This is a genomic window from Sphingomonas sp. SORGH_AS_0879 (genome assembly GCF_030819175.1).
GTDB lineage: Bacteria > Pseudomonadota > Alphaproteobacteria > Sphingomonadales > Sphingomonadaceae > Sphingomonas.
Window position 1 is genome coordinate 2,052,969 of the sequence record NZ_JAUTBJ010000002.1, and the last position, 115,343, is coordinate 2,168,311.

The 115,343-nt window shown below is 66.2% G+C and carries 98 protein-coding genes, 1 tRNA gene and 3 pseudogenes (2 of these 102 cut by a window edge); 54 read left to right on the forward strand and 48 right to left on the reverse strand.

From position 1 onward, the window contains the following. The 7 genes in view from QE379_RS10400 to QE379_RS10430 are tightly spaced (at most 18 nt apart) and all read right to left on the reverse strand, a layout consistent with a single transcriptional unit that may run on beyond the window. Positions 1–268 carry the 5' portion of an RNA methyltransferase gene (locus QE379_RS10400; protein WP_307000226.1) on the reverse strand. It extends 545 nt beyond the left edge of the window, so 268 of the gene's 813 nt are visible here — the first part of the coding sequence; the start codon lies at positions 266–268; the stop codon falls past the left edge of the window. Continuing rightward, on the reverse strand, positions 268–540 hold the full coding sequence (locus QE379_RS10405; RefSeq protein WP_307000229.1) for an HPr family phosphocarrier protein: 273 nt from the start codon (positions 538–540) through the stop codon (positions 268–270). Before QE379_RS10405 ends, QE379_RS10400 begins: the two co-directional genes overlap by 1 nt. Beyond that, entirely contained in the window at positions 537–944 is a 408-nt protein-coding gene (locus tag QE379_RS10410; RefSeq protein WP_267432723.1) for a PTS sugar transporter subunit IIA, read from the reverse strand. Before QE379_RS10410 ends, QE379_RS10405 begins: the two co-directional genes overlap by 4 nt. Before the next feature lie 18 nt (positions 945–962). Next, positions 963–1,874 (reverse strand): RNase adapter RapZ, encoded by a 912-nt coding sequence (gene rapZ / locus QE379_RS10415; protein WP_307000232.1) that lies wholly within the window; start codon positions 1,872–1,874, stop codon positions 963–965. Next, positions 1,874–2,323 carry an HPr kinase/phosphorylase gene (locus QE379_RS10420; RefSeq protein ID WP_307000234.1) on the reverse strand — a complete coding sequence of 150 codons (450 nt, stop codon included), beginning with the start codon at positions 2,321–2,323 and terminating at the stop codon, positions 1,874–1,876. Before QE379_RS10420 ends, rapZ begins: the two co-directional genes overlap by 1 nt. Beyond that, positions 2,320–3,885: a stimulus-sensing domain-containing protein gene (locus tag QE379_RS10425; RefSeq protein WP_307000236.1), complete on the reverse strand. Its 1,566-nt coding sequence runs from the start codon at positions 3,883–3,885 to the stop codon at positions 2,320–2,322. Before QE379_RS10425 ends, QE379_RS10420 begins: the two co-directional genes overlap by 4 nt. Beyond that, entirely contained in the window at positions 3,854–4,561 is a 708-nt protein-coding gene (locus QE379_RS10430) for a response regulator transcription factor (RefSeq protein ID WP_307000237.1), read from the reverse strand. Before QE379_RS10430 ends, QE379_RS10425 begins: the two co-directional genes overlap by 32 nt. Before the next feature lie 211 nt (positions 4,562–4,772). On the opposite strand from QE379_RS10430, the pseudogene QE379_RS10435 reads away from it, so the two are divergent. Beyond that, a pseudogene (locus QE379_RS10435) lies at positions 4,773–6,381 on the forward strand (phosphoenolpyruvate carboxykinase). A 56-nt stretch (positions 6,382–6,437) separates the two neighbouring features. Here the strand turns inward: QE379_RS10435 and QE379_RS10440 are convergent. Continuing rightward, on the reverse strand, positions 6,438–6,884 hold the full coding sequence (locus tag QE379_RS10440; RefSeq protein ID WP_307000239.1) for an NfeD family protein: 447 nt from the start codon (positions 6,882–6,884) through the stop codon (positions 6,438–6,440). Continuing rightward, a complete protein-coding gene (locus QE379_RS10445; protein WP_307000241.1) occupies positions 6,881–7,855 on the reverse strand; it encodes an SPFH domain-containing protein in 975 nt (324 codons plus the stop codon). The genes QE379_RS10440 and QE379_RS10445 overlap by 4 nt, the downstream gene beginning before the upstream one ends. A 125-nt stretch (positions 7,856–7,980) precedes the next feature. Here QE379_RS10445 and guaB point away from each other — a divergent pair, with 125 nt between their 5' ends. From guaB to QE379_RS10460, 3 genes are read left to right on the forward strand one after another with little or no spacing between them, the layout of a single operon-like run. Beyond that, on the forward strand, positions 7,981–9,438 hold the full coding sequence (gene guaB / locus QE379_RS10450) for an IMP dehydrogenase (protein WP_307000243.1): 1,458 nt from the start codon (positions 7,981–7,983) through the stop codon (positions 9,436–9,438). A gap of 18 nt (positions 9,439–9,456) precedes the next feature. Continuing rightward, complete coding sequence (locus QE379_RS10455) at positions 9,457–10,644, forward strand: RsmB/NOP family class I SAM-dependent RNA methyltransferase (RefSeq protein WP_307000245.1); 1,188 nt, start codon at positions 9,457–9,459, stop codon at positions 10,642–10,644. A gap of 32 nt (positions 10,645–10,676) precedes the next feature. Further along, positions 10,677–11,180 (forward strand): tetratricopeptide repeat protein, encoded by a 504-nt coding sequence (locus tag QE379_RS10460; protein WP_307000247.1) that lies wholly within the window; start codon positions 10,677–10,679, stop codon positions 11,178–11,180. Between the two features lie 136 nt (positions 11,181–11,316). On the opposite strand, the gene rsmA is transcribed toward QE379_RS10460, so the two are convergent. Genes rsmA through QE379_RS10480 form a run of 4 tightly spaced genes read right to left on the reverse strand, consistent with a single transcriptional unit; the run spans position 11,317 to position 16,833 of the window. Next, positions 11,317–12,156, reverse strand: coding sequence for a 16S rRNA (adenine(1518)-N(6)/adenine(1519)-N(6))-dimethyltransferase RsmA (gene rsmA, locus QE379_RS10465; protein ID WP_307000249.1), 840 nt, complete (start codon positions 12,154–12,156; stop codon positions 11,317–11,319). Beyond that, positions 12,143–13,138: a 4-hydroxythreonine-4-phosphate dehydrogenase PdxA gene (pdxA, locus tag QE379_RS10470; protein WP_307000252.1), complete on the reverse strand. Its 996-nt coding sequence runs from the start codon at positions 13,136–13,138 to the stop codon at positions 12,143–12,145. The genes rsmA and pdxA overlap by 14 nt, the downstream gene beginning before the upstream one ends. A 13-nt stretch (positions 13,139–13,151) precedes the next feature. Beyond that, positions 13,152–14,534: a peptidylprolyl isomerase gene (locus QE379_RS10475; RefSeq protein WP_307000254.1), complete on the reverse strand. Its 1,383-nt coding sequence runs from the start codon at positions 14,532–14,534 to the stop codon at positions 13,152–13,154. A 58-nt stretch (positions 14,535–14,592) separates the two neighbouring features. Beyond that, complete coding sequence (locus QE379_RS10480) at positions 14,593–16,833, reverse strand: LPS-assembly protein LptD (protein WP_307000256.1); 2,241 nt, start codon at positions 16,831–16,833, stop codon at positions 14,593–14,595. Positions 16,834–17,015: 182 nt separating this feature from the next. On the opposite strand from QE379_RS10480, the gene QE379_RS10485 reads away from it, so the two are divergent. Together QE379_RS10485 and QE379_RS10490 are read left to right on the forward strand one after the other, a co-directional pair. Then, positions 17,016–18,482 carry a leucyl aminopeptidase gene (locus QE379_RS10485; protein WP_307000258.1) on the forward strand — a complete coding sequence of 489 codons (1,467 nt, stop codon included), beginning with the start codon at positions 17,016–17,018 and terminating at the stop codon, positions 18,480–18,482. Between the two features lie 20 nt (positions 18,483–18,502). Then, positions 18,503–18,943, forward strand: a complete 441-nt coding sequence (locus QE379_RS10490) for a DNA polymerase III subunit chi (RefSeq protein ID WP_307000261.1) — start codon at positions 18,503–18,505, stop codon at positions 18,941–18,943. A 52-nt stretch (positions 18,944–18,995) separates the two neighbouring features. Here the strand turns inward: QE379_RS10490 and QE379_RS10495 are convergent, their stop codons facing one another. Beyond that, positions 18,996–20,720, reverse strand: coding sequence for an ATP-binding cassette domain-containing protein (locus tag QE379_RS10495; protein ID WP_307000263.1), 1,725 nt, complete (start codon positions 20,718–20,720; stop codon positions 18,996–18,998). Between the two features lie 141 nt (positions 20,721–20,861). Between QE379_RS10495 and QE379_RS10500 the strand changes: the two genes are divergently transcribed. Next, complete coding sequence (locus tag QE379_RS10500) at positions 20,862–21,821, forward strand: endonuclease/exonuclease/phosphatase family protein (RefSeq protein ID WP_307000265.1); 960 nt, start codon at positions 20,862–20,864, stop codon at positions 21,819–21,821. Between the two features lie 6 nt (positions 21,822–21,827). Here the strand turns inward: QE379_RS10500 and QE379_RS10505 are convergent, their stop codons facing one another. The 5 genes from QE379_RS10505 to QE379_RS10525 form a co-directional block, all read right to left on the reverse strand. Further along, positions 21,828–22,550, reverse strand: a complete 723-nt coding sequence (locus QE379_RS10505) for a glycosyltransferase family 25 protein (RefSeq protein WP_307000267.1) — start codon at positions 22,548–22,550, stop codon at positions 21,828–21,830. A gap of 74 nt (positions 22,551–22,624) precedes the next feature. After that, the gene (locus tag QE379_RS10510) at positions 22,625–24,286 is read right to left on the reverse strand and encodes a TolC family protein (RefSeq protein WP_307000269.1); all 1,662 of its coding nucleotides are present in this window, start codon (positions 24,284–24,286) and stop codon (positions 22,625–22,627) included. Positions 24,287–24,302: 16 nt separating this feature from the next. Next, positions 24,303–25,658 (reverse strand): HlyD family type I secretion periplasmic adaptor subunit, encoded by a 1,356-nt coding sequence (locus QE379_RS10515; RefSeq protein ID WP_307000271.1) that lies wholly within the window; start codon positions 25,656–25,658, stop codon positions 24,303–24,305. Continuing rightward, entirely contained in the window at positions 25,655–27,403 is a 1,749-nt protein-coding gene (locus QE379_RS10520; protein WP_307000273.1) for a type I secretion system permease/ATPase, read from the reverse strand. Before QE379_RS10520 ends, QE379_RS10515 begins: the two co-directional genes overlap by 4 nt. A gap of 231 nt (positions 27,404–27,634) precedes the next feature. Further along, positions 27,635–29,125, reverse strand: coding sequence for a lipopolysaccharide biosynthesis protein (locus QE379_RS10525; protein ID WP_307000274.1), 1,491 nt, complete (start codon positions 29,123–29,125; stop codon positions 27,635–27,637). A gap of 175 nt (positions 29,126–29,300) precedes the next feature. Between QE379_RS10525 and QE379_RS10530 the strand changes: the two genes are divergently transcribed. From QE379_RS10530 to QE379_RS10545, 4 genes are all read left to right on the forward strand, one after another. Next, complete coding sequence (locus tag QE379_RS10530) at positions 29,301–29,561, forward strand: hypothetical protein (protein WP_307000276.1); 261 nt, start codon at positions 29,301–29,303, stop codon at positions 29,559–29,561. Next, a complete protein-coding gene (locus tag QE379_RS10535) occupies positions 29,558–31,132 on the forward strand; it encodes a hypothetical protein (RefSeq protein ID WP_307000278.1) in 1,575 nt (524 codons plus the stop codon). Before QE379_RS10530 ends, QE379_RS10535 begins: the two co-directional genes overlap by 4 nt. A gap of 694 nt (positions 31,133–31,826) precedes the next feature. After that, positions 31,827–32,567 (forward strand): Ig-like domain-containing protein, encoded by a 741-nt coding sequence (locus QE379_RS10540; RefSeq protein WP_307000280.1) that lies wholly within the window; start codon positions 31,827–31,829, stop codon positions 32,565–32,567. Between the two features lie 302 nt (positions 32,568–32,869). After that, a complete protein-coding gene (locus QE379_RS10545; protein WP_307000282.1) occupies positions 32,870–34,858 on the forward strand; it encodes a right-handed parallel beta-helix repeat-containing protein in 1,989 nt (662 codons plus the stop codon). A 137-nt stretch (positions 34,859–34,995) separates the two neighbouring features. Here QE379_RS10545 and QE379_RS10550 read toward each other — a convergent pair. Next, a protein-coding gene (locus tag QE379_RS10550; protein WP_373461696.1) for an IS3 family transposase occupies positions 34,996–36,161 on the reverse strand; the annotation gives its coding sequence in 2 pieces (ribosomal slippage) (positions 34,996–35,900 and positions 35,900–36,161; 1,167 coding nt in all). A gap of 230 nt (positions 36,162–36,391) precedes the next feature. Between QE379_RS10550 and QE379_RS10555 the strand changes: the two genes are divergently transcribed. Further along, complete coding sequence (locus tag QE379_RS10555) at positions 36,392–38,524, forward strand: acyltransferase family protein (protein ID WP_307000286.1); 2,133 nt, start codon at positions 36,392–36,394, stop codon at positions 38,522–38,524. Positions 38,525–38,595: 71 nt separating this feature from the next. Here QE379_RS10555 and QE379_RS10560 read toward each other — a convergent pair. From QE379_RS10560 to QE379_RS10570, 3 genes and pseudogenes are all read right to left on the reverse strand, one after another. Further along, positions 38,596–39,708, reverse strand: a pseudogene (locus QE379_RS10560) (O-antigen ligase family protein); the annotation flags it as partial. 47 nt (positions 39,709–39,755) lie between these two features. Continuing rightward, complete coding sequence (locus tag QE379_RS10565) at positions 39,756–41,300, reverse strand: outer membrane beta-barrel protein (protein ID WP_307000288.1); 1,545 nt, start codon at positions 41,298–41,300, stop codon at positions 39,756–39,758. Between the two features lie 14 nt (positions 41,301–41,314). Continuing rightward, positions 41,315–41,905: a polysaccharide biosynthesis/export family protein gene (locus QE379_RS10570; protein WP_307000292.1), complete on the reverse strand. Its 591-nt coding sequence runs from the start codon at positions 41,903–41,905 to the stop codon at positions 41,315–41,317. 176 nt (positions 41,906–42,081) lie between these two features. On the opposite strand from QE379_RS10570, the gene QE379_RS10575 reads away from it, so the two are divergent. Next, on the forward strand, positions 42,082–42,378 hold the full coding sequence (locus tag QE379_RS10575) for a hypothetical protein (protein ID WP_307000294.1): 297 nt from the start codon (positions 42,082–42,084) through the stop codon (positions 42,376–42,378). Between the two features lie 153 nt (positions 42,379–42,531). Then, on the forward strand, positions 42,532–42,996 hold the full coding sequence (locus QE379_RS10580) for a PilZ domain-containing protein (protein WP_307000296.1): 465 nt from the start codon (positions 42,532–42,534) through the stop codon (positions 42,994–42,996). Between the two features lie 40 nt (positions 42,997–43,036). Here QE379_RS10580 and QE379_RS10585 read toward each other — a convergent pair whose 3' ends face one another. Further along, positions 43,037–43,207, reverse strand: a complete 171-nt coding sequence (locus tag QE379_RS10585; RefSeq protein ID WP_267432725.1) for a bacterioferritin-associated ferredoxin — start codon at positions 43,205–43,207, stop codon at positions 43,037–43,039. 79 nt (positions 43,208–43,286) lie between these two features. Next, positions 43,287–44,537: a DUF418 domain-containing protein gene (locus tag QE379_RS10590; RefSeq protein WP_307000298.1), complete on the reverse strand. Its 1,251-nt coding sequence runs from the start codon at positions 44,535–44,537 to the stop codon at positions 43,287–43,289. An 84-nt stretch (positions 44,538–44,621) separates the two neighbouring features. Here QE379_RS10590 and nhaA point away from each other — a divergent pair, with 84 nt between their 5' ends. Next, complete coding sequence (nhaA, locus tag QE379_RS10595; protein WP_307000300.1) at positions 44,622–46,028, forward strand: Na+/H+ antiporter NhaA; 1,407 nt, start codon at positions 44,622–44,624, stop codon at positions 46,026–46,028. Positions 46,029–46,102: 74 nt separating this feature from the next. Here the strand turns inward: nhaA and purL are convergent, their stop codons facing one another. The 3 genes from purL to map are packed head-to-tail and all read right to left on the reverse strand — an operon-like array spanning position 46,103 to position 50,732. After that, positions 46,103–48,328, reverse strand: a complete 2,226-nt coding sequence (gene purL, locus QE379_RS10600) for a phosphoribosylformylglycinamidine synthase subunit PurL (protein ID WP_307000301.1) — start codon at positions 48,326–48,328, stop codon at positions 46,103–46,105. A 57-nt stretch (positions 48,329–48,385) separates the two neighbouring features. Then, on the reverse strand, positions 48,386–49,897 hold the full coding sequence (locus QE379_RS10605; protein ID WP_307003169.1) for an AarF/ABC1/UbiB kinase family protein: 1,512 nt from the start codon (positions 49,895–49,897) through the stop codon (positions 48,386–48,388). 7 nt (positions 49,898–49,904) lie between these two features. After that, positions 49,905–50,732, reverse strand: coding sequence for a type I methionyl aminopeptidase (gene map / locus QE379_RS10610; RefSeq protein ID WP_307000303.1), 828 nt, complete (start codon positions 50,730–50,732; stop codon positions 49,905–49,907). A 51-nt stretch (positions 50,733–50,783) separates the two neighbouring features. On the opposite strand from map, the gene QE379_RS10615 reads away from it, so the two are divergent. The 4 genes from QE379_RS10615 (at position 50,784) to QE379_RS10630 (ending at position 55,035) form a co-directional block, all read left to right on the forward strand. Continuing rightward, the gene (locus QE379_RS10615; RefSeq protein WP_307000306.1) at positions 50,784–51,554 is read left to right on the forward strand and encodes a molybdopterin-binding protein; all 771 of its coding nucleotides are present in this window, start codon (positions 50,784–50,786) and stop codon (positions 51,552–51,554) included. Between the two features lie 166 nt (positions 51,555–51,720). Next, a complete protein-coding gene (locus tag QE379_RS10620) occupies positions 51,721–52,698 on the forward strand; it encodes an NAD-dependent epimerase/dehydratase family protein (RefSeq protein WP_307000308.1) in 978 nt (325 codons plus the stop codon). 88 nt (positions 52,699–52,786) lie between these two features. Next, positions 52,787–52,860 (forward strand) — tRNA-Gly (locus QE379_RS10625). Between the two features lie 138 nt (positions 52,861–52,998). Further along, entirely contained in the window at positions 52,999–55,035 is a 2,037-nt protein-coding gene (locus tag QE379_RS10630) for a DUF6538 domain-containing protein (RefSeq protein WP_307000310.1), read from the forward strand. Between the two features lie 204 nt (positions 55,036–55,239). Here QE379_RS10630 and QE379_RS10635 read toward each other — a convergent pair whose 3' ends face one another. Further along, positions 55,240–55,836, reverse strand: a complete 597-nt coding sequence (locus QE379_RS10635; RefSeq protein WP_307000311.1) for a hypothetical protein — start codon at positions 55,834–55,836, stop codon at positions 55,240–55,242. An 86-nt stretch (positions 55,837–55,922) separates the two neighbouring features. On the opposite strand from QE379_RS10635, the gene QE379_RS10640 reads away from it, so the two are divergent. Next, positions 55,923–56,600 carry a YafY family protein gene (locus tag QE379_RS10640; protein ID WP_307000313.1) on the forward strand — a complete coding sequence of 226 codons (678 nt, stop codon included), beginning with the start codon at positions 55,923–55,925 and terminating at the stop codon, positions 56,598–56,600. 72 nt (positions 56,601–56,672) lie between these two features. Here the strand turns inward: QE379_RS10640 and QE379_RS10645 are convergent, their stop codons facing one another. The 3 genes from QE379_RS10645 to QE379_RS10655 all read right to left on the reverse strand — a co-directional run bounded on the left by QE379_RS10645 (position 56,673) and on the right by QE379_RS10655 (position 60,760). Continuing rightward, positions 56,673–57,647: a DUF6607 family protein gene (locus QE379_RS10645; RefSeq protein ID WP_307000316.1), complete on the reverse strand. Its 975-nt coding sequence runs from the start codon at positions 57,645–57,647 to the stop codon at positions 56,673–56,675. A gap of 13 nt (positions 57,648–57,660) precedes the next feature. After that, positions 57,661–59,835, reverse strand: coding sequence for a TonB-dependent hemoglobin/transferrin/lactoferrin family receptor (locus QE379_RS10650; protein WP_307000318.1), 2,175 nt, complete (start codon positions 59,833–59,835; stop codon positions 57,661–57,663). 91 nt (positions 59,836–59,926) lie between these two features. Further along, complete coding sequence (locus tag QE379_RS10655; protein ID WP_307000320.1) at positions 59,927–60,760, reverse strand: hypothetical protein; 834 nt, start codon at positions 60,758–60,760, stop codon at positions 59,927–59,929. A 605-nt stretch (positions 60,761–61,365) separates the two neighbouring features. Between QE379_RS10655 and QE379_RS10660 the strand changes: the two genes are divergently transcribed. Continuing rightward, positions 61,366–64,353, forward strand: coding sequence for a MobA/MobL family protein (locus QE379_RS10660; RefSeq protein ID WP_307000322.1), 2,988 nt, complete (start codon positions 61,366–61,368; stop codon positions 64,351–64,353). A 114-nt stretch (positions 64,354–64,467) separates the two neighbouring features. Further along, complete coding sequence (locus QE379_RS10665) at positions 64,468–64,725, forward strand: DUF6429 family protein (RefSeq protein WP_307000325.1); 258 nt, start codon at positions 64,468–64,470, stop codon at positions 64,723–64,725. 129 nt (positions 64,726–64,854) lie between these two features. On the opposite strand, the gene QE379_RS10670 is transcribed toward QE379_RS10665, so the two are convergent. The 3 genes from QE379_RS10670 to QE379_RS10680 are packed head-to-tail and all read right to left on the reverse strand — an operon-like array spanning position 64,855 to position 68,065. Beyond that, on the reverse strand, positions 64,855–65,220 hold the full coding sequence (locus tag QE379_RS10670) for a DUF4878 domain-containing protein (protein WP_307000327.1): 366 nt from the start codon (positions 65,218–65,220) through the stop codon (positions 64,855–64,857). 26 nt (positions 65,221–65,246) lie between these two features. Further along, a complete protein-coding gene (locus QE379_RS10675; RefSeq protein WP_307000328.1) occupies positions 65,247–65,987 on the reverse strand; it encodes a hypothetical protein in 741 nt (246 codons plus the stop codon). 29 nt (positions 65,988–66,016) lie between these two features. Continuing rightward, positions 66,017–68,065 carry a S8 family serine peptidase gene (locus tag QE379_RS10680; protein ID WP_307000331.1) on the reverse strand — a complete coding sequence of 683 codons (2,049 nt, stop codon included), beginning with the start codon at positions 68,063–68,065 and terminating at the stop codon, positions 66,017–66,019. 897 nt (positions 68,066–68,962) lie between these two features. Between QE379_RS10680 and QE379_RS10685 the strand changes: the two genes are divergently transcribed. The 19 genes from QE379_RS10685 to qatD all read left to right on the forward strand — a co-directional run bounded on the left by QE379_RS10685 (position 68,963) and on the right by qatD (position 86,701). Beyond that, positions 68,963–69,589: a hypothetical protein gene (locus QE379_RS10685; protein ID WP_307000333.1), complete on the forward strand. Its 627-nt coding sequence runs from the start codon at positions 68,963–68,965 to the stop codon at positions 69,587–69,589. Between the two features lie 40 nt (positions 69,590–69,629). Further along, positions 69,630–70,286 (forward strand): hypothetical protein, encoded by a 657-nt coding sequence (locus QE379_RS10690; RefSeq protein ID WP_307000335.1) that lies wholly within the window; start codon positions 69,630–69,632, stop codon positions 70,284–70,286. 50 nt (positions 70,287–70,336) lie between these two features. Then, positions 70,337–71,200 (forward strand): hypothetical protein, encoded by an 864-nt coding sequence (locus QE379_RS10695; RefSeq protein ID WP_307000337.1) that lies wholly within the window; start codon positions 70,337–70,339, stop codon positions 71,198–71,200. 52 nt (positions 71,201–71,252) lie between these two features. Continuing rightward, positions 71,253–71,792, forward strand: coding sequence for a hypothetical protein (locus QE379_RS10700; RefSeq protein WP_307000340.1), 540 nt, complete (start codon positions 71,253–71,255; stop codon positions 71,790–71,792). 52 nt (positions 71,793–71,844) lie between these two features. Continuing rightward, positions 71,845–72,300, forward strand: coding sequence for a hypothetical protein (locus tag QE379_RS10705; protein ID WP_307000342.1), 456 nt, complete (start codon positions 71,845–71,847; stop codon positions 72,298–72,300). A 147-nt stretch (positions 72,301–72,447) separates the two neighbouring features. Beyond that, complete coding sequence (locus QE379_RS10710) at positions 72,448–72,783, forward strand: hypothetical protein (protein ID WP_307000344.1); 336 nt, start codon at positions 72,448–72,450, stop codon at positions 72,781–72,783. Positions 72,784–72,864: 81 nt separating this feature from the next. Further along, positions 72,865–73,083 (forward strand): hypothetical protein, encoded by a 219-nt coding sequence (locus QE379_RS10715; protein ID WP_307000346.1) that lies wholly within the window; start codon positions 72,865–72,867, stop codon positions 73,081–73,083. Positions 73,084–73,270: 187 nt separating this feature from the next. Then, positions 73,271–74,701, forward strand: coding sequence for a type IIL restriction-modification enzyme MmeI (locus QE379_RS10720; protein WP_307000348.1), 1,431 nt, complete (start codon positions 73,271–73,273; stop codon positions 74,699–74,701). After that, positions 74,586–76,121, forward strand: coding sequence for a type IIL restriction-modification enzyme MmeI (locus QE379_RS10725; RefSeq protein WP_307003170.1), 1,536 nt, complete (start codon positions 74,586–74,588; stop codon positions 76,119–76,121). Before QE379_RS10720 ends, QE379_RS10725 begins: the two co-directional genes overlap by 116 nt. 99 nt (positions 76,122–76,220) lie before the next feature. Next, positions 76,221–76,478: a type II toxin-antitoxin system RelB/DinJ family antitoxin gene (locus QE379_RS10730; RefSeq protein ID WP_307000351.1), complete on the forward strand. Its 258-nt coding sequence runs from the start codon at positions 76,221–76,223 to the stop codon at positions 76,476–76,478. Continuing rightward, entirely contained in the window at positions 76,468–76,785 is a 318-nt protein-coding gene (locus QE379_RS10735) for a type II toxin-antitoxin system YafQ family toxin (RefSeq protein WP_307000352.1), read from the forward strand. Before QE379_RS10730 ends, QE379_RS10735 begins: the two co-directional genes overlap by 11 nt. Continuing rightward, positions 76,782–78,869, forward strand: a complete 2,088-nt coding sequence (locus QE379_RS10740; RefSeq protein WP_307000354.1) for a DEAD/DEAH box helicase — start codon at positions 76,782–76,784, stop codon at positions 78,867–78,869. Before QE379_RS10735 ends, QE379_RS10740 begins: the two co-directional genes overlap by 4 nt. Next, a complete protein-coding gene (locus QE379_RS10745) occupies positions 78,862–80,103 on the forward strand; it encodes a GIY-YIG nuclease family protein (protein ID WP_307000356.1) in 1,242 nt (413 codons plus the stop codon). Before QE379_RS10740 ends, QE379_RS10745 begins: the two co-directional genes overlap by 8 nt. A 197-nt stretch (positions 80,104–80,300) precedes the next feature. Further along, a complete protein-coding gene (locus QE379_RS10750; RefSeq protein ID WP_307000360.1) occupies positions 80,301–81,569 on the forward strand; it encodes a HEPN domain-containing protein in 1,269 nt (422 codons plus the stop codon). A gap of 133 nt (positions 81,570–81,702) precedes the next feature. Next, positions 81,703–82,680: a P-loop NTPase fold protein gene (locus QE379_RS10755; RefSeq protein ID WP_307000362.1), complete on the forward strand. Its 978-nt coding sequence runs from the start codon at positions 81,703–81,705 to the stop codon at positions 82,678–82,680. Continuing rightward, entirely contained in the window at positions 82,580–83,686 is a 1,107-nt protein-coding gene (locus QE379_RS10760) for an NTPase KAP (RefSeq protein ID WP_307000365.1), read from the forward strand. Before QE379_RS10755 ends, QE379_RS10760 begins: the two co-directional genes overlap by 101 nt. Further along, complete coding sequence (qatB, locus tag QE379_RS10765; protein WP_307000369.1) at positions 83,686–84,570, forward strand: Qat anti-phage system associated protein QatB; 885 nt, start codon at positions 83,686–83,688, stop codon at positions 84,568–84,570. The genes QE379_RS10760 and qatB overlap by 1 nt, the downstream gene beginning before the upstream one ends. Then, positions 84,567–85,934: a Qat anti-phage system QueC-like protein QatC gene (qatC, locus tag QE379_RS10770; RefSeq protein ID WP_307000372.1), complete on the forward strand. Its 1,368-nt coding sequence runs from the start codon at positions 84,567–84,569 to the stop codon at positions 85,932–85,934. The genes qatB and qatC overlap by 4 nt, the downstream gene beginning before the upstream one ends. After that, positions 85,931–86,701, forward strand: a complete 771-nt coding sequence (gene qatD / locus QE379_RS10775) for a Qat anti-phage system TatD family nuclease QatD (protein WP_307000374.1) — start codon at positions 85,931–85,933, stop codon at positions 86,699–86,701. Before qatC ends, qatD begins: the two co-directional genes overlap by 4 nt. Positions 86,702–87,087: 386 nt before the next feature. Here qatD and QE379_RS10780 read toward each other — a convergent pair whose 3' ends face one another. After that, entirely contained in the window at positions 87,088–87,336 is a 249-nt protein-coding gene (locus QE379_RS10780) for a hypothetical protein (protein ID WP_307000377.1), read from the reverse strand. Between the two features lie 327 nt (positions 87,337–87,663). Next, a complete protein-coding gene (locus QE379_RS10785) occupies positions 87,664–88,299 on the reverse strand; it encodes a L,D-transpeptidase family protein (protein ID WP_307000380.1) in 636 nt (211 codons plus the stop codon). Positions 88,300–88,654: 355 nt separating this feature from the next. On the opposite strand from QE379_RS10785, the gene QE379_RS10790 reads away from it, so the two are divergent. Both QE379_RS10790 and QE379_RS10795 read left to right on the forward strand, forming a co-directional pair. Then, positions 88,655–89,820 (forward strand): IS3 family transposase gene (locus QE379_RS10790; protein ID WP_373461696.1). Its coding sequence is split into 2 segments (ribosomal slippage): positions 88,655–88,916 and positions 88,916–89,820, totalling 1,167 coding nucleotides; the frame shifts between segments, so codons are not numbered across the junction. After that, positions 89,807–90,165: pseudogene (locus QE379_RS10795) on the forward strand (IS5/IS1182 family transposase); the annotation flags it as partial. The gene QE379_RS10790 and the pseudogene QE379_RS10795, both read left to right, overlap by 14 nt. A gap of 61 nt (positions 90,166–90,226) precedes the next feature. Here the strand turns inward: QE379_RS10795 and QE379_RS10800 are convergent. After that, positions 90,227–91,434 (reverse strand): IS3 family transposase gene (locus QE379_RS10800; protein WP_306998613.1). Its coding sequence is split into 2 segments (ribosomal slippage): positions 90,227–91,110 and positions 91,110–91,434, totalling 1,209 coding nucleotides; the frame shifts between segments, so codons are not numbered across the junction. Between the two features lie 598 nt (positions 91,435–92,032). On the opposite strand from QE379_RS10800, the gene QE379_RS10805 reads away from it, so the two are divergent. The 4 genes from QE379_RS10805 to QE379_RS10820 all read left to right on the forward strand — a co-directional run bounded on the left by QE379_RS10805 (position 92,033) and on the right by QE379_RS10820 (position 95,086). Then, a complete protein-coding gene (locus QE379_RS10805) occupies positions 92,033–92,929 on the forward strand; it encodes an AraC family transcriptional regulator (protein ID WP_307000382.1) in 897 nt (298 codons plus the stop codon). A gap of 40 nt (positions 92,930–92,969) precedes the next feature. Further along, complete coding sequence (locus QE379_RS10810) at positions 92,970–93,887, forward strand: helix-turn-helix domain-containing GNAT family N-acetyltransferase (protein WP_307000384.1); 918 nt, start codon at positions 92,970–92,972, stop codon at positions 93,885–93,887. Then, positions 93,884–94,432 (forward strand): GNAT family N-acetyltransferase, encoded by a 549-nt coding sequence (locus tag QE379_RS10815; RefSeq protein WP_307000386.1) that lies wholly within the window; start codon positions 93,884–93,886, stop codon positions 94,430–94,432. The genes QE379_RS10810 and QE379_RS10815 overlap by 4 nt, the downstream gene beginning before the upstream one ends. Before the next feature lie 117 nt (positions 94,433–94,549). Continuing rightward, on the forward strand, positions 94,550–95,086 hold the full coding sequence (locus QE379_RS10820; RefSeq protein ID WP_307000388.1) for a carboxymuconolactone decarboxylase family protein: 537 nt from the start codon (positions 94,550–94,552) through the stop codon (positions 95,084–95,086). Here the strand turns inward: QE379_RS10820 and QE379_RS10825 are convergent. Both QE379_RS10825 and QE379_RS10830 read right to left on the reverse strand, forming a co-directional pair. Further along, positions 95,056–96,219 carry an MFS transporter gene (locus QE379_RS10825; RefSeq protein WP_307000390.1) on the reverse strand — a complete coding sequence of 388 codons (1,164 nt, stop codon included), beginning with the start codon at positions 96,217–96,219 and terminating at the stop codon, positions 95,056–95,058. The two genes, QE379_RS10820 and QE379_RS10825, sit on opposite strands and share 31 nt — an antisense overlap. 13 nt (positions 96,220–96,232) lie before the next feature. Then, entirely contained in the window at positions 96,233–97,267 is a 1,035-nt protein-coding gene (locus QE379_RS10830; protein ID WP_307000393.1) for an aldo/keto reductase, read from the reverse strand. A gap of 92 nt (positions 97,268–97,359) precedes the next feature. Here QE379_RS10830 and QE379_RS10835 point away from each other — a divergent pair, with 92 nt between their 5' ends. Then, complete coding sequence (locus tag QE379_RS10835) at positions 97,360–98,277, forward strand: LysR family transcriptional regulator (protein ID WP_307000396.1); 918 nt, start codon at positions 97,360–97,362, stop codon at positions 98,275–98,277. Here QE379_RS10835 and QE379_RS10840 read toward each other — a convergent pair. Beyond that, positions 98,257–99,669 (reverse strand): PLP-dependent aminotransferase family protein, encoded by a 1,413-nt coding sequence (locus QE379_RS10840; RefSeq protein WP_307000398.1) that lies wholly within the window; start codon positions 99,667–99,669, stop codon positions 98,257–98,259. The two genes, QE379_RS10835 and QE379_RS10840, sit on opposite strands and share 21 nt — an antisense overlap. Before the next feature lie 106 nt (positions 99,670–99,775). On the opposite strand from QE379_RS10840, the gene QE379_RS10845 reads away from it, so the two are divergent. Together QE379_RS10845 and QE379_RS10850 are read left to right on the forward strand one after the other, a co-directional pair. Then, positions 99,776–100,618 carry a PhzF family phenazine biosynthesis protein gene (locus QE379_RS10845; RefSeq protein WP_042490905.1) on the forward strand — a complete coding sequence of 281 codons (843 nt, stop codon included), beginning with the start codon at positions 99,776–99,778 and terminating at the stop codon, positions 100,616–100,618. Continuing rightward, a complete protein-coding gene (locus tag QE379_RS10850) occupies positions 100,618–101,223 on the forward strand; it encodes a DJ-1/PfpI family protein (protein WP_307000400.1) in 606 nt (201 codons plus the stop codon). Before QE379_RS10845 ends, QE379_RS10850 begins: the two co-directional genes overlap by 1 nt. A 39-nt stretch (positions 101,224–101,262) precedes the next feature. On the opposite strand, the gene QE379_RS10855 is transcribed toward QE379_RS10850, so the two are convergent. After that, a complete protein-coding gene (locus QE379_RS10855; RefSeq protein WP_307000402.1) occupies positions 101,263–102,294 on the reverse strand; it encodes a zinc-binding alcohol dehydrogenase family protein in 1,032 nt (343 codons plus the stop codon). A 100-nt stretch (positions 102,295–102,394) separates the two neighbouring features. On the opposite strand from QE379_RS10855, the gene QE379_RS10860 reads away from it, so the two are divergent. After that, positions 102,395–102,742, forward strand: coding sequence for a helix-turn-helix domain-containing protein (locus tag QE379_RS10860; RefSeq protein ID WP_294200023.1), 348 nt, complete (start codon positions 102,395–102,397; stop codon positions 102,740–102,742). 95 nt (positions 102,743–102,837) lie between these two features. On the opposite strand, the gene QE379_RS10865 is transcribed toward QE379_RS10860, so the two are convergent. Together QE379_RS10865 and QE379_RS10870 are read right to left on the reverse strand one after the other, a co-directional pair. Continuing rightward, positions 102,838–104,649, reverse strand: coding sequence for a DUF885 family protein (locus QE379_RS10865; protein ID WP_307000405.1), 1,812 nt, complete (start codon positions 104,647–104,649; stop codon positions 102,838–102,840). Between the two features lie 90 nt (positions 104,650–104,739). Beyond that, positions 104,740–105,117 carry a DUF4267 domain-containing protein gene (locus QE379_RS10870; protein ID WP_307000407.1) on the reverse strand — a complete coding sequence of 126 codons (378 nt, stop codon included), beginning with the start codon at positions 105,115–105,117 and terminating at the stop codon, positions 104,740–104,742. Positions 105,118–105,215: 98 nt separating this feature from the next. On the opposite strand from QE379_RS10870, the gene QE379_RS10875 reads away from it, so the two are divergent. Beyond that, the gene (locus QE379_RS10875) at positions 105,216–106,136 is read left to right on the forward strand and encodes a DUF4336 domain-containing protein (protein ID WP_307000409.1); all 921 of its coding nucleotides are present in this window, start codon (positions 105,216–105,218) and stop codon (positions 106,134–106,136) included. A gap of 18 nt (positions 106,137–106,154) precedes the next feature. Here the strand turns inward: QE379_RS10875 and QE379_RS10880 are convergent, their stop codons facing one another. Further along, the gene (locus QE379_RS10880) at positions 106,155–107,234 is read right to left on the reverse strand and encodes a DUF5694 domain-containing protein (protein WP_307000411.1); all 1,080 of its coding nucleotides are present in this window, start codon (positions 107,232–107,234) and stop codon (positions 106,155–106,157) included. A 62-nt stretch (positions 107,235–107,296) separates the two neighbouring features. Continuing rightward, complete coding sequence (locus QE379_RS10885; RefSeq protein ID WP_307000414.1) at positions 107,297–109,723, reverse strand: ABC transporter permease; 2,427 nt, start codon at positions 109,721–109,723, stop codon at positions 107,297–107,299. A gap of 242 nt (positions 109,724–109,965) precedes the next feature. Between QE379_RS10885 and QE379_RS10890 the strand changes: the two genes are divergently transcribed. After that, positions 109,966–111,270, forward strand: a complete 1,305-nt coding sequence (locus QE379_RS10890; protein WP_307000416.1) for an IS701 family transposase — start codon at positions 109,966–109,968, stop codon at positions 111,268–111,270. Positions 111,271–111,452: 182 nt separating this feature from the next. On the opposite strand, the gene QE379_RS10895 is transcribed toward QE379_RS10890, so the two are convergent. Continuing rightward, entirely contained in the window at positions 111,453–114,452 is a 3,000-nt protein-coding gene (locus QE379_RS10895) for a TonB-dependent siderophore receptor (RefSeq protein ID WP_307000419.1), read from the reverse strand. Between the two features lie 322 nt (positions 114,453–114,774). Between QE379_RS10895 and QE379_RS10900 the strand changes: the two genes are divergently transcribed. Then, positions 114,775–115,287: a cupin domain-containing protein gene (locus tag QE379_RS10900; RefSeq protein WP_307000421.1), complete on the forward strand. Its 513-nt coding sequence runs from the start codon at positions 114,775–114,777 to the stop codon at positions 115,285–115,287. Between the two features lie 9 nt (positions 115,288–115,296). On the opposite strand, the gene QE379_RS10905 is transcribed toward QE379_RS10900, so the two are convergent. Then, positions 115,297–115,343: the final stretch of an FKBP-type peptidyl-prolyl cis-trans isomerase gene (locus QE379_RS10905; protein WP_307000423.1), read on the reverse strand. The gene runs 541 nt beyond the window's last position; only the last 47 of its 588 coding nucleotides appear in the window; the start codon falls outside the window, past its right edge — the gene reads right to left on this strand; the stop codon is at positions 115,297–115,299.

Below are 115,343 nucleotides of genomic sequence, written 5' to 3' on the forward strand. Positions count from 1 at the left end.
ACAGCTTGGACAGGATGTCGGGCGTCGTCTCGATCGCCTCGCCCTCCGACGCTTCGACCGCGTCGATCAGTTCGCGCACTAGCGGATGGCCCGCTGACGGCTTGGCATAGAAGAGCAAGGTGGGCAGACGCCCCGTCTCACGCGCTTCGGTCAGGATGCGCAGCCCCTCGGCGAGGAACTGGCGCGACTGCTTGCGGTGGCGCTTGTCGCGCAGGTCGCGGGCCCACTTGATCAGCGGGTTGGAATAAGCGGTAATCTCGCGGGGCATCAGTCTTCGCCGAACTTCGCTTCCACGAGCGCGACCAGCGCCTCGATTGTCTCACCGGCGCCGTCGCCTTCGGCGCTGATCGTGATGGTGTCGCCCATCGCGGCGCCCAGCATCATCAGGCCCATGATCGAGGTGCCCGTCACCATGCTGCCATCCTTGCCGACCCGCACTTCGCAGGGCTGGCTGGAGGCGAGGGTGACGAACTTGGCGCTGGCGCGGGCATGAAGGCCGCGGCGGTTGGTGATGAGGACGGTCCGCGTCTGCTCCGTCATGCGGCGGCCTCGCCCAGCACCTCGGAGGCGACCGAGATATATTTGCGCCCCGCCTCGCGCGCGGCGGCGACGGCATCGACCACCTGCATCGACTTGCGCGCCGAACCCAGGCGGATCAGCATCGGCAGGTTCATCCCCGCGATCACCTCGACCCGGCCCCGTTCCATCAGCGAGATGGCGAGGTTGGAGGGGGTGCCGCCGAACAGGTCGGTCAGCACGATCACGCCGCGCCCCGCATCGACCGTGCCGATGGCGGCGGCGATGTCGGCGCGGCGTTCCTCCATATCGTCCTCGGGCCCGATCGCGATGGTCGCGATCCGTTCCTGTGGGCCGACCACATGAATCATCGCGGTCACGAACTCATCGGCGAGCCGCCCGTGCGTCACCAGAACCAGACCGATCATGTCAGACACGCATATCCATCATTGCTTGGCCGGCCCGGCTTCCAGTGAGTCTTTCGGCACGGCACTCAAATCACGATGTACCACCGTGGGGGAAAAACCGTCCCGGCGCAACCGTCCCGCGATCCGTTCGGCGACATGGACGGAGCGGTGTCTCCCTCCGGTACACCCGATCGCGATGGTGATATAGGACTTGCCCGAGGCGATGTAGCGGGGGACCAGCGTTTCCAGCAACGTCTCGATCTGGCCGAGCGAAGTCTCATAGGCCGGGTCGTGCCGGATATAGTCGATCACGCCTTGGTCCCGCCCGGTGCCGGGGCGCAATTCGGCGGACCAGTGGGGATTGCGCAGGAAGCGCATGTCGAACACCAGATCGGCATTGCGCGGCAGCCCCTTGGAAAAGCCGAAGGACATGACGGTCAGCACAGGCTCGCTCAGCCCTTCGACCGCGTAGTTGGCGCGGATCCACTGGCCCAGATCGTTGCTGGTCATGTTGGTCGTGTCCAGCAGCCGGTCGGCCATGTCGCGCAAGGGAGCGAGCAGGGTGCGCTCATGCGCGATCCCGTCATCGGCGGCGCGGTCCATCGCCAGCGGATGGCGGTGGCGCGTCTCGGCATAACGGCGCTTCAGTTCCTCACCGCCGCAATTGAGGAACAGCGTCTCGATCGCCAGACTGGGGCTCTCGTTCAGGCGGCGGATGCTCTGGGCGATGTGCTCGGGCGCGAAGTCGCGAGTGCGCACGCCGATGCTGATCGCAAGCGGGCGGTTCTTGCCCTCCATGCCGCGCGGCGGTGCGGCTTCCAGCAGACCGTCGAGCAGGAAGAGCGGCAGGTTGTCGACCACCTCCCACCCCAGATCCTCCAGCGTCTTCAGCGTGGTGGAGGTGCCGGCGCCGGACATGCCGGTGACCAACAATATGCGTTTGCGATCCATCACGGACGGTCCTTGTGACGCTTGGCCAGTAATTCGACCTTGATCGGGGCCGAAGCGGGGAAGGGGTTCAGCCTGTAGAGCGGAAGTGTGACGCCCGCGATGACCCTTTCGGCGGGCTCGGGCAAGCGGTCTTCGGCCTCGGCGCTCAGGTCGATCACGAAGGATATGGTGGTCGCACGGCGATGCGCCAAGGTGATGATCCCGACGCCGCGAACCTCGATCAGTCCGGCGATCGTATCCGGGACGGTCGCGTGAAGGCGTCCGTTCAGAGCATCGACCCGGACATAGTCGTCGCCGACCAGGATTGCCCCCCGATCGATGAGACGCAGGGCAAGATCCGACTTGCCCGCGCCCGATCGTCCGCACAGCAACAGCCCGACATCGCCGATCGCGATGCAGGTCGCGTGGACCAGTTCGCCCGCTCCGGCGGATGGCGCGTCCCCGATCACAGGACGGGGGCGAGCGGCAGGCGGACGACGAAGCGCGCGCCGCTCAACCGGTCTTCGCGCGATTCGACATGAATGCGGCCCTGATGCGCCTCGACGATGGTGCGCGCGATGGCCAGGCCCAGCCCCGAATGCTGGCCGAACCCTTCCGAACTGGGGCGGATCGAATGGAAGCGGCGGAAGATCGCTTCACGCGCGTCTTTCGGAACGCCGGGGCCTTCATCCTCGACCCGGACGACCAGATCGTCCTGTTCGCGAGACAGGCTGATTGCGACGACCGCTTCGTCGGGGGAAAAGGACAGGGCGTTGGAGATCAGATTCTCGAACACCCGCTCCAGCCGCGCGCCCTCGCCCGTGATGATCGCTGGGCCGGGTTCGGTGGCGTCGAAGCGCAGGCGGATGCCACGCTCGACCCCACGCGCCTCGCGCTGGTCGATCAGCCCGGCGAGCAGGGCGTGGAGATCGACCGGATCGAACTTGGCGCGGCTCAACTGCGCGTCCAGCCGCGAGGCATCGGATATGTCGGTGATCAGCCGGTCGAGCCGACGCACATCGTCGCGGACGATCGCCAGCAACTGCGCCTGGAGATCGGGGTCGTGGACCGTCTCCAGCGTATCGACGGCGGAGCGGAGCGAGGCGAGGGGGTTCTTGAGCTCATGTGTGACGTCGGCGGCGAAGGCCTCGGTCGCGTCGATCCGGGCGCGCAGGGCCAGGCTCATGTCCGACAGCGCGCGGGCGAGCATCCCCAGTTCGTCGCGACGATCCGGCAGGCGGGGCACCACGACCTCGCGTGCGCGCCCCAGACGAACGCGGACGGCGGCGCGCGCCAGTCGCCGCAACGGACGGACGATGGTACGCGCGAGGAACAGCGACAACAGCACCGAGATCAGCGCGACCAGCGCGAGGAGGACGCTCAACCGGAACCGCTCGATCCGCACCGTCTCGGTGATGAAGCGCGCATTCTCGGTCGCCATGATCGCGCCGCCGCTGGGCAGGGGTGCGGCGGCGGTGATGACGGGGGTGCGATCGGGCGCGCGCCAGACCGAGGCGGAGATACCCCCTTGGCGGGCCGCGCGGACATCGGGCCATTCCGCGCCTTCGCGCCGCTCGCGGTAGAGCGGGGGGCGGGCGGCGCCGACCACCGTATCGATCCCGGCGTCGAGGAAGCGCGCGATCGACTGCCCCAGGTCCTGTTTGTCGGGATCGCGCAGCACGACGTTGCGGATACCCAGCGCACGGCTGTCCCCGACCAGTCGTCCGGCCGCGTCGAACAGCCGGACCCGCGCGCCCGTATCCCGCGCCAGCCGCGTGACCAGCCGGTCGCGCTCCTCGCTCCGCACCGAGGTCAGCGCCTCGCCCATCAGGCGAACCTCACGCAACGACTGGGCGACGCGATTGTCGAGCAGTCTCGCGCGGTAGGAGTCGAGATAGAAGAAGCCACCGGCGAGCAACAACAGTGCGAAAATGTTGATCGCCAGAATCCGCTGGGTCAGCGAAATCTGGCCCGACCAGCGCAACGCCAGGTCGGGGGCTTCACTCCTCGGAGAATCGGTAGCCGGCGCCATAGAGCGTCTCGATGGCGTCGAATTCGGGGTCTGCCTGTCGGAACTTGCGGCGCAGACGCTTGATATGGCTGTCGATCGTGCGGTCGTCGACATAGATGTCGTCCTGATAGGCCGCGTCCATCAACTGGTTGCGGGTGCGCACGATGCCGGGGCGCTGGGCCAGCGTCTCCAGGATCAGGAATTCGGTGACGGTCAGGGTGACGGGCTCGCCTTTCCACGTCACCCGGTGCCGTGCCGGGTCCATCGCCAGCGCGCCACGGGTCAGCGGCCCCTGCGCGTCGGCGGCGGGCGTTCCCTGCGGCGTCCCGACATATTCCGACCGGCGCAGGATCGCGCGGATGCGCGCGATCAGCAGCCGCTGTGAGAAGGGCTTGGCGATATAATCGTCCGCGCCCATCGCCAGGCCCAGCGCCTCGTCCAGTTCGTCATCCTTGCTGGTCAGGAAAATCACCGGAATCTGGCTCTTCTCACGCAGCCGGCGCAGCAGCTCCAGCCCGTCCATGCGCGGCATCTTGATATCGAAGATGGCCAGATCGGGCGGATTGTCGATCAGCGCCTTCAGCGCCGCTTCGCCATCGGCATAGATTCGCGTGACGAACCCTTCCGCCTGAAGCGCGATCGATACGGATGTCAGGATGTTACGGTCGTCGTCGACCAGCGCGATCGTCGCCGTCATGCGATCAACCCCAGACCATTGTCGTGCGAAGGAACCGCCATGCGCCTCGGTTAAGCCAAAGCGGGACACGGCTCAACCGTCTTTGCACATCCGCCTGTTTGACGTGTTAAACAAACGCGCTATGGATCGTGCAACGCATACGTATTCGCATGCGGTGAGAAACGGTGGCCGGTCCATCGCGGTCGGCGCCCTGGGGAACGAGGAAGCTCTTATGAACGAACGGATTCCGGAAATCGGTTTGCAGGCGCAGGGGATCGAGACCCGTGCCACGCTCCACTGGAACCTGGTCACCGCGCGGCTGATCGAAACCGCCGTGGCGCGTGGTGAGGGCAAGCTGTCGGCGGACGGCCCGCTGGTGGTCGAGACGGGCGAGCACACCGGGCGTTCGGCGCAGGACAAGTTCATGGTCCGCGACGACGAGACCCGCGACACCGTCTGGTGGGGCAAGACCAACAAGCCGATGAGCCCCGACGACTTCGCCGCGCTCAAGGCCGATTTCTTCGCCGCGCTCGGCCAGAAGGAAAATCTGTTCGTCCAGGATCTCTATGGCGGATCGCAGCCCGAGCACCGGGTGCGCGTGCGCGTCATCAACGAACTGGCCTGGCATAATCTGTTCATCCGCACGATGCTGGTCCGCCCGGAAGAGCATGAACTGCGCAAGTTCGTCGCCGACTATACGATCATCGACCTGCCCAGCTTCCGCGCCGACCCCGCACGTCATGGCTGTCGTTCCTCGACCGTCATCGCGGTCAACATGACCGAGAAGCTGATCCTGATCGGCGGCACCCGCTATGCGGGCGAGATGAAGAAGTCGGTCTTCGGCCTGCTCAACTATCTTCTGCCGACGACGGGCGTGATGCCGATGCACTGTTCGGCCAATATGGGCGCGGACGGATCGACGGCGGTGTTCTTCGGCCTGTCGGGCACCGGCAAGACGACGCTGTCGGCGGATGCCAGCCGTACGCTGATCGGTGACGACGAGCATGGGGTGGTCGGACACGGCGGTCTTCAATTTCGAGGGCGGCTGCTATGCCAAGATGATCCGCCTGTCGCCCGAGGCGGAGCCGGAAATCTTCGCGACGACCAAGCGGTTCGGCACGGTGCTGGAGAATGTGGTCATGGACCCGGTCACGCGCCAGCTCGACCTGAACGACAACAGCCTGGCCGAGAACAGCCGGGGGGCGTACCCGATCGACTTCATCCCCAATGCGTCGAAGGACAATATGGGGGGCGTGCCGCGCAACATCGTGATGCTGACCGCCGACGCCTATGGTATCCTGCCGCCGATCGCGAAGCTGACCCCCGAACAGGCGATGTACCATTTCCTGTCGGGCTATACCGCGCGTGTCGCGGGCACCGAGATCGGCGTGACCGAGCCGGATGCGACCTTCTCGACCTGCTTCGGTGCGCCGTTCATGCCACGCCACCCTTCCGTCTATGGCAATCTGCTGAAGGAGCGGATCGCGAAGGGCGGCGTGGATTGCTGGCTGGTCAATACCGGCTGGACCGGCGGCAAGTACGGCGTGGGCAACCGGATGCCGATCAAGGCGACGCGCGCGCTGCTCAACGCCGCGCTCGACGGCAGCCTGAACCAGGTCGAGTTCCGCATCGATCCGAATTTCGGTTTCCAGGTGCCGGTTGCGGTGCCGGGCGTCGATCCGGCGATCCTGAACCCGCGCGATACCTGGGCCGACAAGGGCGCCTATGACGCGACGGCGGCTAAGCTGGTCGATCTGTTCAACGAGAACTTCCAGCAGTTCGCAAGCCATGTCGACGAAGGCGTTCGGGCGGCGGCACCGAAGGTGACGGTGGCGGCGTAATTTGTCGTGGGGGAGGGCGCTTGTGGTGGGCGTCCTCCCTTGGCCCACCGCCAGCCTCAGTCTAAAGGCTCGACCAACAAAACCCCGCCATCGATATGCGCGACGCGCAACCGGGTTCCGCTTTCCGCGTCCGGCCCACGCACCGGCCACTCGCTATCGCCCAACCGCGCCCGACCCTCGCCCCCGACGATCGGCGTCGTGACGGTAACGACCTGCCCCCGCAGTCGCAGGGCGGGCGCATTCAAGACCGGCGCGTCGCTTTCCACCGGAAAATCCCGATACCAGCGCCGCCCGATCACCACGCAAACGACGCTCCACGCCGCGAAATCGGCGAGTTGCAGTCCGATCGGCAGGTCCGGCAGCGCCCATGTGGTCAGCGCCGTCACCCCCGCGGCGACGGCAAGGAAGATCAGGAATACCCCCGGCACCAGCAGCTCGGCGATACCGAGCGCCAGGCCCGCTGCCAGCCACAATGCGGCAGGGTCGAGTTCTCCGATCGTCACGACGGCGACTGGTCGAACGGCCCCGGCTTGGTGGTGACGCGCGGGGTGGCGGTGTCAGACTTGTTATTGCCAAGCGCTTCCTTGGCCAGTTCGCCGATCCCGCCCAGCGTGCCGATCAACTGGGTCGCCTCGACCGGGAACAGGATCGTCTTGGCATTGGGGCTGGTCGCGAACTTGCCGACCGCCTCGACATATTTCTGCGCGATGAAATAGTTGATCGCCTGCGTCCCGCCCGACTCGATCGCCTCGGACACGACGCGGGTCGCCTTGGCTTCGGCCTCGGCGGCGCGTTCGCGGGCTTCGGAGTCGCGATAGGCCGACTCGCGGCGACCCTCGGCTTCCAGAATGCGCGCCTGCTTCTGCCCCTCGGCGCGCAGAATCTCCGACGCGCGCGAGCCTTCCGCCTCCAGAATATTGGCGCGTTTCTCGCGTTCGGCCTTCATCTGGCGGGCCATGGCGTTGACGATGTCGACCGGCGGACGGATGTCCTTGATTTCGACGCGGGTGATCTTCACGCCCCAGGGAGTCGTCGCGTGATCGACCACATTGAGCAGCCGCGCATTGATCTCGTCGCGCTTGGATAGGGTTTCATCCAGATCCATCGATCCCATGACGGTGCGCAAATTGGTGGTGACGAGGTTCAACAAGGCGACATACAGGTCCGACACCTCATAGGCCGCCTTGGGCGCGTCCAGCACCTGGAAGAAGACGACCCCGTCGGTGGAGATCATCGCATTGTCCTTGGTGATGATTTCCTGCCCCGGAATATCGATCACCTGCTCCATCATGTTCACCTTGCGCCCCACGCGGTAGAAAAAGGCGGGGTAGAAGTTGAAACCGGGGATGGCGGTGCCGGTATAGCGGCCGAAATGCTCGATCGTGTACTGGTAACCCTGGCGGACGATCTTGATCGACATCATCAGGTACATCAGCACCAGCAGGACCGCGAGTGCGGCGATGATCAGGCCCATGAACGGCTCCCCCATATCTGTCTGATCGGCATTCTAGCATGGCGGTGCAGCAAGGGCCTAGCGGGAACGGCTTGCTTTGGTTACATGGCCCGCCACTTGTTCCCTCCGCAGGATTTGGCAGCCCCATGGATATCCGCCTCGGCCTCACCTTCGACGACGTGCTCCTCGTGCCCCAGGAGTCCGACGTTCTGCCGAGCACCGCCGACACGCGCACGCAACTCACCCGCTCGATCGCGCTCAACATCCCCGTCCTGTCGGCGGCGATGGATACCGTGACCGAGGCCGACATGGCGATCGTCATGGCGCAGCTTGGCGGCATGGGCGTGCTGCACCGCAACCTCACGCTCGAACAGCAGGTCGCCGCTGTCCGCCAGGTCAAGCGGTTCGAGAGCGGCATGGTGGTCAACCCGATCACCATCTCGCCCACCGCGACGCTCGCCGAGGCGCAGGCGCTGATGGCGCGCCACCGGATCAGCGGCATTCCCGTCGTCGAGTTCGACGGGCGTCTGGTCGGCATCCTGACCAACCGCGATGTGCGCTTCGCCGAGAACCCGCAACAGCCCGTCTCCGAACTGATGACGCATGAGGACCTGGCGACCGTCAAGGTGGGCGTCGGCCAGGACGAAGCGCGCCGCCTGCTCCATGGGCGGCGGATCGAGAAGCTGCTGGTCGTGGATGAAAGCTATCGCTGCGTCGGCCTGATCACCGTCAAGGATATCGAGAAGGCGGTCACCTATCCGTCGGCGACCAAGGACGCCGCCGGTCGCCTGCGCGTCGCCGCTGCCTCGACCGTCGGCGAGAAGGGCTTCGAGCGGACCCGCGCCCTGATCGAGGCGGAGGTGGACTGCGTCATCATCGACACCGCCCATGGCCACAACCGCGACGTGGCCCGTGCGGTCGAGGCGGCCAAGAAGCTGTCCGACACGGTTCAGGTGATCGCGGGCAACGTCGCCACGGCGGCGGCCACCCGCGCGCTGATCGATGCGGGCGCGGATGCGGTGAAGGTCGGCATCGGGCCGGGCTCGATCTGCACCACCCGCGTCGTTGCGGGCGTCGGCGTGCCGCAGTTGACCGCCGTGATGGACTGCGCCGAGGAAGGCTGGAAGTCGGGCGTGCCGGTGATCGCCGATGGCGGCCTGCGCACCTCGGGCGATCTCGCCAAGGCGCTGGCGGCGGGCGCTGGCGCCTGCATGGTCGGCTCGCTGCTGGCGGGCACCGAGGAAGCGCCGGGCGAGACGTTCCTGTATCAAGGTCGTGCTTATAAATCCTATCGTGGCATGGGTTCGGTCGGCGCGATGGGTCGGGGTTCGGCGGATCGTTATTTCCAGGGCGATATCAAGGACCAGATGAAGCTGGTGCCCGAGGGCATCGAGGGTCAGGTCGCCTATAAGGGCCCGGCGCGCGACGTGATCCACCAGCTTGTCGGCGGTATCAAGGCGGCGATGGGCTATACCGGTTCGGCGACGCTCAAGGACCTCCGCGAGCGGGCGCAGTTCGTCCAGATCACGGGGGCAGGCCTGAAGGAAAGCCATGTCCATGACGTGACGATCACGCGGGAAGCTCCCAATTACCCGACCCGCTGACCTGAAGGGTCTGTCCGCATGACGCCTGCCGCACGCACACAAGCCGCGATCGAGTTGCTCGACGAGATCCTTGCCGCTGCGGCGAGCGGCGGGGCGGCGGCCGACACGCTGATCGCGCGCTATTTCGCGACTCGCCGCTATGCCGGATCGAAGGATCGGCGAGCGGTGCGCGAACTGGTCTATGCCGCCATCCGTCAGGCTGGGCCGGTGCCTGTCTCGGGCCGTGCCGCGATGGTCGCGGTGGCGGACCGTGATCCGGCGCTCGCCGCGACCTTCGACGGGCAGGGCCATGGGCCCGCGCCGATCACACCGGACGAACCCCGCGCCGAGCGGGGCATCGCCCCCGATTGGCTGGTCGACGCGCTGACGGCGTCCGGTCTGGACGAAGCGCAACAGGCGGCGCTGGTCGATCGCGCGCCGCTGGACGTTCGGGTAAACAGCCTCGCCACGACGCGACAGGCGGTGCTGGAGCAACTGCCCGACGCAACCCCCACGCCGCTCGCACCGCTGGGCCTTCGCCTCGCGAGCGGGACGCCGATCGAGCAATCCGATCTCTACCGCGCCGGTCTGGTCGAGGTGCAGGACGAGGGCAGCCAGTTGGTTGGATCGGCGCTGGCGGCGCAACCCGGCGAATGGCTGGTGGACCTGTGCGCCGGCGCGGGCGGCAAGACGCTCCAGATCGCCGCCGCCATGGACAATCGCGGGGCGCTGCTCGCCTGCGATATCGACCGGGCGCGGTTGCAGAAGCTGCCCCCCCGTGCCGAACGCGCTGGCGCGACGATCATCGAGAGTCGCTTGCTCAATCCCGGTCATGAGGCGCAGATGCTGTCCGACTGGGCGGGCAGGGCGGACGGTGTGCTGATCGACGCACCCTGTTCGGGCACCGGCACCTGGCGTCGCAACCCGGAGGCGCGCTGGCGGCTGACGCCCGATCGCCTGGCGCGCCTGCGCATGATGCAGGAACAGGTGCTGTCGATTGGTGCCGGGCTGGTCAAGCCGGGCGGCCGGATGATCTATATCGTCTGCTCACTGCTCGATGCCGAGGGAAGGGATCAGGTCGCGGCGTTTCTGGCGGCGCATTCCGGCTGGTCGGCCGAGCCCGTCGAACCGACGGTCGGAACACCCCACGGCCCGGGCCGCAGGCTCGATCCCGCCAGCCACGGCACCGACGGCTTTTTTGTCGCCTGCCTCCGGGCGCCATGCTAGCATTCGGCTCAGTGCCCAGTCCGGAGTTCCTCATGCGTTTGACGTCCCTGGCCGCCGCCGCCGCCCTGGCGGTGGTATCGGTTTCCACCTCGCTCAGCGGTCAGCGCCCCGATAGCCAGATCGATGCTCGGTCGCTGCAACTGCTGGAGCAGGGACGCAACCTGAAGGCGGCGGGCAATCTGGATGGCGCGACCGACGTGCTGGAGACGGCAGTGACGGTCGATCCGCGCAACCGCGCCGCCTTCGTCCTGCTGGCCGAGGTCGCCGATGCGCGCGGGCTGCCGGGTAAGGCGATCCGGCTCTATCGCGAGGCGCTGTTGCTCGACCCCAATGACCTTAAGGCTTTGCGCGGGCAGGGCGAAGCGCTGGTGCAGCGCGGCGCGGTCGCGCGCGCGAAGGACAATCTCGCCAAGATCAAGACGCTCTGCAAATCCGACTGCGCCGACGCGACCGCGCTCGCCGCGCAGATCGCCAAGGGGCCGCCCGCGCCGGTGACGACCGCGCAGGTCGATACCAAGGGTCAGACGAAGCAGTAACGATCCTCCCCGCGAGCGGGGAGGTGGCAGGGCAGAGCCCTGACGGAGGGGGGCTTCCGCACAGCATGTCCTATGCCGGACGCCCCCTCCACCACCGCTTCGCTGCGGTCCCTCTCCCCGCGCGCGGGGAGGATGTTCACGCCAGCGCGCGGGCCAGGGCGATGAACTCTTCCACCGACAGCGTTTCCGCCCGGCGTGCGGGGTCGATCCCGATCGACTCCATCGCCTCGACCGCACCGGCGACCGGCTTCAAACTCTGGCGCAACATCTTGCGACGCTGGCCGAAGGCGGCGGCGGTCAGGCGTTCCAGCGTGCGGAAACTCACCCCCTCCGGCGCAGGCTTGGGCGTGATATGGACCACCGCCGACATCACCTTGGGCGGCGGGGTGAAGGCGGAGCGGTGGACCGGCATCGCAATCCGCGATTCGCTACGCCACTGGGTCAGCACTGCCAGCCGACCATAGGCCGACTGGTCGGGCGCCGCTACGATCCGCTCCGCCACTTCCTTCTGAAACATCAGCGTGCAGGACTGCCACCAGGGCAGCCACGCCCCCGACAGCCAGCCGACCAGCAGCGGCGTCCCGACATTATAGGGCAGGTTGGAGACGATGTGCGGTTTGCTCTCGAACAATTCCGGCGCGTTGATGCGCAGGGCATCGCCCTCGATCACCTTCAACCGCCCCGGAAAGGCTTCCGCCAGTTCGGCGAGGGCGGGGATGCAGCGGCGGTCGCGCTCGATCGCGGTTACGCGTCCGCCCGCCATCAGCAGCGCACGGGTCAGGCCCCCGGGACCTGGCCCGATCTCCAGCACCTCCTGGTCGGTCAGATCGCCCGGAATGGCGGCGATCCGGGCCAGCAACTGGCCGTCGAACAGGAAATTCTGGCCCAGCGACTTGGCCGCCGACAGGCCATGACGCGCGATTACCTCGCGCAAGGGGGGCAGGGGCGTGACGGGGTCCATGTCAGGCGGCGGCATCGGCCCGGCGTCTGGCGGCATCGCCTGCCATGGCGATGGCGGCGATCATCGCGCCGGGATGCGCGCGGTCCTGCCCCGCGATACCGAAGGCGGTCCCGTGATCGGGCGAGGTGCGCACGATCGGCAGGCCCAGCGTGATGTTCACGCCTTCATCGAAATGGAGGGTCTTGATCGGCACCAGCGCCTGGTCGTGATAGCAGCACAGTGCCGCGTCATAGGCGGCACGCGCGCGCGGGTGGAACAGCGTGTCGGCGGCGAAGGGCCCCGTCGCGTCGATCCCCTCGGCGCGAAGCTGTGCGATGGCGGGTTCGATCAGCTCGATTTCCTCGCGCCCGATCGCGCCGCTCTCGCCCGCATGGGGGTTGATCCCGGCAAAGGCGAGGCGCGGCGTCTTGATCCCGAAATTCTTGCACAGCCCGCGCGCTGTCGCTCGCCCCTTGGCGATGATCAGATCAATGGACAACAGCCCCGATACGGCGGCGAGCGGGACATGGGTGGTAATCGGCACGACCCGCAAGGACGGCCCCGCCAGCATCATCACCGCATTTTCGCCCGCGACCCCGCAACGCTCCGCCACGAATTCGGTCTGGCCGGGATGGCTGAAGCCGATGCCGTAGAGTTGCGCCTTGCTGACCGGTCCCGTGACCAGCGCACTTGCCGCCTCCGAGCGGACCAGCCCGACCGCCAGTTCCAGCGCATGGAGCGCACAGCGCGCGCCCTCGACATCCGGCTGGCCCGGCCGAATCTCGCCCCCATCGTCGACGGACAGGATGGGCAGTGTTTGGTCGAATGCGGCGACGGCGGCCGCCATGTCCGACACCCGGACGGTGGGACCGCTCCACACCCGCTCGATCGCGCGTGCGTCGCCGACCGCCAGGAAGGGCGGCAGTCCGGCATCGGCCCGCGCGGCCCAGGCCTTGGCGATGATCTCCGGCCCGATTCCCGCCGGGTCGCCCATCGAGATCGCGAGTGGCCGGATCATCGCTTCGGTCCCATCAGCGATATTCGATCACCGCGTCGCGCCGAAGATCGCGCATCTTCTGGTTCGCGCGCAGGTTGACCCGCTGTTGTTCGACCTGGTTCTGGATCTGGTCGCTGGTCGGCAGATTGCCCGAACGCGGCTCCTCACGGTCGCACAGCACCAGCGAGCGGACACCCTGTTCCGGCGAACCGAAGGGCGGCGTCGCCTGGCCGATCTGAAGCTTCAACAGGATTTCCTGAAGCGGCGCCGGCAACTGGCGGATGGTAACCTGGTCGTTGTCGACCACCTCGGCCTTCAAGGTCGTCGCCACGCGCTGCACGTCGCCACAGCCCCGGATCGCCTGCGTCGCCTTGGCGAATTCGGCGGCCCGCGCGCTGGCCTGGGCCTGGGTCGTGCCCGCCGGGAACTTGACGGTCAACTGCTTGAGCGACAGGCGCGAATCGCGCGGATCGGCGGTCAGCACCTGGCGCTTGTCGGTCAGATACAGGATCGAGAAGCCGCCCGGAATCTGGATCGGTCCGGCGACCTGGCCGACCTCCATCTGCTGCGCCGCCGACTGAAGCTCGGGCGGCAGTTGGGCGGCGCGGACCCAGCCCAGGTCGCCATTGACCGCGCGGGTCGACGCCTCGGAAAAGCTGCGCGCGAAATATTCGAAGGGCTGCTGCCCCTTCTGGATTTCGGCGATGATCTGGCGCGCATTGGCGAAGACCTGTTGCTGCGTCGCCTCATTGGCCGAAAGGAAGATCTCCTTGAGGTTATATTCCTCGGTGCCCTTGGCGGCTTCCAGGCGGGCGCGGATCGCATTCACCTCTTCGTCGCCGACATTGACGAACGGCTCAACGCGCTTGCGAAGGTAGCGGCTCCAGGCCAGCTCACCCTCGATCTGGCGGCGCATCGATCGATCGGACGAACCGACCGAGCGCAGAAAGGTCGTCATCGCGGTCGGCGTCTTGCCGAACTGCTGCGAGAAACGAGCATAGGCCTGGTTGATCTCGTCTGGCGTGACCGTGATGTCGGCGGTCTTCGCCTCCTGAATCTGCAACGTCTCGTCGATCAACTGACGCAGGATCTGCATGCGCAGGCGGTCGCGATCCTCGGGCGACAGGTTGGTGACGTTGTTCAGCGCCATGGCCAGTGCCATGCGCTGGTCGATGTCGGTCTGGGTCAGCACCGTCTCGTTGACGATGGCGGTCGGCTTGCGGACATTGGGGTCCAGCTTGCCGAAGAGTTGCAGGTTGGACGGGATGTTCAGCCCGCCCGTATCCGGCACCGCCTGATCGGGCACGGTCTGCGCCAGCGTGCCGGCGGCCGCGGCAGCCATCATCATCGTCACGCCCGCGCGAAGAAATCTGCCCTTGGTACGAATGTCGTTCTTCACCGTGTCTGTGATCCTCATCGCGCCTGAATGGGGCGCGTAACCGTCGCGATATGGCTCGACCATGCTGAATACCGGCTTAGCGACCGAGATTGGTGAACGCCAGCGTCAACAGGAAGCTGTTGCCCGCCCGCGCGTCGCCCGTGTTCACATAGTCCCGCCGCCAGGTGAAGCCCAGGCGGAGGCAGTCATCCTCATATTGCACGCCCAGCCGGTGGCGAATCGGATCGAAGCCGTTGGACAGCGAAAGCGCGTCCTCGGCGCGGTCGGTCAGGTCGATCACGGTCGATCCGAAGGCCGACCAGAAGCGCGCGAACTGCACCCGCCCTGCCAGCCGGACTTCCTCGCGATCCTGCAAATCCTCGATCGATGTGAAGATGTTACGGTTCAACCGAAGATAGCCCGCCTGGAAATAGGTGGAGCGGGAGCCGACCGTCGCGTCGATCTCGTTCCGGCGGACCGCGAAGCTGTCCTTGTCCAGCCGGAAGCGGTGGGTCAGCGAGACGAAATCGCGGAACCGCAGCTCGGTCCGCCCGACGATATCCGACCACCGATCCGACAGGCCGGTGCCCGGATAGAGGATGGTCGGGCGGTCGTTCAGGCGAAAACTCTGCCCGACGATCGTGTCGAAGGTGAAGCCGGGCAGGGTCAGCGCCCATTGCGCGCCATAGGTGATGCGGGTCGAATCCTCGAATCGGTCGTAACCGGGGAAGCGGTTCAGCGCGAAGAGGTTCGAGTCCTCCAGATCGACCGAGCGGGCATCCTCGTTCGGGATTTCGATATTCTTGATCTTGGGGCTGGCGACGATCTGCACGCGCGGGGTGAAGCGCTGGCTGCCGCCCCAAAGCTCACCGACGAACGGCCATTTCACATCGACCGCGACCGCGCCGATCGCGCGCCCCTGAAACCCTTCCAGCCCCTGATAGACGAGCGGGGTGGAGACGATGTTGTTGGAATTATAGGCATCGCCACGGCCATAGGCGGTGAAGGTCACCTCCTGGCCCCAGTTGGTCAGGCGGCGCAGGTCCCAGCGCAGGCTGGCGAAGGCGCGCTGCGTATCCTGGCCCGCCGTGCGGCTGATCGCCAGCGTGTTGAGCTGCATCTCGAACTTGCCGCCCAGCAGGCCGTCGTCGAAGCGGCGGCGATAGTCGACCTCTGGCAGGGCGATCGGCTGCTGACCCTGCGGATCGTTGACGCGCAGCGTTTCGACATACCAGCCGGTCAGCGAGAAATAGCTGTCCTTGTCGATATGTTCGAGGCTGGCGGTCGTGCGTAGCCGGTCGTCGCGCGAAATGTCGTAGCGACGCAGGAAGGTGCGGTCGGTGGTGATCCGCATCGACCCCGACAGGCTCCATTCGGGCGAGAACTGGTAGCGCCCGACCGCGTCCAGATAACCGCGAAACGCCTGGGTCGTGTCGGTCGGGTTCAGGGTGTTCAGGTCGTCGCTGCGGCGGCTGGCGGTGCCATAGCCGGTGACCCGGAACGCGCCCTTGGTGCTCAGCGCCTCATATTGCGCCTCCAGCATCGGCAGAACGGCGGTGAAGACATGGGGCGTGACGGTCAGCCCCCTGTTGGGCGCCAGCCGCCAGTAATAGGGGACCGCGACCTCGACCCCGTTGACCCGGTCCAGCCGGATATCGGGGGTCAGGAAGCCGCTGTCGCCGCCCGGTCCGACCGGCGCGGACAGACGCGGCAGCGGGATGGTGGGCAGGCCGAACAGGTTCAGCCGCGCGCCGTTGAAATAGACGCGCTGACGGTCGGGGCGATAGGTGACGCGGACCGCCGTGATCTTCCATGACGGCTCCTTGGGGCAGCCTTCGGAGGTTTCGACGGCGCAGGGGGTATAGGCCGCGCGTTCCAGATTGACGGTGCCGTCCTGTTGCCGCGTGCCCCGGTCGGCGGCCAGGCGTCCGCCCTGTTCCAGCACGACCAGCATATTGTCGACCACGCCGTCCTTCAACGAATCGGTCAGCTCGATCTGGTCGCCATAGGCGATGTCGCCTTCGGGATTGGTGATGGCGATGTTGCCGGTCGCCAGCACCTTGCCCGTCTTGCGGTTCCAGGTGACCTTGTCGGCGCGCAGCCGCTCGCCCTCGCGGAACATGCGCACCTCGCCCGTGGCGGTGACGATGTCGGCGTTCAGGTCATATTCGAGCTGGTTGGCGCTGAACCGCACCTGATTGGGGTCTTCGGGCGCGGCCCCTTCCGACGGCGGCGGCGAGACGGCGCGGTCCTGAAGGTCCTGCGCGGCGGCGGGCGCGGGCGCCAGCAAGGCCAGGGACAGGGTGAAGGGCAGGGCGCTGCCGGTCAGAAGCGTCATTCGCAACACGATGATATCTGGTCCGATCCTTGCCGACACGAAGAGAAAGCCGCCCCGGGCAGGGCGACGCCGCTGAACGCCCGCCTATCGCATCACCGGCGGCTTGCTGCAATCGCGCGCTTGCCACCACGGACCAAGAGCCTAGATGATAGCAACTGTTACGAGTTCATCAGAGGGTTCCCATGCAGATCGCCTTTACTTCCACCGTCGACGCCAGCGACGTCCTCGTCGTCCCGATCTCGAAGGACGGCGGGTTTACCGGACCGGCGGGGGGCGAGAATATGGCGGCGATCGGCAAGGCCGCAGCCGAGGCGGCGAAGTTCAAGGGCGAGGCGGGATCGCTGGTCGAGGTCTATGTGCCCATCGACGGTGCCGTGCGCCGCGTCGTGATGCTGGGTGTCGGCGAGGGCAAGGACGCCGAATGGCGCAAGGCGGGCGGCGCGCTGACCGCCAAGCTGCTGACCAGCGCCGGCTCGGCTACGGTGCTGCTGACCGGGCTGGGCACCAAGCCCTCGGCCGACGCCATCGCGGGATTTGCAGGGGCGGCGGTCCAGCGCGGCTGGCGTCATGACGTGTACCGGACCAAGCTGCCCGAAACGTCCAAGCCGACGCTGACCCGCATTGCGATCGTCGATGCCGGGGCGGATGCCGAAGCGGCCTTCGCCCGCGTCCATGCGGTCAATGGCGGGCTGGAGCTGACCCGGACCTTGGTGTCCGAGCCGCCGAACAAGCTCTACCCCGAAACCTTCGTCGAACGCGTGCTGGCCGATGTCGACGGGCTCGGCCTGGAAGTCACCGTTCTGGACGAAGCGCAGATGCGCGACCTGGGCATGGGCGCGCTGCTGGGCGTCAGCCAGGGTTCGGTGCGCGAGGGGCGGCTGCTGGTCCTCAAGTGGAATGGCGGCGATGTGGGTGCCGAGACGCTGGCGCTGGTCGGCAAGGGCGTGACCTTCGACACCGGCGGCATCTCGATCAAGCCCGCTGCGGGCATGGAAGACATGAAGTGGGACATGGGCGGCGCGGGTGCCGTGGCGGGCGCGATGAAGGCGATCGCCGCGCGCAAGGCCAAGGCCAATGTCGTCGGCGTCATGGGGCTGGTCGAGAATATGCCCGACGGCAATGCGCAGCGTCCCGGTGACGTCGTCACCTCGATGTCGGGCCAGACGATCGAGGTCATCAACACCGACGCGGAAGGTCGCCTGGTGCTGTGCGATGCACTGACCTGGGTCCAAAAGGTGCATGCGCCCTCGACCATCGTCGATCTCGCGACGCTGACCGGTGCGATGATCATCAGTCTGGGCAGCGAGCATGGCGGCCTGTTCGCCAACGACGACTCGCTGGCCGACGCACTGCTGGCGGCGGGTCGCGAGACGGGCGAGAAGCTGTGGCGCTTCCCGCTGGCAGATGCCTATGACAAGCTGATCGACAGCCAGATCGCGGACATGAAGAATGTCGGCCCGCGCGGTGGCGGCTCGATCACGGCGGCGCAGTTCCTGAAGCGCTATATCAATGAGGGCGTCGCCTGGGCGCATCTCGATATCGCGGGCATGGTCTGGTCGGACAAGCCGGGCGTCAACCATGACAAGGGCGCGACCGGCTATGGCGTGCGTCTGCTCGACCGGTTCGTCGCCGACCGGTTCGAGGCCTGACCGACGGGGGCGGCGCGGTCATGCAGGTCGACTTCTATCATCTGACGATCGCGCCGCTCGACCGGTTGTTGCCCGTCATTGCCGAGCGGGTGATGGCGGGGGGCAACCGCCTGCTGATCGTCAGCGCCGATGCGGGCCAGCGCGCTGCGCTCGACCGGCAATTGTGGACGATCCCGCCGGACGGCTTCCTGCCCCATGCGCAGGCGGGCGAGGGCGACGATGCCGCGCAGCCGGTGCTGATCGCCCCCGACACGAAGGCGACGAACGGCGCGCGGCATGTGGCGCTGGCCGATGGGATATGGCGCGACGAGGCGCTGGACTTCGACCGGGCCTTCCACTTCTTCGACGGCGACCGGATCGGCGAGGCACGCACCGCCTGGCGCACGCTCGCCGATCGGGAGGGGGTGGAGCGCCGTTACTGGAAACAGAACGACCAAGGCCGCTGGGAACAGGCGGCCTGACCCTGTCAGGGCAGGCGGTGCGGGCCGGAAAGCTCCGGCCCGCGACCTACCCTCACGCCGGTCGCTGATCCTCCAGCAATTGCAGGATCTGCCCGCGCGGCCCGAATGCGCCGATCGTGCCGTTCTGCATGTGCATGATATGGTCGACCCGGTTGAGCAGCGGCGGGCGGTGCGTGACCACGATCACGATGCTGCCCTCGTCGCACATGTCGGCGATGAGCTCGGCCAGCATCTGCTCGCCATCGCCGTCCATGTTGGAGGTCGGATCGTCGAGCAGGAGCAGGAACGGCTTGCCGAAGACCGCGCGCGCCACCGCGATACGCTGGCGCATACCGGCGGGCAGGGTCAGTCCGTCCCGACCGACGATGGTCTCATAGCCTTCGGGCAGGCGCAGGATGAGGTCATGCACCCCGGCGCGCCGGGCGGCGGCGATGATCGCGTCGGTGGAGGCAGCCGCATCGAAGCGCGCGATATTCTGCGCCACGGTGCCGTCGATCAGCTCGATATGCTGCGGCACATAGCCGATATATTTGCCGAGTTCCTCGGTATCCCATTGATCGAGCGACGCACCGTCGAGGCGGATCACGCCGCGCGCCGCCGGCCAGACCCCGGCCAGCGCGTGGAGCAACGCGGTCTTGCCCGAGCCGGTGACGCCCATGATGCCCAGCGAGTCCCCGGCGTTCAGGATGATGCCGATATTGCTGACCACCGGACGCTGGGCGCCGGGTGCGACGACGAAAAGCTGGTCGGTCGACATCTCGGCCTGCGGGCGGGGGAGCAGCGTGGTGACGTCGCGCAAGGGCAACTGGCCGAGCAGAATGTTGAGACGGTCGAGTGCCCCGCGTGCCGTCTTCACCCCGCCCCATCCGCTGACCACCTGATCGAGCGGCGCGAGCAACTGATAGAGCAGCAGCGCCGCGATCAGCGCGGTGCTCCAGGCCGCCCGGTCGCTGAACGCCAGACCGGCACCGATGGACAACAGGACGATGAACAGCATCAGGCGAACGCCGCGCGCCGCGCCCGCCAGCCCGACCGAACGCCGGTGCAGCGCCCGTTCGGTCAGGATGGTGTCCTGCGCCATGCCCAGCCAACGCTGGCGCAGGCGGCTTTCCATCCCCATGGCGCGTGCGGTCAGCGCGTGGCGGCGCCCTTCCTCCGCCGACAGCCACCGCAGCGGGCGCATCTCGGCCAGCCATTCGGCCCGCCGCCCCGCCGATCCGCCCATCGCCCAGCCGACCAGCCCGGTCACGACCATCGCGGCCAGACCCGCGACGCCCAGCCAGACATGCAGCGCGAACAACATGATGAGCGCGATCGGCGCGACGCACAGGTCGATCAGCGCGGCGGGCATGGGGCCGGTCAGGAAATGGCGCAACCGGTCGGCGTCATGCACGGGGCCGAGGCCATCGCCCTCCAGCACCCCGGTCCGCGCGACGAAGGCGACGCCGTCATGGACGCGCGGCGCAAGCTGCTGATCCACCGCGCCCGCCACGTCGAAGAGCAGCCGCGCGCGCAGGGTATCGAGCAGCCCGAACACGCCGTACAGCACGACACCCAGCAACAGCAGGCCCCAAAGGGTCGCGACATTGCGCCCCGGCACCGCCGCATCGGCCAGCACGCCGACCAGCAGCGCACCGAACATCAGCATGAGTTGCAGCACGACGCCGATCGCGACCGCCGCGATCACCCCGCGCCGCAAGGTCGAGGACAGGACCGCGCGGTCGTCCGGTGCGGCCGACAAGGCCGATGTACTCTCACCCCAGATGACTCGTGCCATGCGTATTTGGTCCCCTATAGTGGCCCGGCTGTAACACGGCGTCCTGCACTCCGACAGCGGCGGCGGGCGGCGAAGACGGCTCGGTTTGACACGGTTTGCGGCCCTTCTATAGCCCGCAAGCGATTGGCAAGGGGGCAATGATTGAAACGGCTCGCGCTGATGGCCGGCTGGATGCTTCTGGCCCTGGCATGGGGGCTGGCGCTTTGCCCGGTGGTGGGGCGGGTCTGGCCGCTGGTGGACGCCTTCGCCTCCTTCCTGCCGCTGGCGCTGGTGCCGCTGGTCGCGGCACTCGCGATATCGCCGCATCGTCGGCGAGCGGTGTTCCTGGCACCGGCGGCCGGGGCGTTGCTGTTGATCGCGTGGCCGATCGTCAGCGCAGTCTCCGAGAGGCCATCTGTGGGCACAATCCCGGCCGGGGCGACGCGGATCGTTCTGGTGACCCACAATCTGCACGGCGGGCGGACCAGCCCCGATCGCGCCGCGCGGGTGCTGATCGAGAGCGGCGCGGACGTGCTGCTGCTTCAGGAAGCGACCGGGGCCGAGCCCTTGTTCGCGCGATTGTCGCGGGTCTTTCCCTATCGCAGCGCGTGTCGGGGTTGTCAGTTGGCGATCCTGTCACGTCTGCCGATGGGGCCGGTTCGCTGGCGGCTGCCCGCGCGTGGGGGCGGACTGGTCGGCCCAGCGCTCTTCCGGGCCGAGGTCCCGCTCGATCGGGTCGGGACTCTGACCGTCGCGACCGTCCATGCGCCATGGCCCTTTCCGCCGGGACCGCAGGCGCGGTTCCGATCGTCGCTGATCGATGCCGTTCGACAGGGGGCGAGCGATCATCTGGTGCTGACCGGCGACTTCAACCTGACCCCCTGGGGGCGGGGCATGGCGATGCTCGATCAAGGGTTGCGCCCAATGACGCGGGTGACGCGCACGCTGTTCAGCTTCCCCGCGCGCGTCGGCGGACGGGATTGGCCGTTGCCGCTGCTGCCGATCGATCAGATTTTCGTCGGGCGCGGGGTCATCGCCGGACGGGTCGACACGCTGCCCCATACCGGCTCGGACCATCGTGCGGTGCGGGCCGAGCTCTACGTCCTGCCAGACCCGGCCTGACCGCGATCAGCGCTTGAGCGCGCGGTCCATCATGAAGGCGATCTTGCGGCGCATCCGGTCCGTCCGCAGACGCATCTTGGCGGCGCGCGTCTGTTTACCCGCAAAGCGCGCCGGACCGATGGTGGAGGGGCGATAGGCCTCCATGATGGGAAAGGGGAAGAGGCAGCGATTGGGAATGCCGTTCTCCCAGAAGCGATCCGTCTGATCGTCGATCGGGCGGACCGCGTCATTGTAGAGTTCCAGGAAGCGCGCAGCGGCCTTCTTGGTGATGAAATAGCCCTGCGCACCATAAGGCTTGCCGTAGAGGCGCACGACGTAGAAGCCCGGAACCGGCCAGTTGCGGCGATCGGGCAGATGCGGCGAGGGGAGTTTGTAGAAGAGCTTCAGATACTCCATCCCCTCGGCGGCATAGTCGATCGCGCAAAGCATCCGGATGGCCGCCCAGTCGGCGATGACATCGTCCTCCAGGATCAGATACTGGTTGGTCGTCGGGTCCGCCACCAATTGCCGCCAGAGTGCGGCATGGCTGGAATAGACGCCGATCTCGCCGGGTTGCAGCGGACGGCCATGATGGCGGATCGCGGCGGCCTCGTCATAATGGATGCCGACCGGTTCGCGATGCGCGTCGAAGAACCGCCAGTCGAGTGCCTGCCCCTCGATCGAGCGGGAAAAGGCCTCCCGCCGATCGGTGGCGCTCGTCAGGCTGATGACGTGGATCGGCGTCGTCATGGCGCTTTCCGTACGCGCATCGGTCTTGGCCACAGGCTATCCTTTTCGTCTGGCGATCGACGGGTGCGGTGCGATCAGCGCCCCATCCGTGGTTTCACGATAGCGGGGCTGGCGGGCGTCGTCACCGGGGGAGCGGGCGGCACCTCCAGCGGAACGACCGCCGTGTCGACGCGCAGCGCGCCGGAGGGATCGCGGATCGGGCGTTCGTCGCGGATGACGTTGCCGCTGACCAGATTGTCCGCCCCTGACAGCAGCGGGGTCAGCAACGGCACGTCGCCGCGCCGCTTCACGCGATCGAAATTGGCGTTGGTGTCATAGGCGGGCAGGCCGGTAATCAGCTTGGGCGCTTCCAGATTGCCCATCGCCGACAGAAGCTGTGCGCGGGCGATATATTCGCTCGCCTCGGCGGTGGCATAGCTGGTGCGGATGTTGAGCAGGTCGCGCGCCAGGTCGAGCACGTCGAGCGTGGTGCGGTCGCCCGCCTTTTCCTGGATGACCGCACCATCATAGGCCGCCTGCGCCGCCGCCGACGCGGCACGCAGATGTTCGAGCGAGGCGAGCGCGGCGCGATGCGCGTCCCAGGCCTGCGCCACCGACTGCCGCGTCTCGCGCAAGGCGGCGTCGACCAGTCGCCAATCGGCGTCATTCTGCTGCCGCGCCCGCTCGATCGACAGGCGGCGCACGCCCGAATCGATCAGCGGCATGGTGACGACCACCGAGGAGCGCAGATCGGTCGTGCGAAGCTGGTTCTGATAGAGGTTGGTGGGACCATAGGTGCCGCTGCTCTCCAGCGACACGTTCGGGTTGCGCTCCGCCTTGGCGGCGGCGACGGCGGCGCGCGACGCCTTCTCGCGCGACTGGGCGCCGCGGATGATCGGGCTGCCATTCTCCGCAATGCCATAGGCCGCTTCGAGCGAACCGACGCCCAGTGCGATCTGCGGCGGCGCGCTCAGCTCGCCCGGAAGACCGCCCGTCGCCTGGAGGAAGAGGGCCTGGCTCGCCCCCAATTGTCCTTGGGCGTTCAGCAACTGCGCCCGACCGAATTCGACGCGGGTCTGCACCTGCTGCAAGTCGCTGGAGGTGATGTCGCGGACCGCGAAACGCGCGCGCCCGTCGCTATACTGGCGTTCGAGCAACGCGAGGTTCTGCCGGGCCAGTTCCACGATGTTGCGGTCGCGGATCACCCCGACATAGGCGGAGATGACGTCGAACATGGTCGACGCCTCGACCAGCCGGAGCTGTTCGCGCTCCAGTGCGATCTGGGCCAGTGCGTTCTGCTCCTGCGAGGCACGGCGACCGAAGGACAGGACCGGCTGCGAGAAGATGATCTGCGCGGTGCTGGAGAACCCCTCCGGTCGGTTGAACAGACCGGGGAAGATCTCGCTGCGGGTACGGGTGAACTGGTGTGAGCCCTGGAGCGTGACCTGCGGGCCGTAATTGGCGCGCGCCAGCGGGTAGAGCGTGTCGACCGACTTCAGGGTCGAGCGCTCCGCCACCAGCGTCGGATTGCTCCAATAGGCGCGCGCGATCGCGGCCTCCAGCGTGGTCAGCGTCGGCGTCGCATTGGCGGCCAGCGTGCCTTCCGGCGTCTCGCGCGGCAGTTGCGGCTCCAGCGGCTGCGGCATGCCGGCGGCGGTCGGAACCTGCGCCAGCGCCACGCCCGATGCCGACCCCATCAGGGCCAGGATCGTCAATCCGGCGCATACCCCCAGCGCCTTCCCCCTGTTCACCATCATTGCCCCACTCCGTATCTTAATTGTCTCGGAAAGCCCGCTCGAACTGATCGCGGAGCGGCTTCGTGATGTAAGAGATCATCGTCCGGTGGCCGGTTTCGATGAACACCTCGGCCGGAACGCCGGGGCGAAGCTGGATCTCGGGATAGCGGCGCAACTCGGCCTCCTCGATCGCGACGCGCACCGGATAGAAGGCCTGCTTGCCCTCCGGATCGGTCGAGCGGTCGGCGGCCACGGTCACGACGCGGCCATGGATTTCGGGCGTCGCGGTCGAATTGAGCCCGCTGAAGCGGATGCGTGCCTGCTGGCCGACCCGCACCTGATCGATGTCGAGCGGCGACACGCCCGCCTCGACCATCAGCTCGTCGCTGTCGGGCACGATCTCCATGATGACCTCGGCCCCGCGCACGACGCCGCCGATGGTGTTGAAGGCCAGCTTGTCCACCACCCCGTCATAGGGCGCGCGAAGCACGCTGCGATCCTGCGCATCGACCGCCGAGACACTGCGCACCTGTTGCTGGTTCAGCGTATTGTTGATCTCGGCCAGCCGCGTGCCCGCTTCCGAACGGCGCGTCTCGCCCAGCTGGATGATCTGTTCGCGCGCCTCGGTGATGCGCGCCTGGGTGGAAGCGATATTGGCCTGGAGCGCGCCGACATTGCCCTGAAGATCGGCGGCGGTGCGTTCGAGCTGGTTGCGGCGGCTGATCGTGACCAGCCCCTTTTCCCACAGGTCCTTCACGCCCTGACGCTCGGGATTGATGAGCGCGGTCTGTTGTTCCAGCGCGTTGATCTGCGCGCGATAGGCGCCGATCTGCTGCTCATATTGCCGCACCCGCGATTCCAGCTGGGCGATCAGGCCCGACTGCTCGGTCTTGCGGATGGTGAACAGCTTGCGCTCGTCGGCCATGGCGCGCTGCGCACCCTCGCCGCCATTCACCAGTTCCGCCGGGAAGGTGATGGTCGGCGCCCCCAGCCGCTCCGCCTCCAGCCGCGCGCGCTGGGCGAGCAACTGGTCGACGCTCAGGCTGGAGAAGCGGGCATCGGCGTCGGTCACCCGATCGTCGAAGCGCATCAGCACCTGGCCCTTGCGGACCCGCTGGCCGTTCTCGACCAGGATTTCGGAAATGACGCCGCCCGCGGGATGCGCGATCCGCTTGATCCGGCTCTTTACCCCGACCTGACCGGGGGCGATCACCGCGCCGCCGATCGGGATCAGCGCACCCGCCAGCCCGAAACCCAGCACCAGCACGAGGATCGCGGTCAGCGCGATGCGGAACTGCCGCTTGGCGCTGCGCAGCGGATCGTAAAGAGGCGCCCCTTCGTCGATCGCGGTCAGGCGCGTGCCGGGGCCGCCGGTGGTGACGATGCCGTTCATGACTTGCTTTCCTCAAGGGTACGCTCGGGCGTGGGCGTGCCGTTGGGCAGCGCCGCGCGCGTCAGATGTTCCATGACCTGATCGCTCGGGCCGAATAGCTCGATACGGCCGTCACGCAAATACATGATCTTGTTGACTTGTCCCAGGACGCTGGGACGATGGGCAATGACCACCACGATCCCGCCACGCTGGCGGACCGACCCGATGGCGGCGGCCAGGGCGGCCTCGCCTTCGGCATCGAGGTTGGAATTGGGTTCGTCGAGGACGATCAGGAACGGATCGCCATAGAGCGCGCGGGCCAGGCCGATACGCTGCCGCTGCCCGGCGGAAAGTTCGCGGCCATCCTCGCCGATCTGGGTGTCGTAACCGGCGGGCAGGCTGGTAATCAGTGCATGGACGCCCGCATCGCGCGCGGCCGCGATGATCGCCTCCGACGTGGCCTCGGGGTCGAAGCGGGCGATATTCTGCGCGATGGTCCCGCCGACGAGCTCCACCGACTGCGGCAGATAGCCCAGCGACCGGCCCAGATCGTCGGGCCACCATTGATCGAGCGCCGCGCCGTCCAGCCGAACCGCGCCCGCCTGGGGCGGCCAGAGCCCGATCAGCGCGCGGCCCAGCGTCGTCTTGCCGGCGCCGCTGGGGCCGATCAGGCCGAGCGCGTCGCCGGGGTTGAGGCGGAACTGAACGCCGTGCAGCGTGGTGCGCTGCGTACCCGGCGGGCCGACGACCAGGTTTTCGACCAGCAGGCTCCGGTGCGGGGCGGGCAGGCGGGTCATGCCGGGATCGGCGACGGGCACGCGGGTGAAGAGTTGCTTCAACCGCGCCCAGCCCTGACGCGCGCCGACCAGATTGCGCCAGTTGGCGATCGCCTGATCGACCGGGGCCAGCGCGCGGCCCGACAGGATGGAGGAGGCGAAGATCACACCGCCGCTCGCCTTGCCGTTGATGACGAGCAGCGCGCCGACGCTGAGGATCACCGATTGCAGCAGCAGGCGCAGCACCTTGCTGACGCCGCCCAGCTTGGCACTCTCGCGCGAGACGCGGTTGGACAGGGTGACATATTGGTTGTTCACCCGCTCCCACCGGTCGCGCATCCGCTCGCGCATCCCGAGTGCGGCGAACAGTTCGACATGGCGCATATTGGATTCGGCCATGGCGTTGCGGACCGAGGACATCTGGTGAAGGTCCGACGACGGCTTCTTCATCACCCGGTTGGTGACCAGCGTCAGCGCCAGCAGGATCAGCGCGCCGATCAGGGTCGTGACGCCCAGCCAGACATGCAGCATGAACAGCACGCCCAGGAAGAACAGGATCCAGGGCAGGTCGATCATGGTGGCAAGGCCGGTGCCGCTGATGAAGCTGCGCACCTGGTCCAGATCGCGCATCGGGCCCAGGCCGTCGCCCTGCGTCACGCGACCGTCGAGCGACATCTGCCCCATCGCGCCCTGCACCCGCCGCGACAGCGCACGGTCCAGCCCGTTGCCGACATCGGACAACAGCCCGGCACGCAGATTCTCGAACAGCCCCTGAAAGGCATAGGCCAGCGTGACCATGATCAGCAGGCCGACCAGCGTCGGGATCGACCGCCCCGGCAGCACCGAGTCATAGACCATCATCATGTAGATGGACCCGGCCAGCAGCAATATGTTCAGGATGGCACTGACCGCCACGATCATGCCGAAGACCGATCGAAACCGGCGCAACGCCATGCGCAGATCGTCTTGTCCCCCGTCGGCTGTACGCAAAACCCGGCCCTTCCTTACGCCACATGTCCATCGCGCCGGGTTCCCCGACGCTGTCATGTCCGTGGGCTATAGGCCCGATTGGTTAACGGGCCCATTCCTGCACCACCCCAACACGGCGCAATGTCACGATAATTGCAGGTTCGGCGTCGCTTCACCACGCGGGGAATTGAAACCGTCGTAACTTTTGTCCCCAAATGACACGTCCCGGCCGGACGCGACCGGGGACGGCCGTCATGCGACCTTTCGGCGCAGCTTCCCCAGCATCGCGGCGGCATCACGCTCCAGTCCTTCGGGGCGGCCCATCGCGAACCAGATGGCGAAGCGGGTCACCAGATAGACCAGACCACCGACGATGACGCGCAGGATCAGTTCCTGGGCCAGATCGAAGCCCCCGATGACCCGCCAGCCGCGATCGGCGACGGCCCAGACGCCCAGCGACATCGTGATGCATCCGATCAGGGTGGGCATATGCGTGGCGATCTGCCGCATGATGCTGACGCCTGCCAGACGGCGGGCCAGCATCATCCCGACACTGACCTGATACAGTCCGGCCAGAACGCGCGTCGCGACGAGGCCGGGGACGCCGAAGAAGATGGCGCCCAGTACCATCAGCGGCAGGCGGACGAGCAGGACCTGCAAATCGCGCATGAACAGCAACCGGACATAACCCAGCGCCATGCCCAGCGGCGTCGCGAGTCCGGCCACGCCCTGAAGCCCGAAGATGACCGCGAACGCCTGGATGATCGGCACGGCGGGCAGCCATTTGGCGTTCAGGAACAGCGCGACCATCGGTTCGGCGACCAGCGCGAAGCCGACGCCCACCGGCACGCCCAGCGCGACCAGCAGCCGGTCGGCCTTGATATAGGCGGCGGTCAGGCGCGGCTTGTCGTGCTTGATCGACGCGAAGGCGGGAAACAGCGTCTTGGTCAGCGGCAGCGTCGTCTCGCGCGTCGCCAGATTGGCGAGGTTGAACGCGACATTATAATAGCCGAGCACGGTGGGCGTCGCGATCTTGCCGACCATCAACTGGTCCGCGCGCCAGTTGAGCGCGTTCACCAATTGCGACGCGCTGGTCCAGACCGAGAAGGACAACAGCGTCCGCCAGCTTCCCAGCGAGAAGCGGGGCAGGCGGGGCATGATGCAATAGGAGACGATGACGTTGGACGCGTACATCGCGACGATCCCGGCGACGATCGCCCAATAGCTCTGGAAATACCAGGCGACCGCGACGGCGACGATGACGTTGCTCATCTTCGATGCGGAGGACAGGACGAATTCCTGCCAGAAGACGAGCCGTCGCTGGAACACCGCCAGCCAGGGATTGGCGAGCCCCGACAGCAGCGCGCCGCCGCCGAGCACGATCAGGATGGGGATCAGCCGCTGATCGCCATAGATATTCGCGACAAAGGGGGAGGAGGCGGATAGCACGACCGCGATCGTGACTCCGCGCAACGCCGACAGGGTCCAGGCCGAATGGAAATCGGCATCGGTCGGCTCGTCCAGCCGGATCAGCGCCTGCGACAGCGACATTTCGGTAATGGAGGTGACGATCTGCATCAGCGTCGCCGCGATCGCGACCAGGCCGAAATCGGCGGGGACCAGCAGGCGCGCCAGGATGACCGTGCTGACCATCCCCGAAAGATTGACGACGACCCGCGCCGCCGTCAGCCACATGCTCCCCTTTGCGATCCGCTTTCCGACACCTCCGGCTGTGTTGCTCATGCTATCCTATTCCCGCTGCGGCCCGAATTCAGGCCGCCCGCCGCCCGCGCGACCGTGATGTGACGCGCCGCCGATACCCGCTCCATCGGGGCTTTCCTACAGCTATAAAAGGAACATATGAAGAACAATGTCCCGGACGGTCCCGTTCGCGGCATTTACAGGGGGAAGAAGAGCCATGGCCGATCCGTTCAACATCGACAGCCTGAGCGCGCCGTCGCGCGCACCTTTCGCCATCGCGCCGAGCGATAGCGTGCCGTTGGCCGTGGTGCCCAAGCGGCTGTTCGTCGGCACCGGCGGCCATATCACGCTGCGCGGGGTCGATGGCGCGGCGGATGTCGTCTATCGCAATGTCGCGAGCGGGGTTTACCTGAATGTCCGCCCCGGCTTCGTCCGCGCCACGGGCACCACCGCCGCCGACCTGATCGGGGAGGCGTGAGCGATATGGCGGGGGACTATTCGGGCAATCGCCCGGCCTTCGGCAATCCGCGAATGCTGGCGGATCAGGACCGCTATATGTTCTGGGCGACCGGCGCGCGGGTGCCTTCGGGCACGCTCGTCACCGCGCAGGCCGACACGCGCTTCGTCATGACCAAACTGATCTTCGGTTCGCCGCAATATGCGATCGACCATCTCCGGCTTCATTATTCGGGCTTCGCCTGCACCGAAGGGGGGAACAGCCCGCAGGAGACGGTGCTGCCGGGAAACGCGACTATTATATATGGCGTCTGGATCGCGGTGAACGGCGGCGAAGCGCGGGCGTGCAGCTTCGGAGGAGCGGCGGGGACGAGCATCGCCAGCGGCGCGCTGGGGGTGTGGACCGACGACCTGTCGGTCGCGGTGCCGCCGCTGGCGCAGGTGACGGTCTATACGCTCTATGCGACCGCCGCCGGGGAGAAGCAGATCCCGGTGCACCAGATCATGCGCCAGCGCGGCGAGCGGGTATGGGGTGCGGACAATGCGGCGGCGCTGATCGCGCTGATCGGCACGGACACGGCCAGCACCGGCTCGCTCGAAGGGGCATCCTTTCCGGCCTATTACGGCCCGGACTTCATGGTTGCCAAGGGATGGGACGGGCGTCCGGTGCCGCTGGTCGTGTGTGATTCGCTCGGTGAACGCCAGTCCGATAGCGTGCTGGCTGCCGATACCCGGCGCAATATGGGGTGGCTTCGTCGCTGGCTCGATCGGGACGGCCCCTATGGGCGTATTCCGCACATGATGATCGGCCTGCCGGGCGCGGCGTCCAAGCGCGAACTGATCTCGACCAACTCGGCCAAACGCTGGGATATCGTCGATCAGGTGGTGGCGATGAACGGCGGGCGGCGACCCTTCACCTGCATCCTCAACCAGATGGGCCGTAACGATTATGAAAGCGGGAGCTATGCGACGACCCGCGCCAACTGGAAGGTACTGAACGACCGTATCCTCGCGCGTCACCCCGGAACGCCGATCATCGCGGTCGGGCAGGTCATTCATCCCAACTCCACCGACGGGTTCCGGACGCTTGCGAACCAGGGGTATCAGGTCGGCGGCGAATGGCCGAACGGTGTCCGCTACCAGTTGGAGGCCGACAAGGAGGCCGGGATGGACGGCACGCTGGCGGGCTATATCGACGTGATGCGCGCCGCCGGTCTGGCCGATACGCAGGGCAAATGGCCCGAACCCTTCTTCGTCACGACCCTGGCGCAGCAGGCGGGGACCGACGGCACGGCGACCTATGACAGCATCGTCCTGGCCGATGCGCCGGAACTCGGGGACGTCCTGCAATGGATACCGGGCGGGGCGGTCGACTTCGCATCCGTCATCGCGATCACCGGTCAACCCGGCGCCTGGACGTGCAAGCTCAGCTATAACGGCGCACGAACGGTGGTCGACGTCGGAGGAGAGGTCTTCGCGCCCAACGCCAATGACGGATCAGGCACCCCGCGGACCGGCACCCATCCGCGACCGCGCATGATCCGGGCGATCGCGGAGCGCGTCTCCCAGATGGACAAGGGCAAGCTACGGTAAAGCCTTTTGGAAAATTCATGGTCCGGGACCGCAATTCGGGTCTCGGACCATCTTTCCCGCGAATCCGATTCGTTTTTCGCTTACGGCAGAACGTGCATCAGTAGCGGTGAACCGTTAGCCGCCAGGGAGCGGCCTCATCTTGGGCAGGATGCCAAGAGCGATTCCGGCCTCTCGCCACCGAGAGTCATCGCGCTTTCTTCATTTTGTAGTTTTATTTTCATCCAAACGGGCGAGCGGCGTCATTCGGACGACGGAATGACCTATTCGCGCCAAAGTCGACCCTATCTGACAGGAACCGTTCATATTCCCAGATAAGGATCGTTACGATATGGTTATAATATCATATCGTTTGTAATCGCGGAAATCCGCCATTTTCGCAATGACCGATGTGTCGGAGCAATTGCTACACTGACCATTACTTCGTGATCTTGGTCCCCCGCCCAATGAATAAGGGCAAAAGGCCGGAAGAACACGGCAGGGTCAACTTGGTTCCGTCGACCGAAACAGTGCGCCGCGTCGGGACTGCGCGCGCCGTCATATCCGCCTCATCATGGGACAGTCGCGAAAAGGGACGAAACATTTCTGCTGTTTTCTGGTTAACACGGCGCTAACCATCTGGTCATCAACACCGGCCGCATGGCCAGCACTGCAATCCAAACCGCTACTTAAAGCGAAAAACAGGGGAGTCCCTACAATGCCGAGTCGTCCCGACCTTCCGAACCAGAAGATCTCGTTCAACGAGAACGCCCGCACCATCTCGGGCAACATCCTGCAGAACGCGACCGACGCCGACGGCGACACGATCACCGTTGCTCGCGTCAACGACGGCTATGTCGCTGGCACGATCGGTGGCGGCAAGGGCGGCAATGTCTTCCAGGGCAAGTATGGCACGCTGACCATCGCTCAGGACGGCACCTACACCTATGAGCTGAACGCCGGTCTGAACATCAAGAACGGCCAGACCATGGTCGAAGAGTTCAAGATCAAGATCCGCGACAGCAGCGGCATGTACGATCAGGCCTATGTCTCGTTCGACATCGGTGGCGAAGCCAACCGCAAGCCGGTGGCGGTCGACGACTTCGTGTCGACCAACTCGGGCATCGTGGGCGGCAACGTCCTCTTCAACGACAGCGATCCCGATGGCGATACGCTGCACGTCGGCGGCGTGATCGATCTGGCCACCAAGACCAACTATCACATCACCGACATGACCGACGTGCAGATCAAGGGCGTCTACGGCACCCTGACGATCAGCAGCAACGGCGCCTTCACCTACCAGGTCGACTATTCGGACCCCGACACCATCGCGCTGGGCGGTGCTCAGGGCGTCGAGAAGTTCGCCTACAAGCCGCATGACGGCCAGAATGGCGAAGGCAACAACACCGACTACGCCCTGCTGAACATCGCGTTCAACTCGGCCGCGCCGGCTCTCTAATTCGCGATCGGTCGCCGCCCACACGGCGACCGTTTTCGAACTCCGCCGAACGCCGGTGGCCGCAAGGTCGCCGGCGTTCGTGCGTCCTGTCTCCACGGATGCGCTACATCCTTTGCCCCAATAGCTGGCGCGCCGACGACAGATGTTAACGGCATTGGCCTGCCGCGAAATTTACGACGTTCCGACAATGTTTTAGTGTGTACGAAACGTTAACCCTAGGATGTAACCCGTCGTTTCCACCGTCGCTGCCACACGCTCCGCATCGGGAAGACCTCTGCTCTCTTCCCCGGAGAAGCCGGAACATGACGACCTATTATGTCGATGCCGCCAACGGTTCTGACAAGAACAGCGGCACGAGTGCGGGCACGGCGTTTCAGTCCGTCGCCAAGATTTCCAGTATGAAGCTCAAGGCCGGCGACACGGTCCTGCTGGCGCGCGGCAGCAGCTTTGCCGACATGCTGACGATCAATGGTTCGGGCACGACCGACCAGCCGATCACCATCGCCGCTTATGGGCAGGGCACGGACCCGACCTTCGTCGGCAAGCAGGGTATCTACGGGACGAAGACGAGCAACATCGTCATCAAGGATCTGACCTTCTCGACCAGCTTCAACGCGATCTACGCGGCGCAGACCGAGAATTGGGTCATCGATCACGTCTCGCTGATCAATGCCGGGGCCGGGACGGGGACCGGCAGCATCTCGATGAAGACGAGCAAGAACGTCACCATCTCGAACAGCAAGTTCGACAATGTGTCGAACGACGGCATCTATGTCGTCGACATGACCGACCTGAAGATCGTCAACAACGTCATGACGAACCTGAAGGGCGGCACCGCCGACGGCATTCAGGTGACCAACTCCTCCAACGTCCGGATGACCGGCAACGTCATCGACCAGAGCACCTCGCCGGATTCGACCAAGGGCGGGATCATCGTCAACAATTCGTCGAACGTCGTCGCGTCGGGCAACGAGGTGAAGGGCGGCAGCTTCGGCATCGCGATCAACGGCTGGGACGTCGAGATCACGGACAACAAGCTCAGCGGCCAGAACAAATATGGCTGGTCCTCGGCGATCATGGCGAGCGCCGGGATCAACCTGGGCAACTACAAGATTTCGGGCAACGAGATCGTCGGATCGAACTTCGGCGTGGCGCTGACCGGTCTGTCGCGCGATGGCGACGTCACGCGCCAGAATATGGACATCAGCAAGAACACTTTCGTCAGCGTCGCCACCGCCGCGCTGAAGATCGACAAGCAGACGACCGGCACCTTCCACGACAATGTGGTCATCGACAGCACCCTGTCGCAGATCAAGGGCAACGGCCTGACCGGTGCGTTCAATGTCGTCGGCAATGTCCAGACGACGGCGGCCAATGCCCCCTCGGGCCTGCAAGCCGAAGCCGCCGCCGCCGTCCAGGCCCAGGTCGACGCCGCCGCCAAGGCGCAGGCCGTGGCGATCGCCAAGGCTCAGGCGGACGCCGCCGCGGCCAAGCTGCTCCAGGAAAGCTATAGCGAGAATCTGAACAAGGTGCTGAAGGTCGGGATCAACGCCGATCGCTATGCCATGGATGTGTCGGGTACCAAGATGTCAGGCAACATCATGGACAACGACATCAACGCGGCCGGTAACAAGCTGTCGCTCAGCTCGTTCAACGGCACGCGCATCGGCACCAGCGGCCTGGACCTGAAGGGCACCTACGGCACGCTGCACATCGATCAGAAGGGCCACTTCACCTATGAGCTGGACAGCAACGCGCTCGCCAAGCTGAAGAATGTCAGCGCTCCGGTGGAGAGCTTCCAGTACAAGGCCAATGACAGTGGCAAGGTCGTCACGTCGAACCTGACGATCGATCTGGCGGCCTATATCCGGACGCAGGACTCGGGCAGCGCGGCGGCCAAGGCGGCGCTGAAGGCCGGTCAGCCGATCGAGAAGGCCAAGGCGGTGGACGATTTCTACAAGATCGCCGCCAATGCCCAGACGGTGGTCGGCAATGTCTCGACCAACGACCTGACCTCGGACGGCAGCACCCTGTCGCTCCGCACGGTCGGCGGGCAGCAGTTGAGCAAGGGCGCGGTCGATCTGAAGGGGGCCTATGGCACGCTTCACATCGACGGCACCGGTGCCTTCACCTACACGCTGGACGCCGACGCCAATATGCGGATGGTGGCCGACCACAAGACCAGCGACAGCTTCGTCTACAAGGCGGCAATCGGCGGCAGCTATGACCAGGGCGCGCTGGTCATCGACCTGACGCCGCACCTGAGCGCGGGCGACATGCTGGTGCTGTAATCCGGCGGTCGGCCGGGGGCCTATCTCCCGACCGGCAATCAGCGGACGAAATGATGGGCGGGCCGATTCCTATCGGTCCGCCCATCGTCGTTTTTCGGGCTTCGACAGCCGCTAGGCGGTGACGTGACCCCGGTCTTTCATCCAGCGGCAACCAGAGACCGACCGTGGTTTTCGCGCATAAGCGCAGGTGAAGCAACGGGCGGGGTTAACCCCGCCCGTTGCTGTTCGAGCCCGGCAGCGAAGGCTGCCGGAGTGGCGTAGCCGAGCGAGGAGTGCGGACGCTCGTTGTTGTAGTCGTCGACCCAGCGGGCCAGAATCGAGCGGGCCTGACCGATGGTGAAGAACAGCGTCTCGTTGAGCAGCTCGTCGCGCATGCGACCGTTAAAGCTCTCGACGAACCCGTTCTGCGTGGGCTTGCCCGGCGCGATGTAATGCCACTCGATGCGGGCATCGCCGGACCAGGCGAGCACCGCGTTCGACGTCAGTTCGGTCCCGTTGTCGCTGACGATCATCTTCGGCCTGCCACGCTCGGCGATCAGATCGGCCAGCTCGCGCACGACCCGCCGGCCCGAGATCGACGTGTCCACCACCGCCCGAAGGCATTCGCGCGTGACGTCATCGACGATGTTGAGCACGCGGAACCGACGGCCGGTCACGAGCTGGTCGTGGACGAAGTCCAGACTCCAGCGCTGGTTGGGAAGCGCCAGCACTGACGCGGGCGCACGGCTGCCTGTGGCGCGCCTTCGTCCCTTCCGGCGCCTGACCGTCAAACCCTCCTCACGATAGAGCCGCTGGGTCTTCTTGCGGTTGATCGTGATGCCGTCCCGGCGCAGCAGGATGTGCAGACGCCGATAGCCGAACCGTCGGCGTTGCTGCGCCAGCTCGCGCAGCCGCGACCGCAGGTCGCCATCATCCGCCCGGCACGAGCGATACCGCATGCTCGTGCGGTCTGCCCCAACGACCGTGCATGCCCGCCGCTCGCTCATCCCCAGCGTCGCCTGGAGATGCGCGACCGCTTGCCGCTTCGCGGCGGGCGTCACCACTTTTTTGACAGCAGGTCTTTCAACCCCGCATTGTCCAGCATCGTGTCCGCCAGTAGCCGTTTGAGCCGGGCGTTCTCCTCTTCGAGCGACCGCAGGCGCTTTGCGTCGGACACCTCCAGGCCGCCGAACTTCGCCTTCCACGCATAGTAAGTCGCGCTCGACATCCCGTGCTTGCGGCACAGCTCCGTCACCACCGCACCCGCCTCGGCCTCCTTCAGGATGCCGATGATCTGCTCTTCCGAAAACTGCTTCCGCTTCATTCCGTCCGTCCCTTTAAGGAGACGGTCTCTACTTCCAGTTGGATGAAGAAACGGGGGTCACGTCAGCGGCGGCGACTGCGCCCAGTGGTGCATCGTTTCGGTTATAGCATGATCGTGCATGGTCCCAGGTGCTGGACGGCGATCGACCGCTCTGGAAGGAGCATTCGTGCAGGTAAGAAGCTTGCAGAGGATGTCGAGCAATGCAGGCAAGCGCGCCGAAGGCGGCGGACGTGGCATATCGCCGCGATATCGACGGACTTCGTGCGATCGCCATCCTGTTGGTCGTGCTGTTCCATTATGAGGTCCCGCCATTCTCCGCGGGCTATGTCGGCGTCGACATATTCTTCGTCATCAGCGGTTTTCTGATCACCGCGATCCTCCGGCATTCGATCGAAACCGGGTGCTTTCGCTATCGCGACTTTTACCTGCGGCGCGTTCGGCGGCTGATCCCTGCGCTGTTTTGCGTCGTCATCGTCACGACGCTGCTCGCCTGCCTGATCCTGACGCCCTATGAGTTGAAGATCTATGCGCTGACCGCGACCGCGACGCTGACCGGGGTTTCCAACGTCGCCTTTCTGGCATTCACCGATTATTTCTCACCCAAGGCCGTTCGGCAATTGCTGCTGATGGGATGGTCGCTTTCCGTCGAGATGCAATTCTATCTCGTCATCCCGCCCGTCATCCTGTTCGGGCTCCGGCGCGGCGGCGAGGGATTGCGTCGAGTCGTCCTGGTCGCGACGTTATTCTCCTTCGCCGCCACTGTCTTGACCGTTCACTATCGGCCGGTGACGGCCTTTTATCTCATGCCGTTCCGCCTGTGGGAGCTCGGGACCGGGGCCCTGATCGCGCTGGGCTCGCCCGATGGCAGTTTTGGGGGACTGGTCAGGCGGCGTGCGGCCCTGTTGCCGGCGGCGGCCCTGCTGCTCGGCCTGGCGCTGTTCCTCCCGCAGGGCCAGCCGGTGCTGCTCCGACAGGTCCTTGCCGTCGCTGCCACCGGACTGGTCGTCATGCCGGGCGTTTCCGGCTTGGGGCGGGGGCTGCTCGCCTCGGCACCGATGGTCGGGTTGGGGCGGGTCTCCTATTCCTGGTATCTCTGGCATTGGCCGCCCGTCGCCGTGGTGCATATCCTGGGGATAGAAGTCGGTGCCGCCGTAAGGGGTGGGTTGATCCTCGGCACGCTGCTGATCGCCATCGCCACTTATCATTTCGTCGAGATTCCGTTCCGGCGGGGCGGTGGCGAGCGCGGGATCGCAGGGCGGCGCTATGCCGCCCTTTGGGCAGCGGGGATCGGCTCGCTCTTCCTGATCTTCGTCAGCGGCGGAATGGCGCGCTGGGCCGCCGCTTCGGTGAGGCAGGTCGACGCCGATGTTCGCAGCGCGATCGGCAATGACTGCCTGGTGGCATATGGCGCGACCGCCCCCCGATCGATGCGCGCCTGCCTTCCATCCGGCACCGGAGCGGCGGTCGCGCTGATCGGGGACAGCCACGCCAACGCGCTGGTCGCCGGGATCGCGGATATGGCCTCAGCCCGTTCGCTATCCCTGTACCAGATGACGAAATCCTCGTGCCAGCCGATCCTGGGCTACGACCATTTCCTCGCCAATCACCCTACCCATAGCGCGGAGTGCGCGGCGTTTCTGGCGGAGGCGCTGGCAATCATCCGGACGCATCCCCGGATACGCACGGTCATCCTCGCTGGCTACTGGTCATCGCTGCTGGAGGCGAGCGCCGATGGCCGGGAGGATGTGGCGAGGCGAAGGCTGGCGCTGGAGGCCGGACTGGGTCGGATGATCGATACCCTTCGGAAACTGGAGCGGACCGTCATCGTGGTGCAGGACATCCCGCGCTTCTCCGCCGATCCGCATAGCATGGCGCTGAACGACCTCATGCCGGTCCGCACCTCCCTCGCGCGCGTGCTGGGCGAGCGGGAAAGGGAGGTGCGACAGGACCGTATGCCCTGGCAGTCCGTGATGCCGGATCGCGCGCGGGAGGCCGTCGCGCGGCAGGTGGCGCAGCGCCCCGGCGTCATGCTGTTCGATCCGGTGCCGCCGCTCTGCGATCCGGCCGGCTGTCTGTTTCGGGACGGAAAGCGCCGGGTCTTCTATGCCGATATGCACCATCTTTCGACGGCGGGGGCGATTTATACCGCGCGCCGCTTGGCGGGTGTCCAGTCCGCCTTCGAAATCCCCCGATCGGAGGAGGGGCGGCGAAGGCGGCGCGTGCCGTCGGAAATGGCGATGCAATATAGCGACAGGACCAGGATCGGCCAGGTCGCCTGCGGAGCCAGCATCTGCCCCGCCTCGCTGGTGGACACGAGCAGCGCCATGACGATCGCCGCCAGCGCCTTCTGGATCGGGCGATAGTCGGGCGACGACGGATCGATCAGCAGGATGCCGCGGAAGATCGCCGCCAGCATGATCGCGACCCAGGTGAACAGCGCGGGGAAGCCCGAATTCAGCGCGATCTCCAGATAGGTGTTGTGGGTCGATCGCGGACCCCAGGCGATGGTGCTGGTGAACTGCTGGAAATAGGAGGTCTGGCGGAAGATCGCGAAGCCATGTCCCAGCCACGGCTTGTCGAGCGCGACCGGCCACAGCACTTCCCAGATTTCCGCGCGCCCCGACAGGGTCACGTCCTTGCCGAAGCTGCCCGCCACCTCGCCGAGCAGCGCGACACCCGCCCCGCTGGCGAGGACGATGATCAGCGATAGCGCCAGGGCGAAGGCGATGGCGCGCAGCGTCCGTTGTTCGATACGGCTCATGAAGCCGGTGATGACCACCACGCCCGTACCGACGATCAACAGGACGATCGCGGTCGATGACAGCGACAGCTTCGCCCCCACCGCCGCCACGGCGCACAATGCCAGACGAAGCAGCCGGTCCCAGCGCCGAATGTCGAAATCGGGCGGCAGCAACATGACGAAGGTCAGCGCGCAATAGGCCCCGAAGGCATTCTTGTGCACGAACATGCCCCGCATCGCGCCGTTCAGCGATCCGCTCATGAAGGCGATGCCCGGAAACAGGATGGAGTAGGTGAAGTTGACGACCAGCAGCACCGCCATCACCCGCCACACGATGTCGAAAGAGGCCTTCGCACCGAAACAGGATGCCAGGTACAGCATCGGCAGGACGATGAGCATCATGGCGATGAAGCCGCGCAGCGAACTCATCGGGTTGGCCGATGCCAGGATCGAGCCGATCAGGAATATGCCGAGCAGGCCGACCAGCGGCCCCAGTCGCAGCACCGCGCGCGCGGCCATACGCGGCAATGCGATGGTCGTCAGCGCGATGAACGGCACCAGCGAATAGAGCACCATCTGCATCAGGAACGGGTCGTTGCTGGCATTCTCCGTCTGGGACGTCGGATAGCCGTACCACATCTGGGTGCTGCGATAGATGGCGATGATCGCGGCGGGCAGGATGAGGTAGAGGCGCACGAACCGGGCGATCTGCGCGGCGCGCGACGCCTCCGCCCGACGCCAGGGCGCAGCGGTCGTTCGATCCGCGGCCTCCAGTGCTTGATCCGTCAATCCCACCTCCACAGGCATTCACGCCCCCGGCGGGAGGCAGTCGTCATCCGGACCCGTCAACCGGATCAGAACCGATAGGTGGCACTGACCGCGACCTGGCCGTCCTCCGGCCCCAGATCGAGATTGAACCCACGATCGGTACGGCGAAGATAGCTGATCAACGGCTTGATCGTCCAATGCCGGTCGAGCAGCCAGTTTGCGCCCAGCGTCACGCCCGTCAAGGACGCGCGCCGGATGTCGTTGACATAGGTCGTCCATTGCTGGCGCAGGCCGAGCGTCAGGATGAGATTGCGGCGAACCTCTTCGCTGGCGCTGAGCGTCACGTTGGTGAACAGCGCCGCGCGTGCGTCCTGTTGCGCGGCGGTGCGCACCTCGCGCGAGCCCGACAGCGATATCGTCGTCCGCTCGCGAACGAGCCAGTCGAGCTGGGTGTCGAAGGTCAGGCCGGTAATGGACGGCGCGGTCGGCTCCTGAAAATCGACCCGGATGACGCCCACGCCCGCATGGCCCCGGATCAACTGGGTCAGCGCACCGCGCAAACCGGCGGTCAGGGTATAGACGTCGGCATTGCTCCGCTGCCTGGCTTCGGCCAGGTCGAAGCGGCGACGCTCGACATTCAACTGGCCGTACACGGCGCGGGTGCCCCACACGTCATGTTCGATCCGCGCCTCGCCGCTATAGCCGGTGAAGGTCCGAAACCGCTGGTCGGTGATCTGGCCCGCCAGCGAGCGATTGTCGCGAAATTCGGTCCGTGCCACGCCGCCCGTGGCGGTCAGTCGCGTCGAACCATATTCGATGCGCGTGCCCAACTGCCCCGAGGTCAGGTCGTAGATGCTGGGCAGCGCCAGGCTCGACACTTCCTCGACCGCGCTGCGCTCCAACTGGATGCGCTGGCGCGACGCCTCGCTGGTGAAGGAGATATGCGAGGTCGCGTCATAGCGTCCCGCCGTCACCACCCGGTAGGTCGTCGTGTTTTCCGAGGTATAGCGGGCATATTCGCGACGACGGATGAAGCCGCTGAGCACCGCACGGTGCCGCCCCCAGTCCGAGGTGGCGTCGAAGCCGCCCAGGATATGGGCAAAGACGTCGGTCCGCGGATTTTCCTCGGCATAGACATTGGCGTCATAGGCCAGGCCTGCATCGATATAGGGACGGACCACCATCCCCCCGACACGAAGTCCGGGTGCGTCATAGCCTGGGCGGCGGCGCGTCAGCACCGTCTCGCCCGGCAACCGCAAGGCGCTGAGCGCGCGATCGGCGACCCGCGCGGTCGGCACTTCGGTCTGCTGGGTCGAACCGGAGGGCAGGGGAATATAGGCCGGGACGGGTATGGCGTCGCCCGACGGCGCGGCCTCGACCCCCGTGTTCGCGACGCCCATGGGCTGTCCGCGCGCATCGACCGGCCGTCCGGTCTGCGGATCGACCAGGGGAGGCGGCATGGGTGTGCCGGGCTGTCGCGTGGCCATCGGATCGCTCTGGGCGGGCAGGGTCAGTCGCCCCGGCACCGAAGCGCCGGAGCGGGGCGTCTGCGTCGTCTGCGCCGTGGCGGGCATGGCCAGCGTCGACATCAACAACAGCGTGGCGGACCCTGCCAGGGGAGAACGGACCACCCGATGACCCCTTGTCAGAAATGAACCTCGGGCACCCGGATCGTATCGCCCGGCTGCACCTCGACATCGGCGTCCGGATCGACGCTGTAGAAGGTCGGGCCATTGGCCCGGCGCAGCAGCACCCGATGCTCGTTGGCGCGGTAGGTATAGCCGCCCGCCAGCGCCACCGCCGAGGTCAGGGTCGTACCCTCCCGCGCCGGATAGGCACCGGGACGCTGCACCTCGCCCAAAATCGCGAAGGTGCGGAAATCATACACCTCGACCGACACGCTGGGGTTGCGGACATAGCCATTGCCCAGTCGCTTGGTCAGTTCCGCCTCGACCTGGGCGCGGGTCAGGCCCTTGACGGGCACTTCGCCGATCAACGGCATCGCGATCGACCCCGCGCCGCCGACGGCGAATTCGCCGCTCAGCTCGGGTTCGCGATAAACGTTAACACGCACCTTGTCGCCGACCCCCAAAGTATAGGGCTGGCGCGCCTTGCCGATCTCGGATGCGGGCAGGGGCGGTGCGTTGGTCGAGGCGCAGCCGGACAGGGCGACGCTGGCGGTCAACAGCGCGATCATTGCCGGGCGCAGGCGGGTAAGCCGCTGAAAGGTCGACATGGTATCCCCCTTGATCCGTTTCCGATCCGCAAATGGCATAGAAGACCATGGCTCGACAAGGCGCTGTGGGATGAGCCTTTTCGTGCCTAATTTTGCGTTAACCAGCGGGATTAAGTCTCAACTAAGCGCCAAGGGGTAAATCGGTCTTCGGTGCACTGTACCGTATGGGAACCCACATGCGAAACAACCTGGCTTACAAGAACAAGGGCGATGCCGCGACCGCGACCAAGGCGGGCGCGTCCGTCGACGCATGGCAGGGTCCGGCTGCGGGTTCGCCGGTCCATAGCTTGCAGGAAAGGCTGTGGAACGAGTTCGATAGCGAGCGCGAGCAGGCGGTCTTCGACAGCTTCAGCGCGAAGCAGGCGGTGGCCCCCTCGCGCATCCGCTGGATGATGACCCCGGCGCTGATCCTGTCCGGTGCGGTGGGCGGCTGGGCGCTGTTCTATGCCGGATCGGTCGCCGGTCTCTACTGACTTTTCCCGCCGGGCGTGGGGGCACGCCCGATCTTTTCCAAAGTCCCGGATCGAGACATGAGGTTGGAAACACGCCAGCCCTTGTCGCGGTCCGGTTTCATCACCCTTGGCTCACACAGAGCCTCACGCAGCTTCCTTTAAAGGCTAACGGGCATGAATCAGGCACACGTCGTCGACATCTTCGCCTATGATGACCGGTCGGAGGAACGGACGCTGCTGCAGCGTCGCGGCGTTCTTCGGATCGATGGCGATGTGCGTCCTTATGACGTGGTCGTGCTCGACCTGACCCGCGAAGGGTGCCGGATCGAAACGAACCTGCCCATCGCGGAGGGAACGGGGATCGAGATCGGGCTGGCCAATATCGGCCGCGTCCGCGCCACGGCGGTGTGGCAGGGCGTCGAGGGGCTGGGCTGCGTCTTCGACCGGCCGTTGCCGTCGGGTGCGATCACTGCGGCACAGGGGCCGACGAACGTCTTGTCCTTTTCGGGCGAGGAAATGGCCAGCCAACAGGCCATGGGGCCCTATAAGCTGCGCGCGCGGACCCGGATGATGATTCTGGGCGGCGCGTGCCTGTTGTCGTGGGGCGTGATCGCCGCCGGGGTACTGATGGCGGTCTGAACCGCCGACGATCTGATCAAAACCCGCGCCGTCGCCTGGATCAGGCGGCGGCGCGTTCCTCTTCGATGATCGCACGTGCGACAACGGCGCATTGTCCGCATTTCGGTTGGCGCCCGAGCGCCTGATACATCTGGCAGGGAGTCATCGATCCGGCCCGCGCACAGTCGCGGACTTGTGATTCCCGGATGGCATTGCACACGCAAACGACCAAGGCGCTCTCCATCATCTACGCCCTTCGTTTAGCGCTAATGAGAGTGGATCGCAAGGCTGTTGAGATGCGTTTGCAGATATTATCGGGGTCGGTCGAAACCCGCCCGCACTCCGGCACGCCATGATCGCTCCAGCGGTCCCTGGCCGAAATGGTCGAGCCAGGGCTTCGACCAGAGCAGCATCAGCCCCCACATCGGCGCGACCAGCAGATACAGGCTCGCCCGCGTCCAATGCGCGAACTGGCCCAACCCATGGCCATAGAAGATGAGCGTCATGACGATGCTGGTCGCCAGATAATTGGTGAAGGCCATCCGGCCGGCGGCGGCGATTCGCACGGTCCACCAACCGCCGGGTCTGAGCAGGAGCAGGATGAGCGCGGCATAGCCGAGCGTACCGATCAGCCGGAACGGCACGTTGAGGAACAACTCCACCAGCGCCACCGCGCGCACGTCGTAACCGCTCGCCATGACCGCACTCGCCATCGCCGCATAGGCCGCGCATGACAGGGTAATGCCGAAGGCGGCCCATCGCCGATAGCGCCGTCGCGGCCATTGCCCGGTCAGGAACCCCGACTTCAACGCCGCCATCCCAAGCAGCATGGCGCTGAGCGTATCGGGACCGATCTGGATGAGGTCGAACAGGGGATTGCCGTTATTCGCCAGCCGGTACGCCGTGGAGGCGGCCCAGGAGCCGCGCATCGCCGCGATCTCCGGGGCCAGTCGGGCCGGGTCGGGTGTACCGAAGGCGAGTTGATACAGGTCCCACAGCGCCACCGATTGCGGCGTGTCGCGCGCGGCGGCGGCGAACAGGCCGAAACATTCCAGCCAGCCCATCGCCATCGACAGCCCCGCCATCGCGATCGCGGTCCAGCACAGCGCCCGCGCGCTCAGTCCGACAAAGCCCAGCGCGATCACGCCGACCAGCGCATAATGGGTCAGGATGTCGCCCGGCCAGATGAAGGTCAGATGGACGAGGCCGAACAGGAACAGCACCGCCATGCGCCGCAAATGGATCGACGCGCCGTTCAGACCGGCGGCATCCGCGCGCTGGAGGATCAGCAGCGTCGATGCCCCGAACAGCAGCGAGAACAGGCCCCGCATCCGCCCGTTGACGAACGTCTCGGTCAGGAACCACGCGCCCAGATCGATCGGGCGTGTCCCGCCCCAGGCCATGGGGTTGGAATAGGCCGGGTCGGGAAATGCGAAGCCCGGCAGGTTGGCGAGCAGGATGGCCATCACCGCCACGCCGCGCAGCACGTCCAGCGTCACCAGCCGTTCGCCCTTCTCGGCGACGGTGAGAAGCGAGGGGGCGGGGGCGGGACCGTCGACCAAAGCAATGCTCCGTTTGCGTATCGCGCGGACTTACCGGTCGGGGGTCAGGATGCAACCGCCCGTCCGCCGAAGCATTGCCATTCCATGGGATTATCACCTCGCCTGACCGGACGCGCCACCGCCCGCGCGCATCATTCACCGGCCGCCCAGGCGTTTCTCCACAAGATCGAACCCTTCTTCGCCGGAAGCGACGTGACCGGCGGGCCGCTGCTGATCGCAACGATCCTGGCGCTCATACTGACCAACAGTCCTTGGGCGGGGGCCTATGAGGGGTTCTGGGACACGCCCGTCGCGATCGGTTTCGGTACGGCGAAGGTGTCGCACAGGCTGGCCGAATGGATCGACCATGCGCTGTTGCCGCTATTCTTCGTCATCGTCGGCGCGGATGTGAAGCGCGAGATGGTGACCGGGCCGCTCGCCCATTGGCGGAGCGCGGCCTTTCCGCTGGCCGGGGCGGTCGGCGGGATGCTGGTGCCGGTCGCCCTTTATCTGCTTGTGGCCGGGGGAACCCCCGCCGCGCCGGGCTGGGGCAGCGTCATCACCACCGATACCGCCTTCGGGCTGGCGCTGATCGCCTTGTTCGCGACGCGATTGCCGGTCGGGCTGCGTGCCCTGATGCTGGCCTTCGCAGCGGTGGACGATGTCGGCGGGCTGCTGGTCATCGCCTTTGCCTATAGCGATTCGATCGATGTGCGCGGTTTGATCACGGCGGGCGTCGCGCTGGCGGGGATCGTCGGCCTGCGTCGGGTCGGCTGGGTGTCGTCTGTCCCCTATGTCCTGCTGGCGCTGTTCGTCTGGGGCGGGGTGCTGGAGTCGGGCATCCACGCGACCATTGCGGGTGTCATGATCGGCCTGACCGTCCCGGTCGCGCCGCGCCTGGAACAGCGCGACTTCGCGCAGCGGGTGCAGCACCGGGTCGACCAGTTTCAGAGCGCGCATGGCGCGGCGGAGCGGGCCGGTGACGATGAGGAGGAACAGCAGTTGCGCGAGCGCGCCGAGGAGCGGCTGGGCTATCTTCAGGAGATGGCATCGGCGACCCGGGTCGCGAGCAGCCGGTTGATCGAGATACTGACGCCCTGGGTCAATTACATCGTCTTGCCGTTGTTCGCGCTGTCCAATGTCCGCATCCACTTCTCATCGGATTTGCTGACGATGATCGGCAGCCCGCTGGTGTTGGGTGTCGTACTGGGCCTGGTGGTCGGCAAGCCGTTGGGTTTTCTGGTCTTTACCTGGGCAGCGAGTGCGCTCGGGCTGGCACGGCGACCGGATCAGGTGAGTTGGCCGATGGTGATGGGCGTAGGCGCGCTGGCCGGGATCGGCTTCACCATTTCGCTGTTCATCGCGGGGCTGGCCTTTGGCGATGGGGAGATGCGCGAGGCGGCGTCGCTCGGCGTGCTGATCGCTTCGATCCTGGCCGCGGCGACCGGCTATGCGATCCTCCGCTTCTGCGCGGAGCCCCGGCACGTGGCCGAGGCTCCAGTAGAGACTTAGGGCCGGACGACATTCCCCATTCCTCCCCTTACAGGGAAGGAATAGTGCCCCTTCCACCCGAATGCCGATCGGCTCTAGGCGAGGGCGGCGTCGGCACCCATCAGCGCGGGGAAGAAGCCCTCATGCGCGCGGCGCAGATCGTCGAGCGAGGCGACGAAATCGCCATCCTCGCGCTCGAAGATCAGGCGGCTGCCCGCCGTGCGGCCGATCCGCTCGACCTCGACGCCCGCCTGATGCGCGTTCGCCAGGAAGTCGATCAGCGCTGTGTCCTCCACCGTCGCCACATACAGCCCCTGATCCTCCGCGAAGAGCTGGCGGCAGGCCTCACCCTGTTCGGGGAACTGGATAAGCGCGCCGATATTGCCGGCCAGCGCCATTTCCGCGACGGTCACGGCGATGCCGCCGTCCGACACGTCGTGCACGGCGGTCAGATGCCCGGCGGTGATCGATTCGCGGACCAGATCGCCGGTGCGACGCTCGGCATCCAGGTCGATCGAGGGCGGCGGACCCGCCTCGCGACCTTCGATCCCATGGACTTCGCGCAGCCACAGCGACTGGCCGATCTCGCCCTTCGGCGTGCCGATCAGGACGATGACGTCGCCGGTGCCCTTGAAGGCGATGGTCGCCGACTTGGACCAGTCCGCCATCAGTCCGACCCCGCCGATCGCCGGGGTCGGCAGGATCGCCGAGCCACCGCCGGTCGCCTTCGATTCGTTGTAGAGCGAGACGTTGCCCGACACGATCGGATAATCGAGCGCGCGGCACGCCTGGCTCATACCGTCGAGACAGCCGACGATCTGGCCCATGATTTCGGGCCGCTGCGGGTTGGCGAAGTTGAGGCAGTTGGTGATGGCAAGCGGCTTGGCGCCCACCGCCGTGATGTTGCGCCACGTCTCGACCACCGCCTGCATGCCGCCGGTAACCGGATCGGCATAGCAATAGCGCGGCGTGCAGTCGGTGCTCATCGCGAGCCCCTTTTGCGTGCCATGGACGCGGACCACGGCGGCGTCGCCCCCGGGGCGCTGCACCGTGTCGCCGCCGACCATATGGTCATATTGCTCCCAGATCCACCGGCGCGAGGCGATGTCGGGCGAGCCCATAAGCTTGAGCAGGTCCGCCGCCGGGTCCTGGCAGCCGGGCGACTGGATCGCCGCGGGCACCTCGGTCGGCACATGCGGACGGTCATAGAGCGGCGCGTCGTCGGCGAGCGGCCCGAGCGGAATGTCGCACACGACCTCGCCCTTGTGGCGCAGGACCATGCGGCCCGTCTCGGTCACATGGCCGATGACGGCGAAGTCCAGTTCCCATTTGCGGAAGATGGCTTCGGCGAAATCCTCGCGGCCGGGCTTGAGCACCATGAGCATCCGCTCCTGGCTCTCCGACAGCATCATCTCGTAGGGAGTCATGCCCTCTTCGCGCTGGGGCACGTCGTCCATGATGAGTTCGATGCCGACGCCGCCCTTGGACGCCATCTCGACGCTCGACGAGGTCAGGCCCGCCGCGCCCATGTCCTGGATGGCGACGATCGCGTCCGAGGCCATGAGTTCGAGGCAGGCCTCGATCAGCAGCTTTTCGGTGAAGGGATCGCCCACCTGCACGGTCGGGCGCTTGGCGTCCGCGTCCTCGCCGAAATCGGCCGAGGCCATGGTCGCGCCGTGGATACCGTCGCGGCCGGTCTTGGAACCGACATAGACGATCGGATTGCCGACGCCGCTGGCGGCCGAATAGAAGATCTTGTCCTGATCCGCGACGCCGACGGTCATCGCATTGACCAGGATGTTGCCGTCATAGGCCGGGTGGAAGTTCACCTCGCCGCCGACGGTCGGCACGCCGACGCAATTGCCATAGCCGCCGATGCCATGCACCACGCCCGAGATCAGGTGGCGCATCTTGGGATGATCGGGCCGCCCGAAGCGCAGCGCGTTCAGATTCGCGACCGGCCGCGCGCCCATGGTGAACACGTCGCGCAGGATGCCGCCGACACCCGTCGCCGCACCCTGATAGGGCTCGATATAGGAGGGGTGGTTGTGGCTCTCCATCTTGAAGATCGCCGCCTGGCCATCGCCGATGTCGATCACGCCCGCATTCTCGCCAGGGCCGCAGATCACCTGAGGCCCTTCGGTGGGCAGCTTCTTCAGGTGGATGCGGCTCGACTTGTAGCTGCAATGCTCCGACCACATCACCGAAAAGATGCCGAGTTCCACGAGATTGGGCTCGCGGCCTAGCGCGCTCAGGACGCGCTGATATTCTTCTTCGGACAGGCCGTGGTCGGCGACGATCTGGGGCGTGATCTCGGTCATGGCCCGCGCCTTTAACGCGGTGTCGCGGGTTCGTCACTATCGCTATGCGCGAAGTTGCTATCCGAAGTGCATCGCCAGCGCGATGGCGACGCCCGACAGCGCCAGCGCACCCGCGATCCAGCCCGCGCCGGTGCGGATCGCGACCTCGATCCCGCTGGTCGAGAGGGCGGGATTCTCGCTCTCCAGCTTGCGGGTCGTGGCGCGGATCAGCCGGGGCAGGTCGTCGCCCAGCCGATCGAGTTCCAGCGCCAGCGCGGCGGCGCGCCGGGTCCAGCGTTCGGGCGAGAGTCGCGCCTCGACGATCCGCGCGCTGGCCCGGCGAAGCGCGGCGGACAGGTCGAAGTCCGGCTGGACACCGCTCAGCACGCCGTCGATGGTGATCAGCGCCTTGAACAACAGCAGCATGTCGGGCTGAAGGACGATGCGTTCCTCGCGCAGCACAGGGAAGATATCGCCCAGGATCGCCGCCAGCCGCAGCGCGCCGCCGCCATGGCGGGCGACCAGCCGGTCGGCGACCGCCTGGAAACGTTCGGGTGCGATATCATCGGTTTGCGACCAGTTCTCCAGCGTCTCGGCCAGCATGGCCGGGTCGCTGTTGGCGATGGACTGGGTAAAGGCGATCACCTCCTCGCGCCTGCGGGGGGAGACATGGCCGATCAGTCCCAGGTCGAGCATCGCGATACGATTGCCGGGCAGGCAGAGCAGGTTGCCGGGATGCGGGTCGCCATGGAAGCGCCCATTGATCAAAGTCATGTCGAGCACGATGTCGGCGCCGACCGATGCGATGGCGGCGGGGTCTATTCCTGCGGCCCGCAGCACATCGGCACTGCGGGGCGGGACGCCGTCGATAAAATCCATCACCAGCAGCGTCTCGGAGCTGTACGTCCAGTGGATCGTCGGCACCACGACACGCGCGTCGCCCGCAAAGTCTTCGCGCAGCCGGTCGGCGTTGCGGCCTTCGTTGGTGAAGTCGAGTTCTTCGAGGATGTCGCGGCCCAGTTCGCGGATCATCCGCACCGCGCCGTATCGCCGCGCCTCGGCATTGGTCGCCTCGACCATCGACGCTAGTTGGGTCAGCAGGCGGAGGTCGGCCTCCATGACGCCGCGGATACCGGGGCGGCGGATTTTGAGGACGACTTCGGTGCCGTCGGCCAGCGCGGCCCGGTGGACCTGGGCGATGGAGGCGGCGGCGAGCGGCTCGGCGTCGAAGCGGGCGAACGCCGTCTCAGGCGATTCGCCCAGCGCCGCCTCCACCTGCTCGCGCAGTTGATCGAAGGGCAGGCGCGGGGCGGCGCTGTGCAGCCGCTCCAGTTCGGCAATCCATTCGGGCGGGAGCAGATCGGCGCGCGTCGCCAATATCTGACCCAGCTTGACCCAGACCGGCCCCAACGCCTCCATCGCCTGGCGCGTGCGGGCAGGGAGGTCGAAGGGCAGGGCCTCAGGATCACGCCGCGCCGGATCGAGCCCCAGCCGTGCCAGTAGCACGTCGAGGCCATAGCGCGACGCGGTGGCGATCACCTCCGCCAGCCGGGCGCGGTCCCGCGCCGCCACCCGGATCGCGCCCAGCATCATGGCCTCAGATATAAGGCGGCTGGGTATGGCCCGCCGGGCTGAGGGTGAAGATTTCGCAGCCCTCTTCGGTAATACCGATCGAATGCTCGAACTGCGCCGACAGCGACCGGTCGCGCGTCACCGCGGTCCAGCCATCATCGAGCAGCTTCACGTCCGGGCGGCCGATATTGATCATCGGTTCGATGGTGAAGATCATGCCGGGCTTCAGCTCGGGGCCGGTGCCGGGGCGACCGACATGGACGACCTCGGGCGCATCGTGGAAGAGCAGGCCCAGGCCATGGCCGCAGAAATCGCGGACCACGCCGTAGCGATGCTTCTCGGCATGCTGCTGAATGGCATGGGCGACGTCGCCCATATGGTTGCCGGGCTTGGCCTGCTCGATGCCCAGCATCAGGCATTCATAGGTCACCTCGACCAGCTTGCGCGCCTTCAACGGCACGTCGCCGATCAGGTACATGCGGCTGGTGTCGCCGTGCCAGCCATCGACGATCGGGGTTACGTCGACATTGACGATATCGCCGGACTTCAGCGTCTTGTCCGATGGAATGCCATGGCAGACGACATGGTTGATCGAAACGCAGGTCGAATGCGCATAGCCCCGATAGCCCAAGGTCGCAGGGACCCCGCCACGCTCGACGATGAACGCATGGACCAGCCGGTTGATCTCGGCGGTGGTGACGCCGGGCACCATATGCGGCACCAGCATGTCCAGCGTCTCGGCGGCCAGTCGGCCCGCCTTGTGCATGCCATCGAATGCCTCGCGGCCCCACAGCTTGATCGCGCCGGTCCGCCCCTGGGGCGCGTCGGCGGAAACGGTCACATAATCGGTCATGACGGCGATATAGCGTGGCGCGGGCGATTTTGCGAGGCTATGTCCGGCGCCATGGAATCCGTGCCCCACCAAGAGCGTATCTGGACCGCCGCGCTGGTCGTCATCGGTGACGAAATCCTCTCCGGGCGGACGCAGGACAAGAATGTCGCGCAGCTCGCCACCTGGCTGAACGTCCAGGGAATCCGACTGGTCGAGGTGCGCGTCGTCGCCGACCGGACGCAGGCGATCGTCGAGGCGGTGAACACCCTGAGGGCGCGCAACGACTATCTGTTCACCACCGGCGGCATCGGGCCTACGCATGACGACATCACCGTCGATGCGATCGCCGAGGCGCTGGGCGTCGCGGTGATCGAACATGCCGAGGCGCGGGCGATCCTCGACCATTATTATGCCGAACGCGGCGGCGTCACGGCGGCGAGGGCCCGCATGGCGCGGACGCCGGAAGGGGCTTCGCTGATCCCCAACCGCGTCTCGGGCGCGCCCGGCATTCGCGTGGGCAATGTCTTCATCATGGCGGGCGTGCCGCACATCACGGCGGGGATGCTCGACGCGCTGACCGGCACGCTGGAGGGCGGGCGGCCCGTCGTGTCCCGCACGATCGGATGCTGGGTCGGCGAGAGCGAGGTCGCCGACCTCCTACGCACCGCCGAAAAGGCGCATGAGGGGGTCGCGATCGGCAGCTATCCCTTTTTCCGCGAAGGACGGACGGGCGCCAATTTCGTCGTGCGCAGCGCCGATCCGGCCTTGGCCGACGACTGTATCCGGGCGTTGATCGACGCCCTGGAAAAGGCCGGGCATGCTGTCGTCCACGACGGCATATGATCCCGGTATCCTTTCGTTAGTCTTGTTCCGTCAGAAGGAAGCGGGCGCCGCCGGTGAAAGGACAGGCGCCCCGAAAGGCCGTTATGCAGTGGTTTCCGATGCGAGGTGATGGCGGAGTGACGGGGGCGTCGGTGTTTCGCGACATGATGTTCGGACGCTGACCGCCATGACCGCCCCCATATTGGTGACCGGCGCGGCCGGATTTGTCGGCCATGCCACCGCCCATCGCCTGCTCGCCCGTGGGGAGCGGGTGATCGGTGTCGATATCGTCAACGACTATTACGACCCCGCGCTCAAGCAGGCACGGCTCGCCAGTTTCGAGGGCATGGACGGTTTCACCTTCCACCGTCTGGACATTGCCGAACCGGATGCCATCGCCTCGCTGATGCGGCAGCATGGGATCACCCGCGTGGTCCATCTCGCGGCGCAGGCTGGCGTCCGGCACAGTATCGACCATCCCTTCGCCTATGAACGCTCCAACCTGGCGGGCCACCTCGCCGTGCTGGAGGCCTGTCGGCACCAGCCGGGGTTCGCGCATCTGGTCTATGCCTCGTCCAGCTCCATCTATGGCGACAAGCCGATGGGCGGGCAGGGCTTTCGCGAGGACGAGCCCGCGATTGCGCCCGTCTCGCTCTATGCCGCCACCAAGCGGGCGGGCGAGTTGATGAGCCAGTCCTACGCCACGCTCTACGGCTTCCCGCAGACCGGTTTGCGGTTCTTCACCGCCTATGGGCCATGGGGGCGGCCCGACATGGCCTATTTCTCCTTCACCCGGCGCATCCTGGCCGGTGAGCCCATCGAGATTTTCGGCGAAGGCCGCATGGCGCGGGACTTCACCTATATCGACGATATCGTCGACGGCATCGTCGGCGTGCTCGACCGCCCGCATGACGGCGGCGAGCACCGCATCCTGAACATCGGCGGCAGCCACCCGGTCGGCTTGATGAGCATGATCGCCACGCTGGAGGCCGCGCTGAGCCGCGAGGCGATCAAGATCATGAAGCCGATGCAGCCCGGCGACGTGACCGCGACCTATGCGGATGTCTCGCGGCTCCATGCCCTGACCGGTTATCGACCGAAGGTGGCGCTGGAAGAGGGGCTGGGGCGGTTCGTCAAATGGTATCGCGACTATCACCGCGTCTGACCCACCGCTTTGTCCTTGCAACGCTCCGCCGGTTTGAATAGTGAGCGTGCACGCAATCGGATGAGGACATGCCCATCCGAATGGCTCCGCGGGTGTAGCTCAATGGTAGAGCAGAAGCTTCCCAAGCTTACGACGAGGGTTCGATTCCCTTCACCCGCTCCACATTCGCGCTGAACCCACATAAATCCGCCATTCCGGCGTCCGGCCGCGCCTCGCGGGACACCGGATTGTGCACCAAGATGTGCACACGATGGTATCGTCCGCCCGCATGAGAGGCCCGCGCCGGCGACCGGGCGAGACGTGGATGTGGCCTCGATTTCCTATCTGTGGCGGCGCGGCGCGCGCTATCACTATCGCCGCAGGTTGTACCTGCGGAAAATCGTCAACCGTCCTATAACGGTCCCTTTGGCCACCGCGGATCCGGCCGAGGCACGTCGTCTCGCCACCCGGCTCTCGGCGAAATGGGAGGTGTTGACGATGCAGATGTTCGGTCGTGCCGGTCGCGGCTTTCTGAAAGCAGGCGAGTTGGAGAGCGTGTTCCGGGCGGGTCTGGACGAGGAGCTGGGGCTGGCGATGTCCTCCCGGCTCGATGGCGGCATTACGGCGGGGCTCGACCGTCGTCCGCTCCGCGTCCTGGAGGCGACCTATCGGATCGCGGCCCGCCTGCCGGCCGATGCCGACAGCGTGCCGTCCGACCTCATCGACGAGCTGACCGACGGCTTCTCCGCGCAGGACCGCGCCGCCGTCGTACTCATGCTCAAGTCGCTCGCGCCGCACCGAAGCGCGCGGCGGGACGCCGAGCATGTCCTGCACCAGCTGTCGGCACCGGTGACCGACCGGACGATCGGCGATGCGCGGGTTCAGCTTCTCCTCGCCCGGGCGGAGGCGCAGGCGCGCGCGACCTTCGCGGGCCATCCGCTCGTCGTCCGACAGGGCGATCCGTTCGCGGCGCTACTCGACGACGACGTCGTCGCGGCAATCCGCCGAGGAACCGCCGGCCATCAGGCATCAGCTGACATGGGTTCCGCCGTCGATGGCGATCCCTACGCGGCCCCCGCCGCTTCCCTGTTCCTCGTGCCGGATACCCGACACTTCAGCGAGGTCATCGAGCCGACCATCACGCTGATCCACAAGTCGGGCGACTGGAACGCCGACCTTGAGCAGCGGCGCCGCGTCATCCATGGCTTCGCCTGGATCAGTGGCGACAAGCGACTCTGCGATTACGGTCCGGCCGACGCCCAGCTTTTCGCCAAGACCTTGCGGGACTTGCCGGTCGATTTCCGCTGGGGGACGTCGACAGAGGGCGCCATGTCCCGTCCACTCGCCGACGTCCTCGCCGAGATCGAGGCGATGCCGGCCAAGACCCCGCGCAGCGACCGCACTTTCAATCGTGACCTGACGATCATGGCGCGCTTCTCGCGCGAATTGGCCAAGACCGCGTGGCGACCGAAATTCGGTAAGGACCTGATCGTCGACTTCAACGCCTTCACCACCTCGATCAAAGCAATTCCCGGCGAGACGGATCGGATGCCGTGGACCGAGGAGCAGCTGGTCTGCGCCTTCTCCAGCCCAATCTACACCGGCGGCGGCGGATGCAAGCGGCGGCTGAAGAACGATCCGAACGCAACGGTCTGGCAGGACGCCGCCTATTGGGTGCCGCTGCTGCTGGCCTATACCTTCATGAGCCGCGAGGAAGCCTGCGGGCTGGAATGCGTCGAGGTCATCTTCGACGTCAGCACGCCCTTCCTTCTCGTCAAGGCGAACATGACGAAGAGTAAGGACGGCGTCACGGCGGCAGGGCTCAAGCGCCCGTCGCGCTATCGCGTCATCCCGCTGCACCCGGAAATCCTGCGCCTCGGCTTCGAGGACTATGTGGCAGCGATTGAGGCCGAAGGGCATAAGATGCTGTTTCCCGAACTGTATCGCGGGGATCTCGCAAAGCGTGGCGGCGTCCGATTTTACGCGACGTGCGGCCGCTATCTGCTCGACTATGTCGACAGGATCACGCCGCTTCTCCGGACTGCGTCGGGCAAGCGCGCCGATCTCCACTCGATGCGCACCTCCGGGGGCAGCGCGCTGGAGGATTCGCAAGCCAAGCAAATCCACGTCGACGACATCATGGGCCATGCGCGCAAGGGAACAGGGCCGCGCAACTACAGCAAGGCGTGGTTCGCCAAAGGTGGTGCCGCGATCCTCGAAAAGCGGCTGGCGCTGATGTGCGAGGCGACGCCGAACGTCACGGCCCATCTCGCGCGCGCGCCGCTCGCCCTGCTGCCGCTGGAAGAGCGTTCGCGGACCGGGTCGTCGGTGGGATGCGCGTCGCGCAAGAAGGTGTGACGGTCGCAACGGTCACGCCATCGACGCTGGTCGCAATACCGGCATCGATGGCGGCCCGTTCGGAGCGCGACGATCTACTGCTGGCTTCGGCTCAGGGGCTCGCCGCTGCGGCGAACGGGCCCGTTGGTCCGTCACTCCCGACAGACACCATCACCGCGCTACAAACGGATCAGAAATCGCGAAGAAGGGGCTCCGCAGCCCCATTCAGATGACGGTGCCGAACGCGATGCTGACCGGCTCGATCATGGCAAGGAAGCGGTCGCAATCCGCTTGCCCCGCCCAGGCCGCGCAAATCGCTTCGGCATGGCTCTGGTCGCTGGCGAAGGCCAGGTCGACGAACGTGCCGTCCTGGAGTTTCACGAGATGCTGGCGGCGCCAACCCGGCTGGCGGCCGAGATGACCGGACACCATGGCATCATAGGCCTCGCGCATCGCTCCTTCCTCGACATCGGGCTTTAGCCTGAAATGACCAAATTCGATGCCGCTCCCGGCGACGACCGGCTGCGGATCGAGCGGGGGCGCCAGATAGTGCGCCATGTGCATGAGCGTCGCGACCGAAGCACGGAAATCGGCATATTCGGGCGCGGCGCCGACCCGTTGCGCCGCGACACGCGCACTATCCAGATCCACCCATGCGACCAGATCGACACGCTCGCTCGTGTCATCCGCACCCCCGAATGGCGTCCATGCGATGAAGCCGGGCTGACGGGCGAGCAACGCCCGTGCCTGATCGCGGGCCTTATCGGCACACTCGGCGTCCCCGGTCCTGTAGACGACGATCTCATAGCAAATTGCGGTCATGGCGCTCCCTGTCGGTGACGTTGGTGAATTCGCGCGATAGACGTCCTCCCTGACAGTTTTCGTCAGGATCAAGCGACACCCGTCCGATGCGCTCGTTACGCCTCTTCGCGCTCCTCGATCACCTTCGGGGGCGATCGATACCGATCTCGGCGGAAACGCTTGCGGACATGCTCGGCGTATCGGTGCGGACGATCTACCGCGACATGGTGACGTTGCAGGCGATGGGAGCGCCGGTGCGTGGCGAGCCGGGTGTCGGATATCAGCTCGAACAGGGCTATTTTCTGCCCCCGCTGCATCTGGACGCTGATGAGATGGAGGCCGTCATGCTGGGAATGCGGCTGATCGCGGCCCGGGGGGACGAACCGCTGGCCGCCGCGGCCCGGCGGGCTTCGGCAAAGTTCGCCGCGTCGATGGCTCCCAGCCGGCAGGAGGCTTACGCGAATCTGCCAATGCGCGCCGCGTCGAGGGCGACGTCGGAAAGCGACGGAGCCAAGGCGCACCTACCCCTGTTGCGGGACGCCATCCGGCGGCGCCTGATCCTTCGCATCGCCTATACCGACCTCGCGGGCAAGCAGAGTGAGCGGATCATCCGACCGTTGGGATTGACCCTGTTCGATTCAGCGTGGCTGCTTACCGGCTGGTGCGAAGCCCGCGACGCCTTCCGCAACTTCCGTGTGGACCGGATCGGCACCATCGACAGTGATGGCGCAGCCTTCCGGCATGAAAATGGGCGGCGCTTCGCGGACTATTTGAAAACCTTGTAATTTACGGACGAAGCCGAGCAGCGTTCTAGGAGGGCAACGGGGTGGCACATCCCGGCCAAGTTGGCGTCGCCATTACTCGATCGGGGCTGTCCGCCCATCGATCAGCGCCTTAGCCTCGGCGGTTCCGGCGGCGGTGGTGATCTTCCCCGCCTGTATGTCGTCGGCGATGGCGAGCAGGCGACCGCTGATGACGGTCCCGGTTTCCGCTTCCTCCGGGATGGCGATACCGCCCTTGGTGTCCGCTACCCGGGTCCAGGCGGCCCGCACCGCCGCCCAATAGTCCTTGGTCTTCGCCCAGTAATCGTCGGCGGCCTTCACGTCATAGCCGTCGAACCGCTCATAGGTGTTGAGCACCGACTCCTGAACGATGGGCATGGGCTTGCCGTCCTTCAGCGCCATCTTGGTATTGTCCTGCCAGTGGATCCAGCCGGTCGGCGTCGGCTGGTGGCGGTTGATCGAATAATAGCGGTCATAGACCGGATGGCGCACGGCATCGCGGCGGGCGAGCGGCCGCCAGGTCCAGTTCGACCGCCAGCGGCGGACACCGGCCTGCGTCTCGAACTGGCCCCATCCGGCATAGCGCGGGCTGTCGTCGACCTGATAGACGGTCTGCGACCAGCGCCCGGCGCGCATCCGCTCCGGCACCGCCTCCCACACCCATTTGCCCTGGCCCGCATAAACCAGCACGCGGGCGGGCTGATAGTCCCAGTCCTGTCGCCAATGCTTGATGACATGGGATTTTCCGTCATGCTCGACGACCAGCAGGTGCTGAAGTGCGATATGATCGGGCGTGTCCTCGATAACGCGCACCACCTCGTTCCCGCCGGAAATCTTGCGCTCCAGCGGCGTATAGCCCGCCACCCACGGCGTCGTTTCCTGCATGTCGAAGCGCACCTTGTAGTTGCCCGCCATCGCCAGGATTTCGGCGCGGTCGGCGGCTTTCGCCGCCTGCGCCTCGGCGGCGGTCTGCTTGACCGGGCCATCGGCCAGCGCGGGGACGGGCAGCAGCGCGAGCGCCGCGACGATCAGCATCGAGGGATTTTTCATGATGTCTGTCCTGTCAGAAGCGGAAGGTGAGCGAGGCGCTGGCGTTGCGGCCCGGCTGGGTGAAAGCGATCGGGGGCACGTCGGCCGCGCCGATCGGCAGTGGACGCGGCACCGACAGGCCGCGCACGTCGGACCACCAGGCATAGGTGGCGTTGGTCAGGTTGAAGACGCCTGCGCGCAACGTCAGCGCATCCGTCAGCCGGGCGAAGACGGTGGCGTCGAGAATGGTGAAGGCGTCGGGCCGGAAGCAGGTGCTGGAACACAGGCCGGTCGTGTCCTGCGCCGCCTTGCGCGCGCTGTGCGTCATGATGAGCTGTCCGCCGAAGCGGCCGGCTCCCGGCTCACGCCAGCCCACGCCCATCACCAGCTTGAGTGGATCGACCGTCGACAGCGGCGTGGTCGTGCCGTCGGGCGCGATCTGGTCGCCCTCGGCATAGGAGATGGCGAGCTGTCCGGTCAGGCCGTTGGCCGCGCGCGCATCCAGGCGCGCCTCAGCGCCCTTCACCTTGGCGCGGTCCAGATTGATGAACTGGTACACGGCCGGGTTGCTCGGGGTGAAGGCGCCGCTCACCACCTCCTGGCTGATGAAGTCGCGGTAATCGGCACGGAAGACGCTGGTCGACAGGTCGACCGCGTCGCTGTTCAGGCGCAGGCCCGCCTCGATCGCCTCGCTGGTCTCGGGCCGCAAATTCGGGTTGGGGGCCGAGGTGTAGCCGAAGGCGATGTTGGAGAAGAACTGGTTGATCTGCCCCGGCTCCGGCGCGCGGAAACCGCGAGCATAGCTGGCGAACAGCCGCACCGTCGGGGCGAGCGCCAGCACCGCTCCGATGCGCGGGCTGACCCGGTCGGCGGATTGGCCCGCGCCGGTGAATTGCGGCAACAACGGATCCTTGTCGGGCGACAGGCGGTACCAGTCGTAGCGCAGCGCGGGGTGCAGGGTCAGCGGGCCGATGCCGATCTCGTCGCCGACGAACGCGCCCGCCAGCGTGAAGTCGGTGCTCGGAAAGGCGCGGGTCGGGAAGGTCTCGCCCGCCGGCGGCACCGTGCCGTCGCGCACGCCCCGCTGGCGTAGGACGCTGATATCGGCCCCCGTCACCAGCCGATGGGTGATCCCGCCCGTGGCGAAGCCCAGCCGCACCTCGCCCGAGCCGCCATAGACCCGGTTCTCCAGCGTGTTGAGCCGGGTGCGGTCGGCCAGCGTGCGGCGATCCTCGGCGCTGAACTGACGGTTTTCGGCGTCCTGGACATAGACCGCCGCCCGCGCGAACTGAACGAGCCCGGCGCCGTCATAGGTCCAGTCGAGCCCGCCGCGCCAGCGCTTGCCGGTATCGCGCGCCTGCAATCCCGCCACGCTGGCGTTGATGCCGGTCAGCACGTCGGTCGCCACCCAGTTGTCGAGATATTCGCCGGTGGCGCGAAGGCGGTGGCCGGGCGCGACGTCCCAGACCAGCTTGCCCATCAACGCATTGGTCTGTCCGTCCTGCGGATTGGGCGCCGTGCGGGTGACGCCGGTGCCCTCGACATCGCCCTTGTTCTTCAGCTCGGAAAAGTCGCGGCGGGTATAGGCCAGCATCGCCGACACCGCTCCCGTTCGTCCCGCCACCACCGCCGACTGGGTGAACTCGTCGTCGGCCGAATTATACTGAGTCCGCAGCGATCCGCCGAAGGACTTGCCCCCCAGGATGTCGGCCGGATCGCTGGTCGTGAAGCTGACTGCGCCTGCCAGCCCGTCGCTGCCGTACAGCGCCGAGGCCGGTCCGCGCAGGAACTCGACCGACTTGATGAGGCCGAGGTCGACATAATCGCCGCGCCCGACATCCTGCGCGCCGAAACTGAAGCCGTAGGGCACACGCACCCCGTCGACCTGGATCAGCACGCGGTTGCCGCCGATGCCGCGCACGACGAAGCCTTCATTGCCCGCACGCCCGGTCGACCCCATCGCCGCGCCGAACCGGGTCGGCGCGCGCCGCACGCTGATGCCGGGCTCGAAGCGGACCAGATCCTTGATGTCGGTGGCCAGTTCGTCGGCGATCTCGTCTGCGTCCTTGACCGAGACGGTGACCGGCGCGTCCTGCGCCTCGATCGGCGCACGTGTCGCGGTCACGACGATATCGCGCTGCTCGACCGGCTCGTCACCCCCACTCGCCGGATCTCCAAGCGCTGCCAGCGCCGCCAGCGTCCGAAACATGAACCCACCCCATTTTAGCTATCGACTATCAGTCGCAATAAAGAGGTGGTTATGGACAGGCAATTAGAATCTGCGAATGCGTCGCATTACTTTAGCTGTCTGGTTCAGTAGTGCGCCCGATCAGGGTCGCGCGTGGGACGAGATATCGAACAGCCGGCACGGGTGCGGCGAACAGCTGGATCGCCCGCCAGTCGAACAGCCGCTCCCTGAGCCAGGCAGGCTGCAGCCATTCGTCCGTGACGTGGCGGCCGACCAGCAGGAACAACCAGGCGGCAACGACGTCGTCCTCGAAGGGGTCACCTTCCGTGTGATAGGCGCACTGTTGAGACAGGTAGCCGGTGATCGCCCAATGCCGCTCCGCCCAGTGCCACCAGATGCGGCATCGTTCGTCGTCCTGAAGGATGTCGTAATCGTGGTCGATCAGCCTCGACAGGTCGGGGTCGGGCAGGTCCGCGCCGGTCTGCGCCGCGATCAGTGCATAGGCGCGGTCGGCCCATTGCCAGATTTTCTCGTCGGCATCGCGAGGCGTGTCCCGCATCATCCGGACGTGCATCGAGAGGTTGGTGAAGCGCTGCCGTGCCTCGTTCGCCCAGAAGGCGAATTTCGCGTCCCGTACGATCATTTCCTCATAGCTGGCATAGCGCGGCATGGGATCATCCTCCCACTCGAATTCCGTCCCATCGCCAACGGGGAGGTCGAGTGGGCAGTGGAAGGGAGAGCCTCGGACCGCATCCCAATACGGGCGGGGGATCGGCCGACCGGACTTTTCGAAATTGGCCGGCGGCAGGACGAACCCCGTCGACAGCGCGCCAGGCAGTCCGCCGGCCTCGTCAGCCATCGGCGATACCGATGCATCGTCATTCTCAACCAACCCCTCGTCACGCGCTCGCGTGAAGGCAGCATGGAAAAGCGTGGCCGGCGGCATGGCGGCCTTGCGCTCGCGAGCGAGCGCCGTCTTGATCCTCGCTGGCAAATCTGTGCGCGAGCCTTACTCCATTTCGAGTTCGTGTTCCCATGAAACCCGAGCTGCGCGGTATTCTAACCCCATTTTTGGGAACACAGTCCCCGGTGCGATCCAGGCCCGCGAATTAAGCGCCATTCTAATCCCATTTTTGGGGAACACAGTCCCCAGTCGATCCAAGTCCGCAAATTAAGCGGCATTCTAATCCCATTTTTGGGGAACACAGTCCCCAGTCGATCCAAGTCCGCAAATTGAGCGGCATTCTAATCCCATTTTTAGGGAACACAGACCCCAGCCGATCCAAGTCCGCGAATTAATCGGCATTCTGACCCCATTATTCGGGAACACAGTCCCGCACACCTGAAGTTGCGCAAGACCTTTGTCGGGTATGCGGCACACCCGACAAAGGGAAAGCTCTGGCGAGCGGTCGCTTCGCGATAATCACCATCGTCATCGACGGTGGCGGCAATAAGCCATAAATTTTCCCGGTTCATCCTATAAACCGTGGAGACACATGTCATGCACAATTTCTATTGTGCATCGATAGTATCCGGTGGACACTATCGACCATGACATCGCAGCTCGCCTTCGACTTCGAACCCCCGGCCGAGATGAACTCGCACGAAGCTGCCCGCGCACGTGCCGCCATCGGGCGATACCGCTCGCGCATGTCCGATGACGATATCACCGGGCGCGAGACCGACGTCATGGGCCTGCAGCGACGCCGGACGATCGACGAACCGAAACGTCAGGTCGCGGCTGAGCGGCCGACTCGTCAGTCGCGTGGTCTGCCGCCGGCACGCTTTCATAGGCCCCGCCCGCCGGTCGGCAGACCGTGCACCCCGGACGGTCGGCAAGCGTTCCACTTCAAGCTGACGAAGGTCACCAAGGGGGTGGATGGGGCATGCCGCACCAATGACGGTGAGCCCGCCGATCCCGTCGGCCACGTCGGTTATGTGACGCGCGAAGACGCCGTCGCGCTCGCCGTCCCGGTCGAGGTCCATGACGCCGTCGCGCATGTCGACTATGTGGCGCGCGATGAAGCTCTCGCGCGCGGCGGTGATGGCGCGGCGATGATCGAAACCAACATCCCGGGCGATGCCGGCGCCTTCTTCGCCACCGTGCTCGCGCACGAGGACAGCGGCCATCCCGACGGCATCTGCCTGGCCGAGCGGTCCGACCCGCAAGTGCTGCACGCCATGATGCAGCAACCCGACATCCCGCCAGCGCTCATGACGGCCCTCGAGCGGATCATGGCCGATCCGGAGGCCCACCGGGTCGAGAAGGCGGGACGAAAGGACGGGGGCTCGAAGAGCCGGACACACCCCTTCCAGGTGGACGCCGACATCACCGATTGCGCCGGCTGGTTGAAAGAGCATGATCCCGATAGACTGGTCCACCTCCGCGAGGGACGCGGCGGCATCGTCCAGCGCCGCATCACCGGCGAGTTGCCGGCGGATCTCGATCTCGACGGATGCCGCAGGGTCATGAAGGCAATGGGGAGCGAATTGGCTCGCCGAGGCCTGCGCTATTATATCGCACTGCACGCGCCGACCGCCGCGAACGACGAGCGCAACTGGCATTTCCATCTGCTTTATTACGACCGTCCGTGCGAGCGGATCGATGGCGCATGGGATTTCGCCATCGTGGAGGAGAAGCGAACCGCATCGCGCAATCGCCGGCGGAGCTATCCGCATCGCCAGAAAAAGTGCGCCGAGGTCCGTCACAAGGACTGGCCCATGTACATGCGGACGCGCTTCGCCGACGCGGTGAACGCGGAGCTGGAAGCGATCGGAGCGCCGCGGCGCTACGATCCGCGCGCCTACGCGGACATGGGGATCGAGGCCGAGCCGCAGGAGCACCTCGCCCCCCGGCTCGCGTTCATTGCGGCATGTGGCGCCGCGCCCGAAAAGGATGTCGAAAACGCCCACAAGGGGTGGTGGGCGCGGAGGGTCGCGGTACTCAAGCGACACGACGAGATCGAGAAGGCCGACGAAGAACGGGTCGCCGAACTGCGCCGGACATGCGTCGAAGGGCCGGCGCGAACCACCTTCCTCGCGGAGCTTGCGCGCCAACTGGCACAGCGGCGCGCGGAAGCGCGCACCGCCGATGTGATCCTCACGATCCAGCATCCCATGGCCCGCAGCAACGCCGAACAGACCGCCGAGAAGATGCGCGGCTATGCCGACGACTTGGCCAACAAGCTGCGGGCGAAGGGCAAGGACCCCGAGGGGCACCCCCGGTACGAGGCGCTCGTACAACGCGAGCGGGACGCGCACGCCTATCTCGACGATCTCGAAAAGGCCTTCGCGCCCGACGTCGCATTCGCCAAGTCGTTGGCGGAGCTTGCCCAGATCGGTCGCGAACGGATCGAAATGGGGCTCCGGATCCTGCATGAGACAGCGATCCGGCGGCGCGAGAACGCCGCGATCGAACACCCGATGACGCCCGCCCTTCCGAAGGAAACCGCCGGCGAGCGTCAGACGGTGGACGATGCCGTGCCGCCGACGACCGTGACGGCTGAGCCGGATTCCACGCCTGCGCCGTCGGCCAAGATGCCGGTTGCGGCGAAGGCCCTGGCCAGCGCCGAGGTTGACGACTGGCTGATACGGATCCGGCGCCTCCGTCGCCGTATCACGCGGCGCGACGGTCGGACCGAACCCTTTGAAATCAACGATCTCGACCGCCGGATGCTCGACTTGGCGTCAGCGGAGCAGATGAAGGAGCTCGACCTGATCCGCGACCGGCAGAACAGGTTGGTCGGCAGGATTGTCGAGGCCGTAAAGGCGGAGCCCGGCATCCTCACCATCCCCGCGGACCCCAGCGGCAAATGGACGCTCGCGCACCGCGAGCGCGATCTTCAGGATGGGTTGCGTTGTTATATCGCTGACCCCGACGTGCAGGGTCGGCTGCGCAACGCCCGGGACAAGGGTCTGGAGCGCCAGGCGGCGACGCGGCAGGCGCCGCCGCGGGTTCACCGCGCGATCGATGAGATCGCTCGCGCTAACATCCCCGTTCACCGGCAGGACGACAGCATCGTCCTCCGCGATACCGACGCGGCTCGGCTGGGTGTCACCCCCGAGGCATTGCAGTCGAACGACGCGCAGCGCCGGCTTGAGGGTCTCCGTCAGTCGCAAGAGAAGCGGACCGCGCCGGTCGCCCAGCCGCCCGCGACCGAAGCTCCACGTCCGCCGATCGAGCCTATGACTTCGCCCGCACCATCGCCATCGCCAGCCGCGTCGACGGCGCCGAAGACCGAGCGTCCCGCAGCGGCGGACATGACCGATATCGCCCCGGTCGTGCCGCCCGTCGCATCCCACCCGCTGATCCTCAGTTGGCGGGAGGCGCATGACGCCAATCTGCACCCCGGCAGCGCCATCACGATCGGCGAGCGCAACCGGCGCGCGGCGGTGGCCTTGGCCGACAAGGTGGCGGCGGCCGAACTGGCCCGGCTGGCCCCGGCGATGTTGGCGGAAGCGACGATGCAGGCCGCCGCAAACCGGCGATATCTGCAGCGCGCCGCCGGTCGATCGGGTCCGTCCTCCCATATCCGGTGAGGGGTGCGCGTCCATGACCGTGTCGCGCCAGCCACGCCTCCACCCATGGCGGACGGATTGACCAGTCCGATATCACCGGCGCAGATGATCGGGGCAATCGCGAGGAGATAGGTCATGTCCATACCGCCCGTGGATACCGATCGCATCGACGAAGCCGTGCTGGCGCTGCTGTACCTCACCCTTCATCGCGATGGTGCTGGTGATCCGGCATGGCGCGCGTGGAAGACGTACGATTGGTCGGCGCTGGACCGGCTTCACGAGCAGGGACTGATCGCCAATCCGGCCAGCAAGGGGAAGTCGGTCGCGCTGACCGAGGAGGGTATGCAGCGCTGCAAGCAGGCATTCGACCGTCTGTTCGTCCGGCAGTCCTGATCATTGAGACCGACCCACGGCGAAGAACCTTGCGAAATCACAAGGATTGCCGGCACCGGTGGATGAAGGGCGAAACGCTCCGTCCATCCACCGGTTGTGGGCAATCGATCGAACCGTGGCCAGCCGTGATCACATCGTGATGTACCACTTGCCATCGACGCGGCGGACCTTGTCGGTATTGGTCTGCGTCGATCCATCGCCGAAGCGGGTAACGGTGGTCACCACGGCATGATCGGCGTCGGTCTGGTCGATCTTCTCGACCGTGACCGAGGTCACGCCGCCCCGCTTCTTGGCTTTCGCGGCCTTGTCCTGGAGCATGGGCGTGATGAAGATGCCGGCGGTCGCCTTGACCTCGGGGTCGATGCGCTCGAGCGCCTCGGCGGCCTGACCGCGACCGGCCGCCTCCGTCGCCGCACGGACGGTATCCCCCGGTCCTTGGCCGCAGGCGGTCAGCGCCAGAAGTGCGGCGGCTGCGACAAGCGGGCGGATGTGCATCGTGCAGGTCGCTCCCATTCGGCGGTTCACAGCGTCGGCTTCTTTGCGCGAGCGGCGATGAAGGCGGCGGTCGCCTGCTCGACCAGCGTGCCGGGCTGCTGGCTTGAGCCTTCTGGCTGCGCGATCTCCACGGTCCCGCCACGAGGGCCAAGGTTCGCGCTGGCCCGGAAAGCTCCTGCACCGCCGCCCCAGCGTGCGCCGAACGTGTCCCCCGACTGCTCTTCGCGCGGGCGCCCCCACTTTTCGACCAGCATCCGGCGCCATTCCGCTGTCGCCGTACCTTGCGGCGCGAGGTACACGATCGACGACAGGTGCGCCCCGTCAGGCCACACCAGCGTCTTCAACATATAGCGCCCGCCAGCATCGTCCTGGAGCGTAGCTTCGCCTAACACACCGCGCCGGGTTTCCACGCCTCCCACGCCGCCACGGATGTTGATGAGGCTGCGGACCTGACTCTCGAAGTCGACATAGCGGGTCACGCCCCGGCTCGTCAGCTTCCGCGACGCGATGACGGCGGACACCTCCGCCTCGCTCATGCCGAGGCGGAAGCCGCCGAGATCGAAGGTCACCGGATCACCCGGAACGCTGCGATCGGCGGCATGCGTCAGGCCGAGAATGACGGGTGTGGCCGGCAGGGTAATGGCGGGTTGCTTTGGCCCACTGCCGAAGACGGATGGGATCTTGTCGAGCAACTTGGTGATCGGTGCCCGCTGTGCGGCAGCGGGCACGGCGGCCAGCCCGATGACGAGCGCAATGGTCAAACGCATGTGGTTCTCTCCCTGTGATATCGGTCGGATCAGAAGCCGGTGTGCCAGCCGACGAGCGCAGCGACCGAGCCGTCGGTGACGTCGTGCATGACACCGAGGCGGAGCGGCATGGCGGTGCGGGTGACGTACCCGGCGGCCAGCTGGATGCGGCGGGTTCCGGCGAGGCTGGCGCGGGTGACGCCGTACAGGACCGATCGGGTCGCGAGGTCGTAACCCGTCCCGAGGGTCAGCTCCGCCGCACCCGCCTCGATGGCGAGCGGCTGCGCGATCCCCAGCGTCAGCAGGCCGCCGGGCACCGCGCCGCTCGCCTGCACGCCGATCCGGCTGCCGATGATCGGAGTTGCGCCGGTGACGAGCGAAGCGGCGTCGATCTTCAGCCGGGTCACGCCCAGCGAGCCATAGCCCTCCAGCGTCCAGCCATCGGTCACGCCGAGCCGGTGATGCACCTCGACCATGACCGTGCGGGCGCCGCGTCCCAGCCGCAGCGCCCCGGCACCGGTCGGCATGCCCATGAGCGTGCCGTCCTCGTCGATGAACGAGGCGCGTAAGGAGAGGTCGCCACGGTTCCAACCCAGCGTCGCAGCCTGCGCGGCGCTGCCGGCGGTACGACCCGCCGCCATGGTCAGCCCGAGCCGCCCGCCACCGATCGCCCAGTCGACGCCGAGGCTGGTTCCGGCCTGCGGGACATAGGCGAGCACGCCATCGGCGAAGGGGGCCAGCCCCATGACATCGGCCTGGAGCATGTCGCCGGCATTCCACGCCGCATGCACCCCGGTCGTCCCGTCGGTATAGCCGAAGGTCCCCGCCGTCGCTGCGGACCGGACCTGATCCTGCCCGGGGCCGAAGCGGGCGCTGGTATAGCCCATGGTGCCGCTGAAGCCGCCGAACGAGAGGCTGGCCTGTTGCCCCATCTGCCGGACGCGACGTTCGATCCGGCGATCAGCCATGACCTGCGGCTGGACGACCAGCGCGGCGATCGAGCCGGTAAAGTCACGGCCGAAAGCGTCGAGCACTGTCACACGCGACAGCGCCGTCTGGATCGCAGCGGTGCCGACGGCACCCGGCACCACCATCACCGATGTGGCGATGCTCGTCTGGCTGCTACCGTTCGACAGCGTCGGATTGACCGGCGCCAGCGCCGCCTGGAAGTCGACCAGCCCCATGCCGAACACCTCGTCCGGCCCCGGCGCACCGATGTCCTTGGCGGTCTGAAGGATCACGTCGCCGGCCTGCTGGCCGCTGAGTTGCGGCCACTTCGACAGGATGTCGGCGGCGAGCCCTGCCACCACCGGCGCTGCCGAACTGGTGCCGGAGAAGACCCCGACCGTACCGTCGACCAGGGTCGTCACATTGGCGCCGACCGCGAAGACGGTGCGGTCCTTCATCGTGCCCGCCTTATTGGAATAGGCCTCGATCTCATATTTGTTCAGCGCCGGGCTGAGCGCGCCGACGAACAGCACCGCCTTGCGATTGTCGGCGGTGATCCACTGCGCATTGTACGGATCGGCTCCGCCGAAATTGCCGGTCGAGTTGACGAGCAGGCCACCCGTCGTCGCCAGCCGTTCGGTCGCTGAGGTCCAGCCCGCGCTGCCGCCGACCAGCGAGCTGCTGACGATCTTGATGCCCTTGTCCGCCGCGTAGCGGATGGCCTCGTCAGTGTGCGACAGGATCTCGCCTTGCGTCTTCTCGTCCCAGTCGGCGACCCGCAGTGCGACAATCATTGCGGACGGCGCATAACCCACCGTGCCACCGCCGTTGACGCGAGCGGCGATGATATTGGCGACCGCCGTGCCGTGGTCCGACGCTGTGCTGCCCAGCTCACCCCGCTTGGTCCGCGTGCCATCGGCGGCCACGACATAGCCGAAGTCCTTCGACAGCGTCTGGTCGATGCGGCCGTCGAGCTCGCCGTTCACGTTCATCACGCCGTCGTCGACCACGGCGACGGTGACACCCTGACCGGTGTGCCCGCTGTCGAGCGCGTAGAGCGCGTTCATGAACTCGTTGGCGCCGTAGTTGCGGCGAAACTCGGGCGTGTCGTTGACCGAGCGGATCGGCTGCTTGTCCGAAGGGGTAATCACATATCCCGCCGGCGGTGGCACCGGCGCCGAATAGACCGGTGGCGTCGGGGTTGGCGTGGGAGCCGGTGTCGGCGTCGGTGTAGGTGACGGCGTCGGAGACGGCGTTGGCGTGGGGCTCGGTGTTGGGCTCGGCGACGGTGTCGGACTTGGCGTCGGCGACGGTGTGGGCGTAGGTGACGGCGCGGGCGTCGGCGATGGGCTGGGCGTCGGCGTCGAGCCGCTGGTGGGCGGTGGCGTCGCCACGCTGCCCGCACTGTTGATCCCGCCGCCGCCACCGCAGGCGGCGACCGTCAACGCCAGCATGCTCACCGACGCTGCTCTGATCCCCCGTATTCCAACCATCTTCATCCCCCGATGGGGATGCCCGCCGGCCAGCCGGCGGCACCCCGTGAAATGGCGGGGTGCCGGCCCTCTGGAGACCGGATGTTCGAAACCAGCACTGAAACTGGCGCGGGCGCCTTTAGCCGGGTGGCCTGGACATACGCGTCCGCCACCCGGTCACAAAGAGCTCTGCGACCGTGTTTGGTCTTGCGACCGGCTTTCAGTGCGGGGTTTCGACGCCCCGGTTCACGGACAAAATCCGCGAACCGCCTCAGGCTATAGGCCAATCCTTAACAGATTGCGACAGTCCGAAGGACACAGCCATGCCGCTGGCATGGAAAAGGGCGCCCGTGGCGCTGATCCCAACGGACGGATGAAGCGAAGGTTCTGAAAGAAGGGAAAAACAGGGTCGGCATCCGCCGGCTCGGCCCTCGGTAAGAATTTTCGTCGTCGACTGGTTCTGCCGGTCATCCCCACCATCCGCATGTCCTCACCCCAGCCGCTCCGCGCAGCATGGGGACGAGGACGCGCGCCTGGAGCACTGTGTCCATGCTTCCCACACCTATCATCACCACCGTGAACGTCGCCGCCCTCGATGTCGGCTATCGGCTCGGCCTTGATCGAAAAATCCCCATCGGAGCAGCGGTCCTCACGGCCCGGCTGCAAGGTCCGACGATCCACTTCTCGCTCGACAGCTACATCCTGCGGCCGTCGGACCCCGCCGACGCGCTGCTGGCCTGGCTTGACCAGCGGCTGACGACCGATGGCGCGACGATCACCGGCTATCGCATGAAGGACGCGATAGCATTGCTCGATCGGCTGCCCGGCGCCGAATGGTCGCCAGCACTCCGCGCGCTGGCGGGCTGCGGCCAGCAATATCTGCTCGATCTGTCGGCCACTGTCGGCGACGGGCCGCTGACCCTTCAGGAAGCCTGCGTCCATTCGCAGGTTCTGTGTGCGCCGGGCGATCCGGACCGGCGCTTCGCTGACTGGGTGCGGTCAGACGTCGGCGAGATCGAGCAGGACGCACAGGTCGACGCGATCGCCACTTTCCGGCTGGTCATACGCCGTCTCGCCAAGGTGAATCCGGTCGGTCACAGCATCGCTACGGCCATCAGCGGCCACTTCGCCGAATGGCTGGGCGAAGCGGATTATGCCGCCACCCGGCTCCATGTCGCGGACCTGCTGTCCGCCGCCGACTGATCGAACCCGGCCGCATCGCGGCCAACCTCCAGGAAAAACTATGTCTCTCATTGATCTATCGATCGAGGACCGCGGTTTCGCGCCCGCGTCGATCGCGCTCGCCGTCCGCACCATTGGTGCCTGTCCCGCCGCCCGCAACAGGCCGGATGCCCGCATCCTCTGCGGCATCGGTGTGCTCACCGTCACGCCGGATGATGATGGTGGCTGCCGGTTCACCAGCGACGCCCGGTGTCTCGGCGAAGGCGATACGCCCCGCGATCTGCTCGACTGGCTGGAGCAGCGCATCCCCGCGACCGGCGCTGCAATAAGCTGGGACAATTGGGGCCGCGTCCCCCGCCGACTGCTGGCGCTCGCCGATCCTGCGCGCCATCCGCGCCTCATCACCGCCGCTGGCGACACGGCCGGGCGGTGGCGTGACATGCCGCGCGGCCACACGTGGCATATGCATCAGGCACAGGCGCATCTCATGCCGTGCATCTGCCGCCCCGGCACTCCCGTCGACGAATGCGACGCGGCCACGCCGACCGCGCTGCTGCCGGATCCGGCGACCACCGCGGTCGAGTTGATCGGCGAGGCGATCGCCGGCTGGCAGTGCTGGGCACGACTATTCGGCGATTTCGACGACGCCGACCACCCCGCACAAGCCGCGCTTCGCGCCCTCGACCGCTGGCGCGCCGATCAGCCCGCCACCCGCTGACCTTCCCCCAACCGACATGCGGGCGCGCGAGCGCCCGCCGGAGAACCACCATGCACCACGACCTGAACTCGCTCTGGAAGAGCAACACGCCCCGTGTCGTCGTCGTCCTCGATGCCGAACTCGCCTACGACCATGAAGCGCACGCGCGCTATCAGTCCGCCGAACGTTTCCTCCCCGCCGATGCCGCGCATCTGTCGCCGCGCGAACTGCGTACCGACCCGCGCGTGACGCCGCGCTGGCCGTGCCATCGGATCACCACCCTGTCGTGGCTGGTGATGACCGAGGCGGAAGACGGCCTGCGCCCGGTGCGCCTGGAAACGCGCGGCCTGCCAGAGCAGGACGAAGCCGCTGTCCTGAAAGCATTTTTCGCCGAGATGGAGCAACTTGGCCGCGTCCAGATCGTGACGTGGGGCGGATTCCACTCCGACCTGCCGCAGATCTTGATCGGGGCGATTGACGCCGGACTGCGGCTGCCGTCTTGCCTCACCGGCCTGTTGTCGCCGTGGCGGCGCGACGCATCGGGCCATCTCGACCTTTGCAGCGAAATGTGCGGCGGGGCGGCACCAGCGCACCTTGCAGAGGTCGCCGCCCGCCTCGGCATGCCAGTCAAACTCACCTGTCGGCCGAACCTCGTCTCCCAACTGATGCAGCAGGGTAAATGGCCGGCAGTCCGCTCGGTCGCCGAGGGGGACGTGCTGACCACCGCGGCGCTGCTGATGCGCTGGCGTCACCTCTCCGGCGGCACCGTTTCCGTCCTGGAGGCAATGCGGCGACTGACCGGCTTCGTCGCCGAGCACTGCGCCCACCGCCCCTACGCTGCCGATTGGCAGCGATACGCCGACGGCCTGCTTGGCGCGTCCTACGCGGCGGAAGCCCGCAAATTGGAAACCCTGGGAGCCTCGGCCTGCAACTGAGCCGTGATGATGGCCTCTTCGAAGGGGCGGAAAAGAAAGAAGGATCAACGATATGAGCGTCATCGAATCAATGGACACGATGCAGGCCTGGACCGTCGGCCTGCGCCTGGCGATGGGCTATCCGCAATATGCGCCTATCGGCAATCCGATCGCCTATGCCTCGGGCGGGCGCAAGAACTTCGCCGAGGCGCTGGAGATCGCCGCCATCGTCGAACAGACGAACCGAGACTTCGTCCTCGTGCAATTCGACCTGCCCATCGCCGACGGGCCGGTCGGCATCTCGCTCGCCACCCGCGGCAACGTCCTTGTCGAGTGGCACGCGGACGTGCAGCCCTACCTCGCCAGCGACGACGGGGTCATCGAACTGCTCGGCGACACGCATCGCTGGTCAGTCGGGCCACGCTCCATCCTGACCGCGTCGCCCCTGCCGTCCCGCAGCCGCATCAAACGCGGCATCGAACGCGCGCACCGGCGCTGGCGGGAAGCTGCGGATCAGATGCACGGCATCGAATTGCACGGCTCCCTCTTCATCCCCGCCGGGGGCAGCTACTCCGACGCGATACCGACGGAGGTGGTGCGGGCGGCGGCGTGAGGCGCCACGACAGCCGATGACTATCGGGCGGACATGACCTATCGTCCGCCCGATGCATCAGCTACACCAGTGCGAGGGCCGCATCGATACAAGACAGTCGAGGAAGCCGATCAACCCTCTCAATCTGCTCCACTGGACCAACTGGGTTCGCAGTTCGCGCCGGAACATCGTTCACATGTCCTTCCGGGAGGATTGGGCCGGCGTCCACACGGTCGCGCTGGTGTTCGTCGACGATGACGACCGCTCCCTCGTCGCCGAACACTGCTGGCTCTGGCTGCCGCAGAGCGGCGGTCGCTGCTGGCTCATCCCGGATGGCGAGGGTTGGGGCGCATACCGGCTCGACGCCGACCTGAAGCTGCGCCACCATCCACGCGCCCCGGCGCGCGGTGGAAAGGCACGGCAGGACGGCTGCATGCGCGCTTATCGGCGCTTCGCCGATATCCTCGACGAGCAGGACGCCAGCGGCGTCGAGCTACCGCTGCCGGAGCAGCTGCGCACCGCGGCGTGACACGGCAGAAAATTCAGTATGTTGGAAGAAGTAGATGCTCGTCGTCATTGGCGAGCATCGTCATTAAAGATCACTGATTTCAGCTGCCGCGCAAAGATGTATTTTTAACGGTTTGGCGCTGATATCCATATAGAAAGGGTATCAAATATGCACATCTATCGCATTCATGTCGGCAACAAATTTCATACCGCTTCTTTGCTCGTTGCGTCTCCCGATGAAGGAAGTGCGCTATCTGCGGTCGAAAACTTCCTTCAATCAGAGGAGGTTCGCGAGATGGAGCGTAGAGAGATTGAATGGTCTAAGGAGGTGGAAAGCAAAGAGATTGTTTCCGAAAGTGATCACCGTTATGCCACTTTCGGCCATCCCGTCGAGAGATGCGATGATCTTTATGATCAAAATGACGGGCAGGGCCCCTCCTTCGTAAATGACCTCTTGGTCAATCCTGGCTCTGTGATCGTGGATGACAGCTGGAACAACGGCTAGACAGATGTGAAAAACTTGCCGAGGCGATTGAGATCGCCACCATGGTCGAACAGACCAAGCGCGACTTCGTCCTCGTCCAATTTGATCTGTCCGTCGCCGACGGGCCGGTCGGCATGCGGACTTGTCGAATGGCACGCCGATGTGCAGCCCTACCTCGCCAGCGACGACGGGGTCATCGAACTGCTCAGCGACACGCATCGCTGGTCGGTCGGACCACGCTCCATCTTGACCGCGTCGCCGCTGCCGTCCCGCAGCCGCATCGAACGCGCGCACCGGCGCTGGCGGGCAGCCGCCGATTAGATGCGCGGCATCGAAATTCCCCGGTCGGATTTCATCCCCGCCGGCGGCAGCTATGCCGATGGAGGCGCTGCGGGCGGCGGCGTAATACGCCACGACAGCCGATGACTATTGGGCGGACATGACCTATCGTCCGCCCGATGAATCAGTCCCGCCGAGGCGGGCCAGCCTGTTGGACCTGACGAACCGAATGAACGCCGTCGAAATCGAAGAAGCCGTATCCGAACTCGTCCAGCAGCCGTTCGACGCCGCCGAATTCCCGTTCCAGTTCATCACCGCGTTCGGCGCCAAGAAGGCGACCGTCGACCGCCTGCGCGCGACGAAGAACGGCACCAACCAGTCCGATGTCGGCGGCGTCCTGCAGCGCAACAACATCCATATCGGCATCGCCCCCGTCGGGCAGGTCGGCGCGACGCTCGCCGCCTTGCGCGCCAGCCCCAAGACCGCCAGCGCCAAGGCCAAATTCCTCCTCGCCACCGATGGCGAGACCGTCGAGGCCGAGGATTTGGTCGGCGGCGACGTCATCGCCTGTCCTTATGCCGAGCTGCCGCGCCATTTCGCGACCTTCCTGCCGCTAGCTGGCATCTCGACGGTCAAGGAGATCAAAAACAATCCCATCGACGTCAAGGCGACGGGGAGGCTCAACAAGCTGTATGTCGAGCTGCTGAAGGACAATCCGGACTGGGCGACCGAGGAACGGCGGCACGAGCTGAACCAGTTCATGGCGCGGCTGATCTTCTGCTTCTTCGCCGAGGACACCGGCATCTTCCGCGAAAACCAGTTCACCGCCACCATCACCCAGATGAGCCATGCCGGGCACGGCAGCGGCGACGATCAATGGGGCAATACGCACGAGGTGCTGACCGAGCTGTTCCGCGCGATGGATACGCCGGTCACACATCAGGGTAATCTCGACGACCGCTATCGCCGCGCGGTGGGTATCCGGCCCTATGCCGACGTCTTCCCCTATGTGAACGGGGGCTTGTTCACCGGCGCGACCGAGAGCCCGCGCTTCAGTCGTACTGCGCGCGCCTATCTGCTGCGCGCGGGCGAGCTGGATTGGAAGGAGATCAACCCGGACATTTTCGGTTCGATGATCCAGGCGGTCGCCGACGATGGCGAGCGGGGTGAGCTGGGCATGCACTATACCAGCGTGCCCAACATCCTGAAGGTGCTGAACCCGCTGTTCCTCGACGGCTTGCGCGAGCAGCTGGAGGCGGCGGGCGACAGCCGCCAGAAACTGCGCAACCTGCGGCGGCGGCTGGCGAACATCCGCGTGTTCGACCCGGCGTGCGGATCGGGCAATTTCCTGGTCATCGCATACAAGGAGATGCGCGCGATCGAGGCGGTGATTGTCGAGCGGCTGGGCGGCGAGGCCAATCTGAAGCTGGAGGACCGGCGCAGCGTCATCCCCTTGAGCAACTTCTACGGCATCGAGATCAAGGGCTTCGCCGCTGAGATCGCCGCGCCTCGCACTGCTGATCGCCGAGTTCCAGGCGGACTGCCTGTACCTCAGCCAGCAGGAAGCGCGCGCGATGGTGCTGCCGCTGCACAAGACGGGGCAGATCACGGTCGGCAATGCGCTGCGGCTGGATTGGCTGGAGGTATGTCCGCCGGTTAAGGTGGTGACTGGGGCGGAGCAGGATCTGGGCGGAGCAACGGGGCGCTTGGCGCTGGAGGAAAACGGGCTGGGCGCCGATGAACAAGTTGAGACATATATCTGCGGAAATCCCCCATATGTAGGCAGCAAACGCCAAATCGACGCTCAGCGTGAGGACCTTGCGCTGCTGCTGAAGGGCATCGCTTCGAAATTCGCTACACTTGACTATGTCTCCGGCTGGTTCGTCAAAGCATCCAAGTACATCGATACCTGCAATGCGCGTTTTGCCTTCGTATCGACAAATTCAATTGCACAGGGTGAACAGGTTTCTCAGCTATGGCCAATCATCCTGGATGGAAAGAGGCACATTCGCTTCGTCCATCGTTCCTTTCTGTGGCGTAATCTAGCGAGCCATAATGCTGGCGTGACTTGCGCGATCATTGGCGTTGATGTGGACCCGCAAGGATCGCGCATCGTATATGATGACGGTGTCGCCAGGGAAGTCAGGTCCATCGGGCCATACTTGGCACCTTCGGACGAGGTAATCGTCGAAAAAGTAAGCCGTCCCACGGGCGGGCGGGCGTCGATGAATTTCGGAAATCACCCCTATTACGGCGCCGCTCTGATCTTAGGTCGAGAGGAGGCGGATGAGATCGCCAAAGAGTATCCGGAGGCTAAGGCCTTCTTCCGACCGCTCTATGGCACTGTGGAATTAGTCAATGAACGTCCGCGTACGTGCATCTGGATCACAGATCCAATAGCAGAAGAAGCCATTGCAATTCCGCCTATTGCGAGGCGGGTTGATGATGTCCGCATAGCAAGATTGGCTGCTTCCAAGGACTTGGCCGCTCAGAAACTTGCCGGAACGCCGTATCGGTTCCGTGACCAAAATGAACCTTCGACGCATCTTATTGCCGTTGCAAGACACAGCTCGGAATCGAGACCTTACCTGCCTGCCGCCTTATGCAGTCCCTCAGCGGTAATTTCGGATGCTGCTTTCGCGGCTTACGATGCAGAACTTTGGAACTTTGCTCTCATCGTGTCTCGGCTGCATCTGGTGTGGGTGGAAACGGTCTGCGGGAAAATCAAAACCGATTTCCGCTACTCCAACACGCTCGGCTGGAACACCTTTCCCGTTCCCCGGCTCACCGAACAGGACAAGGCCGACCTCACCCGGACCGCCGAGAACATCCTGCTCGCGCGCGAGGCAAATTTCCCCGCCACCATCGCCGACCTCTACGACCCGGAGGCGATGCCGGACGACCTGCGCCGCGCGCATGAGGAGAATGACGAGGTGCTGGAGCGCATCTATATCGGCCGCCGCTTCCGCAACGATACCGAACGGCTGGAAAAGCTGTTCGACCTCTACACCAGGATGACCGCCGATGCCGGGCCGAAGGGTGGGGCCAAGGCTAAGCCGCGCGGTAAGAAGGCGGCGTGAGGGCGGCACCGTCCGTCCTTCGCCTCGCTTGATCGAACGGCGCCAATCCATTATGTATCGCAACTGAGATACACACGGGAGGCGATGATGGCGACGTCCATGCTCCACGTCCGAATGGACGAACAGTTGAAGGCGCAGGCGACGGCGGCGCTCGACGCGATCGGGCTGTCGGCGTCGGACGCGGTGCGCCTGCTGTTCCACCGCATCGTCGCCGACCAGGCCTTTCCGCTGGAGCTGAAGGTGCCCAACGCGGATACGCGCGCGGCGATGGAGGAGATCGCGCAGATGAAGGCGGACGGTCGCGAGCCGTTCCCTACGGCCGAGGCGATGTTCGCGAGCCTGGAGCGTGGCGAATAAACGCGCGCGGCATCCCCGCGCCTGTCGATACGCCAAAGCATTCACCAAGGATTGGGACCGGCTCGATCGCTCGGGCCGATACGATATGCGTCAGCTCAAGTCGGTGATCCTTCACCTGATCGCCAATGACGGGCCGCTTGGACCGGAATGGAAGGATCATCCGCTCAAGGGCGATTGGGCGAGCTACCGCGAATGTCACATCGGCGGCGACTTTCTGCTCATTTACCAGATCGACGAAACGATGGGCAAAAGCGGCACCGTCTATTTCGCCCGCGCCGGCACTCATAGCGAGCTGTTCAACGAATGACTTCCAGCACCATCCCCGCCGTCCGCCTCGTCACCGGCCAGACCGGCGCGTCCTCCAGCGCCAACGAACTCGGCATGCGGCCGATGCAGGCGCGGGCCTATGCCCATCGCGGCGAGCAGTATCTGCTGATCAAGTCGCCGCCCGCGTCAGGCAAGTCCCGCGCGCTGATGTTCATCGCACTCGACAAGCTGCACAACCAGGGCGTCAAACAGGCAATCATCGTCGTGCCCGAACGCTCGATCGGCGGCAGCTTCGCCGACGAGCCGCTGTCGGCGCACGGCTTCTGGGCCGACTGGACGGTGAAGCCGCACTGGAACCTGTGCAACACGCCCGGCGCGGACGATGTGAAGGTCGCCAAGTCGAAGGTGAAGGCGGTCGGCGAGTTCCTGGCCTCGGACGACACGGTGCTGGTCTGCACCCACGCCACCTTCCGCTTCGCGATCGACGAGCTGGGCATCGCGGCGTTCGACGGGCGGCTCATCGCGGTGGACGAGTTCCACCACGTTTCAGCGAACCCGGAAAACCGGCTGGGCGCGCAGTTGGGCCAGCTGATCGCGCGCGACAAAGCCCATCTGGTCGCGATGACCGGCAGCTATTTCCGCGGCGACGCGGTCGCGGTGCTGTCGGCGGAGGACGAGGCGAAGTTCACCACCGTCACCTACACCTATTACGAGCAGCTCAACGGCTATCGCTATCTGAAGACGCTCGACATCGCGTACAGCTTCTACACCGGCCCCTATATCGATAAGATCGGTGAACTACTCGATCCGGCGGTCAAGACGATCGTCCATATCCCCAGCGTCAACAGCCGCGAAAGTACCAAGCGCGGCAAGCATACCGAGGTCGAGGAGATCATGGATCACCTCGGCACGTGGAAAGGCACCGACGCGCAAACCGGCTTCCACCTGATCGCGACGGCGGCGGGCGCGACGATCAAGGTCGCCGATCTGGTCGACGACGATCCCGCCAAGCGCGACCGCGTGGCGGCGGCCTTGAAAAGCCCGGAGGCGCGGAGCGACCGCGACCATGTCGACGTCATCATCGCGCTGGGCATGGCGAAGGAGGGGTTCGACTGGATCTGGTGCGAGCACGCGCTGACCGTCGGCTATCGCTCCAGCCTGACCGAGATCATTCAGATCATCGGCCGCGCCACCCGCGACGCGCCGGGCAAGACGGTCGCGCGCTTCACCAACCTGATCGCCGAACCCGCCGCCGCCGATGACGTGGTGGCCGAAGCGGTCAACGACACGCTGAAGGCGATCGCTGCCAGCCTGCTGATGGAACAGGTGCTGGCCCCGCGCTTCGAGTTCACGCCGAAGGATGCGGGGCCGAAGGATGGGTTCGTTTATGGTCCCGATGGGTACGTCGAGGGCCGCACCAATGTCGGGTGGAACGAGGAACGCGGCCAGTTCCACTTCGAGTTGAAGGACCTGGTGCTGCCCAGCTCGACCGAGGGCAAGCGCATCTGCGCCGAGGACATCAACGAGGTCATCACCAGCTTCATCCAGGACAAGCAGGCGATCGAACGCGGTCTGTTCGACACCGAGGTGGTGCCGGAGGAACTGACTCAGGTCCGCATGGGCAAGATCGTCCGCGACCGTTACCCCGACCTCAGCGAGACGGACCAGGAGGCGATCCGCCAGCACGCCATCGCCGCGCTCAACATCACCCAGCAGGCGGCGAAGATCGTCACCGAGACGGCGAGCGACGACGGCACGGGTGAATTGAAGGCAAACACCTCCTTCGTCGATGGCGTCCGCAAGTTCATGAACGTGCGCGAGCTCGACATCGACCTGATCGACCGGATCAATCCGTTCGATGCCGCCTATGCGATCCTCGCCAAGGCGATGAACGAGGGCACGTTGCGGCAGGTGCAGGCCGCAATCTCGGCGCGCAAGACCACACTTAGCGAGGAAGAGGCGCGCGCCTTCGCGATACGTGCGGTCCAGTGGAAGCGCGAACGCGGCCGCGCGCCCGAGGCGACGTCGCAGGATCCGTGGGAACGCCAGCTGGCGGAGGGCGTCGCCGCCTTCGCCCGTTTCCGCGCCAAGGCCCAGGCCGCGGAAGCCGCCGCTCATGGCTGACATGACCGACGACGACATTCTCGCCGAACTGGGCGTCGATCTCAGTCCCAAGAAGGTCCGCGCCCGCACGCCACGCGAGGAGCGGATCATCGCGGGCTTCGAGGACATCGTCCGCTTCCGGGAAGAGCATGGCCGCGCGCCACAGCATGGCGAAGGCCGCGACATCTTCGAGCGGCTCTATGCCGTACGCCTTGACCGGCTCCGCGCGCAGGCCGACTGCCGCGAGCTGCTGGCGGACATGGACGTGCACCGCCTGCTCGACGGCGCAACCAATGCCGATGCGATCGACGAACTGGACGACAGCGCGCTACTGGCCGAACTTGGGATCGAGCCCGATGCGTCGAACGACATCACCCAGCTGCGCAACGTCCGCTCCAACGCCGACCGTCAGGCGGCGGAGGAAGTCGCCAGCGCCAAACGCTGCCCGGATTTCGCGACGTTCAAGCCGCTCTTCGACCAAGTGCAGGCCGAAATCGAAACGGATATCCGCACAACGCGGCCCTTCGTCCGCGACCTCGGCATGTCGAAGGCCGATATCAAGCAAGGCGAATTCTTCATCGTCGGCGGCCAACTGGCCTATGTGGCCGAGGTGGGCGAACCGATCGCGGCGCCCAATGGCGAAACCGATGCCCGCCTGCGCGTCGTCTATTCCAACGGCACCGAAAGCGACCTGCTGCTCCGCTCGCTCCAACGCGCGCTGTACAAGGACGAGGGTGGCCGCCGGATCACCGAACCGACCGCCGGCCCGCTGTTCGACGGTGCCGCGAAGGCCGAGGTCGAACCCGACCACCTGCCGACCGGCACGCTCTACGTCCTGCGCAGCCGCTCGACGCACCCCACTATCGCTGCGCACCGCGACCTCATCCATAAGATCGGCATCACCGGCGGATCGGTCGAGTCGCGCATCGCCGGCGCCGCCGACGACGCTACTTATCTCCTGGCCGGGGTGGACGTGGTCGCCACGTACAAATTGTACGACGTACACCGTTCCCGACTGGAAGCACTGATCCACCGCGTCCTCGAACCCGTCCGGTTCGACGTCGAGATACCCGACCGCTTCGGCAAACCGGTTCGCCCGCGCGAATGGTTCCTGGTGCCGCTGCACATCGTCGACGAGATTGTCGCCTGCATCGCCAACGGAGCGCTGGCCGGAATGACCTACGATCCGCAAACCGTGGCTCTGGCTTCGGTCAACACACATGGCGGATCGGTCAATGATCAACGACTCACGTAACAAAACCATTTAGGGGATGACCCATTTCCGGTCGCTCGCGAAGTCATTCACGCTTCCCGGTTTCAGCCATTCGTTCACCGCAACCATCTGCGTTGTGGCGCGCCGCGGACCGCTAGGCACGCCGCCCGCTGCCGGACCGCGTGACACGGGGCGGACCACGCGTCGTCATCGACGCATGGTATGTTAGTTATGCGGTAATGATCCTCGACCCAATCCCGTTCGACGGCTCGATCGAGCGCGCCGGCCTCAGCGTCCCCGTAACGTTCACTGCCGCCATCGACGACGACGGTGAGCTCCGCCTCGAGTTCGGACCAATCAAGCCGAGCCACGCTGCCGCCTCGATCGTCCCGGAGCAGCCGCTGCTGACCCCACTCCAGCCGCTCACCTTGCGCGGACGCGCCGCCGAACATTGGAGCTTTGAGAGCTCGGAATTCTATGTCGGCCGATGGTCGCGCCGCCCCGATCATGTCGAGATCACCGGCTCGTGCGGCACTGCCGAGCTCAGCCGACCGGCTAAACCCGATCATCACGATGCCTGCGCTTGGTTCTTTCGCAAGCTCGCAGCGATCCACCCGATCGTCGCAAAGACAAAGGCGTGGAGCATCGTCCTACGTGGCTATCGCGACGATGCCGACCAGGAACCCGTCTCACTCTTGGCGGTCGAGAGTGAGCGCCAGGAAAATGAGGCATGGTGGCAGGAAACCGAACGCCTCCTAATCCACGTGCAACGCGTCCTGTCGCTGGCCTGCGGCGTCTATCTTCTGCCCGTCTATGAGCAGCGCCACCGGGCGGGCCGCTTCACGATCCGGATCGCGCAGCGCGGCCGTTCGCCCGCCCCCTATCTCGCCCCGTTCCGCGACCTTTTTATGGAGGAGATCTTTGCCGCCGCCGTTCGCTCGTTCGACGATCATCCGGCCGAGGTGGCAAGGCTTGACCCCGCCATCCGCTGGCTGACGGCCCCGGTCGCGCTTGCAGAATCGCGGCTCATGAACGCGATGAGCGCGCTCGAATGCATCCTCGCCAGCTCCGACGTCGAGCAGTTCCACCTGCCCGACGCCGCCGCATTCGATACGTTGCGACAGAAGATCGCCAAATTCCTTAAGGCCGAGGCAGCTCCCCGGAAGATGGCGGGCAAGTTGCGCGAGCTGAACCGGCGCTCGTTCGCCGAGAAGCTGCGGGACCTGCTCTCCCGTCAGCCATTTCCGGCTCAGGACTTCCCGGACGAATGGCTCAAGGGCGCCGTCGATGCCCGGAACGTCATCGTGCACACCGGCGTCTCGCCCGAGCTGTCGATCGACGATCCCTCGCTAATCGACCATGTCGTGCGCGTCCGCGAGATCGTCATCCGGTTGATGCTCGCCGCGATCGGCTTTGAGGGCCAGTATCAAAGCTGGCTGCACGGATGTGCTGACCTGCGCTTCCCGTCCTGCAAGCCGGTGGCTGGGGCGACGATCTCTCCTGCCTGATCGAAGCCCGGTGCGGGACCGGCGAGCCGACGCGGCCGCGCGGGTGACTCGCCATTGCTTAACTCTGCACGGGGACTACCATCGTCGTCATCAAAGCATTGATGACATGACATAGGCGGGGACGAACGAACCGATGTTGCTGGCGGACAATGAAACGCGTGTCGATCTGCTCAACAATGAAGCGATCGCGAGGACGATCGTCACCTTGCTCCGCGACCGCCCCGACAAGCCCGTGACCGTCGGTGTCCACGGCGACTGGGGGGCGGGCAAGTCGAGCGTCCTAGAGATGATCGAGGCATGCTTCGAATCCGAGTCCAAGGCGCTCTGCATCAAGTTCAACGGCTGGCGCTTCCAAGGTTTCGAGGACGCCAAGATCGCGCTAATTGAGGGGATCGTCACCGGCCTTATCGAAAAGCGGCCCGCGCTCACCCGGGCCGCGATTGCGGTCAAGGATGTGTTCCGGCGCATCGACTGGCTCAAGGTGGCGAAAAAGGCAGGCGGACTCGCCTTTAATGCCTTCACCGGCGTGCCGACCCCCGAACAAATCCATTCGGCGATCGGCCTCGTGCAGGGCGCGCTGGCCGATCCGGCGAAGCTCGCGACCAAGGAGAACGCCAAGAAGGCGTTCGAGGAAGTCGACGGTCTCCTCAAGGAGAAGGACGACACGACCAACGTTCCCGAGGAGATCAACGCCTTCCGCAAGGCCTTTGACGAACTCCTCGACCAGGCCGGAGTCACCCAGCTCGTCGTCCTCATCGACGATCTCGACCGATGCCTGCCCGACACCGCGATCGAGACTCTAGAGGCGGTGCGGTTGTTCGTCTTCACCTCCCGTACCGCGTTCGTCGTCGCCGCCGACGAGGCGATGATCGAATACTCGGTGCGCAAACATTTCCCCGATCTTCCCGACACCACCGGACCGCTGAGCTACGCACGCAACTATCTTGAGAAGCTCATCCAGATTCCCTTCCGCATCCGCGCCGCTGGGCGACACCGAAACGCGCATCTATGTGACATTGCTGCTGGTCGCGGCCGAACTCGGCGAGGACGACCCCGCCTTCCTAGAACTCATTACCGTGGCGCGCGAACGGCTCAAACGCCCCTGGCTTGAGGGGCCACTCGAGGCGCAAACGGTGCGTTCGGCGCTCGGCGACAAAGCCGCCAGCGCCAACAATGCGCTGACGCTCTCTGACCAGATCGGCCCGATCCTTGCGAGCGGCACGCAGGGCAACCCGCGTCAGATCAAGCGCTTCCTCAACGCGCTCCTGCTCCGCGAACGGACCGCAGACGCCCGCGGGTTCGGCGACGACGTGAAATTGCCCGTCCTGGCCAAGCTGATGCTCGCCGAGCGCTTCCTACCTCGCCTGTTCGACCAGATCGGCGCCGCCGCGGCCGCGTCGAGCGACGGACGCTGCCGCGATCTCGCAGCCCTCGAGACCGCAGCCGCCTCACCCGAGCCCGACCCCGCCGCACCTCCGCCCAAGCCAGCGGACGCCTCCCCCGCCCCGCGACCGGCCGCCGGTAAGGGAGCCGCCAAGCTGCAGCCGGTCGCGAACGATGCGAGCGGGCCGCTCGGCGAATGGCTGACCTCGCCGGTGATCCGCGCTTGGGCCGAGGTCCAGCCTGCGATCGGGGTCGAGGATCTGCGCCCCTATCTGTTCATCGCCAAGGATCGGAAGGACTATTTCGGCGCTGCCTCGGTGCTCGGCAGCCTCGCCGGCGTCGTCGAGCAGCTATTCGGCGGTAAATTCGTCGTCCAGGCCATGGAAGGCGATCTCGCCCGCCTCGCGACGCCGGAGGCGGCGCGGATCTTCGAAGCGGTGCGTGCGCGGATCGTCGGCGGCGACGCCTTCGACTTGCAGCCCGCGGGCGTCGATGGGCTCGCAGTGCTCGTCAAGGCGCAGCCTTCGCTCCAAGGCAATCTGCTCGACTTCCTTGAGGCGCTGCCCCGCGAACGGCTTGGTGTTTGGGTGACCAGCGGCTGGGAGACGGCGTTGAAGGACCCCGAAACCCGCGCCCGCTTTGGACGGCTCCTCACCGCCTGGGGCAAGGACGGCTCTCCAATCCTGAAAGCGGCGGCCGGCAATGTTGCCCGGACCCGGCAGGGAGGCCGCTAATGGGAACGTCGAGCGTATTCGGCGGCCAAGGCGGCGCCAGCCCGCTGGTCCCGAGCTTCGTCGGCGACGCCGGCGCGCCATCGGCCGATGATGCCGCCGACGCGACCTACCGCGACGAAGATGGCGACGGCACACCGCCGCCAAGCGATCCACCGCAGCCGCCGCAACGCCCGCCAGTACCGCCCAATGCCGATCCCACGCGTTTCACGGCCGCCCGCAACAACTTTTCGCGCTTCGCGAGCTCGGGCGGCACCGACCGCGCCAGCCTCGGTCGCGCGCTCTCCCACTACGTTGACTCATCGACTGGCGGCGCGCGGGGCGCGGCCGGTCGGATGGGATCGGCGCGCGGCGCGGGCAGCCGGCTCCTCGGCTTCCTCGCGGACGCGACAACGCGCGGCATCACCGAGGCGTTGCGCGCGCTCGATCTCGCCGATCTCGCCGGACGGCCGATCGAAGAGGTCTTCCTCGGCCTCGCCGATTACATCTGCCCCGACGGCGGCTCGGTCGACGAGGGGATCGCACGCGAGGCCTTCATCGAGACGATCGTCGACTTGGCGGCGGCCGGCATTACCGACCTCGACACGCTAAGCGAGGACCAGATGCAGACGGTGTTCGAGCTTTACGCCACTAACGCCATCGAAGCGCGGCTGTGCAACGACATCGGCACCAAGGCCGTCATGCTGCCGGCGAGCGCGCGCGACGCCGCCAGCGTCCAAGCCCAGCTCAACGATTTCATCCGTCGTGGCGTCGCCGACGCCCTATCGGCCGCACGCGTCGCGGCGGCGGCGCTCACGCCCGATCGCGTCCTCGGCTTCGTCGCGCGGGTCTACGAGCAGGCTTTCGACATCCTGCGCATAATGGGCGACGCGGAGGCGAACGCATGAACAGGCATGTCATCATCGGCCGGTTCGGGCCGGGCGATCGCCTCTCCGTGCCCCGCGCCGCAGACGAGGTGATGACCCGGCTCGACCTCCTCAACGGCAATGATAGCCTCGATCATGGCATCGGCCGGGCGCTAGCCGATCTCGCCCGCGAAGGCGTCTTCCCCACCGATCTCGGAGTCGATCTCATCATCCTCGCTGCGCATGTCCACGCCGCCGACACGCGCATCGCGCGGTGGATGGACAGCCAGGACGGCTGGACGCGCGAGATCCGGCTCGTCGTCCCCGTCGCCGATCCGCGCCGCTGGGCTGCGGCCGGCCCGATCTTCGAGCGAATGCTCGGCTTCCTGACCGGCGATCGCTGGACGGTCGGCTTCCGCTCACGCCCGCGCCGTCACGCGCAGCTGATCGCGCAGCCCTCGACGTTGCTGCCGGCCCGCTTCGATCACCTTGCACTGTTCTCGGGCGGGCTCGACAGCCTGATCGGGGCGATCGATGCGCTTGAGGCGGGCAAGACGCCGTTGTTCATCAGCCATGCCGGCGAAGGGGCAACCAGCGAGGCGCAGGCGACGCTGCAGGCGGCGCTCGGTGCTGCCTACCGCGGCCGCGGCTTCGCACGGCTGCGGCTTTGGATGGCGTTCGCGCAGGGTTTGGTGGCGCGATCGTCGGGCGAGGACACGACGCGCGGCCGCTCGTTCCTGTTCTTCGCGCTCGGCGTCATGGCCGGGACCGGCTTGGCGGAGCCGTTCGTCCTGCACTGCCCGGAGAATGGCTTGATCGCGATCAACGTCCCGCTCGACCCGATCCGGCTCGGCGCGCTCAGCACGCGCACCACCCACCCCTTCTATATCGCGCGCTGGAACGAGGCATTGACGGCGCTCGGCATCCCCGGCCGGATCGAGAACCCCTATTGGGACAAGACCAAGGGCGAAATGGTTCGAGCGTGCGCGAACCAGACGTTGCTCCGCGGCATTGCTGCGTCGTCGCTGTCCTGCTCGTCGCCGACCAAAGGCCGCTGGCAAGGGATCGGCGTCCAGCATTGCGGCTATTGCCTGCCGTGCCTGATTCGACGGGGGTCGCTCACCGCCGGGCTAGCGCCTGCGGCCGACCCGACCACCTATACGCTGGCTGATCTCACCGCCCGGGCACTCAACACCCGCGAGGCGGAAGGCGTCCAGATCCGCTCGTTCCAGTTCGCGATCGACCGGCTTCGTCGCCGGCCCGCGCTGGCCGAGCTCCTCATCCACAAGCCCGGGCCTCTGTCCGACGAGAATGCCGCACGACAAACGGCGCTCGCCGGTGTATATCGCCGCGGCATGGACGAGGTGGGCAATATCCTGGCCGGAGTGCGGACACGGCCTCTGTGACGGTCGCCGAAACGGCGCCGGGCGTGCGCGGCGTCGACTTCCACTGCCATCTCGACCTGTTCCTAGACCACGACGCCGCGATTGCACGTGCGGAGGCGGCCCGCATCTACACGCTCACCGTCACCACCACCCCGCGTGCTTGGTCGCGCAACCATGAGCTTACCCGCGATCGGCGCTTCGTGCGCGCCGCCTTAGGTCTCCATCCGCAGCTCGCCGGCGAGCGCGAGGCCGAACTCCGACTCTGGGAGCGCCACCTCGCCGAGACACGCTATGTCGGCGAGGTCGGGCTCGACGGGGGGCCTCGCTTCTACAAGACGATGGAAGCGCAGCGACGGGTCTTCCAGCGCATCCTCGAATGCTGCGCCGAAGCCGGCGACAAGGTGCTGACCGTTCACAGCACCCGCGCCGTCAAGCCCGTGCTCGATCTGATTGAAACCTGCTTGCCGCCTGACCGGGGCCGGGTAGTGCTGCACTGGTTCGGCGGCAGCCGCAGCGAGGCGGGGCGCGCTTTGGCCCTCGGCTGCTTCTTCTCGGTAAACGCCACGATGCTAGCGACTGATCGCGGCAAGGTGCTGGTAGCGTCGCTGCCACCCGATCGCTTACTTACCGAAACCGACGGACCCTTCACGCCGGGGCGTGATGGCCCGGCGCACCCAGAAGATGTAGAGTTGGCAGTCGAGGCGATCGCCGGCCTACGCGGGAGCGCCGCCGAAGAGGTCAGGAGCGGTCTGATCCGGACGCTGCGTGACCTGCTCGCGATCGGCTGACCGCGCTCGATCGCGCTGCGGACGAACTCCCCGTTGGGGCACTGGCCTGAACGTATGCACGGTTATCGTCATTGCTGCCCAAAGCTGCCGGGCCGCTTCCCACCACGACCAGACGCAAATGAGCTTATCGAATTCCAGCCACGGCCGCCTTCGGGATTGTGCATTGAACTGTGCACCAACCTGTAGCACAAGGCGGATCGGACGAACCAAGAACCGCGGATTTCCGTGGCTTTCGGCGCCGTAAGATGTTGGAACGGAATCCCTTCACCCGCTCCATCACAACCGTACATTCCTCCGCGATCGGCTTTCCGGTCCCGCTTCACGGAATACCGGGGCTGTACGCTCTGCACAATCGCGATGCCACGCCGCATCTAAGCCGGAACGGGTTACTGGGCGAAAGCAGCTGTGCCCCACTGCCCGATTCTGGCGGTGTGCCCGTCGATCAAGGCATTCGCCTCGGCGGTTCCTGCGGCAAGGTTCGTCTTGCCCGACTGGATGACCAGCTTCAGCGGATCGACCGTCGACAGCGAACTGCGCGCACCATCGGGCGCGATCTGGTCCCCTTCGGCATAGGAGATGGCGAGTTGGCCGGTCAGGCCGTTACCGTCCTCCGCTGGCTCCCAAAGCGCTGCCATCGCGGCGAGCGTCAAAAGAATGTACAACCCCTTATTAGCTATCAGCTATCATTCGCAAGAAGAGGGTCGATAGCGACGGGCAAATAAAACTGCGAATAAATCGCATTGGTATTATTTTTGAGGTGGAATATATTTGAAGCGCATTGTGGAGTGGCTAAGGACCCGAATGGGTGCACAAAACGGCGGAAGGGTACGCGGAGCGGCGAGGCGCCCGTGCAATCATCGACGCCGTCGCGCCTTGCCCGGAGCGTGTTGGAGCTGCGCCTGGTTTCGGCAGGGCGATTCAGTTTTTCCTGACATTCACAGGCCCGGCGATCCGGGTTCGGCTCAGCCCAGGATGCTCTGGCCCATTTCCAATCGCTTGCCGTTGGTCACGATGACGCGGTCGCCCAGCTTGGTCGCGGCGAACAGCTTGCGCGCGAAGCCGAACGGTACGCCGATGCAGCCATGGGTCGCATTGCCATAGCGAACGTCGCTGGCATGGATCGCCACCCCGTCATTGGTCAGCCGCAGCATATAGGGCATCGGCGCGTCGTACAGGTTGGAGACATGGTCCGCATCCTTCTGAAGGATCGGGAACACGCCGAGCGGGGTCGGCATATTGTCGGCGCCGAAGATCATCGCCGCCGCACCGATCTCATGGCCGTCGCGGAAGATCGATACGACCTGCGCTGCCAGATCGACGGTGATGACCACCGGACCCTGCGGCGCGCCGCTTTCGTCCCAGACGAATTCGCCGTGATGCAGCGGCTTGCCGATCGGCAGGATGTGGCGGACGACGAAGGGAGCGGGTGTCGGGCTGGGTGTCGGCGACGGAGCGGTGGGCGCCGGCACGGCACTGGCCCTGGCGGCGACCGGGCCGCTGGGCGCGGTATTGGGCCGAGCGGCGTGGCGCGACAGCATCACGCCACCGCCCACCGCACCCAGGAGGATGGCGCCCGCGAGAAGTTGCAAGGGTCGCATCGATGCCATCCTAGGGCCAATCGACATTCATGCTACTCCTTTTTCCCTCTCTCCTGGATAGGAGAGAGAGTCAGCGGAGCTTGCCAGCGTGTTGGCTAGCGCAGCTTGAGTGAGGGGTTGAGCGAGCCGAAGGCTCGCACGCGCTCCGCGCGCACCGCTCACCCAGCTCCGACTGGATTCAGGAGCTATTGGTCGACTTGCGTAAGGGGCGTCGGATTGATTCATTAGCAGCGAAGGCGCCGCTGATGAGTGACCTGTTCTGGCTGACGGATGAGCCGACGCGCCGGATCTGACGTGACCCCCGTTTCTTCATCCAACTGGAAGTAGAGACCGTCTCCTTAAAGGGACGGACGGAATGAAGCGGAAGCAGTTTTCGGAAGAGCAGATCATCGGCATCCTGAAGGAGGCCGAGGCGGGTGCGGTGGTGACGGAGCTGTGCCGCAAGCACGGGATGTCGAGCGCGACTTACTATGCGTGGAAGGCGAAGTTCGGCGGCCTGGAGGTGTCCGACGCAAAGCGCCTGCGGTCGCTCGAAGAGGAGAACGCCCGGCTCAAACGGCTACTGGCGGACACGATGCTGGACAATGCGGGGTTGAAAGACCTGCTGTCAAAAAAGTGGTGACGCCCGCCGCGAAGCGGCAAGCGGTCGCGCATCTCCAGGCGACGCTGGGGATGAGCGAGCGGCGGGCATGCACGGTCGTTGGGGCAGACCGCACGAGCATGCGGTATCGCTCGTGCCGGGCGGATGATGGCGACCTGCGGTCGCGGCTGCGCGAGCTGGCGCAGCAACGCCGACGGTTCGGCTATCGGCGTCTGCACATCCTGCTGCGCCGGGACGGCATCACGATCAACCGCAAGAAGACCCAGCGGCTCTATCGTGAGGAGGGTTTGACGGTCAGGCGCCGGAAGGGACGAAGGCGCGCCACAGGCAGCCGTGCGCCCGCGTCAGTGCTGGCGCTTCCCAACCAGCGCTGGAGTCTGGACTTCGTCCACGACCAGCTCGTGACCGGCCGTCGGTTCCGCGTGCTCAACATCGTCGATGACGTCACGCGCGAATGCCTTCGGGCGGTGGTGGACACGTCGATCTCGGGCCGGCGGGTCGTGCGCGAGCTGGCCGATCTGATCGCCGAGCGTGGCAGGCCGAAGATGATCGTCAGCGACAACGGGACCGAACTGACGTCGAACGCGGTGCTCGCCTGGTCCGGCGATGCCCGCATCGAGTGGCATTACATCGCGCCGGGCAAGCCCACGCAGAACGGGTTCGTCGAGAGCTTTAACGGTCGCATGCGCGACGAGCTGCTCAACGAGACGCTGTTCTTCACCATCGGTCAGGCCCGCTCGATTCTGGCCCGCTGGGTCGACGACTACAACAACGAGCGTCCGCACTCCTCGCTCGGCTACGCCACTCCGGCAGCCTTCGCTGCCGGGCTCGAACAGCAACGGGCGGGGTTAACCCCGCCCGTTGCTTCACCTGCGCTTATGCGCGAAAACCACGGTCGGTCTCTGGTTGCCGCTGGATGAAAGACCGGGGTCACGTCAGATCGAGCCATATTTTCCGTTGTCGCAGGGTGTGCCGCGCGTGGATGATCGGCGGATCGTGGGCGGCGTACGGTCCGCTCAAGACGATCTGGAATCGGTTCATCCGCTGGAGCCGGATGGGGGTGTTCAACCGCATCTTTGCGGGGCTGGTGGCCGAGGCCGAGCCAGCAGACCAGCTGATGATCGACACCACCCACCTGAAGGCGCATCAGACAGCGACCAGCCTGCTCAAAAAAGGGGTTCGAGCGATGATCTCGATGTATCGGGCGTGCCAAGGGCGGTCTGAACTTCAAGCGGCACGCCGTCTGTGATGATCGTGGCCGCCCGCACGTCACACTCCTTGCCGAAGGGTAGATGAGTGATCTGGCCCCCGTTTCACCGGACGGGTTCAAGCGGTTGCAGAAACCAGTGCGCGATGCTCGCGCGGCGAACGCATTTTGAGCCCTGAATGGGGGTGGTTGTCGTTGTAGTCCTCGATCCATCCGGCAAGCGATGTCAACGCGGTGAGTGCGTCCGGCAGCGGCGAGACGCGGACGTAATCCCGTTTGAGGGTATGGACGAAGGCCTCCGAGATGCCGTTGGACTGCGGGCTGCGGACGGGGGTGAAGCAGGGTTTGAGGCCCAGCTGCCGGGCAAAGGTCCGTGTTTCGCAGGCGGTATAGGCCGAACCGTTGTCCGACAGCATCTCGACCGGTGTCGCCGCGCGCATGGTGCCGAAGCGGGTTTCCACGGCTTCCAGCATGATGTCGCGCACGTCCGAGCCGCTGATGCCGGCATTGGCAACCGCGCGCCACGAGATGATCTCGCGGTCATGGGCGTCGATGATGAAGGCACCGCGCACGACCTCACCGTTCCAGCAGGTGAACTCGAAGCCGTCGGAGCACCAGCGCAGGTTCGAGCGGATCGTCACTACGACGCCGTCATGCCCATAGTCGGCTCGCTCGGCGTAGCGCCGCGCCAGCAGCAGGCGGTCCGCCGCCATGATGCGGTAGACGCGCTTGTGGTTGACCGGCGCAAGTCCTTCGGCGCGCCGCTGCCGATTGAGGACCGCCGCGATGCGGCGGTAGCCGTATGTTGGCCGTTGCGCGGCGATCTGGCGAATGCAGGGCAGCAGATCCGTGTCGTCGGCCTTGGCGTACGGCCCGCGCGTCCTGGTGGTTCCCGTCAGGCGGTCGTACACCGTCGAACGCCCGACCCCGAGCGTGCTGGCGACCAGGCTCACCGGATAGTCTCCGGCAGCGGCGAGTGCATGAGCAAGCTCGCTTTTTTTGGGCGCGAGCGCTCCAGCGCCTCCTTCAGTATCTCGACCTCCAGCGTCTTGCGCCCGAGCTGGCGCTCCAGTTCGCGGATGCGGGTTTCCATCTCGCGGACCTGCCGGTTGCTGGTCACGTCGTCGTCGCCGGCAACTGCAACGCTCCCGCCTTCCAGCATCAGCCGCCGCCAACGGTACAGCAGGTTCGGCGCCACGCCGTTGCGGCGCGCCACCACCGATATGCTCTCCCGACCATCGAGCGTCTCCTCGACGATCCTCAGCTTCTCGGGCGTGCTCCAGTGACGGCGACGACCGCCGTCGGTGATGATCTCGGACACGGACATAAGCCTATGCTCAGGGGATAGCCCCAAGCCTCCTTCCTAGGCTCAAATCCGTCCGGTCGAAATGGGGGCCAGTTCAATGAGCGACTACAAGAACGCTGTCCTCATGTCCGAGGCGATGCCAGCCGCTCCGGTGCTACTCGCCGATCGCAGCTACGACGCCGACTGGTCCCGCGAGGCGCTCGGTGTACGCGGCACCGCTGCCTGTATCCCGTCACGCAAAGGCCCAAAATGCCGATCCCGCATGACGCCCTCCTCTACCGGCGTCGCCACAGGATCGAGGACATGTTCGCCGCCTCAGGAGCCTGTCCCGGCCAGGGGCGAGACTGGTGACGCATCCACACCCGCCATCGCCCTCGCCGCATCCGTCATCTTCTGGATCAATCAATGAATCCTGAGCCCAGCGCCTCCGCCTCATGCTGGCGAAGCTGGCCGAGCTGGCGCATACGGATGGGATGGTTCTCCTGATGGGGTGGATGAACCCGAGATACGCCGCGAACGTCCGACCGACGCCGCCGATCCGATCAATGTCCTGCCCGATCCTATCAAGGTGAGGCGCGGGGTGGTGCATTTGGAGCACGGCGGAGCTAAGGTTCCTTCCATGACGACGCTGTCCGACCTCGCCGAGCTGATAGAGCGCCACTGGTTCGTCCATGGTCGCGAAACCCCGATCCCGGGCCTGCTTATTACCCGTGCGGAGGAGCCGACCGGCATCATCCGATCGGTCTATAGGCCATCCTTCTGCCTCGTCGTGCAGGGTGCGAAGATGTCGATGCTGGGGTCCACGCCCTATCATTACGCCCAAGGCCAGTGCCTGCTCGCTTCGGTCGACCTGCCGGTCACATCGCGCATCGTGCGGGCGAGCACGGCAGAGCCCTATCTCGCCCTCTCGCTCGCGATCGAGCCCGAGAGCGTGGCCGAACTGGTCGCGGAGCAGGCCGGGCTGCAAGGCTCGGGCGCTGCCTTCAACGCGCTGTCGACCAGTGATCATGACCCGGCGTTGCGCGATCCTCTCAGGCGGTTACTCGAGCTGCTCGACCATCCGGCGGATCGGGCGGTGCTCGCCCCGCTGATCCGGCGTGAAATTGTGTGGCGGCTGCTCGGTGGGACGCTCGGACCGGCGCTGCGCCAGATGGGCCTTGTCGACACCCATGCCGCACGGATCGGGCGCGCGACGGCGTTCATCCGAGACCATTATGCCGAGACGTTGCGGGTGGCGGACCTCGCCGCGCTGGCGGGTATGAGCGTCCCCGGCTTCCATCGCCACTTCAAGGCGGTGACCACGATGACCCCGGTGCAGTTCCAGAAGCAGGTGCGGTTGCAGGAGGCGCGCCGCCGCCTGGTTGCCGCCCAGGAGGTCGCGCGGGTCGGCTTCGCGATCGGCTATGAAAGCCTGTCACAGTTCAGCCGCGACTATCGCCGCCTTTTTGGTGCGCCACCCGGCCGCGATGCGGCGGCCCTTCGCGCGCAATTGGTGCCGGAGCCGACTTTGCCCTAATACTTGACTCGGTCAACAAACATGGTCCAGCATGGTGATCATGGAAGATGCAGACATCGCCGCCATCCGTCGCTTCAACCGCTTCTATACCCAGACGATCGGCGCGCTCGACGCGCATTTCCTGGGCACCGAGGCGAGCCTGCCCGAAGCGCGGCTGTTGTTCGAGATCGCCACGCGCGAGCCGGTGACCGCAACCGTGTTGCAGGACGCCCTCGGCATGGATGCGGGCTATCTCAGCCGCCTGGTCGCGCGTTTCGAGAAACGCGGCTGGATCGTGCGCGAGCGGCGCGAGGACGACGCCCGCGCCCGGGACCTGCGGCTGACCGAGGCGGGGCAGGCGGCCTTCGCGGTCGTCGACCAGCGGCAAAGCAGCGCGGTCGGCGACCTGCTCGGCACCGTGGAAGGTCAGGCGCGGCGCGATCTGATCGAGGCGTTGACGCGCGCTCGGCTGCTGCTCGACCCATTATCGGGCGGACCGTTCGTCATCCGCCCTTTCCGCACCGGCGAACCCGCACTGATCGCCGCCCGCCAGTCGGTGCTCTATGCCGAGAGCCATGGCTGGGGCCGCGAACTGGAGACGATCGAGAGCGAGGTGACGGCGGCCTTCCTGCGTGACTTCGATCCGGCGCGCGAGCAATGCTGGATCGCCGAGATCGACGGCGTGATGGCGGGCGCGGTGTTCGTCACCGACGAAGGGGAGGGGATCGCACGGCTCCGCCTGCTCCATGTCGAGCCCTTTGCCCGCCGTCGGGGTATCGGCGATGCGCTGGTCGGCGCTTGCGTCGGCTTCGCGCGGGACACCGGCTACCGCACCCTGGTGCTGTGGACGCACACGGTGTTGGAGTCCGCTCGCCGCATCTATGCCGCGCACGGCTTCGTGTGTGTCGAGACGGCGATGCACGAAAGGTTCGGCGTTCCGCTTCAGGGGGAAACGTGGCGACTGGAACTGACGGCATGAGCAGTGGCCTGACCATCCGCCTAGCGACCGAAGCCGACCTAGGGGCGCTCCGCCAATTGATGACGCTGTCGATTGATCGCGGGCAGGCAGCGGTGCTCACCCCCAGGCAGATCGTGGCCAGCAGGGCGGTGATGGGCCTCGACACCCAACTGGTGCGCGACGGCACTTATTTCGTCGTCGAGGACCATGGCGTACCGGTCGGCTGTGGCGGCTGGAGCCGGAGGGCGACGCTTTATGGCGGCGACCATAGCACCGACCTGCGCGACCCGGCGCTTCTCGATCCGGCGAAGGACGCGGCGCGCATCCGGGCCATGTATACGCATCCGGATCACGTCCGGCGCGGGATCGGTCGGATGATCCTTCACGCTTGCGAAAAGGCCGCGCAGGGCGAAGGCTTCGCCGCCGTCGAACTGATGGGAACGGCCGGCGGCGTGCTGCTCTATACGGCCTGCGGTTACGAGCCGGTCGAACGCGCTGATACGGAGGTCGACGGGGTGGTCGTGCCGCTGACCCGCATGCGCAAGCGGCTGCGTGATATGGCCTAGCGGGCCGGCGGCGAAAATTCCGGATGAGCACGTCGCACTGGCCATCGCTGTCTCGTCGTGGCGTCGGAACCCAGGGAGACCGACCATGACACCTGTGTCGCGAACCGGCACGCTCTGGTGCCCGAAGCGATCAAGGCTATGATGGCGCTGGAGCAGAGCTTCATGACGAGTGGGCTCGATCACGATCTGCTGGCACTGGTGAAGTACCGCGTGTCGCAGATCAACGACTGTGCCTTCTGCCTGCGCATGCACTCGACCGATCTGCGCCGTCATGGCGAAAGCGAGCTGCGGCTGCACATGCTGAGCGCATGGCGGGATTCGACGATCTATTCGGATCGCGAGCGGGCGGCGCTTGGCTGGGCGGAGGCGTTGACGCGCTTGCCCTGTCGGACCTGCTGGCGGCGGTCGTGTGATGGGGGGCCACAATATCGTTCGGGGTCTGGCAAAGGCGCGACGGCCGTTCGCAGGGCTACGTCGCAAGTATCCCAACGCGCCAGTAGAAGTGATCCGCTTCGCGACGATCGACGGGCTGCCCGGCTATGTCAGCCGTGGGGGCGGCGACGGATCGCGGCGATCTATATCGTCCGCAATCCAGACAAACTGGCCCACGTCGCGGCGGCTTTTCAGGCCGGCCGAGCTGCCGCACGGGGCTGACGCCGGAGCGCCAGCAGCATCACGAGTGCTGCCGCCGCCATCGCCGCACCGGCCAGCGACACGACCGGCAGTCCCATTCCGGCACCGATCACACCTCCGCCTAGGGCCGCCCCAAAGGCGTTGCCAAGGTTAAACGCGCCGATATTCATCGCGGAGGCGAGGTTCGGCGCGTCGAAAGCCGCGTCCATCACCCGCATCTGCAACGGCGGCACGATCGCGAAGCTGGCGATGCCCCAGATCAGGATGGCTACGGCGACGGCCCATGGCCATTGCATCAGCACGGTGAAGGCGAGCAGCGTCAGCGCCATGATCGCCAGCATGGTCAACAGCGCCCGATCGACCGAACGGTCGGCCAGCCGCCCGCCGATGCCATTGCCGATCGTCGCGCCGATCCCGAACAGCATTAGCATCGCGGTAACATAGCCGGTCGAGCCATGCGTCACATCCCGCAGGATCGGGACGATATAGGTGAACACGGTGAAGACACCGCCAAAGCCGATCGTGGTCAGGGCCAGCGCCATGACCACCGGCCCGCGCGTCAGCACGCGCAGTTCAGCGCGCATGTCGCCGCCTTCGGCGCGGGGCAGCGGCGGCAGGGCAAGACGGAGCGACAGCATAGCGATCGCGCCAACGCCCGCGATCCCCGCGAACACGGTGCGCCAGCTAACTGCCTCGCTGACCCAGGTCGCCGCCGGCACGCCGCCGATCGTGGCGACGGTCAACCCGGTGAACATCGCCGCCACCGCGCCCGCACGCTTGTCCGGCGGTACCAGGCTGGCGGCCACCACCGATCCGACGCCGAAGAAGGCGCCATGGTTGAACGAAGTGACGATCCGCGCCGCCATCAACATCCAGTACCCGCCCGCCACCGCCGACAGCGCGTTGCCGAGCGTGAAGATGCCCATCAGCGCGATCAGGAGCGTCCGCCGGTCGATCCGCCCGGTGGTGAGCGTCATCAACGGCGCGCCGATCAGCACGCCCATCGCATAGGCGCTGACCAGCAGCCCGGCGGCGGGGATCGACACCTGCAGGTCTGCCGCCATCACCGGCAACATGCCCATCGGCGCGAACTCGGTGACGCCGATGCCGAAGGCACCGACCGCCAGCGCGAGTAATCCGAGGTTGAACTTCATGATCCTGGCTCCCTCAAACCATCGGCGGCGCTAGGCGGGCGAAGCCCTCCTGTTGCCGGTATGGGGTATGTGGATAGGGCGGCAGCACGTCGCTTGCCGCGTCGAGCGCGGCCACCTGCTTGGGCGACAGCGCCCAGCCGACCGCGCCGAGATTGTCGCGCAGCTGCGCCTCGTCCCGCGCACCGATGATGACCGACGATACGGTCGGACGTCGCAGCAGCCAGTTGATCGCGACCTGCGGCACCGTTTTGCCCACCTCGGCCGCCACCGCTTCCAGCGCATCGACGACGCGGTACAGATGCTCTTCCTCGACCGGCGGCGCGAACTGTGCGGTTTCGTGGAGGCGGCTGCCTGCCGGGATCGGCCGTCCCCGCCCGATCTTGCCGGTCAGCCGGCCCCAGCCGAGCGGGCTCCAGACTAGCGCACCGACACCCTGGTCCGCCGCTAGCGGCATGAGATCCCATTCATACGCACGGCCGATCAACGAGTAATAGACCTGATGCGCGACGAGACGCGGCCAGCCATGGCGATCGGCTAAGCCTTGTGCCTTCATGATCTGCCAGCCGGGATAGTTGGAGACGCCGGCATAACGCACCTTGCCGTCGGCGATCAGCCGGTCGAGCGTGCTCATCACCTCCTCGGTGGGCGTTGACGCGTCGAAGGCGTGAAGCTGGAGCAGGTCGATCCGGTCCGTACCGAGCCGCCGCAATGCCGCCTCGGCCGCGCCGATCAGCCGTGCCCGAGACGCGCCCCAGTCCTGCGGGCCGTCACCCATCGGTAAGCCGGTCTTGGTCGAAATGAGGACGGCGTCGCGACGTCCCTTGATCGCTTCGCCCAGCACCTGTTCCGACGCGCCATCCGAATAGACGTCGGCAGTGTCGAACAGCGTCACGCCGGCGTCGAGGCAGATATCGACCAGCCGCCGCGCCTCGGCGGCGTCGCTTGTGCCCCAGGCGCTGAACAGCGGGCCCTTGCCGCCGAACGTCCCCGCGCCGAACGACAGGGCCGGAACGCGCAGGCCGGACGATCCCAATTGCCGATATTCCATGACACCTCCTTTGCGAATGTCATTCGTCAGGCGCATAGATGGACGGTGAAGCAGCGCCGCGGAACCGCCCGCGGGTGCAAAGGATCTATGCTTTGGACGCAAAGATAACCGGCAACGACGATCGCGCCCGGTCGCTCGCCTTGTTCGCGAGCGTGGTGGAGGAAGGCAGCTTCTCCGCCGCCGGTCGCACGCTCGGGCTGACGCCGTCGGCGGTGGCGCGGGCGATCGACCGGATTGAGGCGCGGCTCGGCGTGCGACTGCTGCTCCGCTCCACCCGCGCGCTGACGCTCACCGCCGAGGGACAAGCCTATCTGCTCGCAGCCCGCCGCATTCTCGCCGATCTCGATGATGCCGAGCAGCAGATCGCCGACCAGGGCGCGCCGCGCGGACGGCTTCGGATCAGTGCGGCGCTGGCGCACGGCCGGTTGTGCGTCGTGCCGCTGCTCGGCGACTTCGCGCGCGCCTATCCGCATATCCTGATCGACGTGGCGCTGACCGACACGCTGGTCGATGTGGCCGGCGGGCAGGCCGATGTCGCCGTCCGGTTCGGCCCGCTCGCGGACAGCGGGCTCACCGCGCGCAAATTGTCCGAAGGCGGACGGGTGATTGTCGCCTCACCGGACTATCTCGCCCGGGCAGGTACGCCCCGGGTCCCAGAGGATCTGCACGCTCATAACTGCCTCAACTTCAACTTCCGCCGCGCCGAGCCGACTTGGCCGTTCCGCCGCGACGGCCGGGATTTCGCGCTGTCCGTTGAAGGCGGCATCGTCGCCAACAATGGCGAGACGCTGGGTCATCTCGCCGCTGCCGGGGTTGGCATCACCCGGGTCGGCCGCTTCAGCGTCGCGGCTGAGATCGCGGACGGGCGGCTCGTGCCGCTGCTCGAGGACTATAATCCGGGCGATGTCGAGCTGATCCACGCGGTCTTCGTCGGTGGCTCGGCCACGCCTGCACGGGTGCGGGTGTTCGTCGACTTTCTGGTCGAGCGCTTAGCCAGCCGGTTCGAGTAGCGGGCGCGACACGGTCTTTTCCAGAAAGGCGTACAGCCGGTCATCGCCGCTCATCGCGACGTTGAAGCGCATGTGATCGCGCCACCCGCCGCTGGTGCTGAACACCGGGCCCGGCGCCAGGACGATCCCTGCATCGATCGCCCGCCGGGCAAGCTCGACGGCATCGACGCCGTCCGGCAGTCGCGCCCACAGGAAGATGCCCGCCGCCGGGTCGGTCCATGGCTCGATTCCGATGGCCCGCAGGCGTTTCGCTACACGGGCTGTCGCTCGGGCCAGCCGGGTACGAACGCCGTCAACGTGACGCCGGTAACTCCCATCGGTCAGCACCGCGTGCAGCAGGTTGGCGGCGAGCGGACTGCCCGCCATCGACGTCGCGATGCGTAGGTCGGCCAACCCTTCGATCCAGTCGGGTCGGGCCGCGATATGGCCGCAGCGCACCGCCGCCGACAGCGATTTGGAGAAGCTGCCTATACGGATCGTCCGGTCGAGCCCGTCGAACGCCGCCAGCCGTGGCGACGGCGTGTGCTCGAAGTCGGCGAAGATATCGTCCTCGACAACGACCATGTCATGCGCCTCGGCGATCTTGAGCAGTCGGTGCGCGGTGGCGGCCGCGAGCGACGCTCCGGTCGGGTTATGGACGCCTGAGTTGGTCAGGTAGAAGCGCGGCCGATGCGTCGCGGCGGCCTCGGTGAAGGCGGTGACGTCCGGCCCGGTCGGCGTCATCGGTACGCCCACCACCGTTGCCCGGTGCGCCCGCAACAACGCCAGAAAGTTGAAATAGCACGGGTCGTCAACCAGCACGGTATCGCCCGGCTGAAGCAGGAAGCGGCACACCAGATCGAGCGCATGGGTGCCGCTGTCGGTCAGCAGGATCTGGTCGGGGCCGGCTTCGATCCCCTGATCCGCCATCCGCCTCGCCAACAACGCCCGGAGCGGGGGCGAGCCCAAGGGGGATGCATAGCCCGCCAGCGTGCCGTTCTCGTCGGATCGCGCTGCCCGGCGCATCGCCTTGCGCAGCGCGTCGCCCGCCAGCCAGTCATCGGGCAGCCAGCCGCATCCCGGCATCATTTCGTGCCGTCGTTCGCCGAGCGACTGACGCAGCATCCAGAGCGGGTCGACCTCGCGCTCCTTCGTGCTGACCAGCCGATCCAATGCCAGCGGGGCCAAGGGCGCGGCGACATAAAAGCCCGATCCCGGTCGCGACCGGATCACCCCCTCAGCGGCGAGGCGATCATAGGCCTCGACCACCGTCGAGCGCGCGACGCCGCTCGTCTCGGCCATGGCGCGGATCGACGGCAGCCGGGCGCCCGGCGTCAGCGTGCGGGCGTCGATCCGGTCACGGATCGCACGGACCACCATGCCGGTGCGGGTTTCGTCGGGCGCGCTCGCCATCGTACTGCCAATCCCACCAATACAGTTCGGCATGATCGTACCGATGTGTATCTGTCGGCGCCAGTCGCTCCGCGATAGGACCAGCCATCATCAACAGGAGATGACCGTGACCCGCCCCTTTCGCCTCGTCGACGTATTCGGCACCGATCCGCTGACCGGCAATCCCTTGGCCGTTATCGCCGATGCCGATGGCCTGACGACGGACGAGATGCAGGCGATCGCAAGCTGGTTGAACTTTTCGGAGACGACCTTCCTGCTGCCGCCGACCGATCCATCGGCCGACTATCGCGTGCGGATCTTCACCATGGCGCACGAACTGCCGTTCGCCGGGCACCCGACCTTGGGCAGCGCGCATGCGTGGGCGGAAGCGGGCGGGCAGCCGAAGCAGGACGGCGTGATCGTGCAGGAATGCGGCGTGGGACTGGTGACGATCCGGCGCGATGGCGATCAGCTTGCTTTTGCCGCCCCACCGCTGCTGCGCGGCGGCACGCCAACCAAGGCGGAGATCGCACAGGTCGCCGATCTGCTGCGGATCGACCGCGCGGCGATCGTCGATGCTGCCTGGGCCGACAATGGCCCCGGCTGGATCGCGGTCATGCTGGCGTCGGCCGAGGCGGTGCTGGCGGTCGAGCCGGCGCGGTACCACCCCGAGCATATCGACATCGGCATCGTCGGACCACATGCACCCGGCAGCGAGGTCGCGTTCGAACTGCGTGCGCTCTTCACCGACGCGCATGGCGGGCTGATCGAGGACCCGGTGACCGGCAGCCTCAACGCGTCCGTCGGCCAGTGGCTGTTCGCCAGCGGCCGGGCCAGCGGCAGCTATGTCGCTGCACAGGGCACGCGCCTCGGGCGGAGCGGGCGTATCCATGTCTCGCAGGATGAAACCGGCCAGGTTTGGGTCGCCGGTGCGACGCGGACGCTGTTCTCCGGACGGACGCAAGGGTGATGCAGGTCGCGGTCCTGACCTTCGACGGCTTCAACGAACTGGATTCGTTCGTGGCTGCCGCGATCATCAACCGGCTGCGCCCGCATGGCTGGGCCGCGCACATCACGGCGCCGACCGAGACGGTGACGTCGATGAACGGCGTCGTGGTCCATCGCCAACGGCCGCTCGCATTTCTCGAGGAGGCGGATGCGGTGCTGATCGGCAGTGGTGTCCGCACGCGGGAGATCGCCAACGATCCGGCGATGCTCGCCCGGCTTCGCCTTGATCCGGCGCGGCAGTTGATCGCGGCGCAATGTTCGGGAACGCTGTTGTTGGCCAGGCTCGGCCTGATCGGTGATTTGCCCGCGTGCACCGACCTCACCACCAAGCCATGGGTGGTGGAGGCCGGTGTCACGGTCATCGACGCACCGTTCGCCGCTCATGGCAATGTCGCGACGGCGGGCGGTTGTCTTGCCGCGCCCTATCTCGCCGCATGGCTGATCGCGCGCGGAGGCGCGCCCGAACTGGCGCGCGAGGCACTTCGTTACGTTGCACCGGTCGGCGAGAAGGGGCGCTTCGTCGACCATGCCATGGCGATCGTCGCGGGCGATTTGGCGTTCGCCTAACCCGCCCGCGCGCGTAGCTCGTAGGGACCCGCGTCGAGATTACGCCTGCGGGCTGTCCCAGCCTTCCAAGACGATCTTGCCCCTCGTGGTGGCGCTCTCGATGCGGCGGTGCGCCTCGATCAGGTTGGCGGCATTGATCGGCGAGAGCGTGTCGGTCGCCGTAGTGCGAATGCGCCCCTCGTCCACCAGTTCGGCGACCGCGTCCAGCAATCGCCCCTGCTCGTCGACGTCCGGCGTGTCGAAGAGCGACCGGGTGAACATCAATTCCCAATGGACCGACACCGCCTTGCGCTTGAAGGCGACGATGTCGAGGCTGGCGGGATCGTCGATCAGCGCAAAATGCCCCTGCGGCGCGATCAGCTCGGCGATGTCGGCCAGATGGCGATCGGTATGGGTGGTCGAGAAGACGAAGGCGGGCGCGCCGATCTCCAGCGCGGCGATCTGCGGTGCCATCGGCCGGGAATGATCGATGACATGATGTGCGCCGAGGTCGCGCACCCAGCCTTCCGTCTCGGCGCGCGAGGCGGTGGCGATCACGGTCAGGTCGGTGCGGGCCCGCGCGATCTGGATCGCCGCGGAACCGACGCCGCCCGCGCCGCCGATGATCAGGATGGCACGGGCGCCGCCGGCCGGCTGGTTGTCGACCTTCAATCGGTCGAACAGGGTTTCCCACGCCGTGATGGCCGTCAGCGGCAACGCCGCCGCCTCCGCGAAGCCGATGCTGCGGGGGCGATGGCCAACGATCCGCTCGTCGACCAGCTGATATTCCGCATTGCTGCCGTCGCGCATCAGGTCGCCCGCATAGAAGACCTCGTCACCCACCTTGAAGCGGGTGGCCTCCGGGCCGACCGCCCCGACCACGCCCGCCGCATCCCAGCCGAGAATGCGCTCGTCACGTCCGTCGAATGGCGCGGCGCCAGTGCGAACCTTCGCGTCGACGGGGTTCACCGAGACGGCCCGAACTGCGACCAGAATGTCACGCCCGGTCGGAACGGGTCGTGGCAGTTCGACCTCGACAAGGGCTTCGTCCCGGTCAATCGGGCCGGGCTGGCGATAGGCTATGGCGCGCATGGGTCTTGCTCCTTTTACTGACGCACGCGAGATAGGGACGGTGTCAGCTTATGCCGTAGGCACAAAAAACGCTCATAGTGTCAAAAAGGATACCGCCCTGATGGCGAAAGCCCGTCACTCCCGCCTCGATTGTACCCCGGGTTGCGCCGTCGAGGCGGCGGTGAGCCTGATCGACGGCAAGTGGAAGGCGGTGATCCTCTACCATCTACAGGACGGACGCACGCGCTTCAACGAACTGCGCCGCCGCGCTGGTGATGTGACGCCGCGCATGCTGACCAATCAGCTGCGCGAGTTGGAAGCCGATGGCCTGATCGAGCGCGAGGTCTTCGCTCAGGTGCCGCCGCGCGTCGAATACAGCCTGTCCGATCGCGGCCGATCTCTGTCGCCGATCATCGCGGCGCTGAAGGACTGGGGCGACGCGAACATGGATCTCTTTGCACGGCGGTAATCATTCGGCCGATGCGCTGACTGACTTTGCTGACACCGCGTGAACTTCCCCCAACGCGGTGAGCGTCTTGTTCGACCGGGAAGGGCGACCCGATCCTACCCTCGCGTCCCCGCGATATAGCGCGAGACATTGTCGGCCAGGACGTTCAACGGCACATTGCCCCCGTCCACCACGGCCTGGTCGAAATCACGCAGGTCGTAGCGGGGGCCGAGCGCCGCCTTGGCACGGGCGCGTTGGGCCACGATCTCGGCGCGGCCGACCTCATAGCCACAGGCCTGACCCGGCCACGCGCAATAGCGGTCCACCTCGCTCACCGCATTGCTGCGGGGCAGGCCGGTGGCGGCGATGAACTCGGTCAGCGCCTGGTCGCGCGACCAGCCGATGGCGTGGATGCCGGTATCGACGATCAGCCGCACCGCCCGCCAGGCCAGCCCCATCAGATACCCCAACCGCCCGGCCGGATCGTCGGCATACATGCCCAGTTCATCCGCGAGTTGCTCGGCATAGAGCGCCCAGCCCTCCGAATAGGCGTTGAAAGCCAGAATCGAGCGGATGAGCGGCAAGGCCTGCGCATATTCGCCTTGCCAGACATGGCCCGGAATCCCTTCGTGATAGACCAGGTCGGGGATGGTCACACGGTTGTGGATGGTCGGGTCCCCCAGATTGACCCAGACCTTGCCCGGCTCTCGCCCGTCGATCGTGCCGGGTCCGCCATAGGCCGCCGGAGCCCCCGCTTCCTGGGCGAGCGGCATGCGACGGATATCCAGATGCCCGCGCGCCAGGCGGCGGAACGCATCGGGCAGGCGGGGCCGGATCGCGTCGATCCGCGCCTGCATATAGGCGACGATTTGCTTACGCCCCTCGTCATTGTCGGGAAAGCCGATGCCCGGCCGACGCTGATAGGCAATGGCCCGCTCGGCGACGCTGCCCTGGGTCAGGCCTTCCTTGCGCAGGATCGCGTCCATTTGCGCCTGAAGATCGGCCAGGCGCGCGCGACCCATCTGGTGGAGCTCGGTCGGACTGCGGCGGATGGTCGTGCTCGCACGCAAGCCCCAGTCGTACCATTCGGGACCATGGGGGCGGCTGCCCATTCCTGCGGCATCGGTCGCGACCGCGCGCTGGGCGCGCAACTCGGCCAGCTGTCGCTCCAGCGCGGGCAGGATGCCCGAGCGCACGATCCGCATCGCGCGAGCCGTCCAGTCGCCGGGGATCGCCCGTGTCTTGCGCGCCAGAGGCCCCACCAGCGGGCCATCGGCATTCGCCGCCTCGGCGATGGTGCGGGTCATGCCGGTGATCGTCTTGTCGAGCAGGAAGGCGGGCGGAACCAGCCCCTGTTCGCGCGCCTGGCGGATACGCACCGTCTCGCCGTCCAATTGCGCTGCCATGGCGGCCAGGCGGGCGAGATAGGCCTCGGCATCGGCGGCATTGCGCACAGGCTGGTCGCCGTCCAGCATCTGCGGCACGTCGAGCCACGCGCCGACATTCTGGATGACGCCATAGGGCGTGTTGCGCCAGTCGCCGATGGTCGCAACGCCGTAAGGCAGGGCCATGCCGTCAAGCGCGGTCCGGAAGGCGGTTTCGACCACGGCGATGCTGGTCGCGGTGGAGGAGTCCAGCCCCGTACGGGGCAATCGCGCCAGTTCCCTCAGGCTTTGGGTCAGGAAACGCTGGCGTGCGGCCACCCCGGCGGGTGAGCGATCCTCCAATCGCCGCCGGAGATCGGCCTGCGCGCCCTCGTCCACCCCCAGCGACGTCGCCCGCTCCGGGATCAATGGCAGTAGGCCCTGCGCGATCCGGTCGAGCAGCGCGGTGGCATTCGTGGGCGGCACCGCCCCATGCAGGGCGGTCGCGGCGGTCAAGGCGGCGGCGCCGGCCAGGGTGTCGCGGCGCGAAAAAAGCTGGGTCATGCGATAGTGATGACCAGCCGCCCCGCTCGCGTCAAATGCTCGTGACCGCTCAGGCATTCTTCTCCATGCTCGGTGGCCTGTTGTACCCGCTCAGGGCTGACGACGGCTTCCCATGGCGAGCAGCGCGAAGCACAGCAGGCTTGCGCCATGCAGCAGATAATGGACCGGGCGCGCGGTGCCCGACATCATCAACAGCGCGATATCCCCCGCCGGAATGACGATCGTTGCCGTCAGTATGATGGACAGTGCGCGCCACCGCGTCGACAGGGTCAGGCCAAGCAGATACAGTGCCAGCGCCACATCCCGCAGTCCGATGGCCCGGACGAAGGTCGTCGCGGCGACGTCGCGGGTCGGCGCACCGTAGAAGCTAGCGCCCGCTCGCGGCATCGCCAGGAAGAACAGCCCCAGCAGCAGGAACACCAGCGACACCGCGATGGTCGTGATCGCGAACGGACGGAACCTCGTCATCGGCGTCCTTCCATCGGGCGATTACACGCTTCCTAGAAAGAGTCACGGGAACTTCCGTTCCGCGCCTTCGCTGCTGTACCGAGAACAGGAGAAAAGCGATGAGCACAGCCATTCGGGATACCAAGCCCGGCGACCCGTCGCGGTTGCCCGATCCGACGGTCGAGGCCCAGCGTCCGGCGCCGCCGCGCAAGACGTGGCTGATCGGCACGGCGGCGGCGGGCGTGGTCACGGTTGCTCTGTGGCTGGCGCGCGGATCGGCGCGGGGGAAGGGGGCGGTCGTCTATCCCCCGGTGGACATGCTGAAGCCCGTCGCGCCCGATATCTGGATCGTCGACAGCGGCCCGATCAGCGCAATGGGCCTCACGCTGCCGGTGCGGATGACGGTCGTCCGGATGAAGGACGGCGGGCTGTGGCTCCATTCGCCGACCCGCCACACGCCCGCGCTGGAACGGGCGCTGGCGGAGCTGGGACCGGTGCGGCATCTGGTCGCACCGACCGTCGCCCATTGGACGTTCCTGGAGGCGTGGCAACGGGCCTGTCCCGACGCGACCAGTTGGGCGGTACCGGCGCTTCGCGATCGCGGTGCGATCCGGCGATCTGGCGTGCGGATCGACCGCGATCTGCTGGATACGGCTCCGGCGGAATGGGCCGACGCGATCGACCAGGGGATGGTCCGGGGCGGTGCGGGCTTCGAGGAAGCCTGGTTCCTCCACCGGGACAGCCGTACTCTGATACTCGCCGACCTGATCGAGAATCTCGAACCCGCCAAATTGCCGCCCGTCACCGCCGCGATGATGCGCGCGACGCTGGCGACCCGCGCGACGACGGGCGTCCATGTCCGTGCGGCGCTGACCTTGGGCGGGGGAGCTGCGCGGGCAGCGATCCGCCGCATGGTCGCGACCGCGCCGGAGCGGGTGATCTTCGCCCATGGCACCCCGTTCGACAGCGACGGCGCGGCGCGGTTGCGGCAGGCCTTCGACTGGATCGCCCCTGGCGGTGCTGTCCCGGTACCGGGATAGGCACAGGATATCCCTTCGCTATTCGAGCACGAGCGCGGCATCGACGAGCTTCGCGTCGTGCATCTGGTTCAGATAGGCTTCGTAATAGGCCTTGTGAGACGCACCGACGACCGCGAGCAGCCGGGTGCCGGGCTTCCAGCCGAGCACCGCGCGGATGTTGGCGACCATGCGCAGGTTACGGGTTTCCCAATAGGCGACATATTGCCGCCCATAGGCCTGGAGCGAGGGTTCGTTCAGCGCCGCGCCCCAGTCCGATCGATAGGCTTCCGCACCATAGGCGGGCGCGTTGTACGCGCGGTACAGGTCGAGCAGCCCGTCGGGACGACCAAGCCCCGCACTCAGCGCATTTCCCTGCGCGATCCGGGCCTTGGTCGCGGGATTGTCCCACGCGGCGGTCAAGGCCGCGCCATAGGCCTTGTCATCCACCGGAGCGCCCGAGGAGGACTGGTCGTCGACGCCCCAGACCCGCTCCAGCCCCAGGCGCGCGGCGAGCGCCGCGACGATCAGGCTGTCCTCGCTCTTCCTGGCCGTGTTCTTGTCCAGGTTGGCGGCTAGGTCGGCGGTGAGACCATCGGCGGCGCGGCGTTCCGTTGCGGGCAGGCGGAGCCATTGGACCAGCGCCGATGTCGGTTCTCCGGCAGCCAGAAAGAGCAACGCGAGGCGACGACGCTCGGCGGGGGAGGGCGAGGCGGGCCAGTTCGCCAGCCGCCGCTCGACCTCCGCATTGGCGGCAGGCACGCCCAGCCCGGCGGCGTTTCCGGCGGCGGTTGGGTCGTAGCAATAGCTCTCGACCGACGATGCCTGGCGCTCGCCTTGAGCGCGCAAGCTGAAGCACAGCAGCCCCGACATATTCTCATTGGCGATCGCCGTCGGTTTCCAGCGGGCGAGGCGGGTGAGCAGCGGCTCGACCATCTCCGGGCCGATATTGCCGGGCAGTTGAGACAGATGCGGCGTGCCGAGAACCAGCACCTCGTTCGGGCGGCCCGCGATCGGTCCTTTCAGCATGTCCGGATGAAAGGACGGGCGATACTCCTGCCCCGATGCGGGCGACAGGGCGGCGGTCAGGCAGAGGGCGGCGCCCAGGAGGGATGTGTGCATCGGTTTCGCTTTCGTTCGTTCGTTCGTGGAGGGAGGTTGGCGGACGGTCGTTCTGGGGCACTCTAGTCGTGGCGCAGGGCCCAGGCGGGGGCCGCGCGGCTGGCACGCAGGGCCTGGCCGAGCACGGTCAGGACCGCGATGACGAGCGCCAGCACGGACGCGCCGACGAAGAAGACGGGCGACAGCGCGATACGGTCGTCGAACCCGGCCAGCCATGTCCGCATCGCGACGAATGCCAGCGTCCAGGCGATCAGGTTCGCCAGCAGCACGGGGCGGAGGAACTGGCCGACGAGCAGCCTGACGATATCGGCCGAAGACGCGCCCAGCGTCTTGCGGATGCCGATCTCCTTCACCCGCCGCTGCGTGTTGAAGGACGCGAGCCCCCATAGGCCCACGCAGCCGATCAGCACGGCCAGGCCCGCCCCGATGCCGAACAGCCGCGTGGCGCGATCATCCTCATCATAGAAGGTCTGGAGCAACTGGTCGCCGGTATCCGCCCTGAACGGGGCTTCCGGTGCCACCCGGACCCAGGCGGCACGGACGGCGTCGCGCACCGTGCGCGGATCGCCGGTAAAGCGCATGGTCGCGACCGGATAGGGCACGATGCCGTGAGTATAGGTGTAATAGACCGGCGTGGTGGGCAGGCGGGGCGAGAAGAAGCGCAGGTCGTCGAGCACGCCGACGATGGTCATCGCGCGGGGCTGCACCACCGTCTTGCCGATCGCCTCCTGTGGCGATGCGAAGCCGAGCGCGGTGACGGCTTTGCGGGAAATGACGATGTTGCTCGCCTCGCCCTTTTGCGCGTTACGCGTGTCGTCCATCCGGTGCGCGTCGTCCAGCAATCGGCCCGCCACGGGCTTCGTGCCGAACAGGCGAAAGAAGTCCGATCCGACATGGATATGCCGGACGGCGGGCCCCGGTCCGGGCCGCCCCGCCAAAAGCAGATTATCCGCATTGTTGTTTCCGACATCGCCAAGACCGGTATCGGAGGTCGTCACCATCGAAACGCCGAGCGCGCGGCGGAAGGCGGCGATCAGGGCGGGGTGCTTGGCCGGATCGACATAGCCCAGCCACGGCGCAACCAACAGGCCTTCGCGCTGGAAACCCAGATCGGCGGCGCGGACATGCCGGGTCTGCGCGACAAGCACCCCCGCACCGATCAGGAACGCGATCACCAGGGCGAACTGCCCCATGACGAGCATTTCCCGCACCCGCGTCCCCGTGCGGCCGCCGCCCGGTGAACGCGCCGAGGCAAGGACCGCCGCCGCCGGAAAGCGCGACAGGAGCAGCGCCGGGTAGAAACCCGCCGGAACACCGACACCGATGGCAAGCAGCACGAGCACCGGTATGACCTGCGCATAGGGCATGCTCAACGACAGCGCACCCGCCGCATTGACCAGCGGCAGGCCAAGCTCCGCGAGCATCAGCCCCAGCATGCCTGCCACCCCGGCGGCCAGTATCGCTTCTCCTAGGAACTGGCGGACCAGCGTGGCCCGGTCGGCGCCCAGGACCTTGCGCATCGCCACCTCGCGCGCCCGCAGTCCGGCACGGGCACTCGCCAGATTGACGTAATTGACGATCGCGATCAGCAGCGTCAGCACGCCGACCAAACCCAGCGTGACGATGGTCAGCTTGCGGCTGGCGCTTTCCTGTCCAGAGGGCTGGAGATGCGCCTCGGTCAGGGGCAGCAACGGCAGGCCGATCCGCGTCGCTACGTCGTCGCCCAGGTCGCGCCGCCCATGCCGGGCCACGAAGCCGGGCATCTTCTCTTCAAACGCCTTGGCGGCTGCTTCATCGGGAAAGCGGAGATAGGTCCTGAGCGAGGTGCTGCCCCAATGGTTCCACCAGTCGCCCAGGTCGCTGGTCGGCAATCTGGCGAGGATCGAGAATTTGAAATCGGTCGTCTTGGGCAGATCCTCGAAAACGCCGGTCACACGGTGTGGCGCGGTCTTGTCGAGTGCGAGGGTCAGGGTCTGGCCGATCGGATCGGCCTCGCCGAAATATTTCCTGGCGGCCGAGCGGCTGAGGATCACGCTCGCGGGATCGGCGAGCGCGGTGGCCTTGTTGCCCGCTACCCAGGGCAGGTCGAACACCTGGAGGAAGCTGGCGTCGACCTGGCCGATATCGTCGAAGGTGGCGATCCCGCCCCGGACCACGCTGCCCCCGTCCTTACCGTCCATATTGGTGCCGCCCATGAAGCGGGTGCCGACCAGACCGGGCAGGTCCTGCCGCAGTTCGTCCAGAAGCCCGCCCATCGTACTGGGATAGCGACCGGCGAAGGGCCCGTCCGCGCGCTTCCAGTCGGTCTGGACGAGGTAGATTTCACCATGATGCGGGAGCCATGTCTCGAAGCTCGTCTCGAACCGGACATAGAGGGCGAGGACGAAGAACACCGCGATCCCGACCGCGAGGCCGCCGATGTTGAGCGCGGCATAAAGCTTGTGGCGCGTCAGCGAGCGATAGAGCGAGATGAGGGCGAAGCGGTTCATCGGCCTGCTCCTGAAACCACGCATGGGACGAAGGCGCCAGCTTCGGCGAGAGGGCGTGGGCCCGCATGGATGGATTGTCGTGTCATCGCGACGATCGTCGCTGTCCAGCGCCGAAAAGCCTAACCTGCGATGACGAAAGGGGTTTTGTGCTGACCGCCTAGCACTACTTTGGCAGAGTAGGGGAACTGGTGGAATCGTCGTTGATTCCGGTGGCATGAAGATGCTGACCGGGACGATGCGTGATGGTTGCGAGGGATAGCTGGCGGCAAGATCTGGAGACGTGGCTGGCGCCGTTTCTCGCCGAGCTGACGCACCCGGCGCAGCGGCGGATGTGTCCGACCTACATCGCCGGCCTGATCGGCCCGGGCGACCGCAAGAGCATCCAGCCGCTGGCGGCGCGAACGGAGGATGCCGGCTACGACCAGCTGCACCATTTCATCGCCAGCGGGACATGGGACGCAGCGCCGCTCGAGCGCCGGCTGCTGGCGGAGGCGGACCTGCTGGTCGGCGATGCGAAGGGCTTTCTCGTCATCGATGACACCGCGCTGCCGAAGAAGGGACGCGCCTCGGTCGGCGTGGCGCCGCAATATGCGTCGTCGCAGGGCAAGACCGCGAACTGCCAGTCGCTGGTGTCAGTGACGCTGGCATCGCGCGAGGTGCCGGTGATGGTGGGGCTGCGCCTGTTCCTGCCGGAGAACTGGACGAGCGATCCGGCACGTATGAAGCGTGCACGGGTGCCGGCCGGACGACAGGCCGCGATGAGCAAGCCCGAGATCGCCATCGCCGAGATCGACCGGGTGATGGCCGCGGGCGTTCGGTTCGGATGCGTGCTGGCCGATGCGGGATACGGCTCGGGAACGGCGTTCCGCCAGGCGCTGAGCGAGCGGGGATTGTCATGGGCGGTGGGCCTGTCATCCCGGCAGACCGTCTATGCACCCGATGTTGAACTGACCTTTCCGCAGGCTCAAGGCGGACGTCCGCGCAAATATCATATTCCTGACCGGGCGCCGGTATCGGTGGCCGACATGCTTGCCGACGAGCCGTGGCGCAAGGTCGCCTGGCGCCGCGGCACGAAGGGGCGGCTCACCTGCCTGTTCGCTGCCCGACGCGTCCGGATCGCCGAGGGCCATCGGCACCGCATGGCTGACAACCGTGTCCAGGCCATGCCCGGTGAGGAAGTCTGGCTGGTTGGCGAACGACGGTCGAGCGGCGAGCGCAAATACTACGTATCCAATCTCCCGCCCGATACGCCGCTGCGGCAGCTTGCCGCTGCCATCAAGGCGCGGTGGGTCTGCGAACAGGCCCACCAGCAGCTCAAGGAGGAACTGGGGCTCGACCATTTCGAAGGGCGATCATGGCCGGGGTTGCATCGACATGCCTTGATGACGATGCTCGCCTACGCCTTCCTGCAATCCCGCCGCCTCAAAGCTGCGGGACGGAAAAAAAAGAGTCGGAGGACCGCCCCCGCAACCAACCCTGCCTGCCATCCGGCAGGCGATCCTCGACTGGCTGGCACGACCACCGTCAATGCACTGCCCGCACTGTAATAAGCAGCTGATAACCGCCGACAAACCTACTCTGCCAAAGTAGTGCTAGGTCGGGCAGGACCGGGTGGAACAATCTGTCCGAAATCGGACAGCGGTACGCTGCGTCAAGCTAGGTCGAGCGCTCGCGCAAAACCGTCGCTCGGGCCCCGTCGTCTGTGATGGGGCCCGGGCGACAGGCAGTCTTACATCTTCACGCGGGCACCGACGAACATGAAGCGGCCAACCGCCGTCGTCGGTTGGATGGTCTGGCCATAGTCGGGCAGCTGATCGAACAGATTGCTGACACCGCCATAGAATTGGAAGTGGTCGGTCGCATCGACGCTGGCATAGATATTATGCTGCCAGCGCGGCTTGATGTAGTAATATTCCGCCGCCACGAAGTCCGGGTTGCTGCCCGAGGTCTCGCGGGTATAGCGCAGCGTCTTGTCGAACCATTGCAGGCCATAGTTCAGGGTCAGCAAACCCTTGGTCCAGGACAGGTTCGACGTCACCTGATATTTCGGCGCGACCGATGCGATCGTCCCACGATAATTGGTCGCGGGCGCCCCCGGCACGCCGATGAACAGCAGCTTGTCGAGATAGTTGCCGTTCACCTGGAGGTTGAACAGACCCAGATTGGTGGTCGGCAGGCGCCAGTTCAGGTTGAAGTCGAGACCGGCGGTCTGGAACGACGCGACGTTCTGCGGCCCCACGCTGAAACCGATGACGTTGCCCGCCTGCACGACGCCGCTGCCGGGACCGTTCTGACGGGTGATGGCCCCGCAGAACTGGTTGTCGAGCGTCGGGGAGTCGACGCACAGCTGCGCCAACTGGATCGGCGAGACGGTGTTGATCGCGTTCTTCAAACGGATGTCATACCAGTCGGCCGACAGCGTCAGGCCCGGGATGAAACGCGGCGACAGGACGACGCCGGCGGTCCAGGTATTGGCCTCCTCCTGACGCAGCAGCGGGTTGCCGCCCGCCGTTCCCGACACGTTGATCGAGCGGTTGTCGTTATAGGTCGCCGGGTCCGCCCCCAGGCCCTGCAGCAGCGTGCGGCAGTTGGCGGCACGATATTGGGTGCCGTTGCCGGTGTTCGCCGGGATGCAGGGGTCTTCGTTGAAGAAGGCGAAGGTCTGCGACCGGCCACCGAACAGTTCGCCGATATTGGGCGCGCGGATCGCGACCGAATAGGTCCCGCGGAAGGTGATGTCGCGGATCGGCGCATACATGCCGTCGACCTTCCACGTCGTGGTGCGGCCGATCGTCGAATAATCCGACACGCGGATGGCGGCACCCAGTTCCAGGTCATGCGCGAAGCGCATGTTCTTGGCGATCGGCGCGTTCAGCTCGGCAAAGACTTCCTTCACGTCGAACGATCCGCGCGTCGGGCTGAGCGCGTTGGTGAAGGTCAGGCCCTGCTGCTCGAGGGGGTCGGGCGTGAAGCGGCTGATCTCCTTGCGATATTCGGCGCCGAACGCATAAGCGAGCGGACCGCCGGGAAGCTCGAAGAACTTCGCGAAATCGCCGCTGACCGACGCGGAGACGACATGCTGCTCGACGCTGGAGCGGTCGGTGGTCGGCGCCAGGATGAACGCGATCCCGGCGGGGTCGGACTGCCCTTCGCCCAGGATATTGATCGGGCGGCACTGACCCGGCTGGAACGTCGTGCGCGGCAGGACGGTCCGCCCGCTCGAATAAGGCTGGTTCGGAGCCCAGTTGGGATCGAGGTTGGCGCGGCAGGTGATCTGCCCCGTCGTCGGATCGCGCACCGCGTCGATCGCGGCGAAGAAGCGGTCCGAATAGATGTCGTTGGTGTACTGGCTGCGCACGTCGGTGCGCCCGAAGACATAGGACACTTCGTAATGCGTCTTGTCTTCCAGATCGCCGCGCAGGCCGATGACCGTGCGATAGGTGTCGCGCTTGATGCTCTCGCCGCGCTGGCCGTTGCCGTTCACGCCGAGGTCGAAATTGTCGCGGCTGACCAGTGCGCCGCCGATCTGGGGATCGATCGCCGCCCGGATGTTGGCGGGCAGATAGGGATTATCGCCTTCGACCAGGATATTATAGTCGAAGGTCGGCTGGGCCAGCGAAAACGACTTGGTCGTCGCATATTTGGCTTCGCCGAACAGGGTGACGGTATCGCTGATGTCATAATGACCCAGGAAGTTGGCGATATGCCGCTCGATCCGGGGCTGTAGATCGTTCAGATACCGCGAGACGGGCGTGCTGGAGCCGCCCACCGCATAGCCGCCGGGATAGGCGGTGCCGTTGTCATAGACCGCGCCGGTGCCCGTGAAATCGGGCACGCCGTCGCCATCCACATCCACCGCGCCGTCGGGCGAGCTGCCATAATAGCGAGCGTCGGTGATCGGAATGCGCGCGGGCACGGTGCCGTTGGGGTTGCGCGTGAACACCGGATAGACCGACTGACCGAATTGCGGGCGCTGCTTGGCCTGAAGCCGATCGTCGATCGAATATTGATAAGCCAGTGCGACGTTGCCGCGCCCATCGGAGAAGTTGCGGCCGCCGGTCACCGCGATCAGGCGTTGGCCCGCATCGCCACGGTCCGAGATGCCGGCCTGTCCGCGAACGGTCAGCCCTTCGAAATTCTGCCTCAGTCGGAAATTGACCACGCCCGATACACCGTCCGCACCATAAATGGCCGAGGCGCCGCCGGTCAGGATGTCGACGCCTTCGATCAGGTCGGTCGGGATGGTGTTGATGTCGACCGACTGCTCGCCCGGAATGCCGGAGACGTGCCGCCGTCCATCGACCAGGGTCAGCGTCCGCTGGCGGCCGAGATTGCGCAGGTCGAGCGTGTTCAGGCCGGTCTCGCCGATGCCCGCACGATCACCCGAATTGTTGGCCGAGCCGCCCGAGCCGACCAGCGCGGGATAGGCGCGCAGGAAGTCGGTGACGTTCGTCGTACCCTGCGCTTCGAACGTCTTGGCGTCGAGCGTGACGATGGGGCTGGGGGTGGAGAAATCCTGGCGGCGAATGCGTGAGCCGGTGACGACCACGTCGCCGGTCTGGCCCGCATTGCTGCTGTCCTCGACCGTGCCGGGATTGGGGTTCTGGCCCGGCAGATTGGCGTCGGTCTGCGACGTGGCGGGTGTCGTTTCCTGTGCCTGGGCGGCGCTGGAAAGGCTGGCGACCGCGACGGCCATCGCGGCCACCCCATGGGCGAATGCGATCCGCATGATTTAACTCCCTGTAACATGTGGTTTATTGTTTAACCAAAACGCCCATGGAGCCGCGGTGACAACAGCATCATTAACCAAAATCGAAAATGGCCGTAAGCCGTGACATTTCCACAACAATTTATGACCGGTACGTCACCCGGACCGATGGGAAATCGATGGATCGTCACCTCGCGGCCATCGATGAGCCGTCCGGCATCTCCATTCCTGTGAAGGCAAGTATCCAACCTCATGAAATGAATGGATTTGTCACGGCTTTCCGGGGATATTGACGAAACCGGCAAAGCAAGACGCGCGTGGATCATCAGGGGAGGAAGCCGCCATGCGAAGGACCGTCGATCGAACCGCCATGGTTGCCGCTTCGCTGTTGCTGGCGACGGCCTTCCCGCTGACGCCCGTGCTGGCGCAAAGCGCGCCGAACGCCGCCGATCCCACCGGCTTTGCGAGTGGGCAGGAGATACGCGCGCAGGTCGCGGCGATGCGTGCCGAGATGAAGCCCGATCAAGGTTTTATGTGGCGCCCCCTGGTCGGAGACGGACCGCGCGTCGCGGCCATCGAGATCTGGAAGAAGCCGGGCCGTCCCGCCGTTCATCCGACCGAGGCGGAATATGCGATGGTGCTGGAGGGGGCGGGGACGATCGTTTCCGGTGGAACGCTGGTCGCACCGGAAACGCGTCAGAAGGGACTTGTCGAGGGGACGGAGATCAAGGGCGGCACGACGCGGACATTGGGACCGGGCGACGTGCTGCTCGTCCCGGCGGGCGTACCGCACTGGTTCGGGATCACGGGCGACCGATTGGTGCTGCTGGGTATGAAGCTGCCCGCAAACCCGTGATTTGCGCGCTCAGGGTTGCGACGGAGCGGGTTTGGCGGGTGCGCTCGTCTGTGCCC

Coding starts and splice junctions, on each gene's coding strand:
- QE379_RS10675 (WP_307000328.1), bottom strand. CDS start 65,987: ATGCGTTTGACCATTGCGCTCGTCATCGGGCTGGCCGCCGTGCCCGCT.
- QE379_RS10740 (WP_307000354.1), top strand. CDS start 76,782: ATGACTTCCAGCACCATCCCCGCCGTCCGCCTCGTCACCGGCCAGACC.
- map (WP_307000303.1), bottom strand. CDS start 50,732: ATGACCGATTATGTGACCGTTTCCGCCGACGCGCCCCAGGGGCGGACC.
- QE379_RS10530 (WP_307000276.1), top strand. CDS start 29,301: ATGGCCGATCCGTTCAACATCGACAGCCTGAGCGCGCCGTCGCGCGCA.
- QE379_RS10475 (WP_307000254.1), bottom strand. CDS start 14,534: ATGAGGATCACAGACACGGTGAAGAACGACATTCGTACCAAGGGCAGA.
- QE379_RS10900 (WP_307000421.1), top strand. CDS start 114,775: ATGCGAAGGACCGTCGATCGAACCGCCATGGTTGCCGCTTCGCTGTTG.
- QE379_RS10855 (WP_307000402.1), bottom strand. CDS start 102,294: ATGCGCGCCATAGCCTATCGCCAGCCCGGCCCGATTGACCGGGACGAA.
- QE379_RS10870 (WP_307000407.1), bottom strand. CDS start 105,117: ATGACGAGGTTCCGTCCGTTCGCGATCACGACCATCGCGGTGTCGCTG.
- QE379_RS10695 (WP_307000337.1), top strand. CDS start 70,337: ATGCACCACGACCTGAACTCGCTCTGGAAGAGCAACACGCCCCGTGTC.
- QE379_RS10670 (WP_307000327.1), bottom strand. CDS start 65,220: ATGCACATCCGCCCGCTTGTCGCAGCCGCCGCACTTCTGGCGCTGACC.
- QE379_RS10485 (WP_307000258.1), top strand. CDS start 17,016: ATGCAGATCGCCTTTACTTCCACCGTCGACGCCAGCGACGTCCTCGTC.
- QE379_RS10785 (WP_307000380.1), bottom strand. CDS start 88,299: ATGCGACCCTTGCAACTTCTCGCGGGCGCCATCCTCCTGGGTGCGGTG.
- QE379_RS10750 (WP_307000360.1), top strand. CDS start 80,301: ATGATCCTCGACCCAATCCCGTTCGACGGCTCGATCGAGCGCGCCGGC.
- QE379_RS10865 (WP_307000405.1), bottom strand. CDS start 104,649: ATGACCCAGCTTTTTTCGCGCCGCGACACCCTGGCCGGCGCCGCCGCC.
- QE379_RS10635 (WP_307000311.1), bottom strand. CDS start 55,836: ATGACCGCAATTTGCTATGAGATCGTCGTCTACAGGACCGGGGACGCC.
- QE379_RS10660 (WP_307000322.1), top strand. CDS start 61,366: ATGACATCGCAGCTCGCCTTCGACTTCGAACCCCCGGCCGAGATGAAC.
- QE379_RS10850 (WP_307000400.1), top strand. CDS start 100,618: ATGCAGGTCGCGGTCCTGACCTTCGACGGCTTCAACGAACTGGATTCG.
- QE379_RS10580 (WP_307000296.1), top strand. CDS start 42,532: ATGAATCAGGCACACGTCGTCGACATCTTCGCCTATGATGACCGGTCG.
- QE379_RS10515 (WP_307000271.1), bottom strand. CDS start 25,658: ATGAACGGCATCGTCACCACCGGCGGCCCCGGCACGCGCCTGACCGCG.
- QE379_RS10480 (WP_307000256.1), bottom strand. CDS start 16,833: ATGACGCTTCTGACCGGCAGCGCCCTGCCCTTCACCCTGTCCCTGGCC.
- QE379_RS10665 (WP_307000325.1), top strand. CDS start 64,468: ATGTCCATACCGCCCGTGGATACCGATCGCATCGACGAAGCCGTGCTG.
- QE379_RS10615 (WP_307000306.1), top strand. CDS start 50,784: ATGGAATCCGTGCCCCACCAAGAGCGTATCTGGACCGCCGCGCTGGTC.
- QE379_RS10860 (WP_294200023.1), top strand. CDS start 102,395: ATGGCGAAAGCCCGTCACTCCCGCCTCGATTGTACCCCGGGTTGCGCC.
- QE379_RS10690 (WP_307000335.1), top strand. CDS start 69,630: ATGTCTCTCATTGATCTATCGATCGAGGACCGCGGTTTCGCGCCCGCG.
- pdxA (WP_307000252.1), bottom strand. CDS start 13,138: ATGATCCGGCCACTCGCGATCTCGATGGGCGACCCGGCGGGAATCGGG.
- QE379_RS10430 (WP_307000237.1), bottom strand. CDS start 4,561: ATGACGGCGACGATCGCGCTGGTCGACGACGACCGTAACATCCTGACA.
- QE379_RS10895 (WP_307000419.1), bottom strand. CDS start 114,452: ATGCGGATCGCATTCGCCCATGGGGTGGCCGCGATGGCCGTCGCGGTC.
- QE379_RS10570 (WP_307000292.1), bottom strand. CDS start 41,905: ATGTCGACCTTTCAGCGGCTTACCCGCCTGCGCCCGGCAATGATCGCG.
- QE379_RS10875 (WP_307000409.1), top strand. CDS start 105,216: ATGAGCACAGCCATTCGGGATACCAAGCCCGGCGACCCGTCGCGGTTG.
- guaB (WP_307000243.1), top strand. CDS start 7,981: ATGGATATCCGCCTCGGCCTCACCTTCGACGACGTGCTCCTCGTGCCC.
- QE379_RS10460 (WP_307000247.1), top strand. CDS start 10,677: ATGCGTTTGACGTCCCTGGCCGCCGCCGCCGCCCTGGCGGTGGTATCG.
- QE379_RS10495 (WP_307000263.1), bottom strand. CDS start 20,720: ATGGCACGAGTCATCTGGGGTGAGAGTACATCGGCCTTGTCGGCCGCA.
- QE379_RS10505 (WP_307000267.1), bottom strand. CDS start 22,550: ATGACGACGCCGATCCACGTCATCAGCCTGACGAGCGCCACCGATCGG.
- QE379_RS10780 (WP_307000377.1), bottom strand. CDS start 87,336: ATGGCAGCGCTTTGGGAGCCAGCGGAGGACGGTAACGGCCTGACCGGC.
- QE379_RS10830 (WP_307000393.1), bottom strand. CDS start 97,267: ATGGAATATCGGCAATTGGGATCGTCCGGCCTGCGCGTTCCGGCCCTG.
- QE379_RS10410 (WP_267432723.1), bottom strand. CDS start 944: ATGATCGGTCTGGTTCTGGTGACGCACGGGCGGCTCGCCGATGAGTTC.
- QE379_RS10730 (WP_307000351.1), top strand. CDS start 76,221: ATGCTCCACGTCCGAATGGACGAACAGTTGAAGGCGCAGGCGACGGCG.
- QE379_RS10645 (WP_307000316.1), bottom strand. CDS start 57,647: ATGAAAAATCCCTCGATGCTGATCGTCGCGGCGCTCGCGCTGCTGCCC.
- QE379_RS10525 (WP_307000274.1), bottom strand. CDS start 29,125: ATGAGCAACACAGCCGGAGGTGTCGGAAAGCGGATCGCAAAGGGGAGC.
- QE379_RS10710 (WP_307000344.1), top strand. CDS start 72,448: ATGCACATCTATCGCATTCATGTCGGCAACAAATTTCATACCGCTTCT.
- QE379_RS10700 (WP_307000340.1), top strand. CDS start 71,253: ATGAGCGTCATCGAATCAATGGACACGATGCAGGCCTGGACCGTCGGC.
- QE379_RS10880 (WP_307000411.1), bottom strand. CDS start 107,234: ATGCACACATCCCTCCTGGGCGCCGCCCTCTGCCTGACCGCCGCCCTG.
- QE379_RS10745 (WP_307000356.1), top strand. CDS start 78,862: ATGGCTGACATGACCGACGACGACATTCTCGCCGAACTGGGCGTCGAT.
- QE379_RS10545 (WP_307000282.1), top strand. CDS start 32,870: ATGACGACCTATTATGTCGATGCCGCCAACGGTTCTGACAAGAACAGC.
- QE379_RS10605 (WP_307003169.1), bottom strand. CDS start 49,897: ATGCTGGGCGCGATCCGGGTGGCGGCGCGGGACCGCGCCCGGCTGGCG.
- QE379_RS10425 (WP_307000236.1), bottom strand. CDS start 3,885: ATGGCGCCGGCTACCGATTCTCCGAGGAGTGAAGCCCCCGACCTGGCG.
- qatC (WP_307000372.1), top strand. CDS start 84,567: ATGAACAGGCATGTCATCATCGGCCGGTTCGGGCCGGGCGATCGCCTC.
- QE379_RS10620 (WP_307000308.1), top strand. CDS start 51,721: ATGACCGCCCCCATATTGGTGACCGGCGCGGCCGGATTTGTCGGCCAT.
- QE379_RS10445 (WP_307000241.1), bottom strand. CDS start 7,855: ATGGGCCTGATCATCGCCGCACTCGCGGTCCTGCTGGTGCTGATGTAC.
- QE379_RS10805 (WP_307000382.1), top strand. CDS start 92,033: ATGACGACGCTGTCCGACCTCGCCGAGCTGATAGAGCGCCACTGGTTC.
- qatB (WP_307000369.1), top strand. CDS start 83,686: ATGGGAACGTCGAGCGTATTCGGCGGCCAAGGCGGCGCCAGCCCGCTG.
- QE379_RS10815 (WP_307000386.1), top strand. CDS start 93,884: ATGAGCAGTGGCCTGACCATCCGCCTAGCGACCGAAGCCGACCTAGGG.
- QE379_RS10510 (WP_307000269.1), bottom strand. CDS start 24,286: ATGATGGTGAACAGGGGGAAGGCGCTGGGGGTATGCGCCGGATTGACG.
- QE379_RS10655 (WP_307000320.1), bottom strand. CDS start 60,760: ATGCCGCCGGCCACGCTTTTCCATGCTGCCTTCACGCGAGCGCGTGAC.
- QE379_RS10885 (WP_307000414.1), bottom strand. CDS start 109,723: ATGAACCGCTTCGCCCTCATCTCGCTCTATCGCTCGCTGACGCGCCAC.
- QE379_RS10890 (WP_307000416.1), top strand. CDS start 109,966: ATGGTTGCGAGGGATAGCTGGCGGCAAGATCTGGAGACGTGGCTGGCG.
- QE379_RS10455 (WP_307000245.1), top strand. CDS start 9,457: ATGACGCCTGCCGCACGCACACAAGCCGCGATCGAGTTGCTCGACGAG.
- rapZ (WP_307000232.1), bottom strand. CDS start 1,874: ATGGATCGCAAACGCATATTGTTGGTCACCGGCATGTCCGGCGCCGGC.
- QE379_RS10405 (WP_307000229.1), bottom strand. CDS start 540: ATGACGGAGCAGACGCGGACCGTCCTCATCACCAACCGCCGCGGCCTT.
- rsmA (WP_307000249.1), bottom strand. CDS start 12,156: ATGCCGCCGCCTGACATGGACCCCGTCACGCCCCTGCCCCCCTTGCGC.
- QE379_RS10540 (WP_307000280.1), top strand. CDS start 31,827: ATGCCGAGTCGTCCCGACCTTCCGAACCAGAAGATCTCGTTCAACGAG.
- QE379_RS10720 (WP_307000348.1), top strand. CDS start 73,271: ATGAACGCCGTCGAAATCGAAGAAGCCGTATCCGAACTCGTCCAGCAG.
- QE379_RS10490 (WP_307000261.1), top strand. CDS start 18,503: ATGCAGGTCGACTTCTATCATCTGACGATCGCGCCGCTCGACCGGTTG.
- QE379_RS10650 (WP_307000318.1), bottom strand. CDS start 59,835: ATGTTTCGGACGCTGGCGGCGCTGGCAGCGCTTGGAGATCCGGCGAGT.
- QE379_RS10810 (WP_307000384.1), top strand. CDS start 92,970: ATGGAAGATGCAGACATCGCCGCCATCCGTCGCTTCAACCGCTTCTAT.
- QE379_RS10575 (WP_307000294.1), top strand. CDS start 42,082: ATGCGAAACAACCTGGCTTACAAGAACAAGGGCGATGCCGCGACCGCG.
- QE379_RS10840 (WP_307000398.1), bottom strand. CDS start 99,669: ATGGCGAGCGCGCCCGACGAAACCCGCACCGGCATGGTGGTCCGTGCG.
- QE379_RS10755 (WP_307000362.1), top strand. CDS start 81,703: ATGTTGCTGGCGGACAATGAAACGCGTGTCGATCTGCTCAACAATGAA.
- purL (WP_307000301.1), bottom strand. CDS start 48,328: ATGACCGAGATCACGCCCCAGATCGTCGCCGACCACGGCCTGTCCGAA.
- QE379_RS10705 (WP_307000342.1), top strand. CDS start 71,845: ATGCATCAGCTACACCAGTGCGAGGGCCGCATCGATACAAGACAGTCG.
- QE379_RS10640 (WP_307000313.1), top strand. CDS start 55,923: ATGCGCTCGTTACGCCTCTTCGCGCTCCTCGATCACCTTCGGGGGCGA.
- nhaA (WP_307000300.1), top strand. CDS start 44,622: ATGGGATTATCACCTCGCCTGACCGGACGCGCCACCGCCCGCGCGCAT.
- QE379_RS10825 (WP_307000390.1), bottom strand. CDS start 96,219: ATGAAGTTCAACCTCGGATTACTCGCGCTGGCGGTCGGTGCCTTCGGC.